The 96,181-nt window shown below is 38.2% G+C and carries 123 protein-coding genes, 2 pseudogenes, 1 riboswitch and 1 other annotated feature (1 of these 127 running past the window's edge); of the genes and pseudogenes, 24 read left to right on the plus strand and 101 right to left on the minus strand.

Translation table 11 applies throughout. The annotated features are described in order from the left end of the window. A protein-coding gene (locus tag IHV09_RS13920; protein ID WP_197264715.1) for a DUF3679 domain-containing protein crosses the window boundary here: on the minus strand, positions 1–179 show its 5' portion. It extends 175 nt beyond the left edge of the window; 179 of the gene's 354 nt are visible here — the first part of the coding sequence; the start codon lies at positions 177–179; the stop codon falls past the left edge of the window. Between the two features lie 68 nt (positions 180–247). Then, positions 248–1,357 (minus strand): GPR endopeptidase, encoded by a 1,110-nt coding sequence (gene gpr, locus IHV09_RS13925; protein ID WP_197191441.1) that lies wholly within the window; start codon positions 1,355–1,357, stop codon positions 248–250. A 156-nt stretch (positions 1,358–1,513) separates the two neighbouring features. On the opposite strand from gpr, the gene rpsT reads away from it, so the two are divergent. Then, positions 1,514–1,780, plus strand: coding sequence for a 30S ribosomal protein S20 (rpsT, locus tag IHV09_RS13930; protein WP_066291124.1), 267 nt, complete (start codon positions 1,514–1,516; stop codon positions 1,778–1,780). Positions 1,781–2,173: 393 nt separating this feature from the next. On the opposite strand, the gene holA is transcribed toward rpsT, so the two are convergent. Continuing rightward, on the minus strand, positions 2,174–3,199 hold the full coding sequence (gene holA / locus IHV09_RS13935; protein WP_197191440.1) for a DNA polymerase III subunit delta: 1,026 nt from the start codon (positions 3,197–3,199) through the stop codon (positions 2,174–2,176). Positions 3,200–3,485: 286 nt separating this feature from the next. On the opposite strand from holA, the gene IHV09_RS13940 reads away from it, so the two are divergent. Continuing rightward, a complete protein-coding gene (locus IHV09_RS13940) occupies positions 3,486–3,617 on the plus strand; it encodes a YqzM family protein (protein WP_082820577.1) in 132 nt (43 codons plus the stop codon). Positions 3,618–3,654: 37 nt separating this feature from the next. On the opposite strand, the gene IHV09_RS13945 is transcribed toward IHV09_RS13940, so the two are convergent. The 3 genes from IHV09_RS13945 to IHV09_RS13955 form a co-directional block, all read right to left on the minus strand. After that, positions 3,655–5,943, minus strand: a complete 2,289-nt coding sequence (locus IHV09_RS13945; RefSeq protein ID WP_255520098.1) for a DNA internalization-related competence protein ComEC/Rec2 — start codon at positions 5,941–5,943, stop codon at positions 3,655–3,657. Continuing rightward, the gene (locus IHV09_RS13950) at positions 5,940–6,401 is read right to left on the minus strand and encodes a ComE operon protein 2 (protein WP_066396327.1); all 462 of its coding nucleotides are present in this window, start codon (positions 6,399–6,401) and stop codon (positions 5,940–5,942) included. The genes IHV09_RS13945 and IHV09_RS13950 overlap by 4 nt, the downstream gene beginning before the upstream one ends. 69 nt (positions 6,402–6,470) lie before the next feature. Then, positions 6,471–7,106: a helix-hairpin-helix domain-containing protein gene (locus tag IHV09_RS13955; protein WP_197264717.1), complete on the minus strand. Its 636-nt coding sequence runs from the start codon at positions 7,104–7,106 to the stop codon at positions 6,471–6,473. A gap of 93 nt (positions 7,107–7,199) precedes the next feature. Between IHV09_RS13955 and comER the strand changes: the two genes are divergently transcribed. Next, complete coding sequence (comER, locus tag IHV09_RS13960) at positions 7,200–8,036, plus strand: late competence protein ComER (RefSeq protein ID WP_197264718.1); 837 nt, start codon at positions 7,200–7,202, stop codon at positions 8,034–8,036. Between the two features lie 59 nt (positions 8,037–8,095). Here comER and IHV09_RS13965 read toward each other — a convergent pair whose 3' ends face one another. The 13 genes from IHV09_RS13965 to IHV09_RS14025 all read right to left on the minus strand — a co-directional run bounded on the left by IHV09_RS13965 (position 8,096) and on the right by IHV09_RS14025 (position 20,780). Then, positions 8,096–9,148 carry a ribonucleotide-diphosphate reductase subunit beta gene (locus tag IHV09_RS13965; RefSeq protein WP_197133268.1) on the minus strand — a complete coding sequence of 351 codons (1,053 nt, stop codon included), beginning with the start codon at positions 9,146–9,148 and terminating at the stop codon, positions 8,096–8,098. Then, the gene (locus tag IHV09_RS13970; RefSeq protein ID WP_197264719.1) at positions 9,138–11,363 is read right to left on the minus strand and encodes a ribonucleoside-diphosphate reductase subunit alpha; all 2,226 of its coding nucleotides are present in this window, start codon (positions 11,361–11,363) and stop codon (positions 9,138–9,140) included. The genes IHV09_RS13965 and IHV09_RS13970 overlap by 11 nt, the downstream gene beginning before the upstream one ends. Positions 11,364–11,494: 131 nt before the next feature. Then, positions 11,495–11,696: riboswitch (cobalamin riboswitch) on the minus strand. A 57-nt stretch (positions 11,697–11,753) separates the two neighbouring features. Then, complete coding sequence (locus IHV09_RS13975) at positions 11,754–12,539, minus strand: 3-hydroxybutyrate dehydrogenase (RefSeq protein ID WP_197133274.1); 786 nt, start codon at positions 12,537–12,539, stop codon at positions 11,754–11,756. A 31-nt stretch (positions 12,540–12,570) separates the two neighbouring features. Next, complete coding sequence (locus IHV09_RS13980) at positions 12,571–13,965, minus strand: GntP family permease (protein ID WP_197264720.1); 1,395 nt, start codon at positions 13,963–13,965, stop codon at positions 12,571–12,573. 313 nt (positions 13,966–14,278) lie between these two features. Further along, entirely contained in the window at positions 14,279–15,646 is a 1,368-nt protein-coding gene (locus tag IHV09_RS13985) for a sigma-54 interaction domain-containing protein (protein WP_197264721.1), read from the minus strand. Positions 15,647–15,745: 99 nt separating this feature from the next. Next, on the minus strand, positions 15,746–16,486 hold the full coding sequence (locus IHV09_RS13990; RefSeq protein ID WP_197191434.1) for a class I SAM-dependent DNA methyltransferase: 741 nt from the start codon (positions 16,484–16,486) through the stop codon (positions 15,746–15,748). After that, positions 16,487–16,855: a ribosome silencing factor gene (gene rsfS / locus IHV09_RS13995; protein WP_197133299.1), complete on the minus strand. Its 369-nt coding sequence runs from the start codon at positions 16,853–16,855 to the stop codon at positions 16,487–16,489. Positions 16,856–16,870: 15 nt separating this feature from the next. Then, positions 16,871–17,443, minus strand: coding sequence for a bis(5'-nucleosyl)-tetraphosphatase (symmetrical) YqeK (gene yqeK / locus IHV09_RS14000; RefSeq protein WP_197133317.1), 573 nt, complete (start codon positions 17,441–17,443; stop codon positions 16,871–16,873). After that, positions 17,430–18,014 (minus strand): nicotinate-nucleotide adenylyltransferase, encoded by a 585-nt coding sequence (locus IHV09_RS14005; protein ID WP_197133320.1) that lies wholly within the window; start codon positions 18,012–18,014, stop codon positions 17,430–17,432. Before IHV09_RS14005 ends, yqeK begins: the two co-directional genes overlap by 14 nt. A 14-nt stretch (positions 18,015–18,028) precedes the next feature. Next, the gene (yhbY, locus tag IHV09_RS14010) at positions 18,029–18,319 is read right to left on the minus strand and encodes a ribosome assembly RNA-binding protein YhbY (protein ID WP_197133323.1); all 291 of its coding nucleotides are present in this window, start codon (positions 18,317–18,319) and stop codon (positions 18,029–18,031) included. Positions 18,320–18,321: 2 nt separating this feature from the next. Continuing rightward, positions 18,322–19,149, minus strand: a complete 828-nt coding sequence (aroE, locus tag IHV09_RS14015; protein ID WP_197133327.1) for a shikimate dehydrogenase — start codon at positions 19,147–19,149, stop codon at positions 18,322–18,324. Positions 19,150–19,164: 15 nt separating this feature from the next. Beyond that, positions 19,165–20,268: a ribosome biogenesis GTPase YqeH gene (yqeH, locus tag IHV09_RS14020; protein WP_197133434.1), complete on the minus strand. Its 1,104-nt coding sequence runs from the start codon at positions 20,266–20,268 to the stop codon at positions 19,165–19,167. Beyond that, positions 20,265–20,780, minus strand: a complete 516-nt coding sequence (locus IHV09_RS14025; RefSeq protein ID WP_191753756.1) for a YqeG family HAD IIIA-type phosphatase — start codon at positions 20,778–20,780, stop codon at positions 20,265–20,267. Before IHV09_RS14025 ends, yqeH begins: the two co-directional genes overlap by 4 nt. A 499-nt stretch (positions 20,781–21,279) precedes the next feature. Here IHV09_RS14025 and IHV09_RS14030 point away from each other — a divergent pair, with 499 nt between their 5' ends. After that, the gene (locus tag IHV09_RS14030; protein ID WP_197133330.1) at positions 21,280–21,423 is read left to right on the plus strand and encodes a sporulation histidine kinase inhibitor Sda; all 144 of its coding nucleotides are present in this window, start codon (positions 21,280–21,282) and stop codon (positions 21,421–21,423) included. Between the two features lie 16 nt (positions 21,424–21,439). On the opposite strand, the gene IHV09_RS14035 is transcribed toward IHV09_RS14030, so the two are convergent. Then, the gene (locus tag IHV09_RS14035) at positions 21,440–21,850 is read right to left on the minus strand and encodes a hypothetical protein (RefSeq protein ID WP_197191431.1); all 411 of its coding nucleotides are present in this window, start codon (positions 21,848–21,850) and stop codon (positions 21,440–21,442) included. Between the two features lie 179 nt (positions 21,851–22,029). On the opposite strand from IHV09_RS14035, the gene IHV09_RS14040 reads away from it, so the two are divergent. The 7 genes from IHV09_RS14040 (at position 22,030) to pssA (ending at position 27,983) form a co-directional block, all read left to right on the plus strand. Further along, the gene (locus IHV09_RS14040; RefSeq protein ID WP_197264722.1) at positions 22,030–24,372 is read left to right on the plus strand and encodes a Na+/H+ antiporter subunit A; all 2,343 of its coding nucleotides are present in this window, start codon (positions 22,030–22,032) and stop codon (positions 24,370–24,372) included. Beyond that, the gene (locus tag IHV09_RS14045) at positions 24,372–24,710 is read left to right on the plus strand and encodes a Na(+)/H(+) antiporter subunit C (RefSeq protein ID WP_197133339.1); all 339 of its coding nucleotides are present in this window, start codon (positions 24,372–24,374) and stop codon (positions 24,708–24,710) included. The genes IHV09_RS14040 and IHV09_RS14045 overlap by 1 nt, the downstream gene beginning before the upstream one ends. Further along, positions 24,703–26,178, plus strand: a complete 1,476-nt coding sequence (locus IHV09_RS14050) for a Na+/H+ antiporter subunit D (protein WP_197264723.1) — start codon at positions 24,703–24,705, stop codon at positions 26,176–26,178. The genes IHV09_RS14045 and IHV09_RS14050 overlap by 8 nt, the downstream gene beginning before the upstream one ends. Before the next feature lie 4 nt (positions 26,179–26,182). Further along, complete coding sequence (locus tag IHV09_RS14055; protein ID WP_197133345.1) at positions 26,183–26,659, plus strand: Na+/H+ antiporter subunit E; 477 nt, start codon at positions 26,183–26,185, stop codon at positions 26,657–26,659. Beyond that, the gene (locus IHV09_RS14060; RefSeq protein ID WP_197191429.1) at positions 26,656–26,946 is read left to right on the plus strand and encodes a Na(+)/H(+) antiporter subunit F1; all 291 of its coding nucleotides are present in this window, start codon (positions 26,656–26,658) and stop codon (positions 26,944–26,946) included. The genes IHV09_RS14055 and IHV09_RS14060 overlap by 4 nt, the downstream gene beginning before the upstream one ends. After that, entirely contained in the window at positions 26,918–27,271 is a 354-nt protein-coding gene (mnhG, locus tag IHV09_RS14065) for a monovalent cation/H(+) antiporter subunit G (protein WP_312035221.1), read from the plus strand. Before IHV09_RS14060 ends, mnhG begins: the two co-directional genes overlap by 29 nt. A gap of 166 nt (positions 27,272–27,437) precedes the next feature. Further along, complete coding sequence (pssA, locus tag IHV09_RS14070) at positions 27,438–27,983, plus strand: CDP-diacylglycerol--serine O-phosphatidyltransferase (RefSeq protein WP_197193797.1); 546 nt, start codon at positions 27,438–27,440, stop codon at positions 27,981–27,983. A 359-nt stretch (positions 27,984–28,342) separates the two neighbouring features. Here the strand turns inward: pssA and IHV09_RS14075 are convergent, their stop codons facing one another. The 6 genes and pseudogenes from IHV09_RS14075 to IHV09_RS14100 all read right to left on the minus strand — a co-directional run bounded on the left by IHV09_RS14075 (position 28,343) and on the right by IHV09_RS14100 (position 33,411). Continuing rightward, positions 28,343–30,124, minus strand: coding sequence for a M3 family oligoendopeptidase (locus tag IHV09_RS14075; protein WP_197264724.1), 1,782 nt, complete (start codon positions 30,122–30,124; stop codon positions 28,343–28,345). Positions 30,125–30,415: 291 nt separating this feature from the next. After that, on the minus strand, positions 30,416–30,697 hold the full coding sequence (locus IHV09_RS14080) for an alpha/beta-type small acid-soluble spore protein (RefSeq protein ID WP_197191426.1): 282 nt from the start codon (positions 30,695–30,697) through the stop codon (positions 30,416–30,418). Positions 30,698–30,784: 87 nt separating this feature from the next. Further along, positions 30,785–31,075 (minus strand): annotated as a pseudogene (locus tag IHV09_RS14085) (sigma-70 family RNA polymerase sigma factor); the annotation flags it as partial. A 22-nt stretch (positions 31,076–31,097) separates the two neighbouring features. Then, on the minus strand, positions 31,098–31,580 hold the full coding sequence (locus tag IHV09_RS14090) for a hypothetical protein (RefSeq protein WP_197264725.1): 483 nt from the start codon (positions 31,578–31,580) through the stop codon (positions 31,098–31,100). Between the two features lie 15 nt (positions 31,581–31,595). Further along, positions 31,596–32,177: a replication-relaxation family protein gene (locus tag IHV09_RS14095; protein ID WP_197264726.1), complete on the minus strand. Its 582-nt coding sequence runs from the start codon at positions 32,175–32,177 to the stop codon at positions 31,596–31,598. Continuing rightward, complete coding sequence (locus IHV09_RS14100) at positions 32,122–33,411, minus strand: FtsK/SpoIIIE domain-containing protein (protein ID WP_197264727.1); 1,290 nt, start codon at positions 33,409–33,411, stop codon at positions 32,122–32,124. Before IHV09_RS14100 ends, IHV09_RS14095 begins: the two co-directional genes overlap by 56 nt. Positions 33,412–33,694: 283 nt before the next feature. Here IHV09_RS14100 and IHV09_RS14105 point away from each other — a divergent pair, with 283 nt between their 5' ends. After that, on the plus strand, positions 33,695–33,904 hold the full coding sequence (locus IHV09_RS14105; protein ID WP_197264728.1) for a helix-turn-helix transcriptional regulator: 210 nt from the start codon (positions 33,695–33,697) through the stop codon (positions 33,902–33,904). A gap of 94 nt (positions 33,905–33,998) precedes the next feature. Here the strand turns inward: IHV09_RS14105 and IHV09_RS14110 are convergent, their stop codons facing one another. Then, complete coding sequence (locus IHV09_RS14110; protein WP_197264729.1) at positions 33,999–34,265, minus strand: MarR family transcriptional regulator; 267 nt, start codon at positions 34,263–34,265, stop codon at positions 33,999–34,001. Between the two features lie 13 nt (positions 34,266–34,278). Then, on the minus strand, positions 34,279–34,488 hold the full coding sequence (locus IHV09_RS14115) for a hypothetical protein (RefSeq protein WP_197264730.1): 210 nt from the start codon (positions 34,486–34,488) through the stop codon (positions 34,279–34,281). 102 nt (positions 34,489–34,590) lie between these two features. On the opposite strand from IHV09_RS14115, the gene IHV09_RS14120 reads away from it, so the two are divergent. Further along, positions 34,591–34,800: a hypothetical protein gene (locus IHV09_RS14120; RefSeq protein WP_197264731.1), complete on the plus strand. Its 210-nt coding sequence runs from the start codon at positions 34,591–34,593 to the stop codon at positions 34,798–34,800. Positions 34,801–34,824: 24 nt separating this feature from the next. On the opposite strand, the gene IHV09_RS14125 is transcribed toward IHV09_RS14120, so the two are convergent. From IHV09_RS14125 to IHV09_RS14160, 8 genes are read right to left on the minus strand one after another with little or no spacing between them, the layout of a single operon-like run. After that, entirely contained in the window at positions 34,825–35,076 is a 252-nt protein-coding gene (locus tag IHV09_RS14125; protein ID WP_197264732.1) for a phage holin family protein, read from the minus strand. A 2-nt stretch (positions 35,077–35,078) separates the two neighbouring features. Then, the gene (locus tag IHV09_RS14130; RefSeq protein ID WP_197264733.1) at positions 35,079–35,783 is read right to left on the minus strand and encodes an N-acetylmuramoyl-L-alanine amidase; all 705 of its coding nucleotides are present in this window, start codon (positions 35,781–35,783) and stop codon (positions 35,079–35,081) included. 12 nt (positions 35,784–35,795) lie between these two features. Further along, positions 35,796–36,080 carry a peptidase gene (locus IHV09_RS14135; protein WP_197264734.1) on the minus strand — a complete coding sequence of 95 codons (285 nt, stop codon included), beginning with the start codon at positions 36,078–36,080 and terminating at the stop codon, positions 35,796–35,798. Between the two features lie 38 nt (positions 36,081–36,118). Then, a complete protein-coding gene (locus IHV09_RS14140; RefSeq protein ID WP_231618306.1) occupies positions 36,119–36,370 on the minus strand; it encodes a hypothetical protein in 252 nt (83 codons plus the stop codon). Next, entirely contained in the window at positions 36,367–37,470 is a 1,104-nt protein-coding gene (locus tag IHV09_RS14145) for a hypothetical protein (protein ID WP_197264735.1), read from the minus strand. The genes IHV09_RS14140 and IHV09_RS14145 overlap by 4 nt, the downstream gene beginning before the upstream one ends. A gap of 12 nt (positions 37,471–37,482) precedes the next feature. Then, the gene (locus IHV09_RS14150; RefSeq protein ID WP_197264736.1) at positions 37,483–37,725 is read right to left on the minus strand and encodes a hypothetical protein; all 243 of its coding nucleotides are present in this window, start codon (positions 37,723–37,725) and stop codon (positions 37,483–37,485) included. Next, a complete protein-coding gene (locus tag IHV09_RS14155; RefSeq protein ID WP_197264737.1) occupies positions 37,725–38,024 on the minus strand; it encodes a hypothetical protein in 300 nt (99 codons plus the stop codon). Before IHV09_RS14155 ends, IHV09_RS14150 begins: the two co-directional genes overlap by 1 nt. Beyond that, positions 38,021–41,332 carry a DNRLRE domain-containing protein gene (locus tag IHV09_RS14160; protein ID WP_197264738.1) on the minus strand — a complete coding sequence of 1,104 codons (3,312 nt, stop codon included), beginning with the start codon at positions 41,330–41,332 and terminating at the stop codon, positions 38,021–38,023. Before IHV09_RS14160 ends, IHV09_RS14155 begins: the two co-directional genes overlap by 4 nt. A 71-nt stretch (positions 41,333–41,403) precedes the next feature. On the opposite strand from IHV09_RS14160, the gene IHV09_RS14165 reads away from it, so the two are divergent. Next, positions 41,404–41,850, plus strand: coding sequence for a hypothetical protein (locus tag IHV09_RS14165; RefSeq protein WP_197264739.1), 447 nt, complete (start codon positions 41,404–41,406; stop codon positions 41,848–41,850). A 32-nt stretch (positions 41,851–41,882) separates the two neighbouring features. On the opposite strand, the gene IHV09_RS14170 is transcribed toward IHV09_RS14165, so the two are convergent. The 39 genes from IHV09_RS14170 to IHV09_RS14355 all read right to left on the minus strand — a co-directional run bounded on the left by IHV09_RS14170 (position 41,883) and on the right by IHV09_RS14355 (position 64,566). Then, on the minus strand, positions 41,883–46,226 hold the full coding sequence (locus IHV09_RS14170; RefSeq protein ID WP_197264740.1) for a phage tail protein: 4,344 nt from the start codon (positions 46,224–46,226) through the stop codon (positions 41,883–41,885). Positions 46,227–46,458: 232 nt separating this feature from the next. Next, on the minus strand, positions 46,459–46,800 hold the full coding sequence (locus IHV09_RS14175) for a hypothetical protein (protein ID WP_197264741.1): 342 nt from the start codon (positions 46,798–46,800) through the stop codon (positions 46,459–46,461). 13 nt (positions 46,801–46,813) lie between these two features. Next, entirely contained in the window at positions 46,814–47,377 is a 564-nt protein-coding gene (locus IHV09_RS14180; protein WP_197264742.1) for a major tail protein, read from the minus strand. Further along, positions 47,378–47,707, minus strand: a complete 330-nt coding sequence (locus tag IHV09_RS14185) for a hypothetical protein (protein ID WP_197264743.1) — start codon at positions 47,705–47,707, stop codon at positions 47,378–47,380. It lies immediately after the preceding gene. Further along, on the minus strand, positions 47,704–48,060 hold the full coding sequence (locus tag IHV09_RS14190) for an HK97 gp10 family phage protein (RefSeq protein WP_197264744.1): 357 nt from the start codon (positions 48,058–48,060) through the stop codon (positions 47,704–47,706). The genes IHV09_RS14185 and IHV09_RS14190 overlap by 4 nt, the downstream gene beginning before the upstream one ends. Then, positions 48,053–48,397: a hypothetical protein gene (locus IHV09_RS14195; protein ID WP_197264745.1), complete on the minus strand. Its 345-nt coding sequence runs from the start codon at positions 48,395–48,397 to the stop codon at positions 48,053–48,055. Before IHV09_RS14195 ends, IHV09_RS14190 begins: the two co-directional genes overlap by 8 nt. Further along, positions 48,384–48,677, minus strand: coding sequence for a hypothetical protein (locus tag IHV09_RS14200; protein WP_197264746.1), 294 nt, complete (start codon positions 48,675–48,677; stop codon positions 48,384–48,386). The genes IHV09_RS14195 and IHV09_RS14200 overlap by 14 nt, the downstream gene beginning before the upstream one ends. A gap of 3 nt (positions 48,678–48,680) precedes the next feature. After that, positions 48,681–49,001 carry a hypothetical protein gene (locus tag IHV09_RS14205; RefSeq protein WP_197264747.1) on the minus strand — a complete coding sequence of 107 codons (321 nt, stop codon included), beginning with the start codon at positions 48,999–49,001 and terminating at the stop codon, positions 48,681–48,683. A 31-nt stretch (positions 49,002–49,032) separates the two neighbouring features. After that, positions 49,033–50,454: a phage major capsid protein gene (locus tag IHV09_RS14210; protein WP_197264748.1), complete on the minus strand. Its 1,422-nt coding sequence runs from the start codon at positions 50,452–50,454 to the stop codon at positions 49,033–49,035. Then, positions 50,445–51,026, minus strand: coding sequence for an HK97 family phage prohead protease (locus IHV09_RS14215; RefSeq protein WP_197264749.1), 582 nt, complete (start codon positions 51,024–51,026; stop codon positions 50,445–50,447). The genes IHV09_RS14210 and IHV09_RS14215 overlap by 10 nt, the downstream gene beginning before the upstream one ends. Then, positions 51,019–52,209, minus strand: a complete 1,191-nt coding sequence (locus tag IHV09_RS14220) for a phage portal protein (RefSeq protein WP_197264750.1) — start codon at positions 52,207–52,209, stop codon at positions 51,019–51,021. Before IHV09_RS14220 ends, IHV09_RS14215 begins: the two co-directional genes overlap by 8 nt. A gap of 4 nt (positions 52,210–52,213) precedes the next feature. After that, positions 52,214–53,935 carry a terminase large subunit gene (locus IHV09_RS14225; protein ID WP_197264751.1) on the minus strand — a complete coding sequence of 574 codons (1,722 nt, stop codon included), beginning with the start codon at positions 53,933–53,935 and terminating at the stop codon, positions 52,214–52,216. Next, entirely contained in the window at positions 53,932–54,315 is a 384-nt protein-coding gene (locus tag IHV09_RS14230) for a P27 family phage terminase small subunit (protein ID WP_197264752.1), read from the minus strand. The genes IHV09_RS14225 and IHV09_RS14230 overlap by 4 nt, the downstream gene beginning before the upstream one ends. A gap of 107 nt (positions 54,316–54,422) precedes the next feature. Next, positions 54,423–54,689: a hypothetical protein gene (locus IHV09_RS14235; protein ID WP_197264753.1), complete on the minus strand. Its 267-nt coding sequence runs from the start codon at positions 54,687–54,689 to the stop codon at positions 54,423–54,425. Then, on the minus strand, positions 54,679–54,972 hold the full coding sequence (locus IHV09_RS14240; RefSeq protein ID WP_197264754.1) for an HNH endonuclease: 294 nt from the start codon (positions 54,970–54,972) through the stop codon (positions 54,679–54,681). Before IHV09_RS14240 ends, IHV09_RS14235 begins: the two co-directional genes overlap by 11 nt. Continuing rightward, positions 54,969–55,301, minus strand: a complete 333-nt coding sequence (locus IHV09_RS14245) for a hypothetical protein (protein WP_197264755.1) — start codon at positions 55,299–55,301, stop codon at positions 54,969–54,971. The genes IHV09_RS14240 and IHV09_RS14245 overlap by 4 nt, the downstream gene beginning before the upstream one ends. Positions 55,302–55,467: 166 nt before the next feature. Further along, on the minus strand, positions 55,468–55,794 hold the full coding sequence (locus tag IHV09_RS14250) for a hypothetical protein (protein ID WP_197264756.1): 327 nt from the start codon (positions 55,792–55,794) through the stop codon (positions 55,468–55,470). A 259-nt stretch (positions 55,795–56,053) separates the two neighbouring features. Then, positions 56,054–56,596: a site-specific integrase gene (locus IHV09_RS14255; RefSeq protein ID WP_197264757.1), complete on the minus strand. Its 543-nt coding sequence runs from the start codon at positions 56,594–56,596 to the stop codon at positions 56,054–56,056. Next, entirely contained in the window at positions 56,593–57,051 is a 459-nt protein-coding gene (locus IHV09_RS14260) for an ArpU family phage packaging/lysis transcriptional regulator (protein WP_197264758.1), read from the minus strand. Before IHV09_RS14260 ends, IHV09_RS14255 begins: the two co-directional genes overlap by 4 nt. A 20-nt stretch (positions 57,052–57,071) precedes the next feature. Beyond that, positions 57,072–57,245 carry a hypothetical protein gene (locus tag IHV09_RS14265; protein ID WP_197264759.1) on the minus strand — a complete coding sequence of 58 codons (174 nt, stop codon included), beginning with the start codon at positions 57,243–57,245 and terminating at the stop codon, positions 57,072–57,074. Between the two features lie 141 nt (positions 57,246–57,386). Next, positions 57,387–57,581: a DUF3954 domain-containing protein gene (locus IHV09_RS14270; RefSeq protein ID WP_197264760.1), complete on the minus strand. Its 195-nt coding sequence runs from the start codon at positions 57,579–57,581 to the stop codon at positions 57,387–57,389. Positions 57,582–57,684: 103 nt separating this feature from the next. Next, positions 57,685–57,945 carry a hypothetical protein gene (locus IHV09_RS14275; protein WP_197264761.1) on the minus strand — a complete coding sequence of 87 codons (261 nt, stop codon included), beginning with the start codon at positions 57,943–57,945 and terminating at the stop codon, positions 57,685–57,687. A 34-nt stretch (positions 57,946–57,979) separates the two neighbouring features. Further along, entirely contained in the window at positions 57,980–58,141 is a 162-nt protein-coding gene (locus IHV09_RS14280) for a hypothetical protein (RefSeq protein WP_197264762.1), read from the minus strand. Positions 58,142–58,165: 24 nt separating this feature from the next. Further along, positions 58,166–58,402, minus strand: a complete 237-nt coding sequence (locus tag IHV09_RS14285; RefSeq protein ID WP_197264763.1) for a hypothetical protein — start codon at positions 58,400–58,402, stop codon at positions 58,166–58,168. A 5-nt stretch (positions 58,403–58,407) separates the two neighbouring features. Then, on the minus strand, positions 58,408–58,554 hold the full coding sequence (locus IHV09_RS14290; RefSeq protein ID WP_197264764.1) for a hypothetical protein: 147 nt from the start codon (positions 58,552–58,554) through the stop codon (positions 58,408–58,410). Continuing rightward, positions 58,554–59,048, minus strand: coding sequence for a dUTP diphosphatase (locus IHV09_RS14295; RefSeq protein WP_197264765.1), 495 nt, complete (start codon positions 59,046–59,048; stop codon positions 58,554–58,556). Before IHV09_RS14295 ends, IHV09_RS14290 begins: the two co-directional genes overlap by 1 nt. A 146-nt stretch (positions 59,049–59,194) precedes the next feature. After that, positions 59,195–59,644 (minus strand): single-stranded DNA-binding protein, encoded by a 450-nt coding sequence (ssb, locus tag IHV09_RS14300; protein ID WP_197264766.1) that lies wholly within the window; start codon positions 59,642–59,644, stop codon positions 59,195–59,197. Beyond that, positions 59,644–59,838 carry a Fur-regulated basic protein FbpA gene (gene fbpA / locus IHV09_RS14305; RefSeq protein ID WP_197264767.1) on the minus strand — a complete coding sequence of 65 codons (195 nt, stop codon included), beginning with the start codon at positions 59,836–59,838 and terminating at the stop codon, positions 59,644–59,646. The genes ssb and fbpA overlap by 1 nt, the downstream gene beginning before the upstream one ends. An 11-nt stretch (positions 59,839–59,849) precedes the next feature. Continuing rightward, entirely contained in the window at positions 59,850–60,668 is an 819-nt protein-coding gene (locus IHV09_RS14310; protein ID WP_197264768.1) for an ATP-binding protein, read from the minus strand. Beyond that, a complete protein-coding gene (locus IHV09_RS22450; RefSeq protein WP_370568976.1) occupies positions 60,604–61,512 on the minus strand; it encodes a hypothetical protein in 909 nt (302 codons plus the stop codon). Before IHV09_RS22450 ends, IHV09_RS14310 begins: the two co-directional genes overlap by 65 nt. 26 nt (positions 61,513–61,538) lie before the next feature. Next, on the minus strand, positions 61,539–61,694 hold the full coding sequence (locus IHV09_RS22870) for a DUF6906 family protein (protein ID WP_425590436.1): 156 nt from the start codon (positions 61,692–61,694) through the stop codon (positions 61,539–61,541). Beyond that, the gene (locus IHV09_RS14320; RefSeq protein ID WP_197264769.1) at positions 61,624–61,869 is read right to left on the minus strand and encodes a hypothetical protein; all 246 of its coding nucleotides are present in this window, start codon (positions 61,867–61,869) and stop codon (positions 61,624–61,626) included. The genes IHV09_RS22870 and IHV09_RS14320 overlap by 71 nt, the downstream gene beginning before the upstream one ends. Before the next feature lie 57 nt (positions 61,870–61,926). Beyond that, a complete protein-coding gene (locus IHV09_RS14325) occupies positions 61,927–62,259 on the minus strand; it encodes a hypothetical protein (RefSeq protein ID WP_197264770.1) in 333 nt (110 codons plus the stop codon). A 204-nt stretch (positions 62,260–62,463) separates the two neighbouring features. Continuing rightward, on the minus strand, positions 62,464–62,808 hold the full coding sequence (locus IHV09_RS14330; RefSeq protein ID WP_197264771.1) for a hypothetical protein: 345 nt from the start codon (positions 62,806–62,808) through the stop codon (positions 62,464–62,466). 11 nt (positions 62,809–62,819) lie between these two features. Then, entirely contained in the window at positions 62,820–63,092 is a 273-nt protein-coding gene (locus IHV09_RS14335) for a hypothetical protein (protein WP_197264772.1), read from the minus strand. A gap of 2 nt (positions 63,093–63,094) precedes the next feature. Next, positions 63,095–63,613 carry a helix-turn-helix domain-containing protein gene (locus IHV09_RS14340; RefSeq protein ID WP_197264773.1) on the minus strand — a complete coding sequence of 173 codons (519 nt, stop codon included), beginning with the start codon at positions 63,611–63,613 and terminating at the stop codon, positions 63,095–63,097. A 94-nt stretch (positions 63,614–63,707) separates the two neighbouring features. Beyond that, complete coding sequence (locus IHV09_RS14345) at positions 63,708–63,962, minus strand: hypothetical protein (RefSeq protein ID WP_197264774.1); 255 nt, start codon at positions 63,960–63,962, stop codon at positions 63,708–63,710. A gap of 137 nt (positions 63,963–64,099) precedes the next feature. Beyond that, positions 64,100–64,249 (minus strand): hypothetical protein, encoded by a 150-nt coding sequence (locus tag IHV09_RS14350; RefSeq protein ID WP_197264775.1) that lies wholly within the window; start codon positions 64,247–64,249, stop codon positions 64,100–64,102. Positions 64,250–64,335: 86 nt separating this feature from the next. Next, positions 64,336–64,566: a helix-turn-helix transcriptional regulator gene (locus tag IHV09_RS14355; protein WP_197264776.1), complete on the minus strand. Its 231-nt coding sequence runs from the start codon at positions 64,564–64,566 to the stop codon at positions 64,336–64,338. 165 nt (positions 64,567–64,731) lie between these two features. Here IHV09_RS14355 and IHV09_RS14360 point away from each other — a divergent pair, with 165 nt between their 5' ends. The 6 genes from IHV09_RS14360 to IHV09_RS14385 all read left to right on the plus strand — a co-directional run bounded on the left by IHV09_RS14360 (position 64,732) and on the right by IHV09_RS14385 (position 69,138). Continuing rightward, complete coding sequence (locus IHV09_RS14360; RefSeq protein ID WP_197264777.1) at positions 64,732–65,178, plus strand: helix-turn-helix domain-containing protein; 447 nt, start codon at positions 64,732–64,734, stop codon at positions 65,176–65,178. 113 nt (positions 65,179–65,291) lie between these two features. Then, entirely contained in the window at positions 65,292–65,558 is a 267-nt protein-coding gene (locus tag IHV09_RS14365) for a hypothetical protein (RefSeq protein WP_197264778.1), read from the plus strand. A 50-nt stretch (positions 65,559–65,608) separates the two neighbouring features. Next, the gene (locus tag IHV09_RS14370) at positions 65,609–66,187 is read left to right on the plus strand and encodes an ImmA/IrrE family metallo-endopeptidase (RefSeq protein WP_197264779.1); all 579 of its coding nucleotides are present in this window, start codon (positions 65,609–65,611) and stop codon (positions 66,185–66,187) included. 64 nt (positions 66,188–66,251) lie between these two features. Next, positions 66,252–66,857, plus strand: a complete 606-nt coding sequence (locus tag IHV09_RS14375) for a hypothetical protein (protein ID WP_197264780.1) — start codon at positions 66,252–66,254, stop codon at positions 66,855–66,857. Beyond that, positions 66,847–67,530 carry a hypothetical protein gene (locus IHV09_RS14380; protein WP_197264781.1) on the plus strand — a complete coding sequence of 228 codons (684 nt, stop codon included), beginning with the start codon at positions 66,847–66,849 and terminating at the stop codon, positions 67,528–67,530. Before IHV09_RS14375 ends, IHV09_RS14380 begins: the two co-directional genes overlap by 11 nt. Before the next feature lie 45 nt (positions 67,531–67,575). After that, positions 67,576–69,138: a recombinase family protein gene (locus IHV09_RS14385; RefSeq protein ID WP_197264782.1), complete on the plus strand. Its 1,563-nt coding sequence runs from the start codon at positions 67,576–67,578 to the stop codon at positions 69,136–69,138. Between the two features lie 8 nt (positions 69,139–69,146). Here the strand turns inward: IHV09_RS14385 and sigK are convergent. Then, positions 69,147–69,575 (minus strand): annotated as a pseudogene (sigK, locus tag IHV09_RS14390) (RNA polymerase sporulation sigma factor SigK); the annotation flags it as partial. A 176-nt stretch (positions 69,576–69,751) separates the two neighbouring features. On the opposite strand from sigK, the gene IHV09_RS14395 reads away from it, so the two are divergent. Further along, positions 69,752–70,075: an aminotransferase yhxA gene (locus IHV09_RS14395; RefSeq protein WP_197133359.1), complete on the plus strand. Its 324-nt coding sequence runs from the start codon at positions 69,752–69,754 to the stop codon at positions 70,073–70,075. 19 nt (positions 70,076–70,094) lie between these two features. Beyond that, positions 70,095–70,493 (plus strand): DUF350 domain-containing protein, encoded by a 399-nt coding sequence (locus IHV09_RS14400; protein ID WP_197133361.1) that lies wholly within the window; start codon positions 70,095–70,097, stop codon positions 70,491–70,493. Positions 70,494–70,523: 30 nt separating this feature from the next. Here the strand turns inward: IHV09_RS14400 and IHV09_RS14405 are convergent, their stop codons facing one another. After that, entirely contained in the window at positions 70,524–70,970 is a 447-nt protein-coding gene (locus IHV09_RS14405; RefSeq protein WP_231618307.1) for an RNA helicase, read from the minus strand. A gap of 82 nt (positions 70,971–71,052) precedes the next feature. Between IHV09_RS14405 and IHV09_RS14410 the strand changes: the two genes are divergently transcribed. After that, complete coding sequence (locus IHV09_RS14410; RefSeq protein ID WP_197264784.1) at positions 71,053–72,294, plus strand: glutathionylspermidine synthase family protein; 1,242 nt, start codon at positions 71,053–71,055, stop codon at positions 72,292–72,294. 28 nt (positions 72,295–72,322) lie between these two features. Here the strand turns inward: IHV09_RS14410 and IHV09_RS14415 are convergent, their stop codons facing one another. After that, positions 72,323–72,475 carry a YrzI family small protein gene (locus IHV09_RS14415; protein WP_137788799.1) on the minus strand — a complete coding sequence of 51 codons (153 nt, stop codon included), beginning with the start codon at positions 72,473–72,475 and terminating at the stop codon, positions 72,323–72,325. Positions 72,476–72,994: 519 nt separating this feature from the next. Here IHV09_RS14415 and menA point away from each other — a divergent pair. After that, on the plus strand, positions 72,995–73,885 hold the full coding sequence (gene menA / locus IHV09_RS14420; RefSeq protein ID WP_197133366.1) for a 1,4-dihydroxy-2-naphthoate octaprenyltransferase: 891 nt from the start codon (positions 72,995–72,997) through the stop codon (positions 73,883–73,885). A gap of 39 nt (positions 73,886–73,924) precedes the next feature. Here menA and IHV09_RS14425 read toward each other — a convergent pair whose 3' ends face one another. From IHV09_RS14425 to IHV09_RS14535, 23 genes are all read right to left on the minus strand, one after another. After that, positions 73,925–74,716, minus strand: coding sequence for a glucose-1-dehydrogenase (locus IHV09_RS14425; protein WP_197133369.1), 792 nt, complete (start codon positions 74,714–74,716; stop codon positions 73,925–73,927). A gap of 14 nt (positions 74,717–74,730) precedes the next feature. Beyond that, positions 74,731–75,585 carry a GRP family sugar transporter gene (locus IHV09_RS14430; protein ID WP_197264785.1) on the minus strand — a complete coding sequence of 285 codons (855 nt, stop codon included), beginning with the start codon at positions 75,583–75,585 and terminating at the stop codon, positions 74,731–74,733. A 294-nt stretch (positions 75,586–75,879) separates the two neighbouring features. Further along, positions 75,880–76,116, minus strand: a complete 237-nt coding sequence (locus tag IHV09_RS14435; RefSeq protein WP_191751792.1) for a YrhC family protein — start codon at positions 76,114–76,116, stop codon at positions 75,880–75,882. Positions 76,117–76,470: 354 nt separating this feature from the next. Next, positions 76,471–77,604 (minus strand): bifunctional cystathionine gamma-lyase/homocysteine desulfhydrase, encoded by a 1,134-nt coding sequence (locus IHV09_RS14440; protein ID WP_197264786.1) that lies wholly within the window; start codon positions 77,602–77,604, stop codon positions 76,471–76,473. Positions 77,605–77,606: 2 nt separating this feature from the next. Then, complete coding sequence (locus tag IHV09_RS14445; protein WP_197264787.1) at positions 77,607–78,530, minus strand: PLP-dependent cysteine synthase family protein; 924 nt, start codon at positions 78,528–78,530, stop codon at positions 77,607–77,609. Positions 78,531–78,542: 12 nt separating this feature from the next. After that, entirely contained in the window at positions 78,543–79,010 is a 468-nt protein-coding gene (locus IHV09_RS14450; RefSeq protein WP_197133381.1) for an S-ribosylhomocysteine lyase, read from the minus strand. Next, positions 79,007–79,711, minus strand: coding sequence for a 5'-methylthioadenosine/S-adenosylhomocysteine nucleosidase (mtnN, locus tag IHV09_RS14455; RefSeq protein WP_197133384.1), 705 nt, complete (start codon positions 79,709–79,711; stop codon positions 79,007–79,009). Before mtnN ends, IHV09_RS14450 begins: the two co-directional genes overlap by 4 nt. 15 nt (positions 79,712–79,726) lie before the next feature. After that, entirely contained in the window at positions 79,727–80,365 is a 639-nt protein-coding gene (locus tag IHV09_RS14460; protein WP_197133389.1) for a class I SAM-dependent methyltransferase, read from the minus strand. Between the two features lie 685 nt (positions 80,366–81,050). Then, positions 81,051–81,686, minus strand: coding sequence for a YrrS family protein (locus tag IHV09_RS14465; RefSeq protein ID WP_197193786.1), 636 nt, complete (start codon positions 81,684–81,686; stop codon positions 81,051–81,053). A gap of 95 nt (positions 81,687–81,781) precedes the next feature. Continuing rightward, positions 81,782–83,527, minus strand: coding sequence for a peptidoglycan D,D-transpeptidase FtsI family protein (locus tag IHV09_RS14470; protein WP_197264788.1), 1,746 nt, complete (start codon positions 83,525–83,527; stop codon positions 81,782–81,784). A 106-nt stretch (positions 83,528–83,633) separates the two neighbouring features. Further along, positions 83,634–84,110 (minus strand): transcription elongation factor GreA, encoded by a 477-nt coding sequence (gene greA / locus IHV09_RS14475; RefSeq protein WP_144698889.1) that lies wholly within the window; start codon positions 84,108–84,110, stop codon positions 83,634–83,636. A 151-nt stretch (positions 84,111–84,261) separates the two neighbouring features. Further along, positions 84,262–84,903: a uridine kinase gene (gene udk / locus IHV09_RS14480; RefSeq protein ID WP_153237761.1), complete on the minus strand. Its 642-nt coding sequence runs from the start codon at positions 84,901–84,903 to the stop codon at positions 84,262–84,264. A 30-nt stretch (positions 84,904–84,933) separates the two neighbouring features. Continuing rightward, entirely contained in the window at positions 84,934–85,578 is a 645-nt protein-coding gene (locus IHV09_RS14485) for an O-methyltransferase (protein WP_231618308.1), read from the minus strand. Positions 85,579–85,764: 186 nt separating this feature from the next. Then, a complete protein-coding gene (gene mltG / locus IHV09_RS14490; protein ID WP_197264789.1) occupies positions 85,765–86,901 on the minus strand; it encodes an endolytic transglycosylase MltG in 1,137 nt (378 codons plus the stop codon). A gap of 119 nt (positions 86,902–87,020) precedes the next feature. Continuing rightward, complete coding sequence (locus tag IHV09_RS14495; RefSeq protein ID WP_197133401.1) at positions 87,021–87,320, minus strand: DUF1292 domain-containing protein; 300 nt, start codon at positions 87,318–87,320, stop codon at positions 87,021–87,023. A gap of 22 nt (positions 87,321–87,342) precedes the next feature. Further along, positions 87,343–87,762 carry a Holliday junction resolvase RuvX gene (ruvX, locus tag IHV09_RS14500; RefSeq protein WP_197133403.1) on the minus strand — a complete coding sequence of 140 codons (420 nt, stop codon included), beginning with the start codon at positions 87,760–87,762 and terminating at the stop codon, positions 87,343–87,345. A 1-nt stretch (position 87,763) separates the two neighbouring features. Next, positions 87,764–88,039, minus strand: a complete 276-nt coding sequence (locus IHV09_RS14505) for an IreB family regulatory phosphoprotein (RefSeq protein ID WP_144698881.1) — start codon at positions 88,037–88,039, stop codon at positions 87,764–87,766. A 78-nt stretch (positions 88,040–88,117) separates the two neighbouring features. Further along, positions 88,118–90,754 (minus strand): alanine--tRNA ligase, encoded by a 2,637-nt coding sequence (gene alaS, locus IHV09_RS14510; RefSeq protein ID WP_197264790.1) that lies wholly within the window; start codon positions 90,752–90,754, stop codon positions 88,118–88,120. A gap of 315 nt (positions 90,755–91,069) precedes the next feature. Continuing rightward, positions 91,070–91,291: a binding site (T-box leader), on the minus strand. Between the two features lie 39 nt (positions 91,292–91,330). Then, positions 91,331–92,404: an AI-2E family transporter gene (locus IHV09_RS14515; protein WP_197264791.1), complete on the minus strand. Its 1,074-nt coding sequence runs from the start codon at positions 92,402–92,404 to the stop codon at positions 91,331–91,333. Between the two features lie 56 nt (positions 92,405–92,460). Further along, the gene (locus IHV09_RS14520; RefSeq protein WP_066396448.1) at positions 92,461–92,640 is read right to left on the minus strand and encodes a hypothetical protein; all 180 of its coding nucleotides are present in this window, start codon (positions 92,638–92,640) and stop codon (positions 92,461–92,463) included. A gap of 35 nt (positions 92,641–92,675) precedes the next feature. Beyond that, positions 92,676–92,873 (minus strand): hypothetical protein, encoded by a 198-nt coding sequence (locus IHV09_RS14525; protein WP_066240196.1) that lies wholly within the window; start codon positions 92,871–92,873, stop codon positions 92,676–92,678. A 148-nt stretch (positions 92,874–93,021) separates the two neighbouring features. Then, on the minus strand, positions 93,022–95,352 hold the full coding sequence (gene recD2 / locus IHV09_RS14530; protein WP_197264792.1) for an SF1B family DNA helicase RecD2: 2,331 nt from the start codon (positions 95,350–95,352) through the stop codon (positions 93,022–93,024). 12 nt (positions 95,353–95,364) lie between these two features. After that, complete coding sequence (locus tag IHV09_RS14535; RefSeq protein WP_197191362.1) at positions 95,365–96,024, minus strand: tetratricopeptide repeat protein; 660 nt, start codon at positions 96,022–96,024, stop codon at positions 95,365–95,367. Positions 96,025–96,181: the final 157 nt, after the last annotated feature.

A 96,181-nucleotide genomic window follows, 5' to 3' on the forward strand; every position in this document is an offset into this window, starting at 1 on the left:
GAGACAGGGTTTTGTTTCGTTTCTTCTTGTTTGATTGAAGGATTTGAACTTGATTCAACACTTTCTTGTGAAGAGCCTTTTAGCTCATCCATTTCAAAGTGTGCTTTTTGAATACCAAATAAAACCCCAAATAAAAGAATAGTTACCAGTCCGAAACACTTTAACATAAATTTTGTCATGATCATTCCTCCATGTGGGGATATACGATTTCAATTTATGCACAAGCTTGTCCAAACATGACTAAAACTTAATGTGTATAAGCAGAAGTATTTCCTTGATCGATTCCACCATGAAGAGCTGTATTTAAACCATTCGCCAAAACATTAGCCATGTCCTCAATAAACACATCAACTTCTTTAGGTGTGACCATCAAGTTATGTCCGATCGGCGCGAGCACTTCACGAATCAATCGAAGCTTTTCATCTTCTTCTAAGACACCAACAATTCCTAAGAACGATTTACGATGATCTTCCTCTGGCAAATCATCGTCAGTAAGTACTTTCTTTTCCCCAAACGTCATACCCGCTGGCAAGAGGGATTTAGAAGGTTTATCCTTCTCATTCATCTCACGCCCAAAGTGCTTGAGGATAAAATCGATCGTATCACTTGTGATCGTTGCCGCATCAACAACTGTGGGAATGCCTATAGAGATAACCGGTATACCTAACGTTTCTTTGCTAAGCTCTTTACGCTTGTTTCCAACACCCGATCCCGGATGGATACCTGTATTTGAAACCTGAATCGTAGCATTCACTCTTTCAATCGAACGAGAAGCTAGCGCATCGATTGCAATGACAAAGTCCGGATTTGCCTTTTTTACGATACCATCGATGATATCACTCGTTTCTATACCTGTAATGCCCATTACTCCAGGCGAAATCGCACAGACCGGTCGAAAGCCCTCTTCAACGTTTTCGGGAGCTAACTCGAACAGGTGCTTTGTGATCGTCAAATTTTCAACAACTAAAGGTCCCAAAGAATCTGGCGTTACATTCCAATTCCCTAACCCCACAACGAGACAAGTGTCATCCTGTTTGATGCCTTGTTCTTTTAAGAATGAATTAAAATCATGCGCAAATACTTCTTGTACGCGTTCTTGAAGTTTTGAATCTTTTTCACGAATTCCTTGAACTTCAAAAGTGACATACACGCCTGCCTTTTTCCCGGTAGTCTCTGCTCCCTTTTCGTCGATCTCTACTCTAACGATCTTGATACCATCTCTATCTTTTTCATGTATAATGACACCCTCTAGCGTGCTTTTATTAACAACTTCATCTTCTTTTAATAGCATATCGTGCGCTTCAATAGCCAAATCCGTTCGCACAGAATAGGCTGACAAGTCTAAATCCTTACCCATAATCTACCACCTTCCTTTGTATTATTTTTGCCGCAACTCTTCCTTTTCATTCTTGTATTGCATTTAGAGGGCGATTTTGATAGAATACTTTGTGTCCTATTTTTTGCAACGGAAAGTAATTTTGTTGCTCATGGTTCATTTAGGGAGGTGAATGGATTGGCTAATATTAAATCAGCGATTAAACGTGTAAAAACTAACGAAAAGCGTCGTGCACACAACGCTTCACTAAAGTCTGGCATGCGTACTGCTATCAAAAACTTTGAAGCACTTGCAGCTTCAAACAATGCAGAAGGTGCTCAAGCAGCTTTTGTTACTGCTTCTAAGAAGATTGACAAAGCAGCAAACAAAGGACTTATCCACAAAAATGCAGCTTCTCGCCAAAAGTCTCGTCTTGCTAAGGCTTTAAACGGTGTTAACGCATAAATTGAAGGATGAAACCCGAAAAACGGCCTTACACCAATAGGTCGTTTTTTTATTTTGCAGAACTTTTTATAAAAGCCAGCTCATCTTAAGCAGATGAGCTGGCTTTTAGTATGTTTGTACATCGAAACTGTTACATTATGGAGTTCATTCATGTGCCACTTATACCTCATTAATTCTAGATTTTTCAGTATCAATTCTAGAAATTCAGGCGTTAATATGGCGAGTTTTTATGGTATTCCAGCGAGTTTTTTTAGCTTAATTCGGCGAGTCGTCATATCTAGTCAAATATTCAGCTTTTTATACACTCACCCTTCACCTACAAAGTATGCAAAAATTTCTTATTCATAAAAAAAACCTCTTTTTCAACGTCCGAAAAGAGGTTTTGAGACACACTCATGAGCCTTGTGAGAGTTTTACGATTTCCAACTCCAGTAAAAGTACTTTGTCCATCTGGCCTGTTTTTAATTTATAATCGGTTTCTGCAAATTCATTCAGACAGTTACGAAGAAAAACTTCATGAAATCGATTGGCATGCTTTGCAGCCAACTTTACTGCGTAAGGATGTAATTTTAGTGAAGAAGCAATTTGCTTTTCTCCATATCCTTTCTTCTGCAGTTCTTTAACACCGTTAATCATTCTAAATTGCCTCGTAATCAAAGCGTGGATTTGAATCGGCTCTTGATTTTGTTTCATAAGATCATAAAAGCTTCTAAGAGCTTGTTCTGTTCTTTTATGCACCACATGATCAACTAATGCAAACACGTCATCTTCAAGAGTTCTAGCCACTAATGAATCCACGGTTTCCTTTGTGATAACTCCATTCACACCTACAAAGAGTGCCATCTTTTCCATTTCTTTCGCTAATACAGCCATATGTGTACCTAGCCTTGATAGAAGCAGTTGTATCGCTTCTCCATCGATGGAGACCTCTAAATTCACAGCTTCTTTTTGAAGCCATTTTTCAGCGGTATCATTACTAAGCCCTGAAACCTGAATCACTTCGGCTTGCGCTTTTACCTGTTTTACTATCTTCTTTCTTTCATCGAGCTTTTCGTGAGGAACTACAATGACTAACGTTGTGTAATCTGCAGGATTTTGTATGTATTGTTCAAAAACTTTGAAATCGTGTTCGATTTTTGTTTTTTCTTTAGCAGCAGTTAAAAATGTTGCGTTCTTTATAACGACAACGCGACGTTCTCCCAAGAACGGCATTGTTTCTGCGTCTTCCATTATTTCTTGAACCGAGATTTCATCCAAATTATGTACACTTAAGTTAAAGTCCTTTTCATCAGGAGACAAAAGGCTTGATATGGTTTGTATAGCTTCTTCCGCTAAATATGTTTCCGTGCCCCAAATCAGATAGATCGGAGATGTCTCTTTGTTCTTAATCTTCTTTTTTAACGTTTCTACTGTAAGCACCTTTTTCACCTCTATCTCTTATCCTATGAGGAACTAAGGGCATTTGCAAGCAAAAGAAGGAACAGCGCATATGTCTGTTCCTTCATTTATGATAAACACTAACACCAAAACGATATAATCGTTCGAGGCTAGCTTTAATAGGATATCCTATGCATTTTTAAAATATTGGTGACAACGAATCTCATCTTTGGTAAGTTTTAGATAAAACACATAAAAGAAAGCATTTTCAGTATGGATTTTTTAAAAATGATAACGTATACTAAGGATGGATTAGGAGGGTTGTCACATGAACCATTTCGAAAAAGATGTACAGAGTAAGCGTAACGACCTTATTGATTCCGGCATGGGCTTTGTTGTATCATTTGGATTCTTTACGGTAATCTTCGCCATCGGAGTCATTCTAAAAGCAATCGCATAATACATAAAAAAAAGACCGAATTGTTTCGGTCCTTTTTTTATTGTGCAGTTATAACTTTTAACCCTGCTTTATCTACCACAAATGAAATATCACCATGTTGATCTGTCCGAAAAATGAAAATACCTCTTTCCCTTAACCTCTTCAAAACTTCTAGAGCAGGATGGCCATACATGTTATTTTCGCCTGCAGATATAATTCCATATCGAGGAGAAACACTGTCTAAGAAAGATTCAGTTGAAGATGTCATACTTCCATGATGACCGACCTTGAGGACATCCGACTTTATTCTTGGAAAACTATTTATTACCTCAGTCTCAGCTTCTTCTTCTATATCACCTGTAAATAAAAATGTACGATCGTACACCTTCACCCAGAGAACGATAGAGTTATTATTTGAGGTACTTTCTTTGACTCCAGGATGTAAAACTAAAAATAGCGTGTGTACCGATTCCCACTGCATACCTTTTGCCAGCTTTACCACATTTATATTGTTTCTTGTTGCAGCGGCTTGAATAAGTGTCTCAATATTATTTTCTGTTTGTTTAAGGGGTAAAAAAACATTGTTAACTTTAATATTATCGAGCAAAAACTCTCCTCCACCAGCATGATCCAAATCTCCATGAGTAATGATCAATCCATCTAAATGTCGAATACCTCTCGCTTTTAAGAACGGATATACTACTTCTTTCGTAACGTCATATCCTACCTCTCTTTTTTCCCAATCCTCTTGATCGAAGGAGACAGAGCCGCCAGTATCAATCAAATATACTGCTTTTCTGTAGGGTAGCTCAATGAGAATACTATCGCCTTGTCCTACATTAATAAAAGATACCGTTGCTTTTGGATTCACATATGGCAGTCCCCAATGAATGAAACAGATCAAGAGAAACGGAATAGTGATCACTATGCTGATACGCTTACTTATTTCCCACTTATATAGAAAGTAGACTATCGCAACAAAATACAGTACAAATATCCAATGATCTGGTCTTCCTAAAACAATAGACATCTTTAGAAATTGTGCCTTTTCCATGAACAAGACTGAAAAATTAAACAAGTATTCTATAATCTCTTTAACAATCAGAATAGCTTTTGGTACAGACAGAGAAAGTATCAGAATAAAAAAAGAAATAGGGAACAAAACCATCGATACGAAAGGAATGTATATGACATTGAAGGGAATCGACAATAAGGAAAACTCAAAAAAGTGATAAAGAATAATCGGAAAGGAAAATAAGGAACAGATAAAAGAAGTCATGATAAGCAATTCAATAGCTGAAGAGTTTTCAAGAACGTATACAGAAGTGATCAAAACGAAGGTCATTAAAAAAGAAAGTTGAAATCCAAGGTCTAAAGCAAATGAAGGATCGTAGCTTAGCATCCCGATACATACAAATGACAAGAGGGTCACAGGGTGCACTTTTCTTCTAAACATCATGATTACTATCACGATCATGCCCATCATACCCGCTCTTATAATGGAGCTCTCAGCTCCTGTTAGAACAATGTAGATCGGCAAGAAGAGAATGATTAGGGTGTAGGCTACTTCTATTACCACCCCTAGCCGAACAAGGAATAAATACAAGAAGTAAGTTACAATTCCAACATTGAATCCTGAGACTGCTAATAGATGCGTCAGTCCTAGTCCTTGATAATGCTGAAGTGTTTCTGCTTCTATTCCATCTCTATAACCAAAAAGTAAGGCGTTCATCAACCCTGCTGTATTTTTAGAGAAATGACTTTCTAACTCTTTAATACTCTTGCTTCTCCAAGTATTTATTTGTTCAAGAACATTTGGATCATCTGCTTCTTTACAGTGATCCAAATCAAACTCAGCCGTTCTTAAGGTCCAATAGATATTGTTGTTCCTCAAATACTCACGATAATCCATTCCATAAAAATGGCTATTCCTCCTGGGTTCCTGAAGTTTCCCTTTTAAAGTACACGTCAAATTTATACGAAGATTTCTGAGCTGGTCCTTTTCAGCTGCTGATTTAATTTTATGATGAACAACAATCGTTTCATCAAAGGTTACAAGTTCAAAACTTAGTAGGTTTCCGTCTATTTTGGGGATTGATTTTACCTTGCCTGAGAATATCATTTGTTTCTCTGGAAGCTTTGAGAAACTTTTAGTGTTATCGTACTGAGAATAAATAAAGAAGATTGGGAGAAAAACGAGGATGTATACTGATTTTTTTCTGATCTGTAAAACCATAACGATAACCAGGAAAGCCGTAATAACTAACCCGGTTATCGAAGGGTTCTGAGAAAGCCAGATCCCATAAAATGCAGAGCATGCACTCAGGACAACATGTCTAGGGTTCATGCTTTATGAGTAAGAAATGTTGAAGGCAAGAAGTTCATCTCCACTTTCTCAACGATTACTCCCGCTTCTTTAAACTGTTCAATGCTATAGGGGTGATTTTTATAGTCCTGACCATAATAGATTTTTTTAATACCGCTTTGAATGATTGATCTGCAACAATGCAAACAAGGAAAGTGGGTCACGTACATTTCGGCACCTTCTGTCGGTACACCGAACTTCGCGCATTGCAGTAGAGCGTTCATCTCTGCATGAATGGTCCTTACACAATGACCATCTATTACATAGCAGCCTTCATCAATACAATGAACACCCCCTGAGATCGAGCCATTATACCCTCCAGCGATAATCCGTTTATCTCTTACAATCGTTGCTCCTACAGCTAATCTGGTGCACGTACTTCTAAGTGCGAGCAATTGGCTCTGTGCCATATAATATTCGTTCCACGATATTCGCTGCAACGCTAAACGCCTCCTCTATTTCTATATCCTAAGTGTAGTATTCGTCTTTTTGTGGGTCAATAAAAACCCTTAATCAAAACGAATTTGATCTTTCCATTGTTCAATCGTCTTCTCTCCTATTCCTCTTACTTCTAATAACTGTTCTAAGGAGGTAAAAGGACCATTCTCTTCACGATAGGAGATAATGCTTTGCGCTTTTGCAGGACCCACTCCATTTAGAGTTTGGAGCACCGTTTCATCAGCAGAATTGATGTTAACTAGCGTGCTGTTTTCTTCCACAGGATTACTTGCTGCTGGCTGCAACTCATACTTTTCACCTTTCTCAGCTACATACACGATCATCTCATCGGAAATTTTTAACGCTTGATTGACCGAACGAACCTCCGCTCCATCTTTAAAGCCCCCTGCCATCTGTATAGCATCCAACACTCGGTCTCCTTCTTTCAACTCGTATACGCCTGGACGCTTTACACTTCCCTGAACATCGACCATAATTTCAGCCTCTTTTTGGATCTTATCTTCCTTCTTTCGTTTAGGCTTATCAATGTGAATTGGCGATTCCGATTCCATTTGTATAGGTATTTGTGAAGTTATAGGCATATTTGGTTCACTTTGAAAATAATTGAATAGAGATACAATTATTGCAAGGATGAGCAGTATACCACCTCCAATAATCCAGTTCATATGTCGCTTTAACTTTTCCATAAATTCACCTTCTTAACTAGGCTTGAACTTGCAAAAAAACATATTTGATACACTGCGTGCATAAATTTGAACGTAGAGGAAGGAGGTTCAGATATGAAGGTTGGAATTATCGGAACCGGAAATATGGGAAGCGTTCTTGCTTCTTCTTTTATCGAATCTTCAGCCATTTCGCCATCAAGGCTCATGGTCACTAACCGCACTCTGTCTAAAGCTGAGAGGCTGCAGAATGTCTATCCAAAAATGAAGGTTGGAAATAATCCTGAAGAAGTTTTCCGTTTTGCTGAAATTGTGTTCATATGTGTGAAGCCGCACGAGTTCTATTCGTTGCTATCTAGCAATAAAAGCTCCATCTCTAAACATCAGTTGCTCGTTTCTATTACGAGTCCTATTTCCTGTGAACAGTTGGAAGATCTACTAGATTGCAATATTGCAAGAGCTATTCCGAGCATCAATAACCGGGCACTAGCTGGATCATCACTTGTATCATTCGGAAAAAGGTGCCACGCTGATTACAAAGAAAAGCTGCTTTCTTTAATGAGCTATATCTCTACACCTCTTGTTATCGATGAAAATATCACTCGTATCTCTTCTGATATCGCAAGCTGCGGTCCTGCGTTTATCGGTTATGTCCTGCAATGCTTTATTAACTCAGCAGTCGATCAAACTGAAATCACTAAAGCTCAGGCCACTCAACTGGCAAGCGATATGATCATCGGAATGGGGAAACTACTTGAGAAAGATATTTATACGTTGCCTACACTCATTCAAAAGGTATGCGTAAAAGGCGGTATTACAGGAGAAGGCATTAAGATTCTGAGCAATGAGGTCGATGAAGTATTCGATCATGTCATTAAACGTACACATGAAAAATATCATGAAGAATGTGAAAAGGTGAGTCAGCAGTTTGAAGTGAAAGAAGAGCTTAAGTAATTTCTATCGTCATTATAAAACATCTAAAAAAAGAAAGCCGGGACCTAGATCCCGGCTTTCTAAAGTTCATCGAAACCATTTTCATCAGAAACTTTAGTATATTGTCTCGATTTCTGTTCAAAAAAATCACTTTTTCCAGAATTCACATCAGAATAAGCCTTTATCCAAGGAAGTGGATTTTTATTGTATTCTGGATAAAGCTTGTTAAATCCTAATTCGTTCAATCGTTTATTCGCCATGAATTTAATATAAGCTTCTAAATCGGATTCATGGATGCCTTCAAATGAATTTCCTATTATATACTTACTCCATTTGATCTCGAGCTCCGCCGCTCGCTGAAACGTGTTTTTCGCAAACATCTCCAGCTCTTCATCTCTTAAATGCGGATCTTCTTCTATTACGGCTTTAAAAATTTGCGTAAACAGATAAACATGCAGCTGCTCATCCCTATTAATATAGTTGATCATCGTTGAAGTCGAGACCATCTTTTGATTTCTGGCCAAATTATAGAAGAAGCTAAAACCGGAATAAAAATTTAATCCTTCAAGAATCACGTCGTAAATAATAGATTTCAAAAAGGATTGAGGCGTAGGATTATGAAGGAACTCCTCATAGCCTTCAACAATGAAATCATTCCTCTCTCTTAGCACGGCATCTGTTTTCCAGTATTCAAATATCTCATCCTGCTTGGACTTCGGTACTAAAGAGGACAACACATATGAATATGACTGATTATGAACGACTTCTTGAAAAGATAGCGTGGCCATGAGTGCAGCAAGACTTGAATCTGTTAAGTAGGCTGCTACTTTGCTTGAATAATCCGTTTGAACACTATCTAAGAATGCCAATAACCCTATGATTTTATTAAATGTATCTTGTTCTTTTTCGCTCAAGCTAACATATTGTTTGCTGTCACTCGACATATTTATTTCAAACGGTGTCCAAAAATTGGCTAACATGTTCTTATATAAAGGGTAAGCCCATTTATATCTCACATCGTCCCAGTTTAGAATATTAGAACTCTTACCATTTATGATACCTGTAGATCGATTAGGAGCTTCCACATCATAGATTTTTCTCTCTTTGAGTAGTTCAACCTCTTTAACTTTCACAGCTTTCACATCCTTCTAACTCAATCGATGTAGATCGGGTATAATACGTAGTCTTCAATCCTTTTTTAAAGCTGAGCATATGCAAGTGCAACAGATCCTTTGCCTTTATATTGTGATTGACATAAAGATTAAACGAAATGGACTGATCCACGTGTCTCTGCCTAGCTGCGTTCTGTTCAATACTCCATGTTTGATCGATTAAGAACGCAGATTTATAAAACCAAGTTGTGTCTGCATTCAAGTCAGGAGCGGTTACAGGTATTTTGTAATTCTTTTTTTCTTCAGAATAGAATTTTTTAAATATAGGATCTACACTCGGTGTCGAATTTGCGATGATCGACGTTGATGAATTCGGTGCAACCGCAATGAGGTATCCATTCCTTAAGCCGTGCATATTAACTCGTTTTTTTAGACTACTCCATTCTTCAGAGGAATAGTTACGCTTCGAAAAGTAGTTTCCTGTTTCCCAATCTGAACCTGAAAATGCCGGATATCTTCCCTTTTCTCTCGCAAGCTCACAACTAGCGTTGATTACATGAAAATTAATAATTTCATAAAGGTTATCAGCGTACGAAACAGCTTCTTCACTTTCCCACTTGATTCCCTCTTTTGCTAAAAGGTGGTGCCATCCAAACGTACCTACACCGACCGCACGATATTTCTTATTTGTAAGTTCTGCTTGAGGTACATCTATGCGATTTAGATCAATAACGTTATCTAGCATTCGGATTTGAATATCAATGACTCTCTTTAATACTTGATCATTGATCACTTTAGCAAGAGAAAGAGATGACAGATTACAGACGACAAAGTCTCCTGGCGTTTTTCTGATAACAATTTCTCCATCCTCTGCCTCCTCTGAAGTGACAACCGTTGCAGACATGTTTTGCATAATCTCTGTACACAGATTAGATGCATAGACCATCCCTTTGTGAGAATTCGGATTTAAGCGGTTTACAGTATCTCGATAGAACATGAACGGTGTTCCGGTTTCAAGTTGCGACTTCATGATCCGTTTCATGATCTCAATAGCAGGAATGGATTTTTTTGAAAGTCTCTCATCCTCTACACAATCAGCATATTTTTCTCTAAAGCTTCCTGACCCAACCGTTTCATCATAGAAATCTTCTAACGAATAGCCTTTGATTCTTCTTACCTCATGAGGATCGAACAGATACCAATCCTCTCGTTTTTCCACGCGCTCCATGAAAAGATCTGGCAGACACACACCTGTAAAAAGGTCATGCGTTCTCATTCGTTCATCACCATTGTTTAACTTTGCATCTAAAAACTCCAAGATGTCTTTATGCCAAATATCCAGGTAGACTGCAATCGCGCCTTGTCTCTGTCCAAGCTGATCTACAGAAACGGCCGTGTTATTTAACTGCTTCATCCACGGTATTACACCTGATGAGTTTCCTTTGAATCCTTTTATGTCAGAACCTCTTGCTCTAATCTTACCGAGATAGATACCAAGTCCGCCGCCACCTTTCGAAACAGTTGCAGCATCTGTATTAGAATCAAAGATCCCTCTTAAACTATCGTCGATCGTATCAATAAAACAAGAACTAAGCTGCCCATAACTCTTGCCTGCATTCGCTAAAGTCGGGGTGGCAACCGTCATATAAAGGTTCGAGAGAGCCCAGTATGCTTCTTCGACTAATTGAAGTCTATTCGATGGATTCTCGTCTCTCATTAAAAACAACGCGATCAGCATCCAGCGTTCTTGTGGCAATTCATAAATTTCGTGATTGAACCCTTTTGCCAAATATCGATCAGCAAGCGTTTTGAGTCCGATGTATGTAAATAGCTTATCTCTCGTAGGGTCTATCATGTTTTCAGCATTCTCCAACTCTTCCTTAGAGTACGCAGATAGAATGGTATCATCATAGATATTCAAACTTACTAACTTAGAGATCAAGCCATAAAGGTTCGTATATGGACGTTTTTCTGCTTCAGCACGATTGATCATGACTTCTTCATATAATTCCTTTAAATAGATTTGCGATGCCACAAATGTCCACTGTGGCTCTTCTGCATTTAATCCATTTAAAGCTTCCATGATTAACTGTCTGTAAAGTGAACTTGACACTCCTGTATGAGTTTCCATTTTCTCAGCATTTTTTAGAAAAGTTTCAGCTTGTATGTTCGGAAAATTTTCGACACAACTCCTTAACCACTCCCCGAGTAAAGAGTTTTCAGTTGTCATTTTCATATTAAATACACTCCCTAGTCATAATAAAAACCCTCTTCCATCAGGAAGAGGGTGAAAGAATGACGTGTATTTCGACGGACAATCGTCCGCATAAAACAGCCGCTGTTCTTTCTCCCAATCCCCGAGGAAAAGAAAATAGGAGTCTTCAGGCAGGTCTACTGGCTTTTGCTTCTTCCTACTTTGGGCCTTCCCATACAGCAGTCATTATAAATAACTGATCCGTACAGTGGCTATTCCATTTCGTCCACAATTACAGTTGCGGGGACAGCTTCGGCATTGCACCGAATTCCCTTTTCAGCCGGATATTCCGGCACCTGAATTCTCCATATATAGGTTTGTACTATATACTTTGACACTAAATATAGTGAATGTCAATAAATTATCTATCGTTTATTGTGCGACATATCCTCCGTCGATCACAATCGCTTGCCCTGTAACACCTTTCGCATTCTCACTTGAAAGAAAGAGTGCGTAATCTGCAATTTCCTGAACATCTAACAATCTTTTTTGTGGAACAAGAGGATAGATTACTTCTTCCAAAACTTTTTCTAACTCTACGTTTCTCGTTTTCGCCAGATCTTCTAATTGCCCTCTTACAAGAGGTGTGTCAACATATCCAGGACAAACCGCATTTACCGTTATTCCATGTGATGCACCTTCTAAGGCAGCCACCTTTGTTAAACCAATAACTCCATGCTTCGCACTGTTGTAAGCAGATTTCCCCGCAAAACCTACAAGCCCATTTATGGACGCCATGTTGATGATGCGTCCGAACCGTTGTTTCTTCATGATTGGAAACACATGTTTAGTTGCTATAAATGGAGCGGTAAGCATGACACTGATTAATTGCTGGAATTTCTCAGTCGGGAATTCTTCAAGTGGAGATACATACTGCAATCCTGCATTGTTGATGAGCACATCGATGCGTCCGAATTGTTTCAGTGTTTCGTCCAACGCTTTTGTTATATCTTCCTCCGTGGTCACATTACAGCCAAGTCCGATTGCTTCAAGACCATCTTGAGCCAACAGTTGTGCAGATTCCTTTGCTTTCTCATCATTCAAATCACTGATCACGACTTTTGCTCCTTGTTCAGCAAAAGCCTTTGCTAACTGCAAACCGATTCCACTGGCTGCTCCTGTAATAAAAACAACTTTCCCCTCAACAAACGCTCTCATGGAATTATTACTCCTTTTTTAGAATAATGGTTTAAACGATACCAAATCCGTAATACAAACCAATGATTACAAACACGGCTATCGTTTTAATGATCGTCATAGCAAAAATATCGATATATGCCTGTTTGTGAGTTAAACCTGTAACGGCTAACAACGTAATAACAGCACCGTTGTGAGGGAGTGTATCCATTCCACCACTCGCCATAGAAGCAACACGGTGAAGTACTTCTGTATCAATTCCTAGTTTGTCTGCTTGTGCGATATACGTTTCACTCATCGTTGCGAGTGCAATACTCATCCCGCCAGACGCTGATCCTGTAATACCTGCTAACGTCGTAGTCGTAACCGCTTCATTGATCAACGGGTCTTTAATCGTATTCGACATCGCTGAGTTTACTGCAGTAAAGCCAGGAAGTGCTGCGATCACACCACCAAATCCATACTCTGATGCTGTATTTAATGTTGCCAGTAACGCTCCGCCAATGGATAGATTAATTCCTTTATTAAAGTTGTTTTTAATTCTCTTGAAAGAGAACAAAAGAACTGTAACGATACCAATGATCAAAGCTCCTTCAACTGCCCATACAGCAGCAAGTGATGGGATCTGAATCTCAGGCACGTTCTTCATACCAATAGCAGAAAAATCAAACGTCTTACCGTAATACTGTGGAATTAAGACGGTGAACCATTTATTGAACACTCCTACTAGAATAAGCGGAAGAATCGCTATGAAAGCATTTGGTAGATTTTCAGAATCTAGCTTTTCAGGCTCATTGGTATGTCCTGTTCCGTATCCTTCACCTTTTGCAGCCGCTTGTCTACGTCTCCACTCAAGGTAGATCATACCCAATATGAAAACAAACAGTCCTCCGATAAACCCGAGCCACGGTGCAGCCCATGTTGTTGTTCCGAAGAAAGATGTAGGAATTATATTTTGAATTTGCGGACTCCCTGGAAAAGCGTCCATTGTAAAAGTAAAAGCACCTAACGCAATCGTACCCGGTATGAGTCTTTTAGGAATATCAGCAAGTTTAAAAAGTTCAGATGCAAACGGGTAGAGAGCAAAAGCAACAACAAACAGAGAGACCCCACCATACGTTAAAATTGCCCCAACAAGTACGATTGCAAGCATTGCTCTAGCAGGTCCGATCAGTTTGATGACAAACTGAGTGATTGATTTTGCAAATCCTGACATTTCAATAACTTTCCCGAAAATCGCCCCTAGTAAGAAGACCGGGAAATAGAGTTTAATAAAACCAACCATTTTCTCCATGAACACTCCTGAGAAAAAAGGCAATACGTGACCAGGTTCAGTAAGCAATACAGCAAACAACGCAGCGATCGGCGCGAATAAAATAACGCTGAATCCTCTGTAAGCTACGAACATTAAGAAGAATAAAGCTAATAAAATAATAATAATGTCCATTTTCAAATTCCCCCATTCTATCCATTTAACATTTTTGAAGCGCTTTCATTTTTTTAGCATCATCACCTTTCCATATCATTTACACCCTATAATTCATTTGCAAGTTTCATGCCAACATCAGAACGTATAAGGGGTATACATCACCCTATTATTTTTCCGGAAAAACGGAAAAATAATATCGATACTTAAACTTTGTGATTATAGAAAGTTAGAATATAACATAGATGACACTTGGAAATCTCATTTAATTAATAAAATGAATCATTCCGAAAATCCGGAAGGGTGTTCCGTTTTTTCGGAATAGAAGATTAGATTAACGAATGTTATATTTTTTAATCTTATCATATAGGTTTGTCTTTCCAATGCCTAGATGTTTAGCGACTTGCATAATATCCCCGTTCATCTTCTCTAAATAGTAAGCGATCACATTTTTTTCTGTTTCTTGAAGATGTTCTTTGAGTGTCATCTGCTTCTTATTGATTCCGAGCTTTTCTTTTAGAAAATCCGGAAAAACATCTAACGATAATCTATCACTATGGGTAAGTTGGATGCCTGCCTCAACAAAATTTTTAAGTTCTCTCGCATTGCCTGGCCAGCTGTATTCTAAGAATGCTTCTTTTACATCTTGATCAATACTAAGGATTCTTTTACCTGTTTCAGCACAGTTCAATTGGATAAAATTTTCTGCGAGAGGCCATATATCTTCTTTTCTCTCACGAAGCGGAGGTATTTGGATTTGCAGGACATTTATCCGATAAAACAAGTCTTCACGAAACTTATTCTCATTGATCAATTCTTCTAATGAGCGATTTGTAGCAGCGATCACTCGCACGTTTACTTTTTGGGGTTGAACAGCTCCTACAGGCTCTACTTCTTTTTCCTGAAGGACACGCAGCAATTTTATTTGCATACTTTGAGGAAGGTCCCCAATCTCATCCAAAAATAGAGTGCCTCCGTCTGCAAGTTGAAACTTACCTAATTTCCCGCCTTTTTTTGCTCCTGTAAATGCTCCTTCGGAATAGCCAAATAGCTCAGATTCAAACAAATGCTCTGGCACTGCACCACAATTCAGTTTTATAAAGGGCTTTCCACTTCTTTCACTTAATTGATGAATGCTATGGGCAAGCAACTCTTTTCCTGTTCCGCTCTCTCCGCGGATCAATACGGATAGATCTCCACTGGCAATATTTTTCACATGTTTTTTTACTTTTTGAACTTCTGCTGAAGTTCCCGCAAAATCATTTAGCGTATAAGTGGCACCATTTATTTCTTCCCACTCTTTTTTATAAAAATTGAGTTCATGAAGAAGCGCTTTAATATGAGAGTTCATCCTTTTCCATTGCTCTGTATCCCTAAATATTACAGTTCCTACAGCTCCGATTACTTTTCCTTCATTTAGGATTGGAATACGGTTTGCTATCATGTAGTTCCCTCTAATAAATTGTAGATCCGCAATTTCAACTTTTCCTTGTAAAACATCTTTGTGCATTCTTGTGTTTTCAATAACTTTTGTAACATGCTTTCCTACCACATACTTAGGATTTTCATCTAAAAACTCGCAGTATGTTTTATTCATATACCGGACGATCCCTTCATGATCAACAACGACAATCCATTCATAAGCGCTGTCAATGATCGTCTCTAAAATGTTGTTCTTAAACAATGGATCTTGATCCAACATACACATCACCTAATTCTGTAGAAAAGTAGTAAATCTTTATGGATAATTGTACCGTTTCCTAAAAGAAAAGACAGCACATTGGCTGTCTTTTCATCATTTTTATCTTTTTCTCGCAACGAATAAAATCCGTTCACTTTCCTCAGTCGGCCCATTTTCATTAAAATCAGCTGTGACATCTAAGTGTTCGAATCCGCATTCTTTTAACCAATTACAATAGTCCTCAATAGAAAAAGTTCTTTGTGTATGAAGTTCATCATATCGTTCGTAATGATCCCCATTTTGAATAAAAAATGATAAGTCATGTTCTACACTATTTTGAAGGTCGCCTTGGTAGCACTGCCATATGTAAGAAAGCTTCTCTTCGTTACTTCCGAAGGTTTGTCCAATAAAGATTTCATTGATCTTATGTAAAGAATGTACATCAAAAAGGAGAAGTCCTCCTGTTTTCAGGTGACTACCCGCTGAAAGAAAAGTACGTTTCACATCTTCCTCAGTTAAGATGTAATTAAGCGAATCACATAATATCGTGACGCAATCATATACTCCTAATCCTTCTAACTCTCGCATATCTTGCTGAAAAAGGGAAAGGTTTACCTTTTCAGCTTCAGCTTTTTCCTTAGCGACCATCAACATGTCTGAAGAAAGATCAACCCCGGTAACATCAAAGCCTTCTTTCGCGAGTAGAATCGTCATTGAACCCGTACCACAACCCACATCTAAAAAACGCTTTCCACTTTCTAAATGTTTTGAGGCGGATGTTTTAACAAAGTTAAGCCATTCATCGTATGGAGCATCCTCCATCAACTCATCATATAGATAGGCAAATCGCTGATAACTCATCTATAAGTTTTGTTGTGGGGCAATGATAGGATCTACATCTATCTTATTGGCATCTCCCCATAATTTCTCAAGGTTATAATAACTGCGGTCATCACGATGAAATACATGAACTACGATATTTGCTAAATCGATTAAAACCCATCTTGCATGGTCATAGCCTTCCATTCGGCGAATCTGAATATCATTCTCTATGGCAACATCTTTCAGTTCCCTTGCAATGGCTTGGACTTGTTTCTCAGAATTACCATGACAGATAACAAAGTAATCTGCTACAAGCGAGATTCCTTCCATATCTAACACGGCAATGTTCTCTGCTCTTTTATCATCAGCGGTCTTTACGACCAATTCCATAAGCTCTTTTACGTTCATCCAGTGCACTCCTTCTTATTTTTGTAGTTTAATCTCTTGAAGCAATCCGTTATACGCTTCAAACGTGAGTGGATAGATTTTTTGATTCTGTTTCATTAAAAAAGTGATCGTGTTTTTAACGGCCATCAAACAAGCTTGATCAAGATTATTTTCTGCCATCTCTCTAACACTTTCCACTCCTGGGAACTGACGGTTCGGTTCGATGTAATCTGCTAAAAATATCACTTTTTCAAGCTCAGTCATCGCTCCGTGACCTGTTGTATGGTAATAGATGGCACTTAAAACGTCGCTGTCTGTTACTCCAACTTCTTTTTCAACTAAAAACGCTCCAACAGGTGCATGCAATACTTCATTTCCATAGTACAACAAATCTTGTGAAAGTCCTTCGTTTCGTACGATATCTCTCATTTCTTCTTTTGGCCGAAATTTAGCATAATCATGAAATATGGCGGCGGTTTCTGCTTTTTTAGGATCCACTCCATATTTCTTCGCGAGGGCAAGACTTGTTTCTTCCACTCCTAACGTATGGATAAAACGGTGCTCTGTAAGCTGTTTTTTCACTATTTCAAGTGCTTTAGTTCGTTCCATAAAGGTGGTTCTCCTTTATATGATTCCAGACCTCATCTGAGACATAGTAACGAATATTATGACCGGCACGTGATCGATTACGGATAAATGAGGAAGAGATCTCGATAATAGGTACTTCTACATGCTTTACTCGATACCTCTCCCAATGATGATCAACGGCATATCCCGCACGACCAACACCCGCAAAATCAATAAGGTCTTTCAACTCTTCAATTTTATGCCAGCTGCTTAATGAATGAACCATATCTCCACCCATTATAAAAGTGAAGTTTTCTTGTGGATATTTATCCTTCAAGAGGCGTATCGTATCAATAGTATATGAAGGTCCACTTCTCTCAAACTCAAGCAAAGAAAGGGAAAATTGCTCATTGTTACCAATAGCTTTCTGAACCATTTCGATTCGCTGCATATCAGAGACTTCATTGTCTTTTTCCTTATGAGGGGGCGTAGAGGATGGCATCCACCACACTTCATCTAAATGCAATTGAGTTAATGCCTCTTGAGCAATAAGCAGATGTCCGATATGTGGTGGATTAAACGTGCCTCCAAAAAGTCCAATATGTCTATTCATACCAATGTCACTCCTTAAGGGAGTTGGATGCGTTTTTGATTGACCGATTCTTTGTAGAGTACGATCGTGCTTCCGATCACTTGTACTAACTGAGATTTTGAACCAGAAGAAAGTTGTGACGCTACTGTATCCTTATCATCTTCACAGTTTTGAAGGACGCTAACTTTTATTAGCTCTCTCGCTTCGAGTGCTTCGTCAACCTGCTTGACTAGATTTGAATTAACTCCACCTTTACCAACCTGAAAGATAGGTTGAATATGGTGTGCCTTTGATCGTAAAAAACGTTTTTGTTTACCTGTAAGCATAGTTACCTCCTAAGTTGTTCCATAACGACTTGTTTCATATTATTTGTATCTGGAAAAGTACCTGTCCACTTTTCAAATGCCATAGCTCCTTGCATAACGAGCATAGATACACCATTATCAGTAGTAGCGCCTTTTTCCTCAGCTTCTTTAAGCCATCTTGTTGTTAGCGGATTATATACGATATCACTCACTACTGCGCCTGTCTTCAGCAAGTTAAGGTTAAGCGGAACCGACTCAGTATCTGGGTGCATACCTGCGTTAGTCGTGTTGATTAACACATCAAAACGAGCAAGATTTTCTTCAGCTCTTTGTAAAGACATACCTTCTATACGCTCATCCTTCAAATCTTTTAATAAAGAACGAAGACGTCCTTCTGAACGATTCGCTATCGCCATATATTTTGGCCCTTCTTTACTTAGAGCATAAGCGATAGATCGAGCAGCTCCGCCAGCACCGATCAACAGAACGTTTAGATCTGAAAGCGGCTTTCTGATCTTTTCTTTTAAACTCAGTAAGAATCCCTTACCGTCTGTGTTATATCCAATCAATTTTCCATCTTTATTTACGACTGTGTTAACAGCGCCTATCTCTTTTGCTTCCTCATCAATCTCATCCAAAAATGGAAGAATCGATACTTTGTGAGGGATGGTAATGTTGCATCCTGCATAGTGACTATCTTTCAAAAAATTAACGAACGCCTCTAATTCATCAGAAGGCACACGTTTTTTTTCATATGCTCCAGAAATACCTGTTTGCTGAAATGCGGCCTCTTGCATGACAGGTGATAAGGAATGATCGATTGGATCTCCGATGACAAGTGCTTTAATCATGATGAAAATCTCTCCTTAGATTAAGGATTTTCGAACCGTTACTGCTACACCCTCTGGTGCATAAAAAGCGACCTTCGCACCTGCTTCTGGGAAGGTTACCCAGCCTAATCCAGAGATTACAATATCTGTTTTGCTTTCCTTTATAACAAATTCATAGCGTTTTAGCTTTGGAAAGTTCTCGGTATCTTCAGGTGGTGCTAACATGTCACCAAGATGTTTCTCATAAAGTTCGTCCGCTTTGTCGGTCTTTGTTCGATGAATATTTAAGTGGTTTGAAAAATGGCACACAAATGACTGTTTGCCGCCTTTTATATAATCCATTCTTCCGAGTCCGCCAAAATACAGAGTCTGCAACTCATTCAACTGAAACACCATAGGTTTAATTTCCTTTTTAGGCATGATGATATTCAGTTCTTTTTTAGAAACATAATGTGCCATCTGATGGTGATTTATAATTCCAGGCGTATCGTACATGTGACTTCTTCCATCGAGTGGAATATCAATGAGATCTAAGGTTGTTCCTGGAAAATGAGAAGTTGTGATCAAATCAGCAGCTTCTTCGCCAAATTGTTTGATTAAACGGTTAATGAACGTTGACTTTCCTGTATTTGTACAGCCAACCACGTATACATCTTTTCCTTGGCGATAATAATCAATTGACTCTGCCAACTCTTCAATACCATATCCTTTATCAGCAGAGATCAATTTAACATCAATCGGTTTTAAGCCTAGCTCTTTTGCTTCCTTCTTCATCCAATGAATCACCTTATTCGGATTCACTGATTTTGGAAGCAGATCAAGCTTATTTCCGACAAGAAGGATTGGGTTGTTCCCCGCATAACGGTGGAGTCCCGGCAGCCAGCTTCCATTAAAATCAAAAATATCAACGATCTTTACAACTAACGCATCTTCATCTCCAATACTTGAGACGATTTTACGATAATCATCATCTGTTAAACTCACGTCATGAATTTCGTTATAGTGTTTTAAACGAAAACAGCGCTGGCAAATAGGCAGCTCTTTCGTCAGTGCCGAAAGAGGTGCGTATCCAAGCGCTTCTTTGTCTTCTGTTTGTATGGAAACTCCACAACCCACACATTTAATTTGTTCCAATCCTATTCCTCCCAATGCAGCATGCCTTTTCTTTTCATCCAAGACAATATGATGCGTTCGATCTTTCTGTTAAACCTTGTCCAAAAACCGTCACTGCTAGCCACTGGTACAACGAGTATAGTATGCAAACCTAATCGATTTCCGCCAAGTACGTCAGTAAGAAGCTGATCTCCGATAACAACAACTTGTTCATTTTTCAGCTTCATATCTTTCAAAGCGCGCTTGAAGGCTTTAGTCATTGGCTTTCTCGCACTATAGATAAACGGAATGCCCACTGGGTCTGAGAAGCTCTTCACTCTATGTTGTGTATTGTTTGAAACAATTGTGATCAAAATACCTTTTTCTTTAATAGAAGTAAACCACTCGATCAATTCTGGAGTCGCTTCAGGTCTATCCCATTCCACAAGCGTATTATCCAAATCTGTGATAATACCTTTTACTCCTCGTTCAACTAACATTTCCGGTGTGATGTCCACTATATTTTGAACATGTTGATCCGGTAAAAAATGTTTTAACATTCTAGCACCTCTTCACGTTTCCTTTTCAACGTATCTATTTTACCAGTAATGAAAGGAAGTACAAACGATTTTTCTACAATAACTGTCATTATAGATCAATTTCAAGAGCTTTCCATGAGGTTTTTCTTCTAAATTGATCAATTAAAACCAGTAACGTTTATAAATTGTTAAAAATAGACTAGTGTAGAAAAAATAAAAAGTTTTCGACAATTTGTTCCCCTACCCAACAGTGTGGATAATCTTATTCACATTATTCACCTAAGTATCCGCTATCTTTCTTAAAGATGTTAACATTTTACCCACAACTTATCCACCAAACACTGTGGATAAACGAACGGTTGTTCCTTTTTACAATACATGGTAAGCTTCAAAGTACATAAAGCAAGTACATAAAAACATGAACTTATCATCATATTCACTTTATATGAATTTAGAATACGGTTTCACCATTTTTTATAAAAAACAGGAGGTGACCATGCCGCTCATATAGGGCTATATTATGGAAAAACTTTCAGACGACCTGTTGATTGAATCTTATCTAAAAGCTAGAGAACTGAAACTTAGTAAGGACTTTATACTACTCATAAAGAAAGAGATCGACAGAAGATCTCTTCATGCTAGATTACAGCAAGTTCTAATGTAGAGCGTAAACATACGCTCTATTTTTTTGTGGCCAACTCTCTTTCAACTTTTCGATATTCTCCTGGATTAAAGGTTATTTCAATTGGAATTCTCCACTGCTCTTCCCACGCTTGCTTGTATTTTTTACTCAAAGATTCTGCTTTTTTGTAGTGGTAAGACTTCATCTGAATCGCCACTACGTATTTGCCACCTTCTTTAACCACAACTGCACGTTTAATAAATTTATCTTTCTTAATCTCCCTTTTCATTTCTTCTGCTAATGAAGAGGCGTTTGAAACGCCTGCTTCAGAGAAGCTAACGTGCTTCCTGTAGTATTCTCTCGGTTGAAACTTTGGACTCGTCTCATCTCTTTTATAAATAGAATCATTAAAACAGCCAGTTAGTTGAAACAAAATCAAGAGTATTCCGTATGTATGTAGTAGTCTCATTTTCAATCACCTCTCAAATAGGTTAGGTATTTTTTGGGAAGGATATTCAAGAGATGCAAAATCAATCTGATTAAAGAGTTTCTCTTTGGTAAAGTATTTGCTAAAAAGGAAAGGTTTTGCTTACAATGTAATGGACTATGACGATTATTTTTGGGTTTTAAGGAGGTTTACCGGTATTCATGTTGCACATCTACATACTCATTCCTTTTTTAGCAGCATTGCTCATTGGACTTGCCGCTAAGAAAGTAGACCGGATACATACTGGTTGGTTTGTTCTGCCTGTTCCAGCAGTGCTTTTTATTCTGTTTATTTCAAAACTGCCTACATTGGCTGAAGGGAAGATCGTTCAAAGCATCGCGAATTGGATTCCATCACTCGACATCCAATTAAGTTTTTACTTGGATGGACTTAGCATGCTTTTTTCGCTATTAATCACCGGAATTGGAACACTTGTTGTACTCTATTCGATCTTTTATTTATCGAAAAAAGAACAGCTCGTCCATTTCTATGTTTATTTATTATTATTTATGGGATCGATGCTTGGCGTCGTTCTATCTGACAACGTTTTCGTACTTTATACCTTTTGGGAGTTCACGAGTATCTCATCCTTTCTATTAATTGGATTTTGGTTTTATCGTGAACGTTCCACATATGGTGCACAAAAATCAATGCTCGTAACTGTTTTTGGCGGACTGTCCATGCTAGGTGCTCTCATACTCCTATCCATTACAGCCGAGACGAACAGTATACGAGAGATGATCGCGAATCGATCTGACATTATTGAGAGCGATCTGTTTATTCCGATATTGATATTGCTACTAATCGGAGCTTTTACAAAATCGGCACAGTTTCCATTTCACAGCTGGCTTCCTGATGCGATGGAAGCACCAACTCCGGTTAGTGCATACCTTCACTCTGCAACGATGGTTAAAGCAGGGATCTATCTTGTAGCCAGATTTTCACTCATCTTTAGTGGGACGGATGTATTTTTCATTATCGTTTCTGGTGTTGGTCTGATCACACTCTGTTTGGGATCGATACTTGCTTCTCGACAGACTGATCTGAAGGGTATACTAGCTTATTCAACGATCAGCCAGCTTGGTATGATCATGACAATGCTTGGCTTTGGTACTGGTATTGCTACTCTCGCTGCAATCTTCCATATCTTTAACCACGCTACCTTTAAAGGCAGCTTGTTTATGATAGCGGGTATTGTTGATCATGAGACAGGAACGAGAGATATCAGAAGACTTGGCGGACTCTATACTTTTATGCCGATCTCCGCCACTTTAGCATTCTTTGGAGCTTTCTCTATGGCTGGAGTACCACTTCCGATTTTCAATGGTTTCTTAAGTAAGGAAATGTTCTTTGATTCTTCATTGAAATTAGAGCAAACGAGCGGTTTTGCTGGAATGTTTGCTGAGTGGATCCCATTACTTGCTGTAGTTGGAAGTATCTTTACATTTGTTTATTCCATGTATTTAGTATTTGGCACATTCACAGGTAAAGCCAAGTTAGATCAACTTGAGAAAAAACCTCACGAAGCGCCAATTGGCATGCTGGTTTCTCCGATTATACTCATTGGATTTGTCGTTTTGATCGGATTAGTGCCAAACTTGATTAATGAATCGTTACTTGCACCAGCAGTTGCTTCAGTATCAGGAGATTTTGCGCAAATTCACCTTAAATTTTGGCACGGTTTAAACGGACCACTCTATATGTCGCTTGTTGTAGTAGCAGTCGGAACCATTCTCGCTTTAACTTTAAAAAGGTGGCAACCGATCTACAATAGAGTACCTGGAAAATTTTCAACAGATCGTATATATCAGTCTATCGTAAACGGTCTATTGAGTTTCTCGAGTAAATTCACGAAATTTTATATGACTGGTTCATTGCGATTGTACACATCCATCATTCTTGTATTCTTGGTTGTGACTACATCGATTTTTATTTATGTCACAGACGGTTTTAAAATTGCGTTCGATGACTTAGCACCGGTTACGTGGCCAGAGGTGTTAGTCGGTTTTGTTATGGCTGTTGCTGCCATTGCAACGATCTGGATGACACAGAGAATAGCTGCGATTATTGTAATCGGAGTTGTAGGATATGGTCTTTCATTATTGTTCGTTTTCTTCCGTGCACCAGATCTCGCACTTACACAGCTTATCGTTGAGACCATAACTGTTGCTCTCTTCTTGCTATGTTTTGCGCATCTTCCAAAATTGAAGAAATCGGATAAAAAACCTTCTGAAAAGCTTGTAGATTTTATTATTGCAGCTTCGACGGGAGCACTCTTAACTGTAGTAGCGATCTCCGCTCATAGCTCTAAATATTTTGAGAGCATTTCAAAATATTTTGTAGATAACTCTTATAAACTTGGCGGTGGAGATAATATTGTTAACGTCATCCTTGTTGACTTCCGTGGCTTGGATACTTTATTTGAAATAGCAGTACTTGGTCTAGCTGCTTTAGGCATTTTCGCCATGATAAAATACCGGGATAAAGGAGACATGAACCACTAATGGAAATAATTATGTCTATACTTGCCGGAACGTTATTTGCAGCCGGCGTATATCTAATACTTCAAAAACAGTTATTAAAAATTGTACTTGGTACGGCGCTTTTATCACATGGAGCTCACCTGTTTATTTTAACGATGGGAAAATTAAACCGTGGAAAACCTCCTATATTAATTGAGGGGATCAAGGACTATACAGATCCCCTTCCTCAAGCGCTAATACTGACATCTATTGTTATAAGTTTTGGGGTTACGAGCTTTCTACTTGTACTAGCTTATCGAACCTATCAAAGCAACAAGACAGATATGATGGATCAGCTAAGGGGAACAGATGATGAGTAATTTAGTATTCTTGCCAATATTTATACCTTTGTTTTTCGGAGCTTTACTTGTTTTCTTTAATAAGAAACAAAAAGTAACGGTAAACATTTCATTTCTAGTGGTCTTGTTAAGTTTAGGCGTTTCGATCTTCTTAAGTTACTATGTATTTTCCACCGGACCATTAACCTTAGAAACAGGTGGTTGGAAAGCGCCTTACGGAATCATTCTTGTTGCAGACAAGCTGTCCGTCATCATGATACTCGCTGTGAATGTAATCGCATTAACTGCAGCTATCTTCGCGCTATCATCCGTTACAGAAAAGATGGTACAGCACTACTTTTACCCTTTGTTCTTTTTACTGATCGCAGGGGTGAGTGGCGCTTTCTTAACAGGAGATCTGTTCAACCTGTTCGTGTTTTTTGAAGTGTTGTTAATGGCATCCTATGGATTGATCATTATCGGGGGTTCCAAGCATCAATTTCGGGAATCTGTAAAATACATCTTACTCAATCTGTTTTCGTCCATTCTATTCGTTACAACGGTAGCTTTTCTCTATTCTGTTACCGGTACAGTTAACATGGCGCAACTCGGGGAACGTGTTGCCCAAGTAGAACAGCAAGGTATCTTAACAGGAATTGGGATTTTACTATTTATCGTTTTCGCGACAAAAGGTGCTCTATTTCCTTTGTATTTTTGGCTACCTAAATCGTATATCGTGCCATCACCTATCGTCTCTGCATTGTTTGGAGCACTGTTAACTAAAGTAGGTGTGTACTCTATGCTAAGAGTCTTCACACTCATTTTTTCTCATAAACTTGAGCTCACACACACCTTTTTTATTTGGGTAGCAACTCTAACCATGATCATCGGAGTCATTGGTGCCCTTTCTACATCTAATGTTAAATTGATTATCGCTTATAATATCATGCCAGCGATCGGCTTTATGCTTCTCGGTATAGGAACGTTCTCAGCAGAATCACTTGCAGGTACGATCTACTACCTTGTTCATGATATGGCGATTAAAGCGGCTTTATTTTTCCTTGCTGGCCTACTTGTTTGGCATGCTGGAACGTCAAACCTAAAAAAGATGGGTGGATATATAAAAACCGCACCACTTATGGGTTGGATGTTCTTTATCGCATCTCTCATATTAGCCGGAATCCCGCCTTTCAGTGGTTTTATCGGGAAATACCTCCTCTTAAGAGGTGCAATGGATGAAGGACATTATATAGCTGCTGGAGTCGGATTATTATCAAGTCTGTTAATCTTATTTTCTGTGATTCGCATCTTTATCGGCGCATTCTGGGGTGAGCTAAAAGAAGAGCCAAAACAAGCTGTGAAAACCTCAGGATTAGCAGCATCAGCTGTATTGATCGCAATCTCTATCTTGCTTGGTGTTGGAGCAGAATGGTTCTATCCATATGTCCAGGCAGCAGCAGACAGTCTGATCGATCCGCAAATCTATATCGATTATGTATTAAAGGAGTAATTCCATGACATTTCAACTTATTCTAAATTTGCTGATCGGCGTTATTTGGATGTTTTTATCTGAGAGCTACTCTTTCGCAAGTTTTATAGTTGGATTTGTGATTGGGTCAGCACTTCTCTTCTTGCTGAATCGATTCATTCCTGATTCGTACTATTTTAAACATGTGAGAGCGATTCTTTATCTCATTTTTTTGTTCATAAAAGAACTTCTTCTAGCAAATATTGAAGTTTTAAAATGGATTTATAAACCGAAGCTCGATTTTCAACCGGGTATACTCGCACTTCCAATTGATGTTAAGAAGAATTGGGAGATCACCTTACTTGCTAACTTAATCACCTTAACTCCTGGAACTTTGTCTGTGGATGTCTCAAGAGATCAACGATATATCTATATCCATGCGCTCGATCTTCCAGATGTCAATGAAACCATCGTTAGCATTAAGGAATCATTTGAAAAAGCAATAAGGGAGGTAACACGATGACAGATTGGTTCACGGTCGTTGTTCATGTTTGTTTATTCGTAACAACCATCTCGATTCTGCTTCTTCTCTATCGAGCGGTAACGGGTCCTTCAAATCCAGATCGCGTTGTAGCCCTCGATACGATCGGTATTAACTTGATCGCCATCACTGGTATTATGGCAATTATCTTGGATACTGTTCAGCTGAACGATATTATCTTATTGATCGGAATATTGACGTTTATTGCGACTGTCGCTGTTGCAAAATTTCTAGAAAAGGGTGTTATCATTGATCAAGATCGTGATTAGCTTCTTCCTCATCGCTGGCACCTTTATCATCTTTTCAGGAACACTTGGGGTACTCCGTTTTCCTGATGTTTATTCAAGACTTCACGCTGCCAGTAAAGCTTCGACTTTGGGGGTATCTGGAATCCTGATTGGTTCCTTCATCTATGTGTTGTCTGAGATGCATGTGTTTAGCGGTAAATTGATACTTGGTATCCTTTTCGTTCTGATGACTGCTCCAGTAGCAGGGCATATGATTTCAAGAGCAGCATACAGAACAGGAGTACCGCTTTCAGATAAAACGGTATTCAATGAACTAGAAAAGAAAGATAGTTCCAACCTTGAATAATATCTACTATTAATCACTTTCTCGTTGTCATATAATGATTAGAATGGGTATATAATTTTAAGCAACGAACAAGGATAAGTTTATTTTTCAAAGGATCATTGTTTATCTCTTTGGAAGATGCGCACTTACTGCGTTTTAGCCGGTTACCCGTTTGAGGAGTGATTGTATGTTCATGCTCGAAAGAGAGCGTATTGATTCAACGTTTAAGAAAGTGAAGGGACAAACCGCTAACTTCTTAACATTGATCAATTTATCACTAGGAACTTTGGCGTTATTAATTATGATCTCAGGAGATTTAAAATTAGGATTCATCTTAATCTTCTTAGCCGGTTTGTTTGATCGTTTTGATGGAATGGTTGCCCGAAAGTTAAATATCGAATCCGAGTTTGGGAAACAATTAGACTCTCTTTGTGACCTTATCTCATTTGGAATTGCGCCTGCATTTTTAATCTATCAGGTCGCCCTTCATCAGTTTGGTGTATCAGGCATGATCTTCACCATTATCTTTATTGTCTGCGGTGCGATACGGTTAGCTCGGTTTAACATCACAGAGTTTACGGGTTCATTTGTGGGTATGCCGATCACTTTAGCTGGTTGTTTGATGGCTGCTGGTTATCTGACGGTTGATCTAGTCCCAGGATTTCTTTATATGTTCCTGACGTTCGGGTTATCTGTACTTATGATTAGTACCATTACGATTGAAAAAAGATGAATAGTCGGTCATTAAGAAAGCTTGGCATGGTGTTGCCAAGCTTTTTATTTTGCGTTCCATTGTCCAAACGAATACCCCGTTGGGTATATGCCTTGGTAATCCCAAAACTTTTTAAAATAATTCTAGAAATTTCAGTGTTCATTCAGCGAGTTTCTCCAATAATACGGCGAGATTTGCTCATAAATCGGCAAGTCGACAAAGTTTGATACAAATAATCCATTCAATACCCCCCTTCCTCCATATGCAACTGTGCATAGGTTTACAATTCATGCTCAATAACAGCCAAAGTTTCCATGTTCTATAAACTCCAAAAAAGCAAAAAATCGGCAATTCCTATTCAAGGAACTGCCGATTCTATTTTATTCTTCTGTTAATGCTAAAAACTCTTCTACATCGGCTGCAGCAAGCTCAATACCTTTTAACCAGAAATCTTGTTTCGTAACATCTATGCCAAGATGTTTTTGTGCGAGCTCTTCCACTTCCATCTTTCCTGTATCTTGTAGGAGTGCAATATATTTTTCTTCGAATGAAGGGCCTTCTTCTTTCGCTTTTGCATAGATCCCTGCAGAGAACAGATAACCGAATGTATACGGGAAGTTATAGAACGGTACGTCTGTAATATAGAAATGAAGCTTAGACGCCCAGAAGTAAGGATGATACTCATCGAGTGCACCGTTAAATGCTTCTTTTTGAGCCTCTTCCATCAGTTCACATAGACGTTCAACTGATAACTGACCCGCTTTTCTTTCTTCGTACATTCTCGTTTCAAACAGAAAACGAGCATGAATATTCATAAAAAAGGCTACGGAACGTTGAGCTTTATCTTCTAAAAGCGCAATTTTCTCTTCTTTCGATTTTGCGTTTGAAACGGCTGCATCAGCAACGATCATCTCAGCAAAAGTGGAAGCTGTTTCAGCAACGTTCATCGCATAATTTGTTGCATAGTATGGCATCTCTTTTAACACATCCGTATGGAACGCATGACCAAGCTCATGTGCTAACGTAGAAACATTGCTTGGTGTTCCTGAGAACGTCATAAAGATTCTTGTTTCTTTCTTAGTTGGGAACCCGGTACAAAATCCTCCTGGTCTTTTACCAGAACGATCTTCTGCTTCAATCCAGCCGTCTAGGAATGCCTTTTCAGAGAAATCAGCCATCTTAGGTGCGAGCGTACGGAAATGCTCTACGATAAATTGAGCCGCTTCGTCATAACTCATCTTGCTGTTTGCAGAAGATAATGGTGCATCAACATCATACCAGCTTAATTTATCTAGACCTAAAAGTTTAGCTTTTCGATCTAAGTATTTAACGAAGATCTCTTTTTGAGAAGAGATCGCGTTCCACATTGCTGAAAGAGTCTCTTCCTTCATACGATTGATCGCAAGAGGCTCTTTTAATGTTTCTTCCCAGCCTCTGTGTTTGTAGATCTCGTTTCTAAATCCTGCGATGTGATTTAGAGAAGCCGCACAAAACTCACCTTCGTGATCCCAAGCTTGAACAAATTTTTCAAACGTATCTTTTCTTACGTTGCGGTCAGGACTTGAAAACTTATTCTCCGCTTGCCCTACAGAGAGTTCTTCTTCCTTTCCATCAATCTCAACTTTGATCGAGATTCTGCCCACCACTAGATCGTATAACGTTGACCAAGCATGATAGCCGTCTACAGCTAGATCATTGATCAATGATTCTTCTGAGATACCAAGCTTTTCTTTTGCATTCATTCTTCTCTCGTTCAAAGAGAACGCAATATGTTCGTACTCAGGAAGACTCATCAGATCTTTCCATGCATCTTCAGAGATATCCATTAGCTTTTGATCGATAACTGAACCCACGTTAGAAAATGCTGCGTATACCGATTCTAATCTACCACGAAGAGCCATCGCCTTCTTGTCTTTTACATCTTGAGCGATCAAACAGCCAATGAAAGCTCCAGCAGTTGATAATCTTTCAGAAAAGCTTTGAAGCTCTTTGATCAATGATAAGAAAGTTTCGTTTGAAAACGTGAAGGAATCTGCTTTTTTTGCTAATTCTTTCGCTTCGTTCTCCGTCCAATTTATTTCAGCTAATAATTCTTTCGATCCACTACCACCAGGAAAAACGGAATCAAGTTCCCATGTTTGTCTTAAATCTTGTAATAACATTATTTCTCCCCCATATGTACATATTTCCACTCTTTTCTTATTATAAAAAATATTCAAACAAAAATCGACCATGAAGTTTATTTTTTTGATTTATTTTTTTATGTAAATCTTACGAACATAAAAAATGAAGCTCTCCTTAGCAAGGAGAGCTTCACATTATTCTGCGATTGAAACATAGACAAAATAGGCCAGCATTACTACGAATGATCCATAAAGTACAGCGTCTTGCATAAGAACCCCTCCTGGTTTTTTACCTATTCTATTCCCTATTTTGTATATCTAAACACCAAGTTAACGTACTTGCTTGCCTAAATTCGCTTTTGCCTGCTGAATGAGTTCTTTTACCATTCTCCCGCCAATCTGTCCGCCTACTTTTCCGGCATCTTTTGACGTGATCGTACCGTTATATCCTTTTTGTAAGTTCACACCCATGTCTCTTGCTACTTCATACTTCACATCATCTGGTGACTGATCTGAAACGTTGTAACCTGCTTCTCTCATCACTTTCGCTTTTAACCGATCGAGCCCTTCTCTAGCTTCTGGGACGATAGGCTGTCGTTTTCTTCTTGCCATATATAAAAACTCCTTTTTTTCTTTAGTTTGTCCGAATAAAAAAATAAAAAGACTGTAATTGTTACCAGTCTTCTTAAAGATAAGTATTTATCGTTCTGATTGCTGTCGGCTGCGGTAAAATTCATGAAAAAGCTTCATGAGCGCTCGCTTTTCGATCCTTGAGACATAACTTCTAGAAATCCCTAGCTGTTTTGCGATCTCACGCTGTGTTTTTTCTTTTTGAAGATCGAGTCCAAATCGTCCTACGATCACTTCTTTTTCTCGGTCATCTAATACATGAATGTAGTCGTATATTTTCTTTTTCTGCATCTTTAATTGGATGGCATCAACAACATCTTCTGTTTCCGCTTTTAAAACATCGATCAATGTGATCTCATTCACTCTAATAGGTTAACCGTGTTTAAATCCCTACTGCTATAGAACCCAAACCTTTAAGCATTTTAATAAAGATTGGTGACATCTGCACTAATACATATACGAGAGAGATCTTACCGATCCCTTCCCAAATTTCCCCCTGATCTTTAAAGAATCCCATAAATATTTTCCATACAATCATGGCTGAAGCTACCGGGAAAGAGATAGCTATCATCAAATCGATGATTGGATCAAAGAGATGCGCGAATGCAGCTATCACCTCACCCATTGCTTTATCTGCTACTCCAGCTGGTATTGCTTGCGGTACAGCCGTCACTGCTAAAGTTTTCCCACAAGAAGAAACGGATTCTGCCGCGAATGCTTTTGAAGATAATACCAATGGAAACATACTTCCTACAGCTGCAGCCTTAAACTTTGAGAAATCCATCTTGGCTTGTTCTTGGTTGTGTGTGCTATTCATGAAATCACTGATTGAACCAACTGACTTAATTTTCTTCTGTCTGAACATGGTGAACAACTCCTTTTATTTTATATCTTCTATAGTGAAGACATTACTCGGAATTCCTCTACAAAGCTCAAGTAGCTTCTTTTGTCGATAATCATTTGTGGTAACCCAAAGTAATAAGGGAAAGTATCCATAGTCTTTATGATTTTGGAACATTTTGCTTTCGTATAGCTTTTTATATTTCTCTATTTTTGATTTATTAGCTGTCATCGTTGAATTATTATCTACCTCAACAAAGTGCCATTTTCCTGATTGGTAAAACGCTGCATCGCATACTAATTGACCACCTATTTTTTGTTCGATTTTCCAATCTCCAGGGCACTTCGCAAAAATATAGAACTGGTTTCGCATGATAAAGTGTTTTATTTGAGGAGTCTTTTTTCTAACCCTGTCACATCCCACCATTTCTCTACCTTCTTTTGATAAATAATAAATGGTTTCTTTTCCTTCCTTGAATGAAGATAAGTATATCTTCATGTCTAAAAATATCCGGTTTGCATTTCGTATTGATTTTAAGTCATGAAGTTGTATAAGTTGATCGCGATTAAGAAAGTGGTGTGTCTTCAAAGAGATCAAAATCGCCTGTTGCCTTTGATTCATCTTCTACTACCTCCTGACTAGCTTTAATGTTAATTCTAATGACTTCTTCCATCTCAGCTTCACTGATCCAATGAGTTTGAAGTATCGTCTTGTCAGCACCACTTTTATAAATTGCTCGACCTCTGATTACTGGTAAGGACTCTGCACCTGGGGAATCTAATACCACCATACTTGCGCTCGTTCCATCTACTCGATAACAAAGTCTCGAATCACAATTGCGTTTTACTTGGATCGGCACCACATCCGCAGTAGGATGTTGAGTGGCCACTATACATCGAATGCCTTGTGCTCTTCCTAATCGAGCGATATTTGAGAGTAGGTACTCACATTCCTCTTTAATCTTTTTTGTATCTTTATCGACTTCCTTAGAACTTGCTAGTTCTCCGATTTCATCGATGATTATAAAATGTCTTTCATTAATTCCAGCTTCTATTACATTCCTTGCGTTTTTCTCCTTTAACAGAGCAAGTGTCTTTTTCATCTCTTCAACAACTTTTTGTAGTGCCTCTCTTGCTTCAATTGCTTCTTCTGCATAACCCACTACCTGTTTACAGTCTTTAAAACGGTTAAACTCAACACCGCCTTTTAAGTCAATAAGAGTGAGCCTTACGTTCTCAGGTTGGGTTATTAACAAATGGGAAATCATCATATCTAGAAAAGATGACTTTCCTCCACCTACTGCACCACCAACCAACATGTTATAAATTTTGTCAAAGTCATGAAATAGGGTTTCAGTTCTCGTTGAACCTATAGGAACCTTCCAACCGTTTTTGTGCAATTCAATTTCAAAGTAGGGGTTCTTAATTGGCATTGGTTTGTTATATATTTTTATCTTCAGCATCCCATCAAAGGACATCTCAATTTCTTTTGAAGTTTCTTTGTCTTTTTTGAGGAAGTTCTTAATGTCACCACTTTTTATTGCACCGAGGTTTAATCTGAGTGTTTTTCTTTTCCTATTTAATCCATCTTGTATGGCATTGATCTTACTTTGATAATCTTCAAAAGATCGTCCTAAAGGTATTCTGAACACCAACTCTCTTCCCCATGATTTTTTTCTGTTTTTGATCAACTGTGCTGTTAAGGTCCTATCACCTTCTTTTACATTCAGACCTGTGTTTCCAAAAATCTTTTGAATTTTGCTGCCATCACTCATATTTACACCTCCCCCTTTTTTCGTGTGTGCAAAAAGCGCTAGTGATCCCATGAGAAGGGAAGAAGTAATTTCTAATAGCATTTACAACACTCCTTCTAAACGTATTTTTGTTCGTTAGGTGCACCACTGTTTTTAATATTCTTAGAGAGAATAAGTTAAGGATTTGAGCACATTTGAAATTAACGATTTGTTCAATTGCGGATGGGATAGACAAGTTACCAGCTAACTGTTACTTCTTAGTAGTGATGTTGGTATCTAATATAGGTATACGCCCATGGCTTGGGCACATTATCTTGTCCGTTTAATATTTTTCAAAGAAGGATTGTCTTTTTAAGCTACAGAATATAAGAATGAGGTGATTAGTGTGGGATATAAATGCAAGCTCAAAGTAATTCTCGCTGAAATGGATATGAAACATGGTGATTTTGCAGACGAAGCAGGCATTAGTAAAGCAGCACTTAGTTTATTGATTAATAATAAGACCCTACCTTCATTTGATACGTCCTATAAAATTTGTAAAATCCTCAACAAGAACTTAACGGAGATTTGGACAGTAAAAAACCCCGAACTTTAATTACTAGTTCCGGGGTTTCTGTCAAAGAAACAAAGATAGTGATGTTTTCACCTACCTTTGTATTTGTGTGGTTATTTAATTATACAAGGTTAAATCAATAAGCGTATTCAAATTGCAGAGATAATCTTTTTCGATCTAATTCTGAAACATCTTTCATTACTTTCAAAGTTCTTGGTTGGCCTTCCTCCCAGTGGATATACCCACTATCCTTTAGGTTTTTCAAATGCCTATGTACTGTACTTTTTGACTTTAAACCTGATGTATCACAAATTTCCTGAACAGAAGGTGCGTAATTTCTTTTATTTACGTTCTTTGTAATTGCATCTAAAACATTTAACTGAGCTCTTGTTAGCTTCTTCATTCTGATTCTCCTTTTAACTTGCTGCCGTTTTATAATTTATAGACAATATGTTTCCTATTTTAAATACACGTTGCGTTTTCCTTAGATGACAGTATGCTTTCAATGTTGCATTCCTAATTTCTATTACTTTTATTGTACGTTGACTAATTGAACCTGAATCAGCTAGGTATATAATTTCTATTGGTCTTTGCTCTTTTAGACACTTCATAATGAAGTTTTCCATACTGCCATCCTCCTTTTTTATTATTATACCGAACATATGTTTTTATTTCTAGTACAAAACGAACAAATATTCGTATATAATTACCAATGAGGAGTGATTATGTTGAGATACGGAATAATGTTTAGTGTTAAAGGTAATACAACAAGTCGCAAAGTATCTGTGATGGATTTTAAAAAGGCCAGAGTGATTACTTTCTTTGTGGAAGAGATCAATGGTGAGGAAATGGAGGAAGATCTAAAGGATTTTATGAAATTAAATATTGAAAAATTGAATACTGGTTATTGGGATTACACTGGTACTCATAAAAAATAGCCCTTCCTTTTGGAAGGGCTATTCTTATTTATATGGCCGATGAGTCTCTAAAAAATACTTTACTGCTGCTACGCTGCCGACTCCTAATAGTGCATACTGGCAGCCATTGATCATTGATTTAGGAGTAAAACCACCTACTTCCCAAGAAGCGTAAAGGATTCCAAGTGCAACAGCAATGATCGGTATCCATTTGTTATCCACTTTGTTAGTTTCTCTAATCGCCCATAAGATTACTGCAAGAGCTAAGTAAGGTAAAAACTCACTAGTAAAGTCCAACGTTATTCCTCCTTAACGAAAGGTTTGTAACCCTTCGCTTCTAATTCTTTTGCTAGACGATCGGCATTTACTTTATCTGTGAAGGCCCCGACTTGAACCCGGAATAACTTCTTTTTAATCGATTCTTTCACAACAGGTTTTTGAGCCACGATAGGTTTATATCTAACGTTCTCTTCAAGACAAACAGCACGCACTACACACTCATACATTCCTTCGCGATACTTTTTGTCTTTAATCTTTTCAGATTGCGGACCATCTACAAAGTCATATTCGACGATGTCTGTTTCTACTGATCCAGTTGTTCTGTGCATGTAATAATAATCTTTTCCATTCAAACCTTTTCTTGAGAAAGTGGCTTTAGGTCTTACAGGGTAACCAGCTTTCTTAAACTCCTCAACTATCTTTTTAGCCAAAGACCCGTTTGAGAAGATACTGTGAATGACTTCAATACCTGATCCACCACCGGCATTAAAATGATGGGATAAACATTTCTTTGCTCCTGATTTCTTTACAGCTGCCACTCGTGGTCCTTCATCCAAAGTGACATCAGAAGTCCTTGTCATTCCACTTTTGATTCCATGATCAGCAAGGCGTTTATCAACATATGTTGCTGCTTCCAACGTATATACTTTCTCAATGTTTCCTTTCGAAACCGCACCTGGATCACTACCGCCATGACCAGGATCTTGGATATAATCATCAGACATTTGAAATCCTCCTTATTTTTTGACAAAGAAAAACAACAATCCGATTGCTCCTATGAGGAACGAACCAATGATTGTTGTTGCTGCCCAGAATATAATTTTGTAGATCTTCTCAAAGTTCTTTTCGTGACTGTCAATCCTTTCAAGATTCAAATCGTCTAAACGATCAAGTCGATGATGGGCACTCTTTGCGCTTTGTAATGCTTCGAAGGATGTTTCTTTTACGTTTCCTAACTCGTTCATTTTAGTTTCTAACCGGGTTAGACTTACTAAAATCTCAATTTCTGTGGATTTTTTCATGTCTGTAGCCTCCATCCGTCCTTGACCTCCTTTACCCTTTAAATGATCTTATCTAAAATTACCCCTTGTAGAATCATCACTCTGTCATTTGCGACTGGTGAATAACTTGCTAAATGCGGCAATGGCTTACTCAAAGTCCCATTTGCTACATCAATGTCATAAATAACTTGAGGACGACCACTTACATACTGTGGATCAATCGTTGCAAATCTTGCTAAATTGTTGTTATCATCACCTTCTTTCGGTTCATTAAGTACGAACATCCTCGCGAAATCGTTCGGATTGATCATATCGTCACAACCCTTCGAAGTGAATGCTTCATCTTCCCATTAATATTTAACGGTAACGACCATGAAGTTTCGCTATACTTCCCTTTGATGCCAAGAGTAGAATATTCAAGCTCAATTACATCAGCATAATCATGCATAGGCATAATGCCAGTTTCAAAATCAATCTTCCCGTACACTTGAGATGCTTCAAAAGCAATTCGTTGAGTATAAGCATCTAGACTGACTTGATCAGCAATGTCATTGATTTCTCGATGATCTACGATTGTCCGGCCACGATTAACCGTTGATGTCACACTCAATGGATTATCGTTGGTATAGATTGAGAATAACGGCTCTTCTTCTGAATTAGTCCGAACCACTACCCATTTATTAGGGATATTTGAAAGGTCTAATTCTTCTTCTACACCTGCAAAAATAACGGATTGGTTATCATCTCTGTAGAAGTAATCTGGAGATCGCACAGCAGGACTTCGATATGTGTATGAAGTGAATACTCCATCAGCATTCACATGTAATGGCGTATAGTTAATCTCACGTAAGAGCTCATTTAGGATAAAAATCTTTTCTTTACCGGCTTCAAAATCCTTTTCGATCGGAAATACCTTGTCCGTAAACTCGATGTTATAAAATTCAATTCCAGCACTATTTAAGATACTAATGATTTCTTGATAATAACTGCCTCCAGCTGCTATACGGTACCTTGTTTCAAACTTATCTTCTTGAAGAATCAACAAACCATCAAATGCATCAATGCTGCGCTCTACATTCCGGATAATATCTTTTTTCTTTGGACTTGATAAGAGATATACACCTTGTGGAAAGTCCACCCATTGATTTTGAACCCATAGACGAACATAAGGTTTAATACGATCGTTTAGGAAATCAATTTCTCCCTTATCGATCAGCGAGAAATTAGCAGTCCGTTTGATAGTAGAAAGAGAATCCTGACGAACTTCACCATCTATAACTGTGTTTAGGTCACCGATCTTATTCAAATTCTTATCCAACAGTTCATACCTAAAAGAGAAACGACGATGAGGGCCATGTAAAGCCCTCTTAACCGTTTCTGCTGAAAGTCCATTTCTGGCTAATGATTGCATAAAAAAACCACCTTACAGTGTAGGTGACAAACTTTTTTTATAATCTTCATATTCCTGTTGGTAGATGCGCTTTAAAGTGCCAGGAATATAAGCACACTTTCCTTGTTCTACAATGTATCTGTATTTAGGATCTGTGGAAAGAAAGCCATATCTGCTCATTTTGCAACAATACTCCTGAGTAGATTCAAACCAATTATTCTGATCATAAGGATAGTTGGAAGATGTTGCTTCAACTGTTGTAGTTGTTTCTGCCATTATGCAATACCTCCATTCACTTTGCTTTCCAGTACAGTAATACGATCTTCATGCTTCATGACTTCTTGAAGCGTAAAATCATCTACCTGCTTCATATTCTCTGTATCCATCTGAGTATTTACGGACTGTGTTAGGGTGAAGTCATCAACACTCTGCATAGCATCTGTTACGTCTTTAAGTGCGGCAATAGCTTGTACCTCTTTTGTATTTTCCACACGCTTTTTGATTTCAATTAACTCTTTAGTAAAGACTTCATTGTTCTTCATTCCTTGAGCGATCAATGCATCTAGTAAACTCATAGCACTTCCTCCTTGTAGTCAATTCTAGTTAGATTTAAACTGGTGGATTCTCCCCAAAAGGCATCTTCAAGTGGGAATGTAACAAAAACACCGAAAACTTTCCTTCCTCTACCGTCACGGAAACAAACTACTTCTTGACTGTAGATGATACTTTCTAAAGCTTTACGCTCTTCAGCGTTTCTTAGCTTAATCGTGAAATCTACTCCGTACTCGGTAGAATCTTCCGTATCGATTACAAAGTTCTGCCGACCAGCAAACTTATGAAAAGCATGGTTTAGATTCCATGTTGAAGATCCTTTCTGTTCACCCATTAAAAAACGTTTAGAGGTGTTCTCCGCGTTACTGATCACATGAAGGTAAATGCCCTTCAGAGTTACGGAAGAGTTTACCAATGTGCTTTCTCTAAAGGTCCCGTTATCTCCATAGGCTATGACTCTATATTCATATACCTGGTCAGATGCAACCGTATAATCTGTATACGAATCGTTGTTTCCAAGATTATCAGCAATTCTTTCCCAGTTAACATTGCCAACCTCACGCCTGTAGAGGTCATTAGATGTAACAGTAGGTTCGGTGCCCTGTGGTACTGGATTACTAATGTTTATAGTTATAGTTCCAGCAGTCGAATGTACATCCGCATCCAAAACAGGCAATGCAGGCGGTGTATAAGAAACGTTGATATTTGAAATGGCTGCATCCGACCAAATACCTTCTGCACCTCGTACAAGTGTTTGAATTCTATAATCCGTGTTATTCTCAAGATCGATTCCAACCGTTACAGCCTTATTTCCACTGTTCACTTGTCCAGTAGTCCATAGAGTAGTAGAACCTGAAGCATTTTGAACATTAACCTGATAACCTGCTTGATCCACACTCGACCATTGAACCACTGGCTTAGATACTGGAACCACTGAACCGTTAACTGGCCCTGTGATGGTAGGCGTAGGTGGTTTATCTCCTGCAATAAACACTTGTAAAGCTGAATAAGGAGAAGGCAAACCTGCCTGATCATACGTCCTAACCTGCCATTCAACCGTTCCTTTTGGCAACGTTCCGGCTGGCATATCGTAATAGTTGTTGGTAGTGGCTTGTGTGACTGTATTCCATGTTGGTGAACCTTGCACTCGCCACTGTAGATCAAACTTACTTTGCGGATCTCCTGCGTTTGGATCATTGTGTAGCCATCCAAAACGAACAACTGAAGCTTTGTCTTTTGGCTCTCCTGAAGGACTTAATCCGGTTGGCGCTGTAGGTGCTTGGTTATGAACGATCGTAAATACTCCGTTTGAAGTATCCCACGGACCATAAGCTGAACCATCATAGGCTCGTACTCTTATTAACGCTGTGCTAGTTTCAGCTTCATTAATAAAGTCGTATGGATAAGACGTAGCTCCTGCAGCTGTTAAAGCTACAATGTCTTTCCATGCGCTGCCGTTGTTTGTTGATAATTGGATTTGGTATTGTAGGTTTGTTGTATACTCATAAATTGTAATTCTGTGGTCATAAGTTGTATTAATAGTCCAAGTGGTTCCTCCACTTTTAAAAACATGGGAACCATTCGCATAGGTGTTTGATGTAAGAGATAACGTCGTATTTGCACCAGAAACGTAAGAGAATATAATCGCATATCCAACTCCGTTTTGTAACTGATAAGGATTTGAAAATTTACAACTTACCCTTTTTTCAGCATTTGTCGTTCCTTCAGAGAAAGAGACACGTTCTGATAAAAGCAATGTACTTGGAACACCACCAACTAAACTATACAACTGTACATCAAACGGAGTGTTAGCAGTATAGTTATACAAAACGAAATCAACACTATCCATATAGAACGTTTTAGGGGCTAAGAAGGTTTGACCAGATACTTCCCCAGGATTTGTTGACCAAAGTGTTATGGTATTAATATGAGCGCCCGCGCCACCTGTATTAAGTACACCTGTTTCAACTTTATCTTTTGAAGCTGTCCACGCCACAGTATGACTACTATTCCACGTTTCTCCACCATTTGGTGCTGTAACTACTGGTGCTGTTGGCGGTGCGTTGTATGTTACTGTTAATGAAGGTCTATTTTGTAAAACGCCATCATCTTTACTTGCAAAGGTTAAACTTTGTGAAAAATTTTGAGGAGTTTCATTTATCTGCAACATAAAACCCGGGTTATTTGCTTGACCTGCATAAGCCGTAATATAGTTAATTAACCCCCCACCACTAAACGAATGTGCAGTTAAATTACTATTTTGAGGGTTTCCACTATATGTTGTTAATCCACTAGATATAGAACCCGGTTTATTATTCCATGTTACTGTGTTTTCATCCCAAAGGGCATTTAAAACATATGCATAGACTTTTTGAAAAACAAATAAATAGTTTTCACTTCCACCGTAACCTTTTAAATTTAGGGTTGCAGATATACCAACTGCTCCCACAGGAATTGTACTTAAGTCAAACATTGCCAATGCATTTGATTGATAGTATGTTCCTCCCACAGGTGGCAATCCTATTTGAAATGATGTGCCTAAATTGCTATTTGGACTTCCGGAATATACCCATGCATCTTTACCTGCGGTAGGATTCATTGTAATAGTTACAGTAGGGTCAACCTCAATCGGATATACAAGATTAGACGTATCAGCAGCGATGTTCAAAAGTACCTTATCATCAACCTCAGAAACACCTTGAAGAACATCACGCTTTGTTCCTTCAGCATCCATCAACCACATCGGCTGTATCTTCAGTTCTTGCGCAAGCTCACCTTGTACCTCAAAAGAGAAGTTAATCGGTGCTTTATCCGTTTTAAGGATGATTGTTTCCTTGATACCTTCAGGCAACAGTTCAAGTACAAGATCGGCATCATTCCAAACGTCAGGATAAGTAATCTTGTTTCCTTCTGCATACCCCTTTGAAACTGAAGCACCTACAGGAATAAACTTGAGCTTACTTGCACCCTTTCCGATTGAATAACCTCTTCTAATATTCCTTGGTATACGACACTCATAAGGAACTGCTAAACCTTGAAAATCATAGTTCTCACGGTTCAACCTGTTCTTTTTCTTATCTTTTGTGGCTTTGGCTTGCTGTTCATAAAATAAAGAATCCCCATCTTTAGCGACAGGGAAATCAATTTCATTGAAATCTGCTTCATCAAACAGATCAGTATTTATGTTATGAAGGTTTCCTGAAGCATCTTCATAATGGATGATTCCTTGGTGGATCTCCGTTGTGTAAGAGCCATCAAAGTTAATCCATGTCTTAGAATTTGGAGTACGCTTATTCAGCATTTCTCCGACTTTAAAGCTTTGTACTGGCATGGTTTACCTCCTTTCTAAAGGAAACTCCTTCACTTCTGTCGAATAATGGTAATTTGAAGGAGGTGAGAGTAATGACGAAAGCAGTAGAAGAAAAAAATAGTATCGATAAATATTCATTAAAAGCTATTACAATTCAACAATTAGGATTTCTTACACAAAAGTTTAATAAGATGAACATTAATAATGATTTCCAACTTCTTTTAATGACACAATTTGGATTTATTAAATGTGATTTAGAGTTAGAAATTCCTGAAGATGATGATTTTTTTACACCAATCCCAAACCAAGAAGATAGATATCAATTGAATTTATCCTATCTTTTAAAACAACGTAAAGAAGTCGTTAAGATGTTTGAAGAAAAAGGGCCAATTGAATTTGTTGATAACGGAACAACTTTAAGTCTTAAAAATGTATCTATTTTTAAAGATGACATGTTAAATCCAATTGCTCGTTTAGAACAAATGCTCGTTTTTGCTGATCAGATTTCCGGTCTAACTATAGTACCTCGAAATAACTAATCTAAATCCTAAGGTACTCGTAATTGGAGACCTTAGGATTTTCGGTTTGATTTCACGTTTTGTTTTAAATATCTGAAGATGTTCACAACATTATTAAACTCTTGCATTTCCTTAACTGAAACGGAAAGGTAGATATCACCATAAGTATCCCCTGACGTAGTAGATCCTCCTCCAGAAGAACCATTTAATGAAAGTGAATCACCTGATATATTTGGTAAAGCTGCTGATGCCATTTTAGACGACATATATTGAAGGCGTGACATAGTTTGATCCATACCTTGAATAAGTCCTTCACCAAGCATTTCACCCATCCACATGGTTTCTCTTGATGGGGAATGAATGTCTAATGCCTGCTGAATGGTTTTCTTTACAGCATTTGCGATATCTCTCGCCTGCTTTAGTAAAGGTCCTGTCATCTGGCTTAGACCATCCATTAAACCTTGAATGGTATGATTACCAATCGTCTTCATAGAGCTGTTCATGATGTTTAATTCGTTTTCTGTACCTGTTCGAATCTGGTTGATTTTAGCCAACCACTCATCCTTGTACTTCGTGAGTTCAATCTCCGTTTGCTTTCTCAACTCTTCAATCTTGATTTGAGTATCTGTTTTTAACCCTGCAAGCTCATCTGTTGCTTGAGTCCTGGCTAGTGCATTTTTTTCCTTCCACAATGCTGCATATTGTTGAAGCTCCTCGTCAGTTAAAGAATTTAATGCAGCGATCTCAGCATACGCTTTAGGACCCATCTCTCTTAGTTCTGCGAGTAGTCCCTCATCAATTCCTTTTGCTGCTAGAGATTTGATGTTATCTGCCCATTCTGCGAAAGTAGAAACCTGACCTTGAAGGTTTTCAATAAGTTTCTGGCCACTTACTTCACTGCTTTTATTAATTTCATCAAAGATTCCAGCAAACGAATACAAAGCACGAGTACGATCGGTAACAGCTTTGTTGTACTCTTCTGTTAGCTTTTGCTCACCTTCGATTAATCGTTGTTGAGATGCTTCAATTTTTGATGTGTACTCCTCATTGATCTTCATCAAGTCATCATGAATTTGCTTTTTCAAACGATATACTTCACGATCAGCCTCTGCTCTTTCCTCCGTACCCTTCTTATAACGAGATTGTACTTCTTGCCATTCTTTTAATTCTTGAGCCAGAGACAGTTGATTGTAGTATTTCTTCTCATCGATCCACTTCTTCTCTTTCGCAAAAGCTTCAGCGTTTAGAGCATCTAACGCTTTATTTAAAGCGATTTGAGCTTGAACCTTTTCTGTAGTCCCATTCTTAAACGTAGTAAGAGCTTGTTTCCAGAACTCTACCTCTTGCTCAAGAGACATACGGTTTAAGTTCTTTTGATTTGATACGTATTCTTGAAGTGCCTTTAATTTCTCCGCACTAATTTCCTTTTGTGATTTAGCAACATCAGCTTTTTCCTTGGCTGAGATTTTAGCTCTTTCTTCAGCTGCATCTCGTTCTATGTTGTTGATCTGGATCTTCTGAGATAGAGTTAATCCTTTTTTCTGGGTAGCTGCCTTCTTTTCAATGTCCGCGATCTTTTGATTCGCATCACTTGTTACTTTTGCGCGTTCAGCATTCGCATTTTTATGGATGAGTGCAATTTCATTTGCTGATGCAGAAGTAACGGATTTGATAATAGCATTAAAGGCTTTTAAACGGTCTTCAGAAATCTTAATAGGACCTATAAAGTCAGGGATAGCAGCTTTAGCAAGTTCAACTGATGCTTTTGTTATTGCTCCAGCTTTATCTCCAAGTCCCAGTACAAGACCTTCACCAACATTTTTCCCAATCTCTCTTGTAACTCGGGAAGGTGAATGAATATCGAGTACGTTTTTCAATGTCTTTTTAATGCTATCTGCTATGTCTTTCGCTTTCTTAACAAGATCTTTTCCCTTATCGGTTATCCCATTAATCAGACCTTGAATGACATCTTTACCGATTTGTTTAAGATTAATTCCCTTAAAGAAGCTCATAATAGATTTCCAGATTTCAGTGATCTTATTTTGAGCATCCGTCATTCCTTTTGATACGGATGACTTTATGTTTTGAAAACCTTCTGACACACTGCTTTTTATACTGGATAACGATGAAGTAAAGAATGACTTAATCCCCTGCCATATAGAAGATATGGTACTCTTAACTGCATTGAACACACTTGAAGTAGTTGACCGGATATTCTCCCACGACGCAACTACATAACCTTTGATTGCTGAAGCAGCTCCTGAAAAGATTTTCTTTAATCCTTCCCATATGTCTCTTAGTGCATTTTTCATGTTTTCAAAAATCGCTTTGGAGTCATTTTTTAAGGCATTAAAGTCACCAGTTACAAGATCCACTATTAGTAAAACTGCACCCGTGAAAATATTCTTAATCAAATTCCAAACTCCACTGAAATACTGCTTTAATCCATCGAATAAGGTTTTAAGTCCATCTTTCATACCCTTATAAATGTTCATGATTCCATTTACAAAAGGTGTGATGATCTTCATAACGTTGCTAACGATCGTGTTCCAAGTGTTTGATGTTGTTTGCTTAATAGAATCCCAGGTCTGAGATAAAGTTGACTTGATATTGTTCCATGTTTGCGTGAGAAATGAGGTAATGTTCCCCCACACAGAACTGAAGGTTTGTTTGATGGATTCAAGAACAGTCCCAAACCAAGAAGATAGCGATCCCCAAACTTCAATGGCTTTAGCTTTTATTTCATCCCAGTTTTTATATATTGCAATTCCTGCGGCAACTAATAATCCGAATGCAACCACTATTCCAGCAACGATACCTACAAGTGGTAATAAACCGATTCCTGTAGCAGTAGCAGCTGCAGCTAAAGCGGTGAATATCGGTGCTATTATTAATAGTAATCCAATTAATATTCCTACTGCGGTAACAACTGCGGTTATAGTTGCCGCTAATTTAGGATTCTCAGAAACCCATATTGCAATCTGTGCAACAAATTCTGCAATTTGTAATAATAATGGCTCTAGAGCTGTTTTTAAATCCGCTATTGCCTGTTGCAATTGTATAGCAGGATCTGCATTTAGTGCATTCATTTGCTGATTCAGACTATCTGCATTTTGTTTTGTTTTATCCATTGCATCAGCTGTGCCTTGAAAAACAGATATCATATTTTGTCCTTGGTCTTCCCACTTAGTACCAAAAACTGTAGTTGCTATCTCATTTCTTAATGCTTTATCCTCAATACCGTCTAACCAGGTAGCTACTTCACTCATAGCCTTAGCTCCAGCATCGCCACCTTCAGTTACAGCTTTCCCCCACTTTTGAAATTGATCGACCGAAAGACCTGCATCTTGTATTAATGGTTTTAAGGATTTAGGAATCTCTTGACCAAACGTAGACATCTGAATCCTTGCTTCTTTAACACCATCGTTTAAATTATCAATATTCCATGTCTTAGTATTTATCCCTTGTTCAAAAATGCTTTGTATCTCTTTAACCGAAAAGCCAGCATCCTTCATTTGCATTCCGTATTCTGCGATGGTATCTAATTGTTCAGGTGGAAAACCCGCTTTTAATAATGAGTTTATAAGAGCTATGGCTTCTTCATTGGTCGCTCCTATACCACTAGCAACTTCATTTGTCTCTTGAATCAGTTCGGTAAAATCAATCCCCGCAAATGAGCTAGCGACTACACCAGCATATTTGACTACCGCTGCATTAGATTCATCACTAGCATTTTTATTGAGAGTCCATTGCCTTCTTACTCCCTCAAGAGCAGCCTCTCCCTCAACCCCATAGGCTTCAATACCTTTTATTGCATCTTTTACCGTTTTCCTCGATTCTTCCGGGACATCAAAGGAGATATCAATCTTAGTGTCAATTGATGATGTATCTAAAGCACTACTTATAGTGCCTGCTATTCCACCTCCGGCTACCAAAGTACCAGCTAAACCTTCAAGTGCCCCGCCTAAATCATTAACCGACTCTTCTGCATCTTTGGCATCTTTCTTTAAGCCTTTTAGAGGTGCACCATTATTTACAGATGCTAAAGAGCTCTTCAATTTACCTAGTGAACCTTCCGTAAATTCAATTTCTCTTCGGAAAGCTCTATATTGCTGTTCAGTAATATCCCCTTTTTTAAATTGCGCTTGCACCTGCTCCTCAGCATCTTTCAATTGTTTTAACTTATTACTTGTTACTTCCACCTGATCAGCAAGAAGTCTTTGTTTTTGTGCTAATGCTTCAACATTACTCGGATCAAATTTAAGTAAACGTTCCACATCTTTTAATTCTTGTGTAAGAGATATGCTTTTCTTCGTTACGTCCGACATTGCTTTTTGTAAGCCGGTAGTTTCTCCACCTATTTCAATTGTAATTCCTTTTATTCTTTTATCAGCCATGTTCTCACCTACCTTTATTAGAAGGAATCAAAGTCCGTTTGATTTGCTTTTCGGGACTTTTCATTAGCCGGTTTGTTCATTTCTAAGTTTTCATAGATAAAATCTAAGCACATACCAAAGGTCATTTCTTCTAGATCCGCATGACTTAACCCGCTCTTTCTACATAAAACAAGGAACGTCTCTGTTGAGATTAATTCTCCCGTTGACGTTCCTTCATTAACATTCTTTTCTTCTATTTTTTTTTTCCTTGAAGCGTTACTGAGATCATTTCAGACAACTCAGGAAGTATTTCCATTAAAGGAAATGTTTCAAAACCATCTAACCATGTAATGGGGTCTTTTATACTCGGATCTGCTGTTTTGGCCAAAGTCCAAGCAATATTATAAAAGACCTCGAAATCAATCTTTTCAAGGTCCTTTGGTTTGATGTTTTTTGTATCTAATTTTCCGAGAGAATCTAATTTCATTATCTCCGCAAGATAATCCTTTTGAAATTGCGCTTTGAATCTCAATGGAGTAGCTGCAGTACTTTTAAACCGAACTTCTTTATTATCAATCGTTAACGTTTTTTCCAAACTGCTTCACTCCTTAAACTGTTTTCTCGTATACAGCTGTATACCATGCATCGTAAACACCAGCTGTTGTATCAGCTGTTGTAGAAACTTTAATCAGCTCATCTTCTGGACGAGGTGCAGCCACAAATGTAAGCTCTGTTGTCCCTGGTTCTACAGAAGTACTTTTCGTTGCTGATCCCATACCAGGTCGAGTAACAGATACATTATATAAGACATGGCGAGTGGCTTTCTGATCACCATCAAATTCAAACAACAAAGCAATCTTTTTTGGTTTAGCTGAGCTTTTTTCACTTAACACCTTATCTACAGCATCTAGCTCTTCTCCTAAAACGTCTTTACGGAATGCCTCCGTGATATTAGCTACTGTAAATGTTCCGTCATATCCTTGGTTTGATGCAGAAGTATAATACAAAATATCATCTGCATAAAAGTCAGCTTGTTCACCCTTTGGCTCCAATGTTAATGCTGTAGCCCCTGGGAATTTCACAGGGGCACCATACGTGTATGCTCCATCTGTTCCCTCAGTAATTACTGCATAACGTGCATTCTTCAATCCAAATACAACTTTGTTTTCCAATTAAATCAACCTCACTTCATATATTTTTTGAAATAGACTTTGTGAATCAATGAAATTTTCATTAGTTTCATAAGGTATCTCGTTTCCGTCAAGAACAGATTCAAGTTTACTTTCCGCAATTAAATCTTTGTTCTTTGTATAAAGCTCAATTTGAATGTTAGGGTACTTCTTATACACACGGTTATCTGCAAATAGATTTGTTGAGTATACTTCCAAATAACAGATATACGGAGGGTATGGGACAGGATTTTCAGGTGTACCCTTAAAATGTGAATAAGTAACTGGATAACCAGTTTGATCAAGAATGGCTTTTAATTCTGCTAGTGTCATGGTTTAATCGCCTTCTCTACACGTTTCACATATTCATCAACTAATCTTTCTTCCACTGGTCTTATGTGTACCTTAGGTGAGACACGACCACCACCAGCTTTCACATGACCATACTCCAAAAGATGAGTAAGTTGATAATCAGTTTTGTTGTGAATCACAAAGTCTTGACCAATCTTTTTCCTTGTCCATCCTTTACGGTAGTCACCGGTATCCTCAGGACTATTCTGTTTTAACAAAGACACTCCATCTCTTGAAACTTCATCTTTTGCCTCAACTAGATCTTCTTCAACAGAAGTTGTATAAAGTTTAATTTGTCTTGCAATCTCTTTTTCTAAATCTGCAATTTTAACCACCGGCTCTCACCTCACAATAAAGCTCGGTAAGACCATCAGAACGCAAAAACGTTCGATAGACAGTAAACTTTTTCTTGCCATGTTTAACTTCAATCTCCTGATCGTACTCATCAGAATCCACAACAAGTGTACATTGTGGTATACGGTCATTTTGCCCCGCAGCGGAGAATTCAGCTCTCGAAACACTCATTTCAGAACAGAATATTTGTCTCTCTACTTCCTGTTCTTCTATAGGTTGACCTAGTTCGTCTTTAACGGTTGTGACTGAAACTAAAAAGCACACATCATCAAGAGATATGTGCTCATTGTTTCCAAGAGAAGATTTAAGTGACGGCATCAGCAGTCCCCGCCTTCTTTATTACTCTATTATTAATCCTGATTTGAAGATTACGAGACAAAGGGACATTTTCTTGACGCTTCCTGTAACTCCATGCTGAATAATCAACGACAAGCATAATGTCGTCATCTTCCGCGAAGTCTAAAACAATTCCAGTACGTTCGATCTCGTTTTGCGTACTGTTAAGATGCTTTTTAAAATATGTGTCTCTTAGATCATGTGTAATACCTAAATCAAGCTTTAACAGACTTAAGCATGTGGATTGAGTTTGCTCATCCATTCATTACTCACCTTCTTTTAGAAGACCCTCAATATGGTCGATTACCCCTTTGCGATTCTTATCTTCCTTTTCTATGGCGAGTAAGTTATTTAACTTTTCTTTACCCATGTCGGATAAAATTGATTTTCTAATCGCATCGACATTTTGAGTTAGCAATTGTTCAACTTCAATCTCTTCTGGAGAAAGAGGAATTGACTTCTCTAGATAACCTTTCTCTTGAAGAAATAAAATACGCTCTTCATCATCTGATTGATAAAGAGCGCCAACAGGAAAAACTTTCTTTGTGTTTTTATCCTTGAATCTTTTCAATACTTTTATTTCCACAATTATTCACCTTCCCTTTCATAGTGTTATTTTATACTTCAGGAGTTGCTTCATTTGCTTCATCAGGTGCGAATGTTACAGATGTTGCAGGTGCTGCACCCATAATGTTCATTGCTACAAATCCGTTACCGGAAATAGGTCTACCATCATAACGAGCCGTCCCTTTGTATACAGTATTATCTTGAATAAATTGTACATGTTCAGAAACTGCGAAAGTAGATCCTGCTCGTTCTGCCAAGATGTAGTGAGATCCGTAACCACCTACGATGTCTCCATCTTTCATAAACGGAAGAATTTCTATATCCCCACCAATGATCGGCATTGAGTTATTAACACTTGCTACGATTGCACCAGCTGCATTAAATGTAACTAGTTGAGCTTGCAATTCTGTAAAAGTTGTTTCATTCATAGCCCAAAACTTTGATCCATTACCATAATTAGCTTTTGCATTTCCACTTTTTCTAATTAAGTTTGCAAAAAGTTCAGCAGGCGTGTCACCGGTCACTTGTCCAACATTAGAACTAGAAAGATTTGCCCAAGTTCGTTCATTGTTACCCCAATAGGAAGGTTTAGCAGTTTCAGCAAGACGTGTTACAATTCCTACAGGCATTTTAACACCAGTTCCGTATAGAATTGCTTTATCTACCGCCAATCCAATTGCTTGGCCAAGCGCATCGAACACTTCACTACCCAAGTTGAAATCAGAGTCTTCCAACTGTGCATTACATACCGGAATATAACCACCGACTTTGTATCCATCCATTTGCAATTGATAGAATTTAAGGTCTAGCTCATTTAAGGAAGCACACGCTTCTGTCCAAACAGCTTCAGGAATATCTCCCACAATGTTCATTCGTGAAGTACCACCAAGTGGTTTTAAGTTTACCTTACTGATTAGTTTTGAATAACGATGTAAATTATCTCGGATTAAACCCAGAATCACATCCGGAATACCCAAATTGCCGCCTTCTACAGCTCGCATTTGCATGGATTCTGTTTTAAAACTGCGTTCTCGAATGTTAGTTAAGAATGTCTTAACCTCTTCTCGCTTAACCATTTCCATAGCTGCAGATCGTTCCATTCCTTTAAAGAAACCTTTATTTACTTTCATACCTACTACCGCCTCACTTCTTGTTTGGGATTGTTGTTGATTAGCCGAACGATTCTCTGTATTTGAAGGTGCTTTGGTGTTAAGGTCCTCTAATTCTTTTTCGAGGTCTTCAATTTCACTTTCTAAGGTGGATTTCTTTTCATCCACATCTTTTTGCTCGTTTTCCAGTGTAGTGATTGACTCTTCAACCGTGTTAATTTCTTCATCGGTTTTCGCCTCACTTAGAGCATTTTCTAATTCCTTTGAACGTGTAGCAAATCCCTCTTCTTTAATCATTAGATCTGCAAGAGTTGACTTTCTTTGTTCAATTTTCTTTCCTAGCATTAATTGTTTTAATGACATTGTTTTAGCCTCGCTTTCAAATTGTGTTTTCTTTGTTCCAATTGTCGTTGCTGATGTTGCTGAACTTCAGCCTTTCGAGCTTGAACACCCGTCTCCTCATATGCAGGAAATGTAACGACTGATACTTCATGTAAATCGACCTGTGTAATGGTCCATTTTACTGTTCCATCATCACGCCATTCCGTTTCTTCAGCACCAATATTGAACCCAAAAGAGCATTGATCTACATCTCCGCGCTTTACACGTTCATACAAATTTACTGCGTCTGAATCGGCAGCATTGATTTTAACGCGTCCCCAAAGTCCATGACTATCAGCTTTAAGTTCCAACGTCCCAGACTTATTCCTACCTAATACAAGGGTAGTATCATGATTAATGAGTGCTCTTACATCATTGCCAAGGGTCCCATCAAAAGCTCCTGGTGCTAATTCTTCAAAAGCTCCTGGCCACAATTCAGTAGCACCGTTAAACACTGCAAAATATCCTTCAATATACATCTCCTGTGATTCTGGTTCTGCTCTAGTTTTGAGATCAGTTTGTAAACTTCTTGTTTGCCGGCTTTCTCTACTCACCTTCTTTCTCACCTCCTTGGTTTAATTTCTTTTGATCACCAATCATGCCAGCTGGGATGTAGTTTTCCAAGATGACTCTTTCATTTAATCCTTCTAATGGTGATTGTCCTAACCAATCTCGGACCTCATTCCCAAGCATTAATCCGCGTACATACATATTTCCTCCAACCTCTGCAAGTTCTTTAAGATCATAGGCATATAATGATCTTGGATTAAATTTAAAATAAAGATCGGGGGCAAATAGTAGTTTCCGGGTGAGTTCCTGTTCCATCCCTTTAGAAAAGGGTAATATCTTGGAGTTTATGAAGCTGTTGAACTCATCCTTGTCAAAGTCACCGACTCCAACAAAAAAAGCCGGCACTCCAATAAGGCCCGCTACCGTTCTTTTATCAATTTGTACTGCATCATTTATTGCAAGGTCATTTAAAGATAATGGTTTTACTTGATCCACCTTAACCAAATCAGCCGGAATAACCCAAGGCTTACCACCTTCTGTATCAGAAACATACTTTTTAAGGATTTCATCTCGTCCTTCTTCACTGGTTAATTCTTCAGCCATAGAGTCCACAGCAATGATTAATGGTGGTTTCCACTTTTCAGACATAAAACTATTTTTTGTCTTCGTTGCCTGCTTTAAATTGTTTACAATTTCTTTTAATACTACCTGATAACCTCGTCCGATGTATGGACGCTCTGGATCTGGATTAATAATGAAATGAAGAATCTCATCATGGTTATACGTTTTTCCTTGATAAATTACTTGATATCCTTCGGGTGTATCTTGAAAGGATACTCCTGACGGTTTAAGTGGTATTAAGTCATCAATTAAACCGTTATTCGTTTTAGGGTAAACCACACTATTGCCTTTCCCATCAAGCAACATGCTATAGACGATGTTATAGATCCATGCTTTTCTAGTCATAAGACTATATGGGTTAATATCTATTTTTCGAGACAATGCATTTCTTACTCTAATATCCCCATCATCTGTATTTTGCATAAGGTGAATTGTCATTGTGCTGATTAAATCAGCTATTTTATCAACTGCCATTCTAACTTCAGGATTATCAGAAAGTCTGGTGTAACCTGAAACACTTAGTGATCCATCTTCACCAGTCATAAATAATCCTATAGATGATAAAGAAGACCTTTTTTTTCTTTTGTTTCTGTTCCAAAATGCCATTTTATCACCCACCTTTCAGCCATTGGCTTGCACTATTAGACTTCTCGATATTCTCAAGCATTCGAATCGCACCAAAAACAGCCGCATCAAAAATATCAATTCTGGTCTCATCCATTATTTTTTCGTATTGAATCATATCATCAGTCTTTTCAATAGCTGCCACGTTCTGTACACAGTATTCAAATGCAGAAGAATGAAGATAATAAAACTTCTCATCTTTCGCTTTCTTTTCAATTCTTCTAAAACCCTCAGATTTTTTGTAGAAATACTGGGGCTGATCAATAATTTTAAAACCTTTCTTTTTCATCTCAACAAAGAATTCTCTGGAGAACTTTCTGTCAAAACCAACTTGCTTTATTTTAAAGCCCCTTTGTTTCATATTCGCAAACCAATTTACAATGTCGGAATGGTTAACAGTAGCTGTGTTACACATGTCCAACCAACCTTCATCTTTCCAACCAAAGAGGGGAATGTTGTCATCCTCTGCTTTCTGAACTGCCGCCACTATTGGGAACCAAGCGTGAGTTATAGCAATATCAACTCCCTTATAAGTTCCATATAAGGCAGCTGCTGTTAAGTCATGCATCTTGGATAAGTCCGCTCCACCATACCAATCAATATTTAGCTTAGCTAAATCTTTCAAAGTCCATGAATATTTACGATCTGAAATTTTAAATTCTTCAACATTGAAATACGCTTTGATTGCTGCTGTAAAAATGTTCATTGATTTAGCAAGGAAATCTTTTCGTTGTTGAGGATCATTTTGGGCTTGAAGAGCATCATTCATGATGTCATCTGGACGAATGGAAACACCGTATGCCGGATTAGCCTTCTGATGCTCAATAGGATTTGTGTAATCTACATTTCCTTTTTCGTCTTCATCCGCTTTTGCTATAAAAACAAAATATGCTTCATCTTTAACCGTTCCATCAAGTATCTTTTTGCAATACTGCAACCTCTGATAGCAGAAACTCGTCATGTCATCTCCAGCAGTGGTAATACCAATCATTAATTTATTGGTATACGCCTTCATTGCTTCTTTGATGATATTGTATTGTTTCGGAGTTTTATAGGCATGTAGTTCATCTGCTATAGCGATGTTACAGTTCAATGAATCCTGTTTGTCTGGGTTGGCAGCTAATGCTTGAATATAAAGCGATCCATCACCAAAGTCACCTGATATAGAGTGTTCCTGATTATTATCAATGACTCGAAAGTTTTCCTTTTCTCCCATTTGAGCCAAGTTGAAGTTGATGAAGTTAAAGCTTTCTAACGATTGTTTTAAAGCAGCCGCAACAATATACACTTTACTACCGCTTCGTCTATTTAAGATTCCTAGTGCCCAAGCAAGTGCAGCCGCAAAACTTGTTTTAATGTTTTTTCGAGGAATAAAAATAAACGCCTCCTTGAAGCGCCTCATCTTTGTTCCTTTATGGAAAAAACCTAACAAATTATAAACTTGGTATTTGTGGAAAGGTTCTAGCAAAAATGGAGTTCCTCTTAAGGGAGTACCATCAAGCATCTCACCTTGTGCATGAACAAATGTATTTTCTATGATGCCAATAACAAATTCAGCGTCTTTAGGATCGAAATCATAATCAGGATTCTCTAGATCCTTTAGAAATCGTTGGCAACCTTGAATCTGTTCTTTGTTAGCAACTTTAGTTCCATCCACAATACTGTTAGCAAAATTCATTACTGTTTTATAGTTCTTATACTTTTTCATCTTAAATCACTCAATGCAGAAGCTAATTTGCTACTTTTCTTTTTAGTTGTTTTCATTTCATCATTAATTCTTTTCAATCCTGCTGGTGTTAAGCCGAGTGTATTTTCATGATTTATCATATCTTTTCTAATTGTTTCAATAGCCAGATATGTTGCAGTCTTTCTAACATTTGTCACGCCAGCATTGTTGGTATACTCCTCAGTTGTTTTACAACCTTCTTTAAAAAAATCTTTCATCATAAGATCATACTGAAATCTCATTTCAGAATACGTTCGAATGGTTGCTTCGAATTGAGATCGATAAGTCCCGACATCTTTCATGTCCTGAATGACTTGTTTCATGATTTTACGAATCTTTCGTTCTTCGGGTGTTATGGCCAAGTTTTTGCACCCCCTTTTTATGAAAAAGTCGCTCTATTGGAAAAACCTCCCCCCTCCGGTCCCCAGAGACTTTATTTAACTAAAGTTAAGTAGGGGGGATATTTAAATTACCCAATCCTAGGTTTGCCACTCGGTCCTTCGTTCTCTCTCATTGCATCCAATACAACATAAGATGAACGTTGCAGTGCTTCTGCTGCACCTAAGTGTTCAATGATTGCTAAGTTATTCCTTACAACTAATTGAGCTTGAGGTGATGGATCATTAACGATCTTGTTAATCTTCTGTGATACTTCCTTTTTAACTTGAGCCAATAGTTCTTCTAGCTTCCAACCATTATGGTTCTCGCTACCCATTAATATAGTTTTACCTTCCATTGCTTTCACTCATCCTTTCAATCTTTTCTCTCCACCATTCACCAAGAACAGTGAGCTTATCAGTTATACGATCGTGCATCTTATCGTGACACCTGCCACAAAGACTTAATAGATTAGTACTTAACAATCTTTGTTCAGGTCTTTCCAGTAATGGATGGATATGATGTACTGTTGTTGCCTCAGTGTTCTTGCCATACCGTTTACACTCCTGGCACCGATACTCATCACGCTTTAACACTGACTCACGTTTGTTCTTCCAACGTGAGGACTTATAAAAGCTCACCGTGTCTCACCGTATTGATTGAATTGCCTACCCTTACTCATCTTCTCCTGCTGATCTTCTAACTCTTTCAATGCAGCAGTAGCTTTCTTTGCTTCACGTGTTACTGCCTTTAGACCGGTTAGAGCTTCTGAACAATCCACATTAATTCCAATTAAAGTTTTACTATTTGAATTATCGATACCAGCAAAGGCGTAAAAGCTCATATGCTCTCCGCAATCTTTGCAACTTCTTCCATCTTTTCTTGGGTTGTTTGGCAAGATGATTTCTAACCTTCCACAACCTGAACACTTATAAAGTTCACCTTTGTTCGACTCACGCTTTTCAGCCATGTCACAACAACTCCTTCAGATTATTTACACAACAAAAAACAGCAACCGAATGGCTGCTGTCTTAAAGGGAATTTATTTGGCGCTATGCCATAATACAACAATAACATGGATATATTTAGAAATCGTCCGTAAATCGTTCGCGAAAAGTTCGTAAATCGTTCGTATATTATTTTTGAGAATTAACGTATCTTTTTATCATAAGTTCATGTTGTTCTTTAATCTCTATCTCTTTTTCTAATTTATTATATTCTTCTTGAATTTCATTAAGGTTTAACAAAGCAGGGTCAACATATCTTTCCTTAAATTCACTTTGGTATTCGAAAGGGTTGTTATTATTTTTATAGATGACTTCTGAAGCATGATGTCGTGCGCTTGCCACTTCTAATTTTATTGAAAGTACCTTTAGCTCTTCTTTTAGATTACGAATTTGTAAAGCTACATCTCCAACCCAATTCTCCATATCTTCTCTTACAAAATCTCTTTCTTCATTCATTTTCATAATCCCCCAATTTTCAAATTCTGTTTTCGTCTTTATTATAAATTATTTAGCTCTAATAATTTCCTTTTATTTAAAAAAATTCTATTTTGTATTATTTTCTTATGTCTTGAGTTCTCTACAATACATAGGGAAGCAAACTCACTACCTCGCGCTTTTCCTTACAGCTGTCTGCATTCCCTATAATTATTGCATATGAGTTTTAACAATTGTTTTTGTAATGAACTCAATAAATCATAAAAAAAGAAAGTGAAGCTTATATCTTTAACTTTTTCTGTAATGTATTGAGATCATCCTGGAGAATACCGATGTATCTCATTGTAATCTTAGGATGGGAATGATTTAGCATTTCTTGCAGTGCTGCCACATCTCCATGTTGTTTATAGAAGTGGTATCCATATGTTTTTCTCATGGAATGGCAACCAATACGTTCTAATCCAAACTCTTCTGCGATCTGTCGTAAAATTATGTACGCCATGCTCACTGTGATTGGTTTATTCTTCCCTTGTCGGCTTCTAAACAGATACTCGTTCTTATGCTTATCTCTCACATAATTTCTCACAGCTCTTTTCAATTCATTAGGCATAAACACCTCTTTTGGTTTACCGGTCTTACCTTCCTTCAAATATATACTCCAGCCTTCCACATCTCTCACTCGAAGCTTCAAAATATCTTTGATTCGAAGACCTGTATTAATGCCTAAAAGAAAGAGAATATAATTTCTTTCACTTGTTTGCTTCAAATACTCTTTTATCTCTTGTATAAGATTTTTATCACGGATTGGAACAACAATGTTCAAGCGCTTCTCACCTCTTTCTTCTTATAAACTTCTATCTTTAATGCAAAAGCTAATCTCAACATGGCTTTACCTTTTAATGAATAATACATCGTCTTCCCTATTCCGAGATCCATCCAGATGTCAGGATCGTAACCTGTAACTTGCTGCATGTATCGATTTACGATGATAAACTTTTCGTCTGGTTTTAATGCTTCTACAGCTGCATGAATTTTATTCAAAAAGCTATTTCTGTAACGTTCGAAATCAGCTCTTTCAATGGCTACCTCTTCTGTCTTACTATGAAACTCATTCGTATTACTTGGAGGAATGAGCGAATATGATGCTGTTATTTTTGGTGAGCAATCCACTGGTAATGTAACTAATAGCTCACGATACTTCTCCAGAATCTCTTCCACTGCCTTCCTCGTTGCTTTTGGATTCACTTCAGGTAGATAAAAATTCATTTGATTCTTCATATATTCATTCCTCCCTTTATTTATCTTTGGCGGATTGCGCCATTTCTTCTAGAATAAGTAGGTCTATGTTTACCCATTAGTTCTTCAAAATCTTTTGTACTCAATTCACTATCTCTTTTCGGCTTTGGTTGCTGCTTCTTGGTTGGAGTGTTCTTTTTTGACCAGTTCTTTAATTGGCTTTTAAAATTACTCATATTGACCTCCCTAGATTGGTAACAACAGCCGAACCTTTTAGGTAAGGCCCTTTTACCCCTTTATAAGAAACAAAAAGAGAGCACTAATCAAAGCAGTGGCATCTGCTTATTGATTAGTGCCCTCGGTTTTTCCGACAGGCTTTATTTAATTTTGAAGCTCGATTCTAATTTACCACCTAATGGTTTTCCGTTTTCCCATGTAATAATCTGTTTACCAAACCCATCTACCGGCTGTGGCACTTGCTTCAATACTCCATCTCTTACTACATACGTTGCATTATGCATGAGATCTACGGCAGCAGTCATATTTTCTGTAATTATACCTTGCGTTTTCATCCCGGCAGCCCCCTATAAATGTTATAATTTAGGTACCAAACACTTGCTCGGGTTTCAACGCCTTGAGCTCTTTTTTATTTATTGAGCTTTATCAACGTAATGTTCATGAACCTAAAATCAAAACTTCTTCCATTGTAGGTTCATACATCGTAACTTCTACGGTTTCATCTATATCAGTTTGAAAGACAATATCATAGTTAGGTCTAAAACCATCAGTACTGCTACAGCCCATTGATTCAATAGTTCCGCAAGTGCCTTTTTTGATTACAAGATGTTCGATTACCTCTCCATCATCATCGTATTTCCAAACATCAAAATCCTCTTTCACTTCTACATTTTCAACATTTTCATATTTATAATCCATTTTTATTTCCTCCTTCCTGCACATAATGTTTCGACTAAGCTATAACAAACTTTTTAGTAAAGGATCCTACAGTTGTTAATGCGTATTTAACCCCATCCTTTGTTCGCCCGATTTCTAAAACTGTTCCCTTCTCAGTGATGATGTCGTGAAATGGCGATTTACGATGTTTGAAAATATGATCTTCCCCTACCTTCATTTGTACATCTCCTTTCAACTTTGACTAAACGACCGTTATCTTCCCTTGAAATTCCAACAATAGTTTGTCTTTCAACCGAGGTGCCAAGTGTAGATCGGAATATCCGCAATTATCCTCAAGGTCTATAAACTTCTGAAACTCTTCTGGAACACACCCTTTTGTTATGCGAATCCAATGTGACATTGGAGATATCTCTTTAGCTATCAATTCAGGCACAAAGTCATTGTTTTCGATGAAGTCATCAATTGTTGACTGGTACAAAACATTTACCTCCTACATGCTGCCTCTTTTATTCTTGGATAATCGTCTTCCCAACGTCTCTTCCATTCTGCTTTAGCTGTCTCGTCATTTCCTGAGCGGATAAGCTCAATAAGCTTTTTAAGCGGTAACTTTTCATAGACAACTCGTTTCATCAGTAACCACTCTCTTGCCTTTTGTGATTCACCTTGTTCTTTTCAAAGTATGCTTGTTCAATTTGATGATCCGTGAATCCAAGCATTTTCCCTAAACCCAAGTAACAAGACAACACATCATCATATATGGCCATCAATTCTTCTCTGTCATCTGCTCGAGTAGAAACATCATACATTTCGCCGATTGTGTAAAAAAGATAATTAAACTGAGATGTAACATCTACATGCTCTGTTGTATACATTACAGGTTCATCTTGCATTTCTAACTCGATCCCAACTTCAAGAACAAAATGGAGTCCATCAACATATTCTTCAAGCAATTTTGGTCTCGGTTTTTGGTCCTTACTCCAGAACTTCCAAGTTCGTTGTTCGTTCGCGCATTCTCCTAATTCCACTTGAGTTGCTAAAAGTAGTTTTCCAAACCGATCCGGCTCGTTATATGCAATTCTGCTTCTTAATACTTGCTGGGTTTCAAATAACTTTTTAAAGTTCATTTACCTTTTCCCCTTTGGTCTTTGGTCACGATGAGCAAGTACATAAGTTTCCCCACTAATCATGATTACTGTCGGAATATCTTTTTTCACCTTTTTCACAGTTACAACCGGTCTATAGCGCGAGTTTACTTCTCTTTTTTTCATGGTTAGAAGGGTAGATCGTCATCTGAAATGTCGATAGGATTACCTTCATTTGCAAATGGATCATCATTAAAATTTGGTTGTTGCTGATACTGCTGTTGCTGCTGTCCCATGTTTTGAGAACGATTGTTGTTGCCTTTTGGTTCCAAGAACTGAACACTTTCGCACATGACCTCAACTACATAAACACGTTGTCCCTGACTGTTTTCATAGGATCTGGTTTGTAATCGTCCGTCAACACCTGCAAGAGATCCTTTCTTTAAGAAGTTAGCCACGTTTTCTGCCGGCTTTCTCCAGACAACACATTGAATGAAATCTGCTTCTCTTTCCCCATGTTGGTTAGAAAAAGGTCTGTTAACTGCCAATATGAAGTTAGCAACAGCAATTCCATTTGGCGTATATTTCAGCTCTGGATCTTTAGTTAATCTTCCAACGAGCACTACTCTGTTAAGCATTAATAAATCACATCCCCTTCTCGCTGCATGTTAATCCAACGCATTTCTTCTTCGAGCTCAGTCAATGTGAGCTCGTACAACTGCTTACCATTAATGTCCTCAAAAGTACCGATTGAGATAAGCTGACTGATTAGCTGATTTCTCCGATACTCCACAGCTTCACGGAGTTGATTACGTGTTATAACTCCTTTCATTGGACTCTCTCCTATTCCGCAAATCGAGCCATTCTTTGTCGAGCAATCTCACGACGATAACTCGTTGCTTTGTTTTGAATGCTTAAGCTTGTTTCTGTGATACGGTCAAACGTTCTAAATCCTAGTTGGACTGCTAGAACTTCTGGTTTGAGGTTTGATGTGTAGAATGTTGGTAACTTCTTACGGTAACGGCCGTCGATTACCCTGTAAATCACATCTTGAACCCAATCCGTAAGTTTTTCTGCTCCAATGTCATCAAGTACAAGCAAGTCACATGTTGTTAATGCTTTCATGATTTCTTGCTCGGATTCTTTACTGTTTTTATTGAATGTGCTGCGAATCCGTTCTAAAAGCTCAGGTACACTTTGAAAAACAACTATACTACCTGTAGCTGATACCTCATTTGCCACAGCTGAAGCAATATGTGTCTTACCGTTCCCTGGATCACCCCATATGAGCAATGAATCACTGCCCCATTCTCTAAACTCCTCAACGTATTTTTGTGCTATCTGAAAGACTTTTTCTGCACCTGGTCGTGGATTAAAGGCTTTGAAACTCGCATTTTCAAAACGTTCACCCAAATTTGAAATGGAGAAAAGTCTTTCAATTTGCTTACGCTTAATCAGAGTTGCATCCAGCAATCTTTCATGCTCTAGCTTGTCCGTTTCGCATTTACAAACCGGCTGAACCGATTTCTTTATGCCAAGAAATTCAATTTCCATTCTTGGTACTGTCATATTGCAATGTGGACAGACATAAGGTTTATCAGAGGGATAGTTCTGCGTATTCGTCTCTACGATCTGGGATAGAGCGTTTTGCAAGCTTTTCATTTCTTAAACTCCTTTCATGCTTCTGGATCTCTGCATGATATTTATCAAGGATGTATGGGACGCAGTAGCTCAATGAGTTGATTTTGTCCCTCTGATGCTTTGGTTTATAAGTTTTAAATCGATCGAGTAACCAGTAAATCGCTTTTTCAAGTGGTATGTTGCTTTCGTAAAGTTCGACTGCTGCCGTTTCGTCACTGACAGAAGTCTGAAATCCAGAGTTACGAAGTTGAATGTATTTGTTTAGGATAACTCGTTGATAATCTTCTGGAGTATGTGATATTTCTTCTTTGTCCTCGGCAGGTGTCAAAGAATCTCTGTTAGGAACGGTTGTAGGCACCCCGTCACTTTCTCCTTCACGCGCATTTTCAGCAGCAGTAATATTTTTTTCATTCTTAATACATTCTTTTTCATTCTTGTTTATATCCGCGAGGTGTTTCCCACCTTCTCCATCAACTGTTACTTTATTGTTACCCTCATCGTTAAAATGTTGGTAAGAATCCCAGTTTAATAAGGATATGAGTGTGTATTGCCTGTTACCCTTACCGCGGTCAATTGAAATCATGTTGTGTTTTTCTAACCATTTCAATATAGTGTCTACTGTCTTAGGATTTGCCTCTTTCCATTTAGCTCCCTCATACCATCCAGTTGACTTAGCTATATCTCTTACAGAAGTAAGATGCTGCCCTTTCTTTATCGTTAGAAAGGACCCGTCACGCATAGGAATTTTGTTTTCTTGATGGTTGACTTGATATTTGAGATATTGCCAAGTACGGTGATACAGAGGAGGCATAAGCCAAATATCGCTGTCTAATTCCTTCCGATAATCTTTTATATATCCTTGCACTCTATCCCCCCTGTTCTACCTGTATATTAACTAGCGTTAATAACTCTCGTGCTACCAGAAACCCTATGGATTAGATGCATTTCTTGTTTAGTATTCTTGAAGATTAACCAGTTACTTGGATTGAGTCCTGCCTTCTCCAGGACGCTTTTTTGTTGGCGTGTAAGGCGCTTGCCGTTCTTCATCCTTATCCCTCCTAGTACATAAAATCTTTCCTTTTACTATCTCTGATACTTTAAGATCTGGATGATTTCGTTTTATGTAAGCAAGCAGATAGCGTTTAAATAGCAATTTATCTTGTGTAGCAAATTTCCAGTACAATGCTGGAATCGAGATTGCATAGTTAGTTGTGGTTTTCATTTAGGTATCACCTGTTTGCTTGTAAGCTGAGGATCTGCTACAATCCAATTAGATTATTTAGCTGACTTCTCTACCTGTGCCGGGTGAGAAGTTTTTTTGTTTTTGAATCTCTCGATAGAACTTACCTTTTACTGATTCAGCTGAACGATTTAGGTTCTCAGCTGTACGCTCGACACCGATCATGGGTACATGGTTTATAAGATAATAAATCTCCATTGCTCCCCATTCTCCACGTTTGAATTTTATAAATTCTTCAACTGTTACTTCTTGATCTAACAACTTCCCTAGCCGAACTATTTCCTGTTCGTTCTCAAATGAGTGTTGTTTACGGTTTTCTTCAAATAGATCTGATATACGCAGGCGTATCTGACGCTTCTGCTCTTTCGTCATCTGGTTCACCTTCTTTCCAGTGCAAATCCGCACTGACAGATTCAAGGACCGCGGTTTTCGGTTTCGCCACAAAATCTACTCGGCTTAATCAGGCCTTTCCTAATGAAGCTAATTCCTATCCTTAAACCTGTCAGCAAGGATTTACTTGCTGAAGCATGCTGACCATGCTAGAATGTTACTAATCTATTTATTTAGTCGTTTCAATTAAGCAGTAAGCGTGCCAGCGCTTGCTGTTTTCGTCGTTTTAGGACCATATTTTCTCTGGAACCTCTCACGTGTGATGTTCATCCAAGATGAAAGTGAGTAATAATGTTCGGCCTCAATCATCTTTCCTCGTTTACTTAAACGCTGTGCGTGTAGATTTAACGATCTGTAGATATAGATCATTTCCATTCCGTCTAACTCGATAAAAGATCTTGATTGAGTCACCTTATTGAACGCGATATCAAAAAGTCTTAATTGATATCCGGCTTGTGTTTTTCTGTAACTGCCCATTGCGTTCTTAATCATTGCGAGATCTGTGCGAATTAACAGGATTTTCTCTTTCATATTCTTACCTCCTAAACTGTAATGTTGATTAGTTGGATTTGAATGTTCCTACCTTGTAACTCTTCTACGAGTGTTCGAATCCTGTCATGCTGCTCTTTCTTTTTAAAAAGCTCTTCTAGCTCATCTAATGATCTACGTTGCTCTTCTAACCATTTTTTTGCAGATACAATATTTGTTTGTTCAAGTGCTTCTTCATAGCGATCTCCACAGTACACAATACAATCTACTAACCTGCCTGCTTGAATGTAATCCTTGTTTAACACCTTCTTGATTAACAGGTCCATATTCATGCGTTCTCCTTCCTCACATACCCATTTGCAATTAACTTGTGAGTGTGTGTTTGCCATAGTTCGTTCCAACTGAATCCATAATCCTTACAGATAACTGATACGTAGTGACTTAAAGCTGTGATGCCATCAATAGCTTGGATCATGGTTTCTTTTAGCTGCTGTTTTTCATGTTCTGGCATGGAACTTGGATGATTTACGATACTGATACTCCTCATGTACTCGAGTATCTCTTGGATTTCTTCTTGGGTCTTAGCCACCACACTGCTTCTATGTAGGTCTACGTGCATTCCGTCCAGTGGTCTTACCCACGAGCCATCGGTGTATTCGTTTGCAACTGTCATAGCGTAAAAAGGATCATCGAACCTTTGCATAAGCTTTTGTGAGATGTCGGGTGGTACTGCTGCCCTCTCTGTTTCATAAGCCGAAACACTTTCTCTCGAAACACTTAAATCAAACGAGAGCTTTAGTTGAGATTCCTTCCCCCTCATTGATTTGATAGCTTTACCAATTGCCATATTACGTTGTCCTCCTTATTACCATTTTTAGGGTTTAGACGTAGTACAATTAAAATGAGAAGAGCTTGTACAATGTTTGTTTTAAAAAAATGGCTCAATTCGAGCCTGAATTAAGTGCTGCCTTTTCTTGCATTTCTTTTACAATAGCGCGGCCAGCCATGTGGTACTCTTTGAGAATTCGATCAATCTCTTCTTTGGTTTGATTTTTGGGAGCAACGATATTCACAACTGTTTTTCCGAACTTATAAGTAGCATCATACTTTTGCTCTTCCATTTGTAGATCACCTCTGTTTAATGTATGAGGTTCCTCAGGTGGGACTGCCCTATTAAGTGTTGATGATACGGACATTGTTGTTCACTCCTTTTTTTATTAAGTAGTAAGTTGGATTGGGTTAAGAGCCATCATTAGATGTATTTACACCCATTTGTTGAAATTAGTTGTAAGTCAGAAAGTATTTACCAGTAAAAAAGTTTAAAAAAATAGGACTATAACCACATCTTCATTTCTTCAGCGATTCTAAGTATTTCTTGAATCGCTTCATCTGAAGTACAATTATCTTCTTGGAGATCGAGACACACCGTTAACATCCTTGTGTGTAATTCACTAAAGAACGCTTTTACATTGATGTCATTCATAGCGAACACTCCTTTTGGTATGCTCCACATCCTGCACACAACATCGAACCAATCGGTGCTGTGTGCAAGTTGTGGAGAAAAACTAATTATGCTGAAAATGATTTTGTATAAGTTTCTTGTACATCGGAGCCGAATAAAATAGCCACATCGCTTTCTAAAATAATGGCCATCTCTATAGCTTTGTTTAAGGGAGGCTTTGAATGTCCATTCTCCCAGTTGGCAATAGTTTGTTTACCTTTATAACCAAGTATTTGAGCTAATTCCGCTTGGGTAAAGCCCTTTTTCTTTCTTGCTTTAACTAGCCGGCTATTTTTCATTATCATCCACCTCCTTGTTTAAGAATCTTGTACTTTGTAATTTGATTATAGTGTATAAGAAACTTGTACGTCAACTATTTTATACAAATTTCTTGTACTTTTAATACATAATTTATTTATTAATGTACAATTACCTTGTACGTCAATAGTTGGGGGATATTGTAAATGATTAAGAATCAGTTAAAAAAAGCAAGAGAATATCGAAAACTGACCCAAGAAGAACTAGCACGTAAAGTTAATGTCACTAAAGGTACAATAAGTAATTATGAAAACGGTCATAGTACACCCTCAAATGACATGTTAAATACACTTGCCGATGTTCTATATACTACAACGGATTTTCTATTGGGACGTGAAGATGACATTGACACACCTAATAACCCTTTACATATTGAAGATGTTGTAGGAAAAGTCACAACTGTTAATGTTGCAGAAAATGCAATCTCTTTAACAGAAGAAGAATTAAAAGTTTTCAACAAAATTAAAGAACATCCTTTGCTTTTCCATAAGTTAGCTAATGCAACGGAAAAGAAAATTAAAGCACTAATTAGTATGTGGGAAGCACTTGAAACTGCCCAAGAGGACGACGACGAAGATTTCATCGAAGACTAATACATAGCAATTATCTAAGCACGCATCATCTTGCGTGTTTTATTTACAAGTTAACTTGGGATTTTTAAACATATATGAGATGATTTGTTCATTTTTAAGAGGAGGAATATAACTTGAATGGTCAACAAATCGTACATTGTCCCCAATGTGGAGGAAACAAAGTAAAAAGTAATGCAAAGGGAGCATTTCAGGCCTTACTTGCCCTCGGAATTTTGTTCTGCATTACAATTATTGGAATACCTCTGGGAATAGCATTTTTTATTGGAGCTTTTATTGTCAAAAATTCTAAAATAAGACTAAAATTTTTGTGCTTAGAATGTAAGCATGATTTTAAAATTGATCAAGATACATATCATGCCTACTCTAAAGCTATACAATGAAAATACAATATAAAATAAAAAATGCTTAATTTATAAAAGGTCGTGACAACATGCAGCTTAAACATCTAATGCCTAAAACAAAAAGTGACTACTGGGAGGAACGGGCTGAGAAAGTCCACTCCCATTTTCAGTTTGCATCAGCTGATGAAATCGACATTCTACATATATGTAAGCGATACGGGATTAAAGTGCTACCCTTAGATGTCCATTTTTATGAAGGTGACATTGAAGATGGAATTAAAGCCTTCTCTATCCCCTCTTCTAAAGGTCGTAAAGGTGTGATCTACATTCGTCCAGGATTAAATGTGATCGAGAAGAAGTTAATCCTTGCTGAAGAGTTCTGCCACATTTATTCTCATTATCAATGTCAGCTTACATTGGACAAACACGCTATTGGAAAGTTAGAGGCGCAAGCAAAACGAATGGCTGCCTATTTACTCATGCCGCGTAAATTCTTAGAAGAAGTGTATCTTGCTGCTGAAGAACAAACGGTTTTGATCACAGACATCGCGGATCACTTCCTAGTAGATGAGGAAACTGTACAATATCGCCTTCAGCTGGAGTTTGATCGTAAGGTGGATGTGATTGGATCTGTAGGTGGTAAGGTTGGGACTATTGAGTGGATTTGACTTAGATAACAGAAAAAAATTTAAAACCTATGTAGTACTTATTAATTATTAGAGGAGAATGAAAATGGAAATACAAAAAGTTAAAATTGGTTTGAGCATCTTAGATGAAAAGATTAAAGAAGATCCTTATTTAAGAGAAATTTTATGGAGCATTCTTACAAAACATTATCAGGATCCATTTGCTCATAAAAGATCTACATTTGATGATTTAGACATTATGTTCGGTGAACCTGCAGGTGAATCCCTTGATGACTTTATTTATTTTGAATCCAAATCAAAAGAATTGCTGCAAAAAAATGAGTATGCAAATAAACCGTTTTTCTATTCTCTTTTAACCTCTTTCAGTGAAGATGCCTTAAAACAAAAGCTTTTAGAAAGATATGGACCTGCTGGATTTTTAGGAGTAGTTAGAGGTGAGCAAGGTGATATTGACCGTTTACAAATTTTAAAAGCAGATTCAACATATGCAGAATTATCTATTGATGCTATTGGCTATAGAGTCTTCATAAGAAGCTTGATTGATTGCTACGATGATTATCTAGACACCGTAATGCCTGTTGGTGAATGGATGAAAGAAGAAGTTAAGTTTCTTAGTGCAATAAATGGTCAAATTAGTGAATTAATACAAGATCTTTCAAACACAGATGAAGGTGAAGGCGATGAAGAATAAAAATCATACGCTCTATCATATAGATGGAGGACTAGCAACAAAATATACAAAAAATAAGCTACCTAAACCAAGTGCAACATATTCTAATGTAATCGAAGATGTAAGAGAAACTTCAAAAAATTTACATTCATATCAAATTAATGATTATTTTTCTAGTTTTTTTGGTGTAGAATATAAGAAACGGCCATCAAATGGTGGAATTGAAATTGATGATTCCACCAACCAGAAAGGTGGTAAATATATGGATGACGGTTATAAAAAATTAATCGATCGACTTGATCAAGATATGCGTGATCATAAACAAGAAATTCGTGACAGAGACTCTCGATTACAATCAGAGATGCAGGAACGGGAAGAACGGACAATTAGAGATGCCAAAGAACGGGAAGAACGAATCTTGAATTCGATAACAATATTAGGTAATCAGTTAGATTCTAAAATGAATCAAATTGAACAATCAATACAAAGGTCAGAATCTCGTATTGATGCAACTGCTACTCATGTTCAAGCAATGGTTACTCAAAATTTCTGGGGGAGAATAGCAACTGTTTTAGCTATAGCTGGAATTGCAATTGCACTTTTCACTTTCAATAACGATAAAGGTTCTAACAATCCTCCTACAAATTCTAATACTCCTTCACAAAATTCTAATTCAACTCAAAATAAGCCTTAGAAGGCTTATTTTTTTGCTGGAAAATCCTATTGGGGTGAATAATATATGGATAGAGTTTGTATGTATTTACGAAAATCACGTGCAGATCTCGATGCCGAAGCTCGCGGAGAAGGTGAGACTTTAGCCAAACACAAAAAAGCTTTGCTTAAAGTGGCAAAGCATCAAAACTTAAACATTATTAAAATTCGTGAAGAAATTGTCTCTGGAGAAAGTCTTGCCTTTCGTCCAGAAATGTTAAAGGTGCTGCAAGAAGTAGAACAAGGTCAGTATGATGCTGTTCTATGCATGGATATGGACCGTCTAGGCCGTGGTAATATGCGTGAACAAGGTATCATCTTAGAGACCTTTAAAAATGCTAAAACAAAGATTATAACAACACGGAAGACCTATGATCTTGAAGACGAATGGGATGAAGAATATACAGAGTTTGAAACATTTATGGCACGTAAGGAGCTTAAGATTATCACCAGACGTTTGCAAGGCGGTCGTGTACGTTCTGTTGAGGAAGGTAACTATATTGCTACTAGGCCCCCTTATGGCTATGAGATTAAGAAGCTAGGATCTAAGGAAAGAATCCTAGTTCCTCATCCTGAACAAGCGCCAGTGGTTAAGATGATTTATGAATGGTATACCCATGAAAACCCACAACAAAGAATGGGAGCTAGTAAGATTGCAAATAAGCTCAATGAAATGGGCTATAAAACGTATACCGGTATCTCATGGTCCAACTCTTCTGTTCTTACAATCTTGAAGAATGCTGTTTATGCTGGAAGGCTTCAATGGAAAAAGAAAGAAGAAAAGAAATCGTTGCAGCCAGGTAAGCAGAAAGACACTAGAACCAGACCGAAAGAGGAATGGATCGATGTAGAGGGAAAGCATGAGCCACTGATCTCCCCTGCCCTTTATAACAAAGCGCAGGACGTTCTAAAGAACAAATATCATGTGCCTTATAATCAAGTAAACGGAATTACTAATCCCCTTGCTGGACTAGTCGTATGTCATTTATGCGGTGCCTCGATGGTGTATAGACCTTATACTAAGCAAAAACCACATATCAAGTGTTATAACAGATTCTGCGAATCCAAAAGCACTCGTTTTGAATTTGTAGAAGATAAGTTGATTAATGGTTTGCGCTTTTGGCTGCATCATTACAAAGCAGAACAAAATGATTTGGCACCAATTGAAGAGAATAATGATAATGAAATTTTACTTCGTCAGCAGGCACTAGCTGCACTCGAAAAAGAGCTCATTGAAATTGAAAAGCAAAAGGGCCGGTTGCATGATTTCTTAGAAAGAGGAATTTATGATGAAGTTACTTATCTTGATCGCTCACAGACGCTTGCTGATCGGTATGAAAAAACCAAGATATCAATTCGGGATATTACAGCTATATTAGAAATTGAATCTGCTAGAGATCAAGCAAAGTCAGATTTTATTCCTCAAGTTGAAACCGTATTATCTTTGTATCCAAATACTGAGGATCCGAAAAAGAAAAACAACCTTCTCAAGTCTGTTCTTGAAAAGGCTGTTTACCATAAAGAGAAGACTCAGAGTGGTGATGACTTCTCTTTAACTCTATATCCTAAGCTTCCTGACCTTCACAGATAACCTGTGGAGGTTAATTCATTTCCCTCTTTATCCGTTCCGATCGGGTCATGAAGGGAAACATCTTTCTTCGTTTTCTTTAGAGCTCTTAAATGCATCAAGATTTCGTTCTCTATACACCGAGCTGCATACGTAGCAAGCTTCGTACCCTTTCCTCTCGAATAGCTCTCAATAGCTTTTATCAATCCGATCGTCCCAATTGATATTAAGTCTTCCGTATCTTCACCTGTGTTTTCAAATTTTTTCACGATATGCGCAACAAGCCTTAAGTTGTGCTCGATCAACATGGCTCTAGCATGTTCGTTTCCTTCGGCCATCTCTTTTAAGTACTGCTTTTCTTCATTTTCAGACAGGGGCTGGGGAAATGCATTATTTTTAACGTATGATACAAAAAGCATAACTTCCTTAAAAAAGTAAGCCAACACACCTACTAATGACATGACAGCACCTCCAAGACGATTCTCTATTCCCTTAACAGTATGCGGTGCTGGGCTTGGGTGTGTCTGTACATCTTTAAAAACCTGGGAACCTTTTTATTTTTTAAATCGTACTAGAAATAAATGGTTCAATTATGAAGAGATCCATACTATAATGGAGCATGGAATGAGGTGAAGATATGAATAAAACAAAAATGCTTATTGCAGGTGTATCCTCTGCATCTGTTGCAGTTATGCTCTCTGGCTGTAACGACCAAGCACAAGATATCCCACCAGAGCCAACTGATACGGAATGCCAAGATTGGGAATGGGATGAAGACGATGGGGTATATGAATGTGATGATACCGGTTCTCGCTATTTCGGTCACTATTACCACGGCGGAAGTTACTACAAAGGAAAGAGCAGCTTATTAAAAAGTTCTGCTTATAAATCCTACAAAAGTAGTTCGAGTTTCAAAGGCGGTGGATCTGGCTTCGGAGGAAGTAAAGGATTTGGCGGATAAATCATGAGGAGTTGTGAAGATGGAGAACTTATTTCTTAATTTTGCCCTTTATGCGGCAACAGGACTTGGATTACTTTTTGTCGGCTTTATTATATTTGAATTAACAACAAAAACGAAAGAACTTCAATTAATCAGTAAAGGAAATTGCGCAGCTGCTTTATCACTTGGCGGACGACTTTTTGGCCTTGCTTTTGTCATTGGATCATCGATCGCAAATTCATTGAGCATTGTTGATTTGCTAATTTGGGGATCAGTGGGAATCATCGCTCAGATCGTAGCTTTATTCGTAGCAGAACACCTAGCGATTCGATCAAGCATCTCAAAAGCAATCGATGCGGATAATAAAGCAGTTGGACTTCTTGTCATGTTTTTAAGTATTTCCGTTGGTTGGGTTATCGCTCAGTGTCTTACATATTAAAAGAAAAAGCATGTGGCATCTGCCACATGCTTAAATTTTATCTCCGACATACATCACATAAACAGCACGGTCTTCATCTATTTCAGCTGAATCACGTAAAAACTGTCCTTTACCAGGTATATCTACTACGTCTTTTAATAAATAACGGATAACATCCCAATGGCTGTTTAAAGCTTGCGTATGAAGTACAGGCATATCTCCTGAAGAGTTATAAGAGCGGAATTCTAAAAATATCCCTCTTCCTTTATAACTCGTTTCCTCTGTAAATCTTCGCGCTTCTCCTACTTCTTTTATGATTAAGATCTCCTCGCTACTTTTCATCTCGTTCGATTGAAGTTCGTACTCTTTTCCACCTGTTACAAAAAATTCACAGAGCTGCCGCGCATATTTTTCATCGTTATGCATGTTTTCAGGAATCTTATACGTTAAGAAGGCTTCATATTCGTTGTCTCTTTCGATAAAATAAGTGAGTTCCATTATTTTCATCCTCTTTATAATTTGTTATGTTTATCATACCAGTTTACAGTTCTAAATGTATGTTTTGGAGGTAATCACACGCATGACCTATATAGATAATAGACAAAAATTTTATAATCAGCTACCTGAATTTTGGGCCGATATGTATGGCCAAGAATATGCTTTATACGAACCAGCTGAAATTTCAGAAGACGCTGTAAATGATGCGAAACTGCTTGGCGAAAGAGGCGGTCATATACTGTTTAAGACCGCTTCCCTCCTGCAATCTGAAAATATTGAAGATGATACCTTACAGCTTCTAGGTTTCCCAGAGGTTCTTAATTCGTTTCTACGCTATCAAACGCCATTAGCGAAAACGGTAATTGGCAGGATTGATTCAATAGAAACACCTAAAGGACATAAGATAATGGAGTTTAACAGTGATACGCCCACATTTATTTATGAATGTTTTAAGGTGAACGGTTTAATCTGTAAACAACACGGATATCGCGATCCTAACGAAGACAAAGAAAAACAATTAAAGAACGCTGTACGCTCCTCCATCCTGAGTGCGTATCGACACTTACAAACAGAGCATGCCCCACATATCGTTTTTACAGCACATGAAGAGAACATCGAAGACAAACAGACTGTTCTTTATTTAAAGAAACTTTCAGGATTTCCTTCTCAGTTTGTCCCTTTAGAAGAATTGGTCATACGAAAAGGAATTGGTTTATTCGATCAAAACGGGAAAAAAATTGATGTTTTATATAGACAAACATTTCCGATCGAGCTTCTTATTCAAGATGTAGATAAAGTAACAAACGAGGATATAGGCTTACAGTTAACACAGCTTGTGGTTCAAAACAAATTGGCTATCATTAATCCACCATCAGCCTTTTTATTACAGAGCAAAGCCATCTTAGCCGTCATATGGGGATTACATGAGGCACGATCTCCTTACTTTTCTAGTGAGGAACACGAATGGATCGAACGCTATTTTTTACCTACTTATCTTGAACCTGATCCATTTTTGAAAAACAAAGAAAAGTATGTGCAAAAGCCCGTTTTTGGCAGAGAAGGAGATACAGTTCGTATTTTTGATGGTGTCGGCAGCATCATTGATCAAGACAAACATCAGAGTTATGACAACTATGTAAGTGTTTATCAAAAGCATGTATCACTGCCTAAGATGACTTTCCAATCTCATAAAGGTGTTCAAGAAGGCTACCGAATGACAGGTACATTTATCATTAACGGAAAACCAAGCGCTTTTGGATATCGTATTGGAAATGCGATAACCGATAACCTATCTTATTTTTTGCCTTCTTGTATAAAAAAATAGCGCATGCCGAACCGGCACGCGCTACTTTTTACAGCCATGAAGACAAATTATTAGATGCTTTTTCTTTAGCACGATCATAAAGTGTTTTTACTTCCCTATCACGAGCATAAAGCTCATCAGATCGACTGTTCCTCTTAATAGAAAAGGTAATCGTTACAAAAAACAAATGTAGTGTAAACATATCTTTTTTAACTCCTTCGTTTCAATCGTATTTTTTCCCTCAGGTTGAATCTTTCTCCGTTAGAAGCCAAGTCAGCAGTGTAATTCCAATCATTATCATTTTCTTCTCCTCCTTTAAGTTGTATAAAAAAACACCGCAGAATAACCCCTGCGGTGTTAAAAAAGCACACAAAAAACCGCAGGCATTCGACCTGCGGTGTCTTTTAAATAAGTTAAATAGACATACTGCTCTGATTGGCGGTCGAACGTAAAGATTTATTCAGTTGGTAGATCGTATCAATGTACATCATCATTTTGTTCAACCTCCTTTTATATAATTTGCTTTACTTAGAAAACCTTACACTATTTACCAAGTCGTGTAAAGAGTTTTTTTTATCCTAGATAAGTATATGCATGTGAAATCGAAAGTTCACAAAAATTGGGGTGGTTTTCTATAAATAGGCAATACCTACATAAGATAATTATGTGTACACTTTCACAAACTTTTACTATAATTATGAGTGTAAAGGGGGAAACACAAATGATACATCCTAAGGTCATCTTTGCTTCAACACGGCCTTTTTCATTAACAGCATCTGTCATTCCCGTTATCTTCGGGACAATTCTTGCATTACAGTGGACAAGTATACATTGGCCTACTTTCTTTTTAACACTTATTGGTGCTGTTTTTCTTCAGTGCGGAACAAACTTAGTGAACGATTATTTTGATCATGTAAAAGGTGCGGATATACCTGGTTCGTTGAGCCCATCAGGCGTCATCGACCGAAAAGAGATGACTCCGCGCCAAGTATATATCACAGGACTTATTTTCTTTGGTCTAAGTATTATTGTGGGACTTATATTAACTGCACTTACCGGCCCTGTTGTTCTTTATTTCGGGATTCCGTCATTACTTGTAGGGTACTTTTACACAGCTACTCGTTATGCGCTTGCTTACAACGGACTAGGTGAGATCGCATCTGGAAGTACGCTAGGTATTCTCGCAGTTGTTGGTTCGTTCTACACACAAACATTAACGTTAAACACAGAAATCTTTTTAGCTGCTATCCCTAACGCTCTTCTTGTTATGGCTATCCTTCATGCTAACAACTTGCGTGATTTCGATACAGATAAGCAGATCGGCAAAACCACTATCGCTGGTTTGATCGGAAGAAAAGCATCACGACTAGAATACTATGTCTTAATGCTTGGTACGTATGTAAGTTTATTAGCTCTTATATTCTTAGACATCTTACCGCTTTGGAGTCTAATCGCGGCGATTACCCTTCCTATCGCGTTAAAAGGGTTAAAGATTGCGATATCCACATGGGATGCTAAAGAGTTAAACAAGGCGCTTGGTTTAACTGCACTTCTTCATATGGCTTTTGGTATTTTACTTTGTGTAGGTACGTTAACTGGAATCCTATTATAAACGTGAAAAAGTCCACTTCTATAAAGTGGACTTTTTCTTTTACCCTTTTCCAGCTTGAAAACCTGGATATAATGTCATTCCGCCGTCAGCAATTAGTGTTAGACCTGTAACATAACTTGCTTGGTTTGAGGCTAGCCAAACTGCGGTCGCTGCAATTTCCTCTGGCTCCCCGATATAGCCCATAGGAATTAACTTTAAAACGCCTTCTTTTTGTTTTGGATCTGAAAACTTTTCTGCATTAATCGGTGTATTGATGGCACCCGGCGCAATGCCGTTGATTCGGATACGCTTAGGAGCATATTCAAGTGCGAGGGTTTGTGTCATCAGCTTTATTCCGCCCTTACTTGCTGCGTAATGTACAAAATGTGGCCATGGAATGATCTCATGTACACTCGACATATTGATTATAGCTCCTTGGATGTCATGCTTTAGGAAGTAATCGATCGCCTCTCTGCAGCCTAGAAACTGGCCAGTTAAATTCGTTGAGATAACTTTGTTCCAATCCTCTAATGTGAGCTCATGTGAAGGAACTTCATTTTCAATTCCAGCGTTGTTAATCATGATGTCTAGCGACCCAAACTCATTGATTGTTTTCTCAATCAGTTGTTTGATGTCACTTTCTTTTGTTACATCCCCTTGTACAGCAATTGCGTTTCCACCACTGTTCTTAATCTCCTTAATCATTTCATTCGTTTCTTTAATCTGTTTATCTGAATGAAAGTTAATGACAACATTAGCTTCTTCTTGTCCGAATCTTAGTGCACATGCTTTACCGATGCCTGTTGCTGCACCTGTGATTATAACCGTTTTTCCTTTTAAATCTGGATACATCCTCTTCAGCTCCTCTATGATTTTGTAAATCCTAACATGACGCCACCCACTATGATAATTACACAACCTGAGATCACCCAGATGATCTCTTTCTTACTTCTTTTTTCACCTAATAAAAAGATTCCTCCGAGTGTTGATATGATGATACCGGTCTGTGAAAGCGAAAAACTTGTCGCGATTCCAATCAGAGGCAATGACAGCAGTAAAGTCAGATTACCAGTGCTCCAAATCAGTCCTGTTAAAATATTGCGCACAGAGTACTTATTAAACGGTTTATGTTTAAAAGATAAAACGAGCGCGCCAATAAACATTCCTACCGCTTGAGGTAAGATAGCTTGCCATCCGTTTACTTCAAACCATCTAATAATAACGACATATGTAACATATCCGATCGTTGATATAAGAAGGATGGTGATTCCTTTTTTAAAGTTTTGTTTATCTTTTTGGTCACCTTGTTCACTTCTTCTTGATGTTAATAACGCTCCTGCTATGATTGCACAGATTGCAATGATTCCGATGATAATTTCTGTTGTTGTTTTCCATTCATGAAAAACGATAACACCAAACAATGTTGTTCCGAACAACTGCATACCTGTTGAAAGAGGAACGATTTTAGAAACCCCTAAATAATCAACACTAGCAAATTGGTTTCGCTGTCCGATCACCCAGAAGATCCCTGAAACGATACCGATCGCAAAAACTGTAATATCAAGATCCGGCTGAACGATAAAGAATGCAACAATTGAAAACAGTAGAGCTCCTAATGTCATTCCAAATGTTTGACTGTGAAAATCTCCGCCAAGTTTTTCGCTCACTAAGACGATACTTCCCCAGCAGACTGCTGTAATAAGTGCCCAGATGATACCCACTAACTCCACTTCTTTCTCTAATATAGATTGTTAAAACTTAGTATGACCTTCTTCGGCCGTTCTGTATCCATACCCGATTGTTCTAACGGAATAAACTAGTTAAACTAAAACTTCTATAAGTGACATGAAAGACTGAAGAATTAAGCTTTGTTAACGATTTAGTTCAAGTGATTCATGTGTAATCGCTTTCTTTTTATGAGGTGTAGCGAGTGAAGACACTTTTTCAATTACGGTTAAGAACATAAAAAATACCGCCCCTGCTTAAGGGACGGTACGTGAAATTATTTATATGGTTTATTCACTTAATTCTTGTAATTGTGTTTTGCACTTTCTTACAACGTTATACATAAGTGCAGTGAATCCTAAGCATGTTGTCGAGGCAATACCTAATGTGATGGATTGAACAAAGTTTTTGTCTTCAACAGGAAGTACTAGTCCTAAATAAAAGAACGTGCTAACAGCCAATAAAATAAAACCGAAGCGCTGGTAGTCAGCGATTTTCTTTTGAATGAATTCAGCATTGTTTTTCATAGCGGTGTCTACCTCCTACTCCTAATCTCTATATAAAGGATAACATAGGTAAGACCCTATTCTACCAAGTAGATTTTGACAAAAGCGTGAAGTAAATTTGTCTAAATTGTGATCAAAAATTTGCATCGTATAGTTTAAATGAAAGGTGAATATATCTTTTATTAATTAGAATCAAAATGGTTCAAAGGGGCGTCTCTAAAACTGTTAGCAGTGTAACTTTCGGGGGATTTAAAGTAATAATTCAGCAAAATCTTGAATTTTGCATCTTCCATAGATGTTAACTTATCAACACACGCAAACAAAAAAAGAACAAGTGCCGGTTAAAGCACTTGTTCTACCCTTTATGTTCCTCATTTAACTTAAAGCATTTTTCAGATCATCGATCAAATCGTCAGCATCTTCAATACCAACAGAGATACGGACCAATCCATCTGTGATTCCTAGTTCTGCTCTACGTTCTGCGGGAATAGATGCATGTGTCATACGAGCAGGAACGGAGATCAAACTCTCAACTGCTCCTAAGCTTTCTGCAAGTGTGAAGTATTTTACCTTTTTGAGAAGTGCATCAGCATTCGCTTGTGAACCAACATCAAAGGATACCATTCCACCGAAACCACCAGATTGTTTCTTAGCAATCTCGTGCTGAGGGTGATCTTCTAGTCCTGGGTAATAAATTTTCTCTACCGCTGGATGAGATTTTAAAAATTCAACGATTTTTTTCGTATTGTTTTCGTGAGCTTCCATACGCAACCCAAGTGTTTTGATACCGCGAATGAGCAACCATGAATCTTGTGGCCCCAGAACGCCGCCTGTTGAGTTTTGTACGAAATGAAGGTCTTCTCCTAGCTTTTCATCGTTTACCACGACTAGGCCAGCTACAACGTCACTATGGCCGCCAATATATTTCGTTGCAGAGTGAAGAACAATATCTGCACCTAATTCGATCGGATTTTGCCAATATGGTGTGTTAAACGTGTTATCTACCATGAACAGAAGGTTTTTCGCTTTTGACCAAGAAGCTACAGCTTCAATGTCTGTAACCTTTAATAGTGGATTTGTTGGTGTTTCTACATAGACCGCTTTTGTGTTCGGTTTTAATGCCGCTTCGATCTGTTCAATGTCTGTTGTATCCACGAACGTTGAATCGATTCCAAGACGGTTTAATACCTTCGTCATCACACGATACGTACCGCCGTATACATCATCTGTTAGAATAACATGATCACCAGAATCAAATAACATCATAACAGCGGTAATAGCAGCCATACCTGAACCAAACGCAAATCCGCGTTTACCACCTTCTAAGTCTTTAATCAGTTCTTCTAACGCATGTCTTGTAGGATTTCCTGTACGAGAATATTCAAATCCGCTATGCACTCCTACATCTTCTTGCTTGTATGTGCTTACTTGATAGATCGGAAATGACACAGCTCCTGTAGTCTTATCAGAAGGAATGCCTCCGTGGATCAATTTTGTTTTACGTTTCATTATCAGATGCCTCCTTCATAAATTTTCTTGCTTAAATATCGCTCTGAGCTGTCAGCAAATATCGTGACAATATTTTGTCCCCGTTGTGCTGTTTGTGCTTCAATGAGGGCTGCGTGTAACGCTGCTCCTGAAGAACTTCCGACAAGAAGACCTTCTTTTTTAGCTAGTTCAGCGACTCTTTGGAACGCATCAACATCCATGACTGTATGGATGCTTTTGAAATAGGATGGGTCCATATAGTCGGGCAGAAATTCCATACCGATACCTTCTGTCTTATGAGGTCCGGATTCTCCACCATTAAGAATAGAGCCTTCAGGTTCAACGATAACCGTCTTCACGTTTTCGTTCTTTTCTTTTAAATAGCGAGCTGTACCCATGAACGTACCACCTGTACCCGCCCCGGCTACAAAAACATCTACGTGACCATCAAGCGCATCCCAGATTTCTGGACCTAATGTTTTGTAGTAAGTGTTTGGGTTATCCGGATTAGAAAATTGAGAAGGAGAAAAAGAATTCGGAATCTCATTCAGCAACTCCTTTGTTCTTTTTATCGCTCCTTTTATTCCATCGGCAGTATGAGTATGAACGATAGTCGCACCCAATGCTTTCATAAGCTCTTGTTTTTCGATACTAAATTTTTCTGGAATAACAAAGATTACGTTTATACCTTTATTAATCGCAGCAAGAGCTAGACCGATCCCTGTATTTCCTGCTGTAGGCTCGATGATCGTTCCACCTTGCACAAGATCACCTTTAGCTAGGGCTGCATCTAACAGCTCCAAACCTAACCGATCTTTCACACTTCCGCCAGGATTCATGAACTCCAGCTTTGCAAATAAACGAACACCTTCTGGAAGTGAAAACTGAGTGATCTCCATAAGAGGTGTATTACCGATCATCTCATGCACGTTTTTAAAATATTTCATTGAAATCGTCCTCTATTCTCCGAAAACAATATGCCACTCGTCTTTTTTAGCAAGCATCTTGCGCGCGATCTCTTTCGCACCTTCAAGACTATGGTTAGCTGCCCAGCCACATTGTACTTCATTACATGCAGGTACTTCAGTAGCTTCTAATACATCGTGCAACGTCTTTTCTAGAACATCTAAGATCTCATCATAGTTATCATGGTTGATCACAGATAGATAAAAACCAGTCTGACAACCCATAGGGCTGATATCCACTACAGTAGAATGGTGATTTCGAATGTTTTCTGCCATCAAATGTTCAATGGAATGAAGTCCTTCCATCGGCATATGATCTTTGTTCGGCTGACAAAAACGGATGTCATACTTATGGATAATATCTCCGTTAGCACCTGTTGTCGTACCTGCTAAACGGATATATGGCGCGACTACTTTTGTATGATCAAGGTTAAAGCTTTCTACATTCATTTTCTTTGTCATAATGATTTCAGCTCCTCTACGATTTTTTGTACTAATTCTGCCGAGTTCTTAGATGCTGTTTGTAAGAATTGGTCATAAGAAACACGTGCATCTTTTCCTGCAATATCTGATAAAGAGCGGATGATTACAAAAGGAATGTTGAATTGATAACACGTTTGAGCGATAGCTGCGGCTTCCATCTCAGCTGCAAATAGAGCAGGAAACTTGCCTCTGATATCTTCTACCCTAGCATGGTCACTCATAAACGAATCTCCTGAAGCGATCAAACCTTTTGCAACTTGTATGTTTTCTACTCTCGCTCCAGCTCTCTCAGCTGCATTCACAAGTTTTTCGTCAGGAAGGTAGTTCGGAGGCATCTGTGGTACTTGACCGTGCTCATAACCAAAGATCGTTGCATCCACATCATGATGGCGCACATCAGTTGAGATGACTACATCACCGACGTTTAGATCCGAATGAAAACCTCCTGCAGATCCCGTGTTCAAAATAGCGTCCGGTCCATAAAGCTGGATCATTAACGTAGTACCGATCGCTGCGTTTACTTTTCCGATTCCTGATTTTAATAACACGACTTCTTGACCACCGAGTAAGCCTTTGTAGAATTCACAACCTGCTAGCTTATTTTCTTCTAGATCTTCTAATTGCTCTCTCAACAGAACAACTTCTTCTTCCATTGCACCGATAATTCCAATTCGCTTCATAATATTCTCCAATGTCTATTTTTTTACCGCTTCCATCAGCCAGACATATTCATTAAGTTTTTTGAACGAAACCTCAAAGTCATGTTTCTTAAATAGATCTTCTAGTACTCCGAGGGTTGTATAATACTCAGTCTGCAAATCTTTTAACAAGTTAAGAAACCCTTGAGATCTTACTTTTTCATGACGCTCTTTTTTATCATCTTCGTGAAGATAAGCGGTATCTGCAAACACAATTTTACCATTCTTTTTAAGCAGCTGGCTATACTGTCCGATTGCAATATCCTTTTCTTCATCTGTTAGGTGGTGGAACGCATAAGTGCTTACGATAGTATCAATCTCTTGATCGAGTTTTGGAAAAGATAAAAAGTCACCATCATATAGTGTTAGATCTGGATGACGGTCGGACGCTTTTTCACGCATTCCTTTTGACGGCTCAATGCCAATCACTTGTTTACCGCTTTTAAGTAATTTCTCGCTTAAGTTGCCTGTTCCAACTCCGAACTCCAAGACAACATTTCCTGAACGTTGAACAACCGTTTCTAATATTTCATCATATTTATGAAAAACTTCCTTATATTCTTGATCATTTCCTGAAACCGTTTCGTCATAAGAGGAAGACCACTCATCAAACAGATCAATAAATTCTCGTCCCATTTTTCACACTCACCTTTTAATTTATATAATTCCTATCAATATACTATGAATTAAAATCTTACAGGTTCCAAATTATCATAATTACTAAAAATTTTCAAATGAAAAATCTTTTTCTATTGGCAAAAATTACAGATATATCTCGACTTTACGAATGGAGTTAGGTGATGGCCAGCTCTCTGCAGCTGGCTTTTGTGCATGGAAAATGGAAGTCATGGTGGTCGGCCTGCTGCTAAAAATACACCATCCTATAAAAATGGAGTAACATCACATAAAAAAGAGCAGTCATCACATAAAAATTTTAGGTTATCACATAAAATTTGCCCTTAATCATATAAAAATAAATTTCAACTCATAACTTGTACACTCCAAAAAGACACTGCCACCTAAAGTGACAGGGCCTTCTCATTTCGACCCCGCATTCTCTTTATATTTCCAGAAAGCAGCTCGCTTTCCACATTTCAAACTGCTTGCCTTTATGCTCCTTGCTCTTGCGTCTACAAGTTAAATGCTAGCGGAGTAAGCTCCCTCGTCGCTTGCCATGGAAGATGTATTTCAAGTGGTAAGCACGCACCTTGCACTCCAATCAATTGTCAAAGGTGACAAGGAGTTCAAAGCAACAATCATTTTGAAAAGAGTGTTAAACAAAAAAACAACCTGTAATATTAACAGGTTGCTTTTCTTCGTTTTATTGAACTGGAGTTACACTCGTTGGCTGCCATCCTTTTTCAGGAATCCATTGAAGCATAACATCATATTTTTTACCATCGGCTTTCGATTGTACGGTACCTTTTGAAAGATCAGGACCTCCACCATTTCCTAACCAAAAAATGGTCATCTGATCTTGTGGAATGCTGGTCGCATAAGAAAGGGCTTGGACCATCTCGTTCCAGTCTTGTGAACCATCATCATACGTCTTTGTATGAGGTTCTGTTTGTGAAGTTCCGATTGGTTGCCATGGACCCTCAGGACCTCCACCTTCAGGCGTTTCTGATTCTGTCTTTTCTTCTTCTGTTGCTTCTTCATCTGCTTTGTCTTTATCTTCAGCTGATTCTTCTTTATCCTGAGACTCAGAATCCTCATCATTAGCTTTTGACTTTGAATCATCCGTTTCCATCTCAATTGAACGGTTATTGGATTCGTTGTTTTCAGTTGTTTCTTCAGAATTAGATTTGTTCGTGGAAGCTGTTTCGTTATCATCGCCTGAGAAAAGATTAAATGCAACAACAACAATCAGCAAAACAACTAACCCGATTGCTATGTTTAAAAAACGATTTTGTTTTCGTTTTTCTAGTCTTGATTCATAACGTTGGTTTCGTTTCATAATATCCTCCTCAGTAAAATACTTTTTTTATTTTACCACGAGGAGGAGGTGTAGGAACACTATTTCCTATTACTCTTTTTTGATTATCTCTTCCATCAATTTGATTTTTCCATAATTTCAGTTGCGATGTCCCTAAATACAGGAATCGTGCGATTAACGGTATCGTGTTTTAAATCTACAATAACAAGAGCAAAACGGGGTTGACCCGCCGGAAAGTATCCTGCAAACCATTTATTGTTATACCGTTTATCGTCTCCTTTTTGGGCGGTTCCGGATTTTCCTGCAACTTGAAAGGGCAGTGCCTGTAAAGCGTGTGCTGTACCTTTTTCGTTCTTAACTACGTTTAACAATAAGGATTGAAGTCTCATAATCGTATAAGGAGATAACTTTTCATCTTCTTTCTTGTGTTCTTCAAACTTAATCAGTTCGGTACCATTAGCAAAATTGACACTTTTAGCTGCCTTTACTTCATAACTGACCCCGCCCCTAGCAATCGTTGCCATCATATTTGCCACAGCAAGCGGTGTGATCTTAACATCAAGCTGACCGATGGCAGTTTGTGATACCGCCAAAGTACTTTCGTAGTCAGATACTTTCTTTTTCGAGTTGTAGATCTGACCCGCTTCTTCTTTATAGAAATGTGAGAATGCTTCTAGATGATAGACTTCACCTTGCCATCCATTTTGCGTAAGTAGACCTAACTTTTCTGCATATTTTTTCATATAGTCTGAATCTGTTTTTTGCAATTCATTCGCTAGATCTCCAAACGTTCTATTGCAGCTCTGGGTAAAGCTGTCTTCAATATTTAACAAACCTAGCTGCCTTTCATCTCTCTTACCGTAGATGTTAAGGTTACAATCATACATCTTACCGTTTTGGAGCTTATTCTCTTCAATAGCAGCTGCTGCTGTCACAATTTTAAATACAGAACCAGGAATTTGTTGAGATGTCATATGATCTACATGTTTATAGATAGTCTTACTTGAGAATAAGGGTCTGCTTGACATCGCCAACAGTTCATTGGTTTCAATATCAAGCAAAACAGCTCCGCCTTCTTCAACACCATGAATATCAAGTGCTTTTTCTACCGTTTCCTGCATCTTCTTATCTAGCGTCGTTTTTACGTGAAGAGGATATAGGGGGTTCGATTGCGAACGGAATTTAACATCAAGTCCAAACAACGGATGTCCTTGACGATCCACATGATAGATATATTCTGTTTCTCCTTCCGAAATTAAAAAAGGATCAAACGTATATTGCATGCCGTTCTTACCTGTTTTTGTGCTTATCGTAACCGTGCCTTTTTTTAGTTTATCTTCATACTTTCTTTTGATCAGGTCCGGATCTTGTCCAACCGCTCCAATGATATGATTTGCGAAAGGAGTTGGATTTCGTTTTGTAACAAGCTGAGCGTAAAGTCCAGGAACCTCTAGTTTATTAATCTCATTCATCTGCTCTATACTGATTTCTTCTGAAAGAGAGAGTGCAGATGGTTTCTTTAGATCACTGATTTTTTTTGTAAAGTTACTTGTTGGTATATCCAGTATGCCAGCAATAGAATCAATCGGCCATTTACTTGAGTAAAGATTAGGAAAGACGATGACCTGAGCTGTTACATCTGTTGAGAGCAGCTCACCATTTCGATCAAGAAAATAACCTCTTCCATCGTTGATCGTAAAACGGTGTGTACGCTGATCAACACTTTCTTGTATGAGATTCACTTTATTCTTGGAAAAGGAAGTAGTCGAAATCAGCTGTATATCAGCTAACCGATATGTGAGAAAAAGGATAAGGAATAGGAAAAAAAGTGCTACTACCATCGTTCTTTTCTTCGATAACACACACTCACCACCTTACACCTATTCTCACCCAGTCGTTTTGATCCTAAACGGCTGCAAAAAAAGAAGACTTGCATATTACTGCAAGTCTTCCAATAGGTTGAAACGTTTATTTTACTTCTAATATAACAACGCTGATTTCTCCACCAGGCGTTTGAACAGAAACCTTATCTCCCGGTTTTTTACCTAGAAGACTTTTTGCCATCGGAGAATCGTTAGAAATCTTCCCTTCAAACGGATCCGCTTCTGCACTACCTACGATGATGTAAGTTTCTTCGTCACCGTCTGGAAGCTCTTTAAACTTAACTGTTTTCCCGATGGAAACGTTATCAGATTGGTCTTTATTATCTTCAATAATAACAGAATCACGAATCATTTTTTCTAATTGAACGATACGAGCTTCTACGAATGCCTGCTCGTCCTTTGCTGCATCATACTCAGAGTTCTCAGAAAGGTCTCCGAAACTGCGAGCTACTTTAATTCGTTCAACAACTTCTTTTCTTCGTTCTGTTTTTAGAAACTCTAGTTCGTTCTCTAACTTCTCTTTACCTTCTAAGGTCATATAGTGTTTTTTCTCGTCTGCCATTGTTTTTTCACTCCTTAAATAATCAGTACCCTTGTTACGTTATATGATAATTCGGCTAGGGTATGTATAAAATATGGGTCATTAGTTGATTGCCAAATGGCTTAAAGCTGAAATTTGTCACTGTATACCGAAAAAATGAGGATGATGTTCCTCATTTTTTCAATAATGCTTTGTCTTCCAATATCGTCTTAATCTTTGTTACCATTAAGTCGATCGCTACAAGATTCTGACCGCCTTCTGGGATAATGATATCCGCATATCGTTTCGTTGGCTCTATGAATTGATTATGCATCGGCCGAACCACTGCAGTATATTGATCGATAACAGATTCAAGTGTTCTTCCACGGTCTCGGATATCTCGAACCATCCTTCTAATAATACGAACATCTGCATCCGTGTCTACGAACAGCTTGATGTCCATCAAATCACGTAGTCGTTCGTCTTCAAGGATCAAAATACCTTCCAGTATAATGACATCTTTAGCATCAACTGGGATAATTTTATCACTTCTTGTATGTGCTGTATAGTCGTACACTGGTTTTTCGATGGAATCGTATTTAAGAAGTGAAGAAATGTGCTGGATTAACAGATCATTATCGAAAGCAAGAGGATGATCATAATTCGTATCCAATCGTTCTTCCATCGATTTTTCTGATTGATCTCTGTAATACGCATCTTGCTCTATGATTAAGATGGATTGGTTAGCAAACTGCCTGTAAATTTCTTTCGCTACCGTCGTCTTACCTGATCCAGATCCACCTGCAACCCCAATTACTATTGGTTTTTGTGCCATTTTGATTACTCCTCCAAACTGCATGTCCCATTAAGAATTTCTAATACTCACCATCATTCCATCTCCAACCGGTAAGATTGAAGACTGATAGTCAGGATGCTGCATCATGTATTCGTTAAAACTTCTAATTTTTTTTACTAGAGAACGAAGTCTTCTACTCTCTAAGCCGCTTTCATCAGCGACATACCCTCTAAAGAGAACATTATCTGTGACGATGATGCCATCAGGAGACAGCATGGAGGAATAATGATCAAAAAAGTTTTGATATTGTCCTTTTGCTGCATCTATAAAAATAAAGTCATATGGGGCATAGTTTTCTACTTGGCTCTGCAATTCATTCGCATCTCCAAATAACAAGGTAATTCTGCTCTCTAGATGAAAGGATCTGACATTATCTTTTGCTATATTGTACCGTTCTTCATCTCTTTCAATACTAATAACTTCAGCATTCTCACATGCAAGAGCCATTCGGATGGCGGAATATCCAATCGCTGTTCCTACTTCTAATATACGTTTCGGTTTTTTTAATCTAACATAAGACAAAAGCGTCTCCATACCTGTTAGATCCATGATCGGCACATTATGCTCTTTCGCGTATTGCTCCATTTTTAGTACTTGTTCAGAGCGCGTTGGAATAATTTTTTCGATATATTGGTTCAATTCTTTTGAGACCAAAGTAACACGCCTCCTTCACACTAACCGGTATATTGTAACATAATCTTTATTTGAAGGCGAGAGTCCTATTTCTTTATGAGTGTTTTCTATGGAATTAAAGATCGTACACTATTCATGGGCTTTCTTAGCAAGTTGATCGTACAGCATAAAAAAAGAGAATACCTACTAGTATCCTCAGAAACATTCCTAATTATTGTCTTTTTCTTGCCAAACCTTCCATTCGTCTCTGTATTTTTTATATACAGCATTATGTTCGCTTAATGTTTTAGTGTAGATGACTTCGCCGTTTGGTCTTGCATAAAAGAACAGCTCCTCCATCTTAACAGGTTGCAATGCAGCTTCAATCGCTTTTTCACCAGGTGAAGTGATAGGTCCGATCGGAATACCTTTATAAAGATACGTATTGTACTTTGAATCATACTTTAAATGTTCGTATAAGACTTGCACATCAAAATTCTTTCTTGCGTATTTAACAGTTGGATCGGAGTCTAGTTTCATATCTTTACTTAAGCGATTATAAAAAACACCTGCAATTTTTTTTCGATCCTCTTCACGCTGAGATTCTTCTTCTATAAGAGAGGACAACGTAATGATTTGAAAAAGGGAATAACCGCTATTCTTTATTTCTGTTTCATGTTTAGTTAAAACAACAGAAGATTGTTCGACCATCTTATCAATCACATCTGTTAGCTCCGGTTTTTTTACATCAAAATCATAAGTTGCAGGAAACAAAAATCCTTCTAGAGGGTAATAAAGTCCCTCCTTCATCAAATCATCAGGTAAGATCGGGTACTTTTCTTGCAGCTGTTTCAGATAAGATTTATCAGTCATTTTTTTGATAATATCTGCTTCACTATAACCCGTTTTCTGACTGATTAATTTTGCGATCTGTGGAACATTATATCCTTCAGGAATCGTAAGTGTTAGAGCTGGCTTCTTAAACATCTTTCCGTCTTTAAGTGCAGAAATAATTTCAGAAAGGTTCATGGAAGGAGTTAGTTCGTAAATGCCCGCTTGAAAGTTGCCTTCTCCTTTAACTCTTGTGTAGAGTCTGAAGAAATCACCGTTGTTGATCAACCCTTTATTTTCAAGCTCTTGTCCTATTTTTGAAGAGGAAGAACCAATTGGAATTTCCACCGTAATTTTTTCATTATTAGCTGAATCGACCGGTCCAATATTTTTATTGTAATAATAATATGCACCTATAGCCACAGCGATGATTAGAGCAACAATTAGAAACAAAATGGATAGAACTATCGTTTTGGTACGCTTTTTACTTTTATTTTCATTTATGTAATTCCCAGATGACTGGAGATGTAACATGTTATTTCCCCCTTTCCACCTGTTTAATTATACGTTTACTAGCAGAAATTGTCGAGATTGGCCGTAAAATGGAATAAAAAAAGAAGTTGGTTAGAAAACCAACTTCCGTTTTGTTTCATCTATTGTTCTGTTTCGTACTCGTCATCTTGAAATGTGTTTAGCATTTCTTCAATCATGTCCCATTCTTCATCTGACTCAAGTGGGAATAGAGCAAGATCATCTTCTTCTCCATTTTCTTCATAACGGAAAGGGAAAACTTCTACTTCATCCGTATCATCATCTTCTGAATCAGCTACAGGAATAGTCACCATGTATGATTTTCCAGTTTGATCCACATCAAATTTGAATAAAACTTCAAATAGATTTTCGTCTCCATTCTCGTCTGGAATAACGATGCGTTCGCGTTCTTCTTTTGCCATAATTGGCTCACCTCTACTTTTCTTATTGTTGGCTGTCCAAATAACCTTGCAGAATGATCGAAGCTGCTAGCTTATCGATCACCTGTTTTCGTTTCTTTCGGCTCACGTCAGCTGAAATTAATGTTCTTTCAGCTGCCATGGTCGTCAGCCTCTCATCCCATAGGATAACCGAAAGACCTGTCAGACTTTCAATATCTTTTGCAAAGTTTTGACAAGCTTCTCCGCTGGGACCGATCGTACCATTCATGTTCTTTGGAAGACCTACTACGATCTTACTGATATCATGCAACTGAATCAGCTCTTGGATCCTTGCATAGTCTTCTTGGGGCTTGTTAGGACGGCGTCGGATCGTTTCGACTCCTTGTGCTGTCCATCCCAATGCATCTGAGACGGCAACACCTATTGTCTTCGTTCCAACATCCAGTCCGAGTGTTTTTGTCAAATTAACGACTTCCTTCTTTTTGAGTGGATAGATATGATTTTACAAGCTCCTCAATAAGCTCATCTCGCTCCAGTTTTCTAATCATGCTTCTCGCATCATTATGACGAGGAATATAAGCCGGATCCCCTGAAAGCAAATAACCTACAATCTGATTGATAGGGTTGTATCCTTTATCCTGCAGGGCGTCATAAACAGAAAACAGGACAGTTTCTACATTCGTCTTATAAGCATCTTCTTCGTTGAAGTTAAACTTCATCGTTTTGTCCATTGAACTCACTGGCGAACACCTCTTTCTGAAGATCTCCCTTAAGGGACAAATTAGTTCTTGTCTCTATTGTACATGAAAGATGAAAGCTTAGGAAACGGTTTTGATCAATTCAACTGCAGAATCTATACCTTCTTGCAGCTTTTCGGGATCTTTACCTCCAGCTTGAGCCATATCAGGACGGCCACCACCGCCTCCGCCGCAACGGACAGCCACTTCTTTTACTAGGTTACCTGCATGATAACCTTTTGTCACTAAATCTTTTGTTACTCCCGCTACGATATTTACTTTACCACCGTTTTCCGCACCAAGAATAACAACTCCACTTTGTAGTTTATTCTTTAAGTCATCTACGATCGAACGCAAACCATTCATATCCATACCGTTCACTTTTTTAGCGATAACAAAAACTCCGTTGATCGTTTGAACCTCATCAACAAGGCTACCTGCTTCCATGTTTCCAATCTTAGCTGCAAGAGATTCTTTCTCTTTTTGCAACTCACGAATTTGTTCGTTTAATGCGTCTATACGCTGTGGCACGTCCTTAAGATTTGTTTTCAACTTAGCTGCCGTGTCTTTTAATAGCTGGACTTGGCCGTTCATCAAGCGGTACGCGTTCTCACCTGTAACAGCTTCAATACGACGTGTTCCTGCACCGATACCAGACTCTGATACGATCTTAAACAAACCGATCTCTGAAGTGTTATTAACATGACACCCACCGCAAAGCTCAAGACTATAGTCTCCTACTTTTACAACGCGTACCGTTTCACCGTATTTCTCACCGAATAGTGCCATTGCACCCATCGCTTTTGCTTCGGTAATGTTCTTAACCATCTTTTCAACAGGAATGTTACCCCATACTTTTTCGTTAACGATCTCTTCGATCTTCTCAAGCTCTTCTGAAGAAATGCTTCCGAAATGTGTGAAGTCAAAACGCAAACGACCTTCTTGTACAAGAGATCCAGCCTGATTTACGTGCGTTCCTAGCACATCTTTTAATGCTTGGTGAAGAAGGTGAGTAGCCGTATGGTTCTTTACTACTTTTGCACGAATCTCAGGGTCAACCTCGACAGAAACTTCTATATTGTTTTCAAGAGCACCTTTTTCAACAACTACGGTATGAAGATTTTGTCCGTTAGGTGCTTTTTGAACATCCTTCACTCTAAGTAAAAGCTCTTTACCTTTTATCGTTCCTTGGTCAGCGATCTGTCCACCGCTCTCAGCGTAGAATGGTGTCACATCTAGGATGACTTGAGCTTCTTCTCCAGAAGCGACCATCGCCACTCGCTCACCGTTTTGTAGTACTTCTAAAATTTTCGCTTCTCCTGTTAAACTGTCATAACCTCTGAATTCACTTTTCACGGTGATATCAGAAAGAATTCCACCTTGAACTTGCATGCTGTCTACTTCTTGTCTTGCTGCACGCGCACGTTCACGTTGAGCCTTCATCTCGTTTTCGAAGCCTTCTAAATCTACATCCATTCCGTTTTCAGCTGCATACTCCTGTGTAAGCTCGAATGGGAAACCAAATGTATCATATAGCTTGAATGCGTCTTTACCTGAGATGACTTTTCTTCCTTCTTCTTTTTCTTTTGCCATAACATCTTCTAAGATAGCAAGACCTTCGTTGATCGTTTCATGAAAACGCTCTTCTTCCGTCTTGATGACTTTTTGGATGAACGGCACTTTTTCTTTTACTTCCGGGTAGAAGTCTACCATGATGTCTGCAACAGTTGGAACGAGTTCATACATGAACGGCTTGTTGATGTTGATCTTTTTCGCAAAACGAATCGCTCTTCGGATCAAACGTCGAAGGATATACCCTCTTCCTTCATTTGATGGTAGAGCACTGTCACCGATCGCAAAACTTACCGTACGTACATGGTCAGCGATTACTTTAAACGCAGTATCGGTTTCTGTACTCAAGCCATAAGACGTATCAGAAAGCTTTTCTGTTTCTTTAATGATCGGCATGAATAGATCTGTTTCAAAGTTCGTCTTCGTGTCTTGGATCACACAAACCATTCTCTCAAGTCCCATACCTGTATCGATGTTCTTCTTAGGAAGTGGCGTATATGTGCCATCCGGGTTGTGGTTGAACTGAGAGAACACCAGGTTCCATACTTCAAGATATCTGTCGTTCTCCCCACCTGGATATAGTTCAGGATCAGATAGATCGTTGCCGTAAGCTTCACCGCGGTCATAGAAGATTTCTGTGTTAGGTCCACTTGGCCCTTCACCGATATCCCAGAAGTTTCCTTCCAAACGAATGATACGCTCTTCAGGTAACCCTACTTGTTTTGTCCAAATATCAAATGCTTCATCGTCTTCTGGGTGGATCGTTACAGAAAGTTTTTCAGGATCAAAGTCGATCCATTTTTCACTCGTTAAGAACTCCCATGCCCAAAGAATAGCTTCCACTTTAAAATAATCACCGATCGAGAAGTTTCCTAACATCTCAAAGAACGTATGGTGCCTTGCTGTGATACCAACATTCTCAATATCGTTCGTACGGATTGATTTTTGTGCGTTTGTGATACGAGGGTTCTCAGGAATCACGCGGCCGTCAAAATATTTTTTCAGTGTTGCAACGCCACTGTTGATCCATAAAAGTGTAGGATCCTCATGAGGTACTAAGGAAGCGCTAGGTTCTACACCATGGCCTTTTTCTTGGAAAAAATCAAGGAACATCTGTCTAACTTGAGCTGAAGTCAAATTTTTCATCGTTTTCATTCTCCTTTTTTAGATAAATATAAAGACTGATTTCGTAAACTTGGTTGTTTTTTTAGTAGTTGATTTCGTTTCATTAACAGAAAAACAAAATGTTGCTTCTAAATGTCTTTTTGTCTTCCTTGTAAGTTGATTGGAGCGCAAGGTGCGAGACTCCTATGGGACGAGTGAATAGGTGGAGACGGGCTAGTCACTATAACTAGACAGGAGGCTCACCGTTCGCCCCATGGAAAGTGAGCAACCTGGAGGGGAAACCAACTACTTTCGAACGAAAAAAGCCAATAAAAAAACTCCCATCCCTATAAAAAATACAGGGACGAGAGTTTGAATTCACGCGGTACCACCCTGGTTATACGCTTTAAAATAAGCATATCACCTTGATTAAAGCCTTAACGCGGCATAACGGCAGATTTTCCTTCTGCACTCCAGAGTAGCTTTCTGCTTCGCTTCTTCCTAAAACATCTTTCAGCCGATGGATGTTTCTCTCTTTTGGAAGGACTGAAACGTACTTTTCTCTTTCAGCGATTTTTGATCTTCTAGCGTTAGTATACGTTTATTCATTCTTACTTGTCAATCGGATGATGATTGAAGTCGATGTTCCCTGATATGAATGATAATGACTTTAATCACACTGAAGATTGGAACAGCCAAGATCATACCTGGTACACCAGCCAGTTCTCCCCCAAGTAATAATGAAAAAATGATAAATACAGGATGGATGTGCAGATTCTTGCCGACGATAAACGGACCAAGGATGTTACCTTCAATAAACTGCAAAACAAGCATGATGCCAACAGTGATCCATACCATCTTCCAAGAGATTGTTAATGCGATCAACACGACGGGGATCGCTCCTAAGATCGGACCAAAGTAAGGGATGATATCCGTTATCGCGATCACCAGTCCTAAAAGAATGGGATACGGCATTCCCACCACCCACAAAGCAACCATTGCTGCAGCTCCTAATATAGCACCTACAAATAACTGTCCTCGGATATATCCTCCAAGTGATTGGTCAATATCTTTTATTAAGTGCTTTCCTTCAAAACGGTATTTTCTTGGTGTCAGATACCAGAGAGCTTTTTTCAGCTTTTCAAAATCGTTTAGAAAATAAAACACTAAGAAAGGTACAACGATGATAACAAAGAAATAATCTACAATTTTTCTTAAAGAAAAGATCGCATTGGTCAATACATCCTGTGCGTTGCTTTCCATTTTCACGATATAATTTTCTATTTTAGAATGAACCGAATACGGAAGTGCAGATGTTCCACGGTCCACTTTATACAATAGTTCCTTATAATCCTCAGCAAGTACAGGTACGTTAACTAACAGCTGCTTCATCTGTACGATGAAATAAGGAAACCCTTTTACTGCAGCAAAACCGATACCACCAAAGAAAAGGATGTATATACTTAAGATCGCAACAAAGCGAGGTAATCCTTTTTCATGTACGTATTCCACGACTGGATGGAGTAGATATGTAATTAGAGCAGCAAGAAAAAAAGGCAGAAAGACCCCTTTGATCGCACTCCATAATGGCTCGTAAAGAGGGTAAAGTTTCATCAAGAGAAACAAACATAAAAACAATAATAAAGAAAGGGCAAGCCTATAAACCCACTTCATTCGAATGTCTTTTGTCATCTCTTCACCCTTTTCTTAAAAAACCCCGTCTTTATTTGAGACGGGGTATGCTTTCTTTAATAAATGGCTTTTGCGACCTTTTTACGGATCTTTTTAACACGTCGTGATGTCCAAAGATCACTAAGATCTGAAAGATTATAGTTCATCTTAGACATTCTTGACATCCTCTTATTTCTCATCGCATATGTTGCCGCTCCAATACCAAGTGCGAAAAGAGAACTCATCGTCCTGCTCATGCTAGATCACCTCGACATCAGAGATTTGTTTTCTTTTATGATGTGCTTTCTCTATAAGTCAGATCTTGATCTTCAAATAAATCATCGAGTGATGTTAGAGAGCCGTCTTCTTCCACCTGATGAAGGGACAGTCTTCCTTTAACAATGGAAAGCTCAATAAAACAGTTCCAGCAATAATACTGGTTCACCCCGATTTTACCAATATCTTTTCTACTGCAGTTCGGACATTCCACTTGCTCTCTCTCCTTTAAATTTACTTTTACAAGGATGTCCTGAATTTGTAGAAAATATACAGAAATCAATATTTAAAGGGATCATGACTTTTAGAAAAACAAAAAAGAAATGTCCGACAAGATGACATCTTACATCTCTCGAACATTTCTAGTTTGTTTCGTTTAGAAGGGAATCATTCATTAAATCTTTTTCCAGTATGGTCTCTTGAAGACGTGAACTAAGACCCGAGTATCGTTCAGTTTCATCTGAACGTTCAACAGCCCAAGTAAACGCTTCTTGTTCTCCACAAAGGATTAGATATTCTTTACTCCTCGTTATTGCTGTATATAATAAGTTCCTTTTTAACATTCGGTAGTAGCTTTTTAAGACAGGTAGAACGACGATCGGATACTCACTGCCCTGCGACTTATGGATCGAACAGCAAAAAGCGTGAGTAAAATGATGAAATTCACTTCTTTTATACGTAACCTCTATCTCATCAAAACTGATGACGATCTGATCTTCTTTATCTGTGTTTTCTCTTGCATAGATAACCGCCACGATTTCACCGATATCACCGTTGAAAACCTGATCTTCGGGTTGATTGACGAGCTGAAGCACCTTATCGCCTTTTCGATAAAACACATTTGCAACCTGCAGCTGACGCTGTTTTTGTTTCTCTGGGTTAAATAGACGCTGAAGCTCCAGATTTAATCGATCAATTCCGACCGGTCCTTTGTACATTGGGGCTAACACTTGAATATCCCTAGAGCTATATCCTTTTTTAATCGCATTTTCACAAACCTGAAGGATAGCCTGAAACACCTGTTCACCTGAACATGCAAAGAATCGTCTGTCATTCTGAGGAACCAGCAGATCTTGCGGGACTTTTCCATTCTTCATCTCATGAGCTAACCGAATGATGGAAGAACCTTCTGCTTGTCTATAGATATCCACTAACCGAGATTGTGGAACATGCTCTGCTTGCAGAAGATCTTTTAAAACTTGACCAGGGCCAACGGACGGTAATTGATCTTCATCCCCAACAAAAATGATCTGGATGTGTGGTGGTAGAGCTTTTGCTAAAGAATGTGCAAGCCATATATCCACCATCGACATTTCATCGACGATCAGTAATTTCCCATCGATCTGTTCATCTTCATTTTTTTCGAATGTCCCGCCACCTTTCCATCCTAACAAGCGATGGATCGTGTGAGCCGGTATCCCTGTTGACTCTGTCATACGTTTAGCCGCTCGTCCTGTTGGAGCAACGAGTAAAACGGGAAAGGATTCTTTCTTTCCTCGATAATCATCAGGATTCAAACTCACGCCATGGATCTCACTATACAGTTCAACGATTCCTTTAATTACGGTCGTTTTCCCTGTTCCAGGTCCTCCTGTTAAGACCATTAAAGAAGACGTTAAAGCCTTTTTAATCGCCTCTTTTTGACTGTTCGCATATGTCATGTTGAGTCTTTTTTCGAGCGCTGATAGCTCAGACTCCAATTTTGCTTCCTCAATGTGATAATCGTTTTTCTGACTATGTAATAATTGGTTCATCTTTTGAGCAAATCCACGCTCTGCAAAATAGAGAGACGGCAAATATACAACGTTCTCTTTTACGATCAATCGCTGCTCTGTCTCCATATCTTGAATCTCTCGAAAAATACTCATCTCATCAACCGTATTCTTTCCATCGGCTAAAAGCTTTCTAACGCCTTCTAACAGTTCGTCCATCGGTAGATAGGAGTGCCCAAGGTCTGTACCTTGATCACGAAGCACGAACTGACAGGCAGCTTGAATTCGTTTTGGATGGTTGACTTGCATGCCATTTCCTTTTGCGATTTCATCAGCTCGGTGAAACCCAATTCCAGAAACGTCCTCTATCAGGAGATACGGCTCGTCCTTGATGACCTTTACAGCATCATCTTGATACGTTTGGAAGATCTTCATCGCTAGCTGCGGCCCGATACCATAGGGTTGTACGACCATCATCACTTGATCTAACCCTCGATTCTGCATGAGTGACTTCTGCAAACTTTGAGCTTGCTCTTCTGTTAGCTTTGGAATCTGACTGATGTATTCCGGTGATTCTAAAAGCTTTGTGATCGCATCATTTCCCATGACCTCAACGATATGCTCGGCTGTTTTCTTTCCGATTCCTTTAAACAGATCACTTGAAAGATATTGAATCATGGCCTCTTTTGATTGAGGCATCTCTTTTTGAAACAGTTCAACCTCATATTGCTTACCGTATTTCGGGTGGTCTTTAAATTTTCCATAAAACACATAAAGTTCATCTTCTCTTAGCGGGGGAAGGATGCCTGTTATCATGACTTCTTTTTCATTATAATTTTCGTTCGTCTCTTTCACCCTTATTCTGGCGACTGTATAGAGACTCTCTGTTTGATGATAAACAGTAGAGATCAACGTACCTTTGATAAATTTTGTTATTTCTGACGTCTCATCTTCTAAATGAAAAGAAGGCTGCTGTGCCATAAAGCACCCCCTTTAATGGTTTGTGTTTTTACTTTCTATATTTCGTTTTCCATTCCCTGCAAGATAATGATCTGGCTGTATGTCTAAAGCTCGTTGAAAAGCGTTTAGCGCTTCTGTGTTTTTATCAAAATAACTATATGTTACACCTAAATTGTACCAAGCATCGGCATGTGTCTCATCGCGTTCAACTACTTTTTCAAAGGTTGATGATGCAGACTCAATATCCCCTGTTCGCGCCTGACAGAGTCCGAATTGAAACAAAGCTTCATGATCTTGATCGTTGAGCTCTATTGCTCTCATTAAGTAAGGAAATGCAAGCTTATGTTCACCAAGTGAAACGAAAGACATGCCTGTCATAAAGTAAGTGTCACTATCTTGCAGACCACCTTTGATCGCTTCTTGGAAGAGTTTTGCACTCTTAGAGAATTCCTCGAGATGATAACAGGCAATACCCGCACCATAGTATGCAGCTACAGCATTTTCATCGAGCGATAGTGCTTTATCAAAGAATTGAATCGCTTTTTCATGTTCATGAACAGCAGAAAGAAGATTTCCGAAGTTAATATAATGTACTGGATTTTCTGGATCTGCTGCAATCATAGATTCCAGACTTTTTGCTGCTTCTTCAAACTTTCCTTTTTGTAAATATTCAAGACCTTTTGAAGGTTCCATCTTCATTACCCCCACTTTTAATTTCCTTCAAAAGTATAACAAATGAAGGAAGCTGCCGCATAATTATTTGTGGATTCCTCTTGTGAAGGGAGCGTCAAGCTATCTGGAATCGCTCATAAATCTCTGGAATCGCTCATAAATCTCTGGAATCGCTCAT

The sequence above is a fragment of the Fictibacillus sp. 23RED33 genome, from assembly GCF_015903925.1.
Taxonomy (GTDB): domain Bacteria; phylum Bacillota; class Bacilli; order Bacillales; family Fictibacillaceae; genus Fictibacillus; species Fictibacillus phosphorivorans.

Excerpts from the sequence above, each read along its gene's own strand:
- gpr (WP_197191441.1), bottom strand. The coding sequence starts at position 1,357 with ATGGGTAAGGATTTAGACTTGTCAGCCTATTCTGTGCGAACGGATTTG.
- IHV09_RS13940 (WP_082820577.1), top strand. The coding sequence starts at position 3,486 with ATGAACCATTTCGAAAAAGATGTACAGAGTAAGCGTAACGACCTTATT.
- IHV09_RS13945 (WP_255520098.1), bottom strand. The coding sequence starts at position 5,943 with ATGAACCCTAGACATGTTGTCCTGAGTGCATGCTCTGCATTTTATGGG.
- IHV09_RS13955 (WP_197264717.1), bottom strand. The coding sequence starts at position 7,106 with ATGGAAAAGTTAAAGCGACATATGAACTGGATTATTGGAGGTGGTATA.
- comER (WP_197264718.1), top strand. The coding sequence starts at position 7,200 with ATGAAGGTTGGAATTATCGGAACCGGAAATATGGGAAGCGTTCTTGCT.
- IHV09_RS13970 (WP_197264719.1), bottom strand. The coding sequence starts at position 11,363 with ATGAAAATGACAACTGAAAACTCTTTACTCGGGGAGTGGTTAAGGAGT.
- IHV09_RS13975 (WP_197133274.1), bottom strand. The coding sequence starts at position 12,539 with ATGAGAGCGTTTGTTGAGGGGAAAGTTGTTTTTATTACAGGAGCAGCC.
- IHV09_RS13980 (WP_197264720.1), bottom strand. The coding sequence starts at position 13,965 with ATGGACATTATTATTATTTTATTAGCTTTATTCTTCTTAATGTTCGTA.
- IHV09_RS13985 (WP_197264721.1), bottom strand. The coding sequence starts at position 15,646 with ATGTTGGATCAAGATCCATTGTTTAAGAACAACATTTTAGAGACGATC.
- IHV09_RS13990 (WP_197191434.1), bottom strand. The coding sequence starts at position 16,486 with ATGAGTTATCAGCGATTTGCCTATCTATATGATGAGTTGATGGAGGAT.
- rsfS (WP_197133299.1), bottom strand. The coding sequence starts at position 16,855 with ATGAACGTAAAAGAGCTTATGGAATTGGTCGTAAAGACCGCTGATGAT.
- yqeK (WP_197133317.1), bottom strand. The coding sequence starts at position 17,443 with ATGGAACGAACTAAAGCACTTGAAATAGTGAAAAAACAGCTTACAGAG.
- IHV09_RS14005 (WP_197133320.1), bottom strand. The coding sequence starts at position 18,014 with ATGAATAGACATATTGGACTTTTTGGAGGCACGTTTAATCCACCACAT.
- yhbY (WP_197133323.1), bottom strand. The coding sequence starts at position 18,319 with ATGCTTACAGGTAAACAAAAACGTTTTTTACGATCAAAGGCACACCAT.
- aroE (WP_197133327.1), bottom strand. The coding sequence starts at position 19,149 with ATGATTAAAGCACTTGTCATCGGAGATCCAATCGATCATTCCTTATCA.
- IHV09_RS14025 (WP_191753756.1), bottom strand. The coding sequence starts at position 20,780 with ATGTTAAAACATTTTTTACCGGATCAACATGTTCAAAATATAGTGGAC.
- IHV09_RS14030 (WP_197133330.1), top strand. The coding sequence starts at position 21,280 with ATGGAAAAACTTTCAGACGACCTGTTGATTGAATCTTATCTAAAAGCT.
- IHV09_RS14035 (WP_197191431.1), bottom strand. The coding sequence starts at position 21,850 with ATGAGACTACTACATACATACGGAATACTCTTGATTTTGTTTCAACTA.
- IHV09_RS14040 (WP_197264722.1), top strand. The coding sequence starts at position 22,030 with ATGTTGCACATCTACATACTCATTCCTTTTTTAGCAGCATTGCTCATT.
- IHV09_RS14045 (WP_197133339.1), top strand. The coding sequence starts at position 24,372 with ATGGAAATAATTATGTCTATACTTGCCGGAACGTTATTTGCAGCCGGC.
- IHV09_RS14050 (WP_197264723.1), top strand. The coding sequence starts at position 24,703 with ATGAGTAATTTAGTATTCTTGCCAATATTTATACCTTTGTTTTTCGGA.
- IHV09_RS14055 (WP_197133345.1), top strand. The coding sequence starts at position 26,183 with ATGACATTTCAACTTATTCTAAATTTGCTGATCGGCGTTATTTGGATG.
- IHV09_RS14060 (WP_197191429.1), top strand. The coding sequence starts at position 26,656 with ATGACAGATTGGTTCACGGTCGTTGTTCATGTTTGTTTATTCGTAACA.
- pssA (WP_197193797.1), top strand. The coding sequence starts at position 27,438 with ATGTTCATGCTCGAAAGAGAGCGTATTGATTCAACGTTTAAGAAAGTG.
- IHV09_RS14075 (WP_197264724.1), bottom strand. The coding sequence starts at position 30,124 with ATGTTATTACAAGATTTAAGACAAACATGGGAACTTGATTCCGTTTTT.
- IHV09_RS14080 (WP_197191426.1), bottom strand. The coding sequence starts at position 30,697 with ATGGCAAGAAGAAAACGACAGCCTATCGTCCCAGAAGCTAGAGAAGGG.
- IHV09_RS14090 (WP_197264725.1), bottom strand. The coding sequence starts at position 31,580 with ATGTTCAGACAGAAGAAAATTAAGTCAGTTGGTTCAATCAGTGATTTC.
- IHV09_RS14095 (WP_197264726.1), bottom strand. The coding sequence starts at position 32,177 with ATGAATCAAAGGCAACAGGCGATTTTGATCTCTTTGAAGACACACCAC.
- IHV09_RS14100 (WP_197264727.1), bottom strand. The coding sequence starts at position 33,411 with ATGCTATTAGAAATTACTTCTTCCCTTCTCATGGGATCACTAGCGCTT.
- IHV09_RS14110 (WP_197264729.1), bottom strand. The coding sequence starts at position 34,265 with ATGAAGAAGCTAACAAGAGCTCAGTTAAATGTTTTAGATGCAATTACA.
- IHV09_RS14115 (WP_197264730.1), bottom strand. The coding sequence starts at position 34,488 with ATGGAAAACTTCATTATGAAGTGTCTAAAAGAGCAAAGACCAATAGAA.
- IHV09_RS14130 (WP_197264733.1), bottom strand. The coding sequence starts at position 35,783 with ATGTCTGATGATTATATCCAAGATCCTGGTCATGGCGGTAGTGATCCA.
- IHV09_RS14135 (WP_197264734.1), bottom strand. The coding sequence starts at position 36,080 with ATGAAAAAATCCACAGAAATTGAGATTTTAGTAAGTCTAACCCGGTTA.
- IHV09_RS14140 (WP_231618306.1), bottom strand. The coding sequence starts at position 36,370 with ATGATCAATCCGAACGATTTCGCGAGGATGTTCGTACTTAATGAACCG.
- IHV09_RS14145 (WP_197264735.1), bottom strand. The coding sequence starts at position 37,470 with ATGCAATCATTAGCCAGAAATGGACTTTCAGCAGAAACGGTTAAGAGG.
- IHV09_RS14150 (WP_197264736.1), bottom strand. The coding sequence starts at position 37,725 with ATGGCAGAAACAACTACAACAGTTGAAGCAACATCTTCCAACTATCCT.
- IHV09_RS14155 (WP_197264737.1), bottom strand. The coding sequence starts at position 38,024 with ATGAGTTTACTAGATGCATTGATCGCTCAAGGAATGAAGAACAATGAA.
- IHV09_RS14160 (WP_197264738.1), bottom strand. The coding sequence starts at position 41,332 with ATGCCAGTACAAAGCTTTAAAGTCGGAGAAATGCTGAATAAGCGTACT.
- IHV09_RS14165 (WP_197264739.1), top strand. The coding sequence starts at position 41,404 with ATGACGAAAGCAGTAGAAGAAAAAAATAGTATCGATAAATATTCATTA.
- IHV09_RS14170 (WP_197264740.1), bottom strand. The coding sequence starts at position 46,226 with ATGGCTGATAAAAGAATAAAAGGAATTACAATTGAAATAGGTGGAGAA.
- IHV09_RS14185 (WP_197264743.1), bottom strand. The coding sequence starts at position 47,707 with ATGACACTAGCAGAATTAAAAGCCATTCTTGATCAAACTGGTTATCCA.
- IHV09_RS14195 (WP_197264745.1), bottom strand. The coding sequence starts at position 48,397 with ATGCCGTCACTTAAATCTTCTCTTGGAAACAATGAGCACATATCTCTT.
- IHV09_RS14200 (WP_197264746.1), bottom strand. The coding sequence starts at position 48,677 with ATGGATGAGCAAACTCAATCCACATGCTTAAGTCTGTTAAAGCTTGAT.
- IHV09_RS14210 (WP_197264748.1), bottom strand. The coding sequence starts at position 50,454 with ATGTCATTAAAACAATTAATGCTAGGAAAGAAAATTGAACAAAGAAAG.
- IHV09_RS14220 (WP_197264750.1), bottom strand. The coding sequence starts at position 52,209 with ATGGCATTTTGGAACAGAAACAAAAGAAAAAAAAGGTCTTCTTTATCA.
- IHV09_RS14225 (WP_197264751.1), bottom strand. The coding sequence starts at position 53,935 with ATGAAAAAGTATAAGAACTATAAAACAGTAATGAATTTTGCTAACAGT.
- IHV09_RS14235 (WP_197264753.1), bottom strand. The coding sequence starts at position 54,689 with ATGGAAGGTAAAACTATATTAATGGGTAGCGAGAACCATAATGGTTGG.
- IHV09_RS14245 (WP_197264755.1), bottom strand. The coding sequence starts at position 55,301 with ATGGCTGAAAAGCGTGAGTCGAACAAAGGTGAACTTTATAAGTGTTCA.
- IHV09_RS14250 (WP_197264756.1), bottom strand. The coding sequence starts at position 55,794 with ATGAATGAAGAAAGAGATTTTGTAAGAGAAGATATGGAGAATTGGGTT.
- IHV09_RS14260 (WP_197264758.1), bottom strand. The coding sequence starts at position 57,051 with ATGAAGAATCAAATGAATTTTTATCTACCTGAAGTGAATCCAAAAGCA.
- IHV09_RS14265 (WP_197264759.1), bottom strand. The coding sequence starts at position 57,245 with ATGAGTAATTTTAAAAGCCAATTAAAGAACTGGTCAAAAAAGAACACT.
- IHV09_RS14270 (WP_197264760.1), bottom strand. The coding sequence starts at position 57,581 with ATGAAAACGCAAGGTATAATTACAGAAAATATGACTGCTGCCGTAGAT.
- IHV09_RS14275 (WP_197264761.1), bottom strand. The coding sequence starts at position 57,945 with ATGGATTATAAATATGAAAATGTTGAAAATGTAGAAGTGAAAGAGGAT.
- IHV09_RS14280 (WP_197264762.1), bottom strand. The coding sequence starts at position 58,141 with ATGAAGGTAGGGGAAGATCATATTTTCAAACATCGTAAATCGCCATTT.
- IHV09_RS14290 (WP_197264764.1), bottom strand. The coding sequence starts at position 58,554 with ATGAAACGAGTTGTCTATGAAAAGTTACCGCTTAAAAAGCTTATTGAG.
- IHV09_RS14295 (WP_197264765.1), bottom strand. The coding sequence starts at position 59,048 with ATGAACTTTAAAAAGTTATTTGAAACCCAGCAAGTATTAAGAAGCAGA.
- ssb (WP_197264766.1), bottom strand. The coding sequence starts at position 59,644 with ATGCTTAACAGAGTAGTGCTCGTTGGAAGATTAACTAAAGATCCAGAG.
- fbpA (WP_197264767.1), bottom strand. The coding sequence starts at position 59,838 with ATGAAAGGAGTTATAACACGTAATCAACTCCGTGAAGCTGTGGAGTAT.
- IHV09_RS14310 (WP_197264768.1), bottom strand. The coding sequence starts at position 60,668 with ATGAAAAGCTTGCAAAACGCTCTATCCCAGATCGTAGAGACGAATACG.
- IHV09_RS22870 (WP_425590436.1), bottom strand. The coding sequence starts at position 61,694 with ATGAAGAACGGCAAGCGCCTTACACGCCAACAAAAAAGCGTCCTGGAG.
- IHV09_RS14320 (WP_197264769.1), bottom strand. The coding sequence starts at position 61,869 with ATGAAAACCACAACTAACTATGCAATCTCGATTCCAGCATTGTACTGG.
- IHV09_RS14325 (WP_197264770.1), bottom strand. The coding sequence starts at position 62,259 with ATGACGAAAGAGCAGAAGCGTCAGATACGCCTGCGTATATCAGATCTA.
- IHV09_RS14330 (WP_197264771.1), bottom strand. The coding sequence starts at position 62,808 with ATGAAAGAGAAAATCCTGTTAATTCGCACAGATCTCGCAATGATTAAG.
- IHV09_RS14335 (WP_197264772.1), bottom strand. The coding sequence starts at position 63,092 with ATGGACCTGTTAATCAAGAAGGTGTTAAACAAGGATTACATTCAAGCA.
- IHV09_RS14340 (WP_197264773.1), bottom strand. The coding sequence starts at position 63,613 with ATGGCAATTGGTAAAGCTATCAAATCAATGAGGGGGAAGGAATCTCAA.
- IHV09_RS14345 (WP_197264774.1), bottom strand. The coding sequence starts at position 63,962 with ATGTCCGTATCATCAACACTTAATAGGGCAGTCCCACCTGAGGAACCT.
- IHV09_RS14350 (WP_197264775.1), bottom strand. The coding sequence starts at position 64,249 with ATGAATGACATCAATGTAAAAGCGTTCTTTAGTGAATTACACACAAGG.
- IHV09_RS14355 (WP_197264776.1), bottom strand. The coding sequence starts at position 64,566 with ATGAAAAATAGCCGGCTAGTTAAAGCAAGAAAGAAAAAGGGCTTTACC.
- IHV09_RS14360 (WP_197264777.1), top strand. The coding sequence starts at position 64,732 with ATGATTAAGAATCAGTTAAAAAAAGCAAGAGAATATCGAAAACTGACC.
- IHV09_RS14370 (WP_197264779.1), top strand. The coding sequence starts at position 65,609 with ATGCAGCTTAAACATCTAATGCCTAAAACAAAAAGTGACTACTGGGAG.
- IHV09_RS14375 (WP_197264780.1), top strand. The coding sequence starts at position 66,252 with ATGGAAATACAAAAAGTTAAAATTGGTTTGAGCATCTTAGATGAAAAG.
- IHV09_RS14380 (WP_197264781.1), top strand. The coding sequence starts at position 66,847 with ATGAAGAATAAAAATCATACGCTCTATCATATAGATGGAGGACTAGCA.
- IHV09_RS14385 (WP_197264782.1), top strand. The coding sequence starts at position 67,576 with ATGGATAGAGTTTGTATGTATTTACGAAAATCACGTGCAGATCTCGAT.
- IHV09_RS14395 (WP_197133359.1), top strand. The coding sequence starts at position 69,752 with ATGAATAAAACAAAAATGCTTATTGCAGGTGTATCCTCTGCATCTGTT.
- IHV09_RS14400 (WP_197133361.1), top strand. The coding sequence starts at position 70,095 with ATGGAGAACTTATTTCTTAATTTTGCCCTTTATGCGGCAACAGGACTT.
- IHV09_RS14405 (WP_231618307.1), bottom strand. The coding sequence starts at position 70,970 with ATGGAACTCACTTATTTTATCGAAAGAGACAACGAATATGAAGCCTTC.
- IHV09_RS14410 (WP_197264784.1), top strand. The coding sequence starts at position 71,053 with ATGACCTATATAGATAATAGACAAAAATTTTATAATCAGCTACCTGAA.
- IHV09_RS14415 (WP_137788799.1), bottom strand. The coding sequence starts at position 72,475 with ATGTTTACACTACATTTGTTTTTTGTAACGATTACCTTTTCTATTAAG.
- menA (WP_197133366.1), top strand. The coding sequence starts at position 72,995 with ATGATACATCCTAAGGTCATCTTTGCTTCAACACGGCCTTTTTCATTA.
- IHV09_RS14425 (WP_197133369.1), bottom strand. The coding sequence starts at position 74,716 with ATGTATCCAGATTTAAAAGGAAAAACGGTTATAATCACAGGTGCAGCA.
- IHV09_RS14435 (WP_191751792.1), bottom strand. The coding sequence starts at position 76,116 with ATGAAAAACAATGCTGAATTCATTCAAAAGAAAATCGCTGACTACCAG.
- IHV09_RS14440 (WP_197264786.1), bottom strand. The coding sequence starts at position 77,604 with ATGAAACGTAAAACAAAATTGATCCACGGAGGCATTCCTTCTGATAAG.
- IHV09_RS14445 (WP_197264787.1), bottom strand. The coding sequence starts at position 78,530 with ATGAAATATTTTAAAAACGTGCATGAGATGATCGGTAATACACCTCTT.
- IHV09_RS14450 (WP_197133381.1), bottom strand. The coding sequence starts at position 79,010 with ATGACAAAGAAAATGAATGTAGAAAGCTTTAACCTTGATCATACAAAA.
- mtnN (WP_197133384.1), bottom strand. The coding sequence starts at position 79,711 with ATGAAGCGAATTGGAATTATCGGTGCAATGGAAGAAGAAGTTGTTCTG.
- IHV09_RS14460 (WP_197133389.1), bottom strand. The coding sequence starts at position 80,365 with ATGGGACGAGAATTTATTGATCTGTTTGATGAGTGGTCTTCCTCTTAT.
- IHV09_RS14465 (WP_197193786.1), bottom strand. The coding sequence starts at position 81,686 with ATGAAACGAAACCAACGTTATGAATCAAGACTAGAAAAACGAAAACAA.
- greA (WP_144698889.1), bottom strand. The coding sequence starts at position 84,110 with ATGGCAGACGAGAAAAAACACTATATGACCTTAGAAGGTAAAGAGAAG.
- udk (WP_153237761.1), bottom strand. The coding sequence starts at position 84,903 with ATGGCACAAAAACCAATAGTAATTGGGGTTGCAGGTGGATCTGGATCA.
- mltG (WP_197264789.1), bottom strand. The coding sequence starts at position 86,901 with ATGTTACATCTCCAGTCATCTGGGAATTACATAAATGAAAATAAAAGT.
- IHV09_RS14495 (WP_197133401.1), bottom strand. The coding sequence starts at position 87,320 with ATGGCAAAAGAAGAACGCGAACGCATCGTTATTCCAGACGAGAATGGA.
- alaS (WP_197264790.1), bottom strand. The coding sequence starts at position 90,754 with ATGAAAAATTTGACTTCAGCTCAAGTTAGACAGATGTTCCTTGATTTT.
- IHV09_RS14515 (WP_197264791.1), bottom strand. The coding sequence starts at position 92,404 with ATGACAAAAGACATTCGAATGAAGTGGGTTTATAGGCTTGCCCTTTCT.
- IHV09_RS14520 (WP_066396448.1), bottom strand. The coding sequence starts at position 92,640 with ATGAGCAGGACGATGAGTTCTCTTTTCGCACTTGGTATTGGAGCGGCA.
- recD2 (WP_197264792.1), bottom strand. The coding sequence starts at position 95,352 with ATGGCACAGCAGCCTTCTTTTCATTTAGAAGATGAGACGTCAGAAATA.
- IHV09_RS14535 (WP_197191362.1), bottom strand. The coding sequence starts at position 96,024 with ATGGAACCTTCAAAAGGTCTTGAATATTTACAAAAAGGAAAGTTTGAA.